General features: G+C 72.5%; 110 protein-coding genes (1 of these 110 only partly in view). 52 read left to right on the top strand and 58 right to left on the bottom strand.

The features are described 5' to 3' along the window. Positions 1 to 1,073: the 5' portion of a threonine--tRNA ligase gene (thrS, locus tag AB0J33_RS20950; RefSeq protein ID WP_363615678.1), read on the bottom strand. 937 nt of this gene lie to the left of the window's left edge; only the first 1,073 of its 2,010 coding nucleotides appear in the window; its start codon is at positions 1,071 to 1,073; the stop codon falls past the left edge of the window. A gap of 188 nt (positions 1,074 to 1,261) precedes the next feature. Here thrS and AB0J33_RS20945 point away from each other — a divergent pair, with 188 nt between their 5' ends. Then, the gene (locus AB0J33_RS20945) at positions 1,262 to 2,365 is read left to right on the top strand and encodes a DUF1775 domain-containing protein (protein ID WP_363615677.1); all 1,104 of its coding nucleotides are present in this window, start codon (positions 1,262 to 1,264) and stop codon (positions 2,363 to 2,365) included. Between the two features lie 282 nt (positions 2,366 to 2,647). Here AB0J33_RS20945 and AB0J33_RS20940 read toward each other — a convergent pair whose 3' ends face one another. Next, positions 2,648 to 3,571 (bottom strand): ADP-ribosylglycohydrolase family protein, encoded by a 924-nt coding sequence (locus tag AB0J33_RS20940; RefSeq protein WP_363615676.1) that lies wholly within the window; start codon positions 3,569 to 3,571, stop codon positions 2,648 to 2,650. A 73-nt stretch (positions 3,572 to 3,644) separates the two neighbouring features. On the opposite strand from AB0J33_RS20940, the gene AB0J33_RS20935 reads away from it, so the two are divergent. After that, entirely contained in the window at positions 3,645 to 4,334 is a 690-nt protein-coding gene (locus AB0J33_RS20935) for a response regulator transcription factor (RefSeq protein WP_030489108.1), read from the top strand. Positions 4,335 to 4,363: 29 nt separating this feature from the next. Next, entirely contained in the window at positions 4,364 to 5,767 is a 1,404-nt protein-coding gene (locus AB0J33_RS20930) for a HAMP domain-containing sensor histidine kinase (RefSeq protein WP_363615675.1), read from the top strand. A gap of 386 nt (positions 5,768 to 6,153) precedes the next feature. Here AB0J33_RS20930 and AB0J33_RS20925 read toward each other — a convergent pair whose 3' ends face one another. Next, a complete protein-coding gene (locus AB0J33_RS20925; protein WP_363615674.1) occupies positions 6,154 to 7,176 on the bottom strand; it encodes an adenosine deaminase in 1,023 nt (340 codons plus the stop codon). Further along, on the bottom strand, positions 7,173 to 7,967 hold the full coding sequence (locus AB0J33_RS20920; protein WP_363615673.1) for a trans-aconitate 2-methyltransferase: 795 nt from the start codon (positions 7,965 to 7,967) through the stop codon (positions 7,173 to 7,175). Before AB0J33_RS20920 ends, AB0J33_RS20925 begins: the two co-directional genes overlap by 4 nt. A gap of 85 nt (positions 7,968 to 8,052) precedes the next feature. Here AB0J33_RS20920 and AB0J33_RS20915 point away from each other — a divergent pair, with 85 nt between their 5' ends. Further along, positions 8,053 to 9,036 carry an aldo/keto reductase gene (locus AB0J33_RS20915; RefSeq protein WP_363615672.1) on the top strand — a complete coding sequence of 328 codons (984 nt, stop codon included), beginning with the start codon at positions 8,053 to 8,055 and terminating at the stop codon, positions 9,034 to 9,036. 88 nt (positions 9,037 to 9,124) lie between these two features. Beyond that, complete coding sequence (locus tag AB0J33_RS20910) at positions 9,125 to 9,316, top strand: hypothetical protein (protein ID WP_363615671.1); 192 nt, start codon at positions 9,125 to 9,127, stop codon at positions 9,314 to 9,316. A gap of 124 nt (positions 9,317 to 9,440) precedes the next feature. On the opposite strand, the gene AB0J33_RS20905 is transcribed toward AB0J33_RS20910, so the two are convergent. From AB0J33_RS20905 to AB0J33_RS20875, 7 genes are all read right to left on the bottom strand, one after another. Then, complete coding sequence (locus AB0J33_RS20905; RefSeq protein ID WP_030338233.1) at positions 9,441 to 9,644, bottom strand: cold-shock protein; 204 nt, start codon at positions 9,642 to 9,644, stop codon at positions 9,441 to 9,443. A 287-nt stretch (positions 9,645 to 9,931) separates the two neighbouring features. After that, complete coding sequence (locus AB0J33_RS20900) at positions 9,932 to 10,204, bottom strand: DUF4235 domain-containing protein (protein WP_363615670.1); 273 nt, start codon at positions 10,202 to 10,204, stop codon at positions 9,932 to 9,934. Beyond that, on the bottom strand, positions 10,201 to 10,575 hold the full coding sequence (locus tag AB0J33_RS20895) for a DUF3618 domain-containing protein (protein ID WP_363615669.1): 375 nt from the start codon (positions 10,573 to 10,575) through the stop codon (positions 10,201 to 10,203). Before AB0J33_RS20895 ends, AB0J33_RS20900 begins: the two co-directional genes overlap by 4 nt. Continuing rightward, positions 10,572 to 11,006 (bottom strand): phage holin family protein, encoded by a 435-nt coding sequence (locus tag AB0J33_RS20890; RefSeq protein ID WP_363615668.1) that lies wholly within the window; start codon positions 11,004 to 11,006, stop codon positions 10,572 to 10,574. Before AB0J33_RS20890 ends, AB0J33_RS20895 begins: the two co-directional genes overlap by 4 nt. A 471-nt stretch (positions 11,007 to 11,477) precedes the next feature. Continuing rightward, positions 11,478 to 12,665: a mechanosensitive ion channel domain-containing protein gene (locus tag AB0J33_RS20885; RefSeq protein WP_363615667.1), complete on the bottom strand. Its 1,188-nt coding sequence runs from the start codon at positions 12,663 to 12,665 to the stop codon at positions 11,478 to 11,480. An 83-nt stretch (positions 12,666 to 12,748) separates the two neighbouring features. Further along, positions 12,749 to 13,570: a DUF1206 domain-containing protein gene (locus AB0J33_RS20880; RefSeq protein ID WP_363615666.1), complete on the bottom strand. Its 822-nt coding sequence runs from the start codon at positions 13,568 to 13,570 to the stop codon at positions 12,749 to 12,751. A 59-nt stretch (positions 13,571 to 13,629) separates the two neighbouring features. After that, a complete protein-coding gene (locus AB0J33_RS20875; protein WP_363615665.1) occupies positions 13,630 to 13,995 on the bottom strand; it encodes a hypothetical protein in 366 nt (121 codons plus the stop codon). A gap of 95 nt (positions 13,996 to 14,090) precedes the next feature. Between AB0J33_RS20875 and AB0J33_RS20870 the strand changes: the two genes are divergently transcribed. Then, entirely contained in the window at positions 14,091 to 15,317 is a 1,227-nt protein-coding gene (locus AB0J33_RS20870; RefSeq protein WP_363615664.1) for a cysteine desulfurase-like protein, read from the top strand. Next, the gene (locus AB0J33_RS20865; RefSeq protein WP_363615663.1) at positions 15,314 to 15,601 is read left to right on the top strand and encodes a GNAT family N-acetyltransferase; all 288 of its coding nucleotides are present in this window, start codon (positions 15,314 to 15,316) and stop codon (positions 15,599 to 15,601) included. Before AB0J33_RS20870 ends, AB0J33_RS20865 begins: the two co-directional genes overlap by 4 nt. Positions 15,602 to 15,611: 10 nt before the next feature. Here the strand turns inward: AB0J33_RS20865 and AB0J33_RS20860 are convergent, their stop codons facing one another. Then, complete coding sequence (locus AB0J33_RS20860) at positions 15,612 to 17,102, bottom strand: glycoside hydrolase family 3 protein (protein WP_363615662.1); 1,491 nt, start codon at positions 17,100 to 17,102, stop codon at positions 15,612 to 15,614. Between the two features lie 217 nt (positions 17,103 to 17,319). On the opposite strand from AB0J33_RS20860, the gene AB0J33_RS20855 reads away from it, so the two are divergent. From AB0J33_RS20855 to AB0J33_RS20840, 4 genes are all read left to right on the top strand, one after another. Continuing rightward, entirely contained in the window at positions 17,320 to 17,445 is a 126-nt protein-coding gene (locus AB0J33_RS20855) for a hypothetical protein (RefSeq protein WP_256443624.1), read from the top strand. Between the two features lie 86 nt (positions 17,446 to 17,531). Beyond that, the gene (locus tag AB0J33_RS20850) at positions 17,532 to 18,482 is read left to right on the top strand and encodes a TIGR03557 family F420-dependent LLM class oxidoreductase (RefSeq protein WP_363615661.1); all 951 of its coding nucleotides are present in this window, start codon (positions 17,532 to 17,534) and stop codon (positions 18,480 to 18,482) included. 118 nt (positions 18,483 to 18,600) lie between these two features. Continuing rightward, complete coding sequence (locus tag AB0J33_RS20845) at positions 18,601 to 20,232, top strand: RecQ family ATP-dependent DNA helicase (RefSeq protein ID WP_363615660.1); 1,632 nt, start codon at positions 18,601 to 18,603, stop codon at positions 20,230 to 20,232. An 88-nt stretch (positions 20,233 to 20,320) separates the two neighbouring features. Beyond that, complete coding sequence (locus AB0J33_RS20840) at positions 20,321 to 20,824, top strand: hypothetical protein (protein WP_363615659.1); 504 nt, start codon at positions 20,321 to 20,323, stop codon at positions 20,822 to 20,824. Here AB0J33_RS20840 and AB0J33_RS20835 read toward each other — a convergent pair. Continuing rightward, the gene (locus AB0J33_RS20835) at positions 20,814 to 22,403 is read right to left on the bottom strand and encodes an MFS transporter (RefSeq protein WP_363615658.1); all 1,590 of its coding nucleotides are present in this window, start codon (positions 22,401 to 22,403) and stop codon (positions 20,814 to 20,816) included. The genes AB0J33_RS20840 and AB0J33_RS20835 overlap by 11 nt on opposite strands. An 83-nt stretch (positions 22,404 to 22,486) precedes the next feature. Between AB0J33_RS20835 and AB0J33_RS20830 the strand changes: the two genes are divergently transcribed. Both AB0J33_RS20830 and AB0J33_RS20825 read left to right on the top strand, forming a co-directional pair. Further along, entirely contained in the window at positions 22,487 to 23,248 is a 762-nt protein-coding gene (locus tag AB0J33_RS20830) for a TetR/AcrR family transcriptional regulator (protein WP_363615657.1), read from the top strand. Between the two features lie 9 nt (positions 23,249 to 23,257). Continuing rightward, positions 23,258 to 24,292, top strand: a complete 1,035-nt coding sequence (locus AB0J33_RS20825) for a helix-turn-helix domain-containing protein (RefSeq protein ID WP_363615656.1) — start codon at positions 23,258 to 23,260, stop codon at positions 24,290 to 24,292. 158 nt (positions 24,293 to 24,450) lie between these two features. Here the strand turns inward: AB0J33_RS20825 and AB0J33_RS20820 are convergent, their stop codons facing one another. From AB0J33_RS20820 to AB0J33_RS20785, 8 genes are read right to left on the bottom strand one after another with little or no spacing between them, the layout of a single operon-like run. Continuing rightward, positions 24,451 to 25,434, bottom strand: coding sequence for a DNA topoisomerase IB (locus tag AB0J33_RS20820; protein WP_363615655.1), 984 nt, complete (start codon positions 25,432 to 25,434; stop codon positions 24,451 to 24,453). Next, positions 25,418 to 26,371 (bottom strand): glycosyltransferase family 9 protein, encoded by a 954-nt coding sequence (locus AB0J33_RS20815; RefSeq protein WP_363615654.1) that lies wholly within the window; start codon positions 26,369 to 26,371, stop codon positions 25,418 to 25,420. The genes AB0J33_RS20820 and AB0J33_RS20815 overlap by 17 nt, the downstream gene beginning before the upstream one ends. Next, a complete protein-coding gene (locus AB0J33_RS20810; protein ID WP_363615653.1) occupies positions 26,368 to 27,069 on the bottom strand; it encodes an SDR family oxidoreductase in 702 nt (233 codons plus the stop codon). The genes AB0J33_RS20815 and AB0J33_RS20810 overlap by 4 nt, the downstream gene beginning before the upstream one ends. Further along, positions 27,066 to 28,511, bottom strand: coding sequence for a PfkB family carbohydrate kinase (locus AB0J33_RS20805; RefSeq protein WP_363615652.1), 1,446 nt, complete (start codon positions 28,509 to 28,511; stop codon positions 27,066 to 27,068). Before AB0J33_RS20805 ends, AB0J33_RS20810 begins: the two co-directional genes overlap by 4 nt. A gap of 16 nt (positions 28,512 to 28,527) precedes the next feature. Then, positions 28,528 to 29,220, bottom strand: coding sequence for an SIS domain-containing protein (locus AB0J33_RS20800; RefSeq protein WP_363615839.1), 693 nt, complete (start codon positions 29,218 to 29,220; stop codon positions 28,528 to 28,530). After that, positions 29,217 to 30,431, bottom strand: coding sequence for a glycosyltransferase (locus AB0J33_RS20795; protein WP_363615651.1), 1,215 nt, complete (start codon positions 30,429 to 30,431; stop codon positions 29,217 to 29,219). The genes AB0J33_RS20800 and AB0J33_RS20795 overlap by 4 nt, the downstream gene beginning before the upstream one ends. After that, complete coding sequence (locus AB0J33_RS20790; RefSeq protein WP_363615650.1) at positions 30,416 to 31,390, bottom strand: glycosyltransferase; 975 nt, start codon at positions 31,388 to 31,390, stop codon at positions 30,416 to 30,418. The genes AB0J33_RS20795 and AB0J33_RS20790 overlap by 16 nt, the downstream gene beginning before the upstream one ends. Then, positions 31,390 to 32,946 carry an HAD-IIIA family hydrolase gene (locus tag AB0J33_RS20785; RefSeq protein ID WP_363615838.1) on the bottom strand — a complete coding sequence of 519 codons (1,557 nt, stop codon included), beginning with the start codon at positions 32,944 to 32,946 and terminating at the stop codon, positions 31,390 to 31,392. Before AB0J33_RS20785 ends, AB0J33_RS20790 begins: the two co-directional genes overlap by 1 nt. Positions 32,947 to 33,229: 283 nt before the next feature. Here AB0J33_RS20785 and AB0J33_RS20780 point away from each other — a divergent pair, with 283 nt between their 5' ends. From AB0J33_RS20780 to AB0J33_RS20770, 3 genes are all read left to right on the top strand, one after another. After that, a complete protein-coding gene (locus AB0J33_RS20780) occupies positions 33,230 to 33,676 on the top strand; it encodes an SRPBCC family protein (RefSeq protein ID WP_363615649.1) in 447 nt (148 codons plus the stop codon). Further along, positions 33,673 to 34,674 carry an SDR family oxidoreductase gene (locus tag AB0J33_RS20775; RefSeq protein WP_363615648.1) on the top strand — a complete coding sequence of 334 codons (1,002 nt, stop codon included), beginning with the start codon at positions 33,673 to 33,675 and terminating at the stop codon, positions 34,672 to 34,674. Before AB0J33_RS20780 ends, AB0J33_RS20775 begins: the two co-directional genes overlap by 4 nt. A 150-nt stretch (positions 34,675 to 34,824) precedes the next feature. Next, positions 34,825 to 35,592 (top strand): polyprenol monophosphomannose synthase, encoded by a 768-nt coding sequence (locus tag AB0J33_RS20770; protein WP_363615647.1) that lies wholly within the window; start codon positions 34,825 to 34,827, stop codon positions 35,590 to 35,592. Positions 35,593 to 35,641: 49 nt separating this feature from the next. Here the strand turns inward: AB0J33_RS20770 and AB0J33_RS20765 are convergent, their stop codons facing one another. After that, a complete protein-coding gene (locus tag AB0J33_RS20765) occupies positions 35,642 to 37,249 on the bottom strand; it encodes an NAD(P)/FAD-dependent oxidoreductase (protein ID WP_363615646.1) in 1,608 nt (535 codons plus the stop codon). A gap of 72 nt (positions 37,250 to 37,321) precedes the next feature. Between AB0J33_RS20765 and AB0J33_RS20760 the strand changes: the two genes are divergently transcribed. After that, the gene (locus AB0J33_RS20760) at positions 37,322 to 38,755 is read left to right on the top strand and encodes an aldehyde dehydrogenase family protein (protein WP_363615645.1); all 1,434 of its coding nucleotides are present in this window, start codon (positions 37,322 to 37,324) and stop codon (positions 38,753 to 38,755) included. A 93-nt stretch (positions 38,756 to 38,848) separates the two neighbouring features. Here the strand turns inward: AB0J33_RS20760 and AB0J33_RS20755 are convergent, their stop codons facing one another. Next, a complete protein-coding gene (locus AB0J33_RS20755) occupies positions 38,849 to 39,250 on the bottom strand; it encodes a ChaB family protein (RefSeq protein ID WP_363615644.1) in 402 nt (133 codons plus the stop codon). A gap of 176 nt (positions 39,251 to 39,426) precedes the next feature. Here AB0J33_RS20755 and AB0J33_RS20750 point away from each other — a divergent pair, with 176 nt between their 5' ends. The 4 genes from AB0J33_RS20750 (at position 39,427) to AB0J33_RS20735 (ending at position 41,808) form a co-directional block, all read left to right on the top strand. Further along, entirely contained in the window at positions 39,427 to 40,413 is a 987-nt protein-coding gene (locus AB0J33_RS20750; protein ID WP_363615643.1) for a YihY/virulence factor BrkB family protein, read from the top strand. A gap of 100 nt (positions 40,414 to 40,513) precedes the next feature. Then, entirely contained in the window at positions 40,514 to 40,930 is a 417-nt protein-coding gene (locus AB0J33_RS20745) for a DUF2795 domain-containing protein (RefSeq protein ID WP_088947320.1), read from the top strand. A 52-nt stretch (positions 40,931 to 40,982) separates the two neighbouring features. Further along, positions 40,983 to 41,444, top strand: coding sequence for an SRPBCC family protein (locus AB0J33_RS20740; protein ID WP_196922177.1), 462 nt, complete (start codon positions 40,983 to 40,985; stop codon positions 41,442 to 41,444). 103 nt (positions 41,445 to 41,547) lie between these two features. Then, positions 41,548 to 41,808: a hypothetical protein gene (locus AB0J33_RS20735; protein WP_363615642.1), complete on the top strand. Its 261-nt coding sequence runs from the start codon at positions 41,548 to 41,550 to the stop codon at positions 41,806 to 41,808. On the opposite strand, the gene AB0J33_RS20730 is transcribed toward AB0J33_RS20735, so the two are convergent. Further along, positions 41,766 to 43,079, bottom strand: coding sequence for an MFS transporter (locus AB0J33_RS20730; RefSeq protein WP_363615641.1), 1,314 nt, complete (start codon positions 43,077 to 43,079; stop codon positions 41,766 to 41,768). The two genes, AB0J33_RS20735 and AB0J33_RS20730, sit on opposite strands and share 43 nt — an antisense overlap. A gap of 158 nt (positions 43,080 to 43,237) precedes the next feature. On the opposite strand from AB0J33_RS20730, the gene AB0J33_RS20725 reads away from it, so the two are divergent. Further along, the gene (locus AB0J33_RS20725) at positions 43,238 to 43,447 is read left to right on the top strand and encodes a hypothetical protein (RefSeq protein WP_030334989.1); all 210 of its coding nucleotides are present in this window, start codon (positions 43,238 to 43,240) and stop codon (positions 43,445 to 43,447) included. Here the strand turns inward: AB0J33_RS20725 and AB0J33_RS20720 are convergent. Continuing rightward, positions 43,444 to 43,893, bottom strand: coding sequence for a hypothetical protein (locus tag AB0J33_RS20720; protein ID WP_363615640.1), 450 nt, complete (start codon positions 43,891 to 43,893; stop codon positions 43,444 to 43,446). The genes AB0J33_RS20725 and AB0J33_RS20720 overlap by 4 nt on opposite strands. A 165-nt stretch (positions 43,894 to 44,058) precedes the next feature. Between AB0J33_RS20720 and AB0J33_RS20715 the strand changes: the two genes are divergently transcribed. Further along, positions 44,059 to 44,412 carry a DUF6401 family natural product biosynthesis protein gene (locus AB0J33_RS20715; RefSeq protein WP_363615639.1) on the top strand — a complete coding sequence of 118 codons (354 nt, stop codon included), beginning with the start codon at positions 44,059 to 44,061 and terminating at the stop codon, positions 44,410 to 44,412. 89 nt (positions 44,413 to 44,501) lie between these two features. Here the strand turns inward: AB0J33_RS20715 and AB0J33_RS20710 are convergent, their stop codons facing one another. Then, positions 44,502 to 45,311 (bottom strand): hypothetical protein, encoded by an 810-nt coding sequence (locus AB0J33_RS20710; protein WP_363615638.1) that lies wholly within the window; start codon positions 45,309 to 45,311, stop codon positions 44,502 to 44,504. Positions 45,312 to 45,509: 198 nt separating this feature from the next. Between AB0J33_RS20710 and AB0J33_RS20705 the strand changes: the two genes are divergently transcribed. The 3 genes from AB0J33_RS20705 to AB0J33_RS20695 all read left to right on the top strand — a co-directional run bounded on the left by AB0J33_RS20705 (position 45,510) and on the right by AB0J33_RS20695 (position 49,753). After that, positions 45,510 to 47,642, top strand: a complete 2,133-nt coding sequence (locus tag AB0J33_RS20705; protein WP_363615637.1) for a SpoIIE family protein phosphatase — start codon at positions 45,510 to 45,512, stop codon at positions 47,640 to 47,642. Positions 47,643 to 47,672: 30 nt separating this feature from the next. Beyond that, positions 47,673 to 48,350, top strand: coding sequence for an HAD family hydrolase (locus tag AB0J33_RS20700; protein ID WP_363615636.1), 678 nt, complete (start codon positions 47,673 to 47,675; stop codon positions 48,348 to 48,350). A gap of 107 nt (positions 48,351 to 48,457) precedes the next feature. Further along, entirely contained in the window at positions 48,458 to 49,753 is a 1,296-nt protein-coding gene (locus AB0J33_RS20695; protein WP_363615635.1) for a cation:proton antiporter, read from the top strand. A 57-nt stretch (positions 49,754 to 49,810) separates the two neighbouring features. On the opposite strand, the gene AB0J33_RS20690 is transcribed toward AB0J33_RS20695, so the two are convergent. Next, positions 49,811 to 50,749, bottom strand: a complete 939-nt coding sequence (locus tag AB0J33_RS20690) for an FAD-dependent oxidoreductase (RefSeq protein ID WP_363615837.1) — start codon at positions 50,747 to 50,749, stop codon at positions 49,811 to 49,813. A gap of 103 nt (positions 50,750 to 50,852) precedes the next feature. Here AB0J33_RS20690 and AB0J33_RS20685 point away from each other — a divergent pair, with 103 nt between their 5' ends. Then, a complete protein-coding gene (locus AB0J33_RS20685; RefSeq protein WP_091402204.1) occupies positions 50,853 to 51,071 on the top strand; it encodes a DUF3072 domain-containing protein in 219 nt (72 codons plus the stop codon). Between the two features lie 123 nt (positions 51,072 to 51,194). Here AB0J33_RS20685 and AB0J33_RS20680 read toward each other — a convergent pair whose 3' ends face one another. The 3 genes from AB0J33_RS20680 to AB0J33_RS20670 form a co-directional block, all read right to left on the bottom strand. After that, the gene (locus AB0J33_RS20680) at positions 51,195 to 51,695 is read right to left on the bottom strand and encodes a metallophosphoesterase (RefSeq protein WP_363615634.1); all 501 of its coding nucleotides are present in this window, start codon (positions 51,693 to 51,695) and stop codon (positions 51,195 to 51,197) included. Positions 51,696 to 51,810: 115 nt separating this feature from the next. Further along, positions 51,811 to 54,690, bottom strand: coding sequence for a ricin-type beta-trefoil lectin domain protein (locus AB0J33_RS20675; RefSeq protein ID WP_363615633.1), 2,880 nt, complete (start codon positions 54,688 to 54,690; stop codon positions 51,811 to 51,813). Between the two features lie 153 nt (positions 54,691 to 54,843). Continuing rightward, a complete protein-coding gene (locus tag AB0J33_RS20670) occupies positions 54,844 to 56,673 on the bottom strand; it encodes a glycoside hydrolase family 15 protein (RefSeq protein WP_363615632.1) in 1,830 nt (609 codons plus the stop codon). Between the two features lie 111 nt (positions 56,674 to 56,784). On the opposite strand from AB0J33_RS20670, the gene AB0J33_RS20665 reads away from it, so the two are divergent. After that, complete coding sequence (locus AB0J33_RS20665) at positions 56,785 to 57,390, top strand: general stress protein (RefSeq protein ID WP_363615631.1); 606 nt, start codon at positions 56,785 to 56,787, stop codon at positions 57,388 to 57,390. A 207-nt stretch (positions 57,391 to 57,597) separates the two neighbouring features. On the opposite strand, the gene AB0J33_RS20660 is transcribed toward AB0J33_RS20665, so the two are convergent. Further along, positions 57,598 to 58,185: a DUF1684 domain-containing protein gene (locus tag AB0J33_RS20660; protein WP_363615630.1), complete on the bottom strand. Its 588-nt coding sequence runs from the start codon at positions 58,183 to 58,185 to the stop codon at positions 57,598 to 57,600. Positions 58,186 to 58,218: 33 nt separating this feature from the next. Then, a complete protein-coding gene (locus AB0J33_RS20655) occupies positions 58,219 to 58,788 on the bottom strand; it encodes a WHG domain-containing protein (protein WP_363615629.1) in 570 nt (189 codons plus the stop codon). Between the two features lie 60 nt (positions 58,789 to 58,848). On the opposite strand from AB0J33_RS20655, the gene AB0J33_RS20650 reads away from it, so the two are divergent. Beyond that, positions 58,849 to 59,337, top strand: a complete 489-nt coding sequence (locus AB0J33_RS20650; RefSeq protein ID WP_363615628.1) for an FBP domain-containing protein — start codon at positions 58,849 to 58,851, stop codon at positions 59,335 to 59,337. Between the two features lie 55 nt (positions 59,338 to 59,392). Here AB0J33_RS20650 and AB0J33_RS20645 read toward each other — a convergent pair whose 3' ends face one another. Next, positions 59,393 to 59,926, bottom strand: a complete 534-nt coding sequence (locus AB0J33_RS20645; RefSeq protein WP_363615627.1) for a GNAT family protein — start codon at positions 59,924 to 59,926, stop codon at positions 59,393 to 59,395. A gap of 158 nt (positions 59,927 to 60,084) precedes the next feature. Here AB0J33_RS20645 and AB0J33_RS20640 point away from each other — a divergent pair, with 158 nt between their 5' ends. Continuing rightward, positions 60,085 to 60,567: a MarR family transcriptional regulator gene (locus tag AB0J33_RS20640; RefSeq protein WP_363615626.1), complete on the top strand. Its 483-nt coding sequence runs from the start codon at positions 60,085 to 60,087 to the stop codon at positions 60,565 to 60,567. A gap of 10 nt (positions 60,568 to 60,577) precedes the next feature. Beyond that, the gene (locus AB0J33_RS20635; RefSeq protein ID WP_363615625.1) at positions 60,578 to 61,564 is read left to right on the top strand and encodes a pirin family protein; all 987 of its coding nucleotides are present in this window, start codon (positions 60,578 to 60,580) and stop codon (positions 61,562 to 61,564) included. A 63-nt stretch (positions 61,565 to 61,627) separates the two neighbouring features. On the opposite strand, the gene AB0J33_RS20630 is transcribed toward AB0J33_RS20635, so the two are convergent. Beyond that, positions 61,628 to 61,756: a hypothetical protein gene (locus AB0J33_RS20630; RefSeq protein ID WP_363615624.1), complete on the bottom strand. Its 129-nt coding sequence runs from the start codon at positions 61,754 to 61,756 to the stop codon at positions 61,628 to 61,630. A gap of 134 nt (positions 61,757 to 61,890) precedes the next feature. Here AB0J33_RS20630 and AB0J33_RS20625 point away from each other — a divergent pair, with 134 nt between their 5' ends. Then, positions 61,891 to 63,480, top strand: a complete 1,590-nt coding sequence (locus AB0J33_RS20625; protein ID WP_363615623.1) for a phospholipase D-like domain-containing protein — start codon at positions 61,891 to 61,893, stop codon at positions 63,478 to 63,480. On the opposite strand, the gene AB0J33_RS20620 is transcribed toward AB0J33_RS20625, so the two are convergent. After that, positions 63,429 to 64,178 carry a hypothetical protein gene (locus AB0J33_RS20620; RefSeq protein ID WP_363615622.1) on the bottom strand — a complete coding sequence of 250 codons (750 nt, stop codon included), beginning with the start codon at positions 64,176 to 64,178 and terminating at the stop codon, positions 63,429 to 63,431. The two genes, AB0J33_RS20625 and AB0J33_RS20620, sit on opposite strands and share 52 nt — an antisense overlap. 377 nt (positions 64,179 to 64,555) lie before the next feature. Between AB0J33_RS20620 and AB0J33_RS20615 the strand changes: the two genes are divergently transcribed. Beyond that, entirely contained in the window at positions 64,556 to 65,380 is an 825-nt protein-coding gene (locus tag AB0J33_RS20615; RefSeq protein ID WP_363615621.1) for a SigB/SigF/SigG family RNA polymerase sigma factor, read from the top strand. A gap of 131 nt (positions 65,381 to 65,511) precedes the next feature. Here the strand turns inward: AB0J33_RS20615 and AB0J33_RS20610 are convergent, their stop codons facing one another. The 3 genes from AB0J33_RS20610 to AB0J33_RS20600 are packed head-to-tail and all read right to left on the bottom strand — an operon-like array spanning position 65,512 to position 68,283. Then, on the bottom strand, positions 65,512 to 66,102 hold the full coding sequence (locus AB0J33_RS20610; RefSeq protein WP_363615620.1) for a GNAT family N-acetyltransferase: 591 nt from the start codon (positions 66,100 to 66,102) through the stop codon (positions 65,512 to 65,514). Next, positions 66,099 to 67,610, bottom strand: a complete 1,512-nt coding sequence (locus AB0J33_RS20605; protein ID WP_363615619.1) for an APC family permease — start codon at positions 67,608 to 67,610, stop codon at positions 66,099 to 66,101. Before AB0J33_RS20605 ends, AB0J33_RS20610 begins: the two co-directional genes overlap by 4 nt. A gap of 46 nt (positions 67,611 to 67,656) precedes the next feature. Then, positions 67,657 to 68,283: a GPP34 family phosphoprotein gene (locus AB0J33_RS20600; RefSeq protein WP_363615618.1), complete on the bottom strand. Its 627-nt coding sequence runs from the start codon at positions 68,281 to 68,283 to the stop codon at positions 67,657 to 67,659. A gap of 183 nt (positions 68,284 to 68,466) precedes the next feature. Here AB0J33_RS20600 and AB0J33_RS20595 point away from each other — a divergent pair, with 183 nt between their 5' ends. The 3 genes from AB0J33_RS20595 to hrpB are packed head-to-tail and all read left to right on the top strand — an operon-like array spanning position 68,467 to position 72,102. Continuing rightward, positions 68,467 to 69,291 (top strand): helix-turn-helix transcriptional regulator, encoded by an 825-nt coding sequence (locus AB0J33_RS20595; protein ID WP_363615617.1) that lies wholly within the window; start codon positions 68,467 to 68,469, stop codon positions 69,289 to 69,291. A gap of 41 nt (positions 69,292 to 69,332) precedes the next feature. Further along, positions 69,333 to 69,533, top strand: coding sequence for a DUF397 domain-containing protein (locus tag AB0J33_RS20590; RefSeq protein WP_363615616.1), 201 nt, complete (start codon positions 69,333 to 69,335; stop codon positions 69,531 to 69,533). 28 nt (positions 69,534 to 69,561) lie between these two features. Further along, the gene (gene hrpB / locus AB0J33_RS20585) at positions 69,562 to 72,102 is read left to right on the top strand and encodes an ATP-dependent helicase HrpB (RefSeq protein WP_363615615.1); all 2,541 of its coding nucleotides are present in this window, start codon (positions 69,562 to 69,564) and stop codon (positions 72,100 to 72,102) included. 9 nt (positions 72,103 to 72,111) lie between these two features. On the opposite strand, the gene AB0J33_RS20580 is transcribed toward hrpB, so the two are convergent. Continuing rightward, entirely contained in the window at positions 72,112 to 72,837 is a 726-nt protein-coding gene (locus AB0J33_RS20580; RefSeq protein WP_363615614.1) for a protein phosphatase 2C domain-containing protein, read from the bottom strand. A 273-nt stretch (positions 72,838 to 73,110) separates the two neighbouring features. On the opposite strand from AB0J33_RS20580, the gene AB0J33_RS20575 reads away from it, so the two are divergent. Then, the gene (locus AB0J33_RS20575; protein ID WP_363615613.1) at positions 73,111 to 75,720 is read left to right on the top strand and encodes a glycoside hydrolase family 9 protein; all 2,610 of its coding nucleotides are present in this window, start codon (positions 73,111 to 73,113) and stop codon (positions 75,718 to 75,720) included. 66 nt (positions 75,721 to 75,786) lie between these two features. Here AB0J33_RS20575 and AB0J33_RS20570 read toward each other — a convergent pair whose 3' ends face one another. From AB0J33_RS20570 to AB0J33_RS20545, 6 genes are all read right to left on the bottom strand, one after another. Further along, complete coding sequence (locus tag AB0J33_RS20570) at positions 75,787 to 76,443, bottom strand: HAD family hydrolase (protein ID WP_363615612.1); 657 nt, start codon at positions 76,441 to 76,443, stop codon at positions 75,787 to 75,789. Between the two features lie 75 nt (positions 76,444 to 76,518). After that, a complete protein-coding gene (locus AB0J33_RS20565) occupies positions 76,519 to 76,776 on the bottom strand; it encodes a UBP-type zinc finger domain-containing protein (protein ID WP_363615611.1) in 258 nt (85 codons plus the stop codon). Beyond that, positions 76,773 to 78,344 carry a Na+/H+ antiporter gene (locus tag AB0J33_RS20560; RefSeq protein WP_363615610.1) on the bottom strand — a complete coding sequence of 524 codons (1,572 nt, stop codon included), beginning with the start codon at positions 78,342 to 78,344 and terminating at the stop codon, positions 76,773 to 76,775. The genes AB0J33_RS20565 and AB0J33_RS20560 overlap by 4 nt, the downstream gene beginning before the upstream one ends. Before the next feature lie 37 nt (positions 78,345 to 78,381). Beyond that, positions 78,382 to 79,347, bottom strand: coding sequence for a TIGR03885 family FMN-dependent LLM class oxidoreductase (locus AB0J33_RS20555; protein WP_363615609.1), 966 nt, complete (start codon positions 79,345 to 79,347; stop codon positions 78,382 to 78,384). A gap of 72 nt (positions 79,348 to 79,419) precedes the next feature. Further along, positions 79,420 to 80,835, bottom strand: coding sequence for an NADP-dependent succinic semialdehyde dehydrogenase (locus AB0J33_RS20550; RefSeq protein ID WP_363615608.1), 1,416 nt, complete (start codon positions 80,833 to 80,835; stop codon positions 79,420 to 79,422). A 12-nt stretch (positions 80,836 to 80,847) separates the two neighbouring features. Continuing rightward, the gene (locus tag AB0J33_RS20545; RefSeq protein WP_363615607.1) at positions 80,848 to 81,111 is read right to left on the bottom strand and encodes a DUF6343 family protein; all 264 of its coding nucleotides are present in this window, start codon (positions 81,109 to 81,111) and stop codon (positions 80,848 to 80,850) included. 122 nt (positions 81,112 to 81,233) lie between these two features. Between AB0J33_RS20545 and AB0J33_RS20540 the strand changes: the two genes are divergently transcribed. Both AB0J33_RS20540 and AB0J33_RS20535 read left to right on the top strand, forming a co-directional pair. Beyond that, entirely contained in the window at positions 81,234 to 81,827 is a 594-nt protein-coding gene (locus AB0J33_RS20540) for an antibiotic biosynthesis monooxygenase (protein ID WP_363615606.1), read from the top strand. A 120-nt stretch (positions 81,828 to 81,947) separates the two neighbouring features. Then, positions 81,948 to 82,799, top strand: coding sequence for a GDSL-type esterase/lipase family protein (locus AB0J33_RS20535; RefSeq protein WP_363615605.1), 852 nt, complete (start codon positions 81,948 to 81,950; stop codon positions 82,797 to 82,799). 18 nt (positions 82,800 to 82,817) lie between these two features. On the opposite strand, the gene AB0J33_RS20530 is transcribed toward AB0J33_RS20535, so the two are convergent. The 3 genes from AB0J33_RS20530 to AB0J33_RS20520 form a co-directional block, all read right to left on the bottom strand. Continuing rightward, positions 82,818 to 83,573 carry an EcsC family protein gene (locus AB0J33_RS20530; RefSeq protein ID WP_363615604.1) on the bottom strand — a complete coding sequence of 252 codons (756 nt, stop codon included), beginning with the start codon at positions 83,571 to 83,573 and terminating at the stop codon, positions 82,818 to 82,820. Between the two features lie 49 nt (positions 83,574 to 83,622). Then, positions 83,623 to 83,769 (bottom strand): hypothetical protein, encoded by a 147-nt coding sequence (locus AB0J33_RS20525; protein ID WP_165435705.1) that lies wholly within the window; start codon positions 83,767 to 83,769, stop codon positions 83,623 to 83,625. Positions 83,770 to 83,875: 106 nt separating this feature from the next. Then, complete coding sequence (locus AB0J33_RS20520; protein ID WP_363615603.1) at positions 83,876 to 84,724, bottom strand: peptidase M23; 849 nt, start codon at positions 84,722 to 84,724, stop codon at positions 83,876 to 83,878. Between the two features lie 420 nt (positions 84,725 to 85,144). On the opposite strand from AB0J33_RS20520, the gene AB0J33_RS20515 reads away from it, so the two are divergent. From AB0J33_RS20515 to AB0J33_RS20505, 3 genes are read left to right on the top strand one after another with little or no spacing between them, the layout of a single operon-like run. Beyond that, on the top strand, positions 85,145 to 86,065 hold the full coding sequence (locus AB0J33_RS20515; protein ID WP_363615602.1) for a PAC2 family protein: 921 nt from the start codon (positions 85,145 to 85,147) through the stop codon (positions 86,063 to 86,065). Between the two features lie 37 nt (positions 86,066 to 86,102). Beyond that, a complete protein-coding gene (locus AB0J33_RS20510) occupies positions 86,103 to 86,900 on the top strand; it encodes an exodeoxyribonuclease III (protein ID WP_363615601.1) in 798 nt (265 codons plus the stop codon). Positions 86,901 to 86,917: 17 nt separating this feature from the next. Further along, entirely contained in the window at positions 86,918 to 87,235 is a 318-nt protein-coding gene (locus AB0J33_RS20505) for an antibiotic biosynthesis monooxygenase (protein WP_363615600.1), read from the top strand. A 184-nt stretch (positions 87,236 to 87,419) separates the two neighbouring features. Here the strand turns inward: AB0J33_RS20505 and AB0J33_RS20500 are convergent, their stop codons facing one another. Together AB0J33_RS20500 and AB0J33_RS20495 are read right to left on the bottom strand one after the other, a co-directional pair. After that, the gene (locus AB0J33_RS20500; RefSeq protein WP_363615599.1) at positions 87,420 to 88,085 is read right to left on the bottom strand and encodes a class F sortase; all 666 of its coding nucleotides are present in this window, start codon (positions 88,083 to 88,085) and stop codon (positions 87,420 to 87,422) included. Positions 88,086 to 88,275: 190 nt separating this feature from the next. Beyond that, on the bottom strand, positions 88,276 to 88,869 hold the full coding sequence (locus AB0J33_RS20495; protein ID WP_363615836.1) for a hypothetical protein: 594 nt from the start codon (positions 88,867 to 88,869) through the stop codon (positions 88,276 to 88,278). 209 nt (positions 88,870 to 89,078) lie between these two features. Here AB0J33_RS20495 and trmB point away from each other — a divergent pair, with 209 nt between their 5' ends. Next, complete coding sequence (gene trmB / locus AB0J33_RS20490) at positions 89,079 to 89,708, top strand: tRNA (guanosine(46)-N7)-methyltransferase TrmB (RefSeq protein ID WP_363615835.1); 630 nt, start codon at positions 89,079 to 89,081, stop codon at positions 89,706 to 89,708. Positions 89,709 to 89,889: 181 nt separating this feature from the next. Then, positions 89,890 to 92,403 carry a DUF3516 domain-containing protein gene (locus tag AB0J33_RS20485; protein ID WP_363615598.1) on the top strand — a complete coding sequence of 838 codons (2,514 nt, stop codon included), beginning with the start codon at positions 89,890 to 89,892 and terminating at the stop codon, positions 92,401 to 92,403. On the opposite strand, the gene AB0J33_RS20480 is transcribed toward AB0J33_RS20485, so the two are convergent. Next, complete coding sequence (locus AB0J33_RS20480; RefSeq protein ID WP_363615597.1) at positions 92,381 to 93,511, bottom strand: acyltransferase; 1,131 nt, start codon at positions 93,509 to 93,511, stop codon at positions 92,381 to 92,383. The two genes, AB0J33_RS20485 and AB0J33_RS20480, sit on opposite strands and share 23 nt — an antisense overlap. 169 nt (positions 93,512 to 93,680) lie before the next feature. Here AB0J33_RS20480 and AB0J33_RS20475 point away from each other — a divergent pair, with 169 nt between their 5' ends. The 3 genes from AB0J33_RS20475 to AB0J33_RS20465 all read left to right on the top strand — a co-directional run bounded on the left by AB0J33_RS20475 (position 93,681) and on the right by AB0J33_RS20465 (position 95,481). After that, positions 93,681 to 94,325, top strand: coding sequence for a hypothetical protein (locus AB0J33_RS20475; protein WP_363615596.1), 645 nt, complete (start codon positions 93,681 to 93,683; stop codon positions 94,323 to 94,325). 464 nt (positions 94,326 to 94,789) lie between these two features. Continuing rightward, on the top strand, positions 94,790 to 94,966 hold the full coding sequence (locus tag AB0J33_RS20470) for a hypothetical protein (protein WP_363615595.1): 177 nt from the start codon (positions 94,790 to 94,792) through the stop codon (positions 94,964 to 94,966). 158 nt (positions 94,967 to 95,124) lie between these two features. Next, on the top strand, positions 95,125 to 95,481 hold the full coding sequence (locus AB0J33_RS20465; RefSeq protein ID WP_363615594.1) for a hypothetical protein: 357 nt from the start codon (positions 95,125 to 95,127) through the stop codon (positions 95,479 to 95,481). Between the two features lie 130 nt (positions 95,482 to 95,611). Here the strand turns inward: AB0J33_RS20465 and AB0J33_RS20460 are convergent, their stop codons facing one another. From AB0J33_RS20460 to AB0J33_RS20440, 5 genes are read right to left on the bottom strand one after another with little or no spacing between them, the layout of a single operon-like run. Further along, complete coding sequence (locus tag AB0J33_RS20460) at positions 95,612 to 96,559, bottom strand: iron-siderophore ABC transporter substrate-binding protein (protein WP_363615593.1); 948 nt, start codon at positions 96,557 to 96,559, stop codon at positions 95,612 to 95,614. Continuing rightward, on the bottom strand, positions 96,559 to 97,545 hold the full coding sequence (locus AB0J33_RS20455; RefSeq protein WP_363615592.1) for an ABC transporter ATP-binding protein: 987 nt from the start codon (positions 97,543 to 97,545) through the stop codon (positions 96,559 to 96,561). Before AB0J33_RS20455 ends, AB0J33_RS20460 begins: the two co-directional genes overlap by 1 nt. Before the next feature lie 19 nt (positions 97,546 to 97,564). Beyond that, the gene (locus AB0J33_RS20450; protein WP_363615591.1) at positions 97,565 to 98,602 is read right to left on the bottom strand and encodes an iron ABC transporter permease; all 1,038 of its coding nucleotides are present in this window, start codon (positions 98,600 to 98,602) and stop codon (positions 97,565 to 97,567) included. Continuing rightward, entirely contained in the window at positions 98,599 to 99,645 is a 1,047-nt protein-coding gene (locus AB0J33_RS20445) for an iron ABC transporter permease (RefSeq protein WP_363615590.1), read from the bottom strand. Before AB0J33_RS20445 ends, AB0J33_RS20450 begins: the two co-directional genes overlap by 4 nt. A gap of 60 nt (positions 99,646 to 99,705) precedes the next feature. After that, complete coding sequence (locus AB0J33_RS20440; protein ID WP_363615589.1) at positions 99,706 to 101,703, bottom strand: multicopper oxidase domain-containing protein; 1,998 nt, start codon at positions 101,701 to 101,703, stop codon at positions 99,706 to 99,708. 119 nt (positions 101,704 to 101,822) lie between these two features. Between AB0J33_RS20440 and AB0J33_RS20435 the strand changes: the two genes are divergently transcribed. Continuing rightward, complete coding sequence (locus AB0J33_RS20435; protein ID WP_363615588.1) at positions 101,823 to 102,182, top strand: YciI family protein; 360 nt, start codon at positions 101,823 to 101,825, stop codon at positions 102,180 to 102,182. Positions 102,183 to 102,193: 11 nt separating this feature from the next. Here AB0J33_RS20435 and AB0J33_RS20430 read toward each other — a convergent pair whose 3' ends face one another. Further along, a complete protein-coding gene (locus tag AB0J33_RS20430) occupies positions 102,194 to 102,583 on the bottom strand; it encodes a cytidine deaminase (protein WP_363615587.1) in 390 nt (129 codons plus the stop codon). A 147-nt stretch (positions 102,584 to 102,730) separates the two neighbouring features. Here AB0J33_RS20430 and hrpA point away from each other — a divergent pair, with 147 nt between their 5' ends. Then, positions 102,731 to 106,795, top strand: a complete 4,065-nt coding sequence (gene hrpA, locus AB0J33_RS20425) for an ATP-dependent RNA helicase HrpA (RefSeq protein ID WP_363615586.1) — start codon at positions 102,731 to 102,733, stop codon at positions 106,793 to 106,795. 51 nt (positions 106,796 to 106,846) lie between these two features. On the opposite strand, the gene AB0J33_RS20420 is transcribed toward hrpA, so the two are convergent. After that, the gene (locus AB0J33_RS20420; protein WP_363615585.1) at positions 106,847 to 107,779 is read right to left on the bottom strand and encodes a LysR family transcriptional regulator; all 933 of its coding nucleotides are present in this window, start codon (positions 107,777 to 107,779) and stop codon (positions 106,847 to 106,849) included. A 35-nt stretch (positions 107,780 to 107,814) separates the two neighbouring features. Between AB0J33_RS20420 and AB0J33_RS20415 the strand changes: the two genes are divergently transcribed. Genes AB0J33_RS20415 through AB0J33_RS20405 form a run of 3 tightly spaced genes read left to right on the top strand, consistent with a single transcriptional unit; the run spans position 107,815 to position 111,246 of the window. Further along, positions 107,815 to 108,546, top strand: a complete 732-nt coding sequence (locus tag AB0J33_RS20415; RefSeq protein WP_363615584.1) for a succinate dehydrogenase cytochrome b subunit — start codon at positions 107,815 to 107,817, stop codon at positions 108,544 to 108,546. A 1-nt stretch (position 108,547) separates the two neighbouring features. Then, positions 108,548 to 110,485 (top strand): fumarate reductase/succinate dehydrogenase flavoprotein subunit, encoded by a 1,938-nt coding sequence (locus AB0J33_RS20410; protein ID WP_363615583.1) that lies wholly within the window; start codon positions 108,548 to 108,550, stop codon positions 110,483 to 110,485. Beyond that, positions 110,482 to 111,246, top strand: coding sequence for a succinate dehydrogenase/fumarate reductase iron-sulfur subunit (locus tag AB0J33_RS20405; RefSeq protein ID WP_363615582.1), 765 nt, complete (start codon positions 110,482 to 110,484; stop codon positions 111,244 to 111,246). Before AB0J33_RS20410 ends, AB0J33_RS20405 begins: the two co-directional genes overlap by 4 nt. Positions 111,247 to 111,342: the final 96 nt, after the last annotated feature.

The following is a 111,342-nucleotide window of genomic DNA, read 5'->3' as shown; positions in this document are numbered from 1 at the left end:
ATCGGGCAGTTCATCGCCTTGAGGTAGTAGTCCGCGCCCTCCAGCTGCATGGGCGGGAACATGGTGTCCGCGTAGTACGGCAGGTGACCGGAGGTCTGGAACAGCTGCGCCTTGGAGATGTGCGGGGTGTTGACGAACTCGTACCCCGCCTGCTCGTGCCGCTGCCGCGAGTAGTTCTCCATCTCGCGGCGGATGATGCCGCCCTTGGGGTGGAAGACCGCGAGGCCGGAGCCGATCTCGTCGGGGAAGCTGAACAGGTCCAGGTCCGCGCCGAGCTTGCGGTGGTCGCGCCGGGCGGCCTCCTCCAACAGCTTCAGGTACGCCTTGAGCTCGTCACGGGTCGGCCACGCGGTGCCGTACACCCGCTGTAGTTGGGGGTTCTTCTCCGACCCCCGCCAGTATGCGGCGGCGGAGCGCATCAGCTTGAACGCGCCGATCAGTCGGGTGGTCGGCAGGTGCGGACCCCGGCACAGGTCCGACCAGCAGACCTTGTCCTCCTTGGCGTCGAGGTTGTCGTAGATGGTCAGCTCACCGCCGCCCACCTCCATCACCTCGTCGGTGTCCAGACCCTCGCCCTTGACCTCGATCAATTCCAGCTTGAACGGCTCGTCGGCCAGCTCGGAGCGCGCCTCGTCGAGGCTGCCGAAGCGGCGGCGACGGAACCGCTGCCCGGACTTGACGATCTCCTGCATGCGCTTCTCGAGCTTGCTGAGGTCATCGGGCTGGAACGGCTTGTCGACGTCGAAGTCGTAGTAGAAGCCGTTCTCGATGGGCGGGCCGATGCCCAGCTTGGCCTCGGGGAAGATGTCCTGCACGGCCTGGGCGAGGACGTGCGCGGTGGAGTGACGCAGCACGTTGAGCCCGTCGGGCGAGTCCAGGCTGACCGGCTCGACGACGGTCTCCTCGGCCGGCGACCAGTCCAGGTCGCGCAGCTGGCCCTGCGGGTCGCGGACCACGACGATCGCCTTGGGGCCGTTCGCGGGCAGTCCGGCCGCGGCCACCGCGTCGGCCGCCGTGGTCCCGGCGGCGACGACGACGGGGTCGGCCACGGCGGGGGTACGGGGTGCGGACACGGTGACTCCTCCAAGCGGTACGAAACGGTGCCGATCCTCGGCTCCTGCCGATGCTATCGGTCGCCCCGCCCCCGACCGGGAACGGCACCTTCGTTACCGCCGGCGTTGAACCTTTCGCGCCCGCCAGCCGAACTAGAAGGTGTGGCCGGAACCGGTGCCGGCCGCGTCGACACGGATGGGGGCACGAGATGGCGAGCACGGACGGCGGTGGCCGCCGGCGGCGGATCGGGGCGGCGACCGCGGTGACCGCCGCCGGGCTGCTGCTCTGGCCTGGCGCGGCGTACGCGGCGGACGTCACGACCACCCCGACCGAGGCGCGGCAGGGTGACGCCGTACGCCTGGAGTTCAGCGTCCCGGAGGAGCGGACCGGCACGAAGACCACGCGGATCGAGGTCCGGTTGCCGACCGACGCGCCGATCGCCGAGGTCTACCCGATGTCGGTGGACGGGTGGGCGCCCCGGATCAGCTCCCGCGACCTGGACAAGCCGGTGGCCGGTATCCACTCCTCCGGTGTGAGCACGGTGACGACCGCGGTGACCTGGGTCCGGGTCGGTGAGAGCGGCCCCGGTCCGGCCCGGTTGGCGCTGTCCATGGGGCCGATGCCCCAGGCGGAGCGGCTCACCTTCGAGGTCGTCCAGACGTACGCCGACGGCACGGTGATCAGGTGGGCGGACGCCACCGGCCCGCACCGGGCCCCGACGCTCACCTTGCTGCCGGCGGCCCCGGGCGCCGCCGGGCCGGCCACCCACGGCGGCGGCCACGGCGCACCGGCGGCCGGCGCACCGGCCGCTGGGGGCAACGGTGCCGACGGCGCCCCGGGCGGCGGTGTCGACGGCGACACGGGCGGCGGTGCGGGCGGCGCCGACGAGGAGTCCGGCAACGCGGACGGGATGCTGGCCGCCGGTCTGCTGGCCGGGCTGGGCGGCGGCGCGGCGATCGGCTGGCTTGTCAGCCGGTGGCGCCGACGCGACCCGGACGAGGCCACCGCACTCGCCAAGGTCACCGGCGACCCGGACGAGACCGCCACGTCGGAGACGCCGCAAGACGAGGCCGCCACCCTGGCCGAGATAACGGGCCGGGCGGACACGGCCGCGCAGCCCACCGCGACGGCCGGCCGGGCGAACGACGCCACGACGCTCGCCGAGACCACCGGCCACGCGGACAGGACCGCAGCGAGCGCCGACCGGACCTCGACCGACGCGCAGCCTGCCGACCCGCGCCCGGTAGACCCGCGGCAGGTAGACCCGCGCCCGGCGGACGCGACGCCCGCTGTTTCCGCGGCATCGCGGTGATCCACTCGGCTTTCCGGAAATCGCGGCATCAGAGCCGCGCGGACAGCCGGATTTGCCGGTGATCCACTCGGCTTTCCGGAAACCGCGGCAACCGAGCCGCGCGGACGCCCCGATTTGCAGGAAGCCGAGTTGATCGCTGCGCGGACGGCCAACTCCGACCGCGCGAGCACGGCAGACCGCGCGAGCCCGGCAGCCGGGACAGCCCAGGGCGGCCGCGCGAGCACAGCAGACCGCGCGGGCACGACAGCCGGGACAGCCCGGGTGGCCAGGTCCGTCTCGGCGTCAGGGGAGCCAGGTCGGTAGCGGCTCGCGGGCGGACAGCCAGGACTCGGGCACCCCGCCCGGGGTGCCGACGCCGGTGTACGCGGCCACCACCGCGCCCGCGATCGCGGCCGTGGTGTCCACGTCCCCACCGGCGCGCACGCACGTCCGGATCGCCGTCGGATAGTCGTCGAGATGGGTGGCGGCCACCCAGAGGGTGAACCCGACGGTGTCCTGGGCGGTCACTCGGGAACCGTTGCCGAGCGCCGCCACCACCCGGGGAAGCGGCCGGCCGAGCAGCCCGGCCGCCCGGTGTACGCCCCGATGCACCTCGGTGCCCGGGTCCAGCGCGGCGGCGATCCCGGCGAGCAGCCGTTCCGGTGCTGGCCGGTGCCCGTCGAGGCGGGCCCGGGCCGCCAGCGCGGCAGCGACCGCTACGGCGACGGCACCGGCGATTCCCTCCGGGTGCGCGTGCGTCACCTCGGCGGAGGCGCGGGCCTGCGCCGCGGCGCGCGCGGTCGAGTCGGCGAAGTACGCGCCCAGCGGACCGACCCGCATCGCCGCCCCGTTGCCGCAGGAGCCCTGCCCGTCGAAGGCGGAGGCGGCGGCAAGTGGCCACGGGGTGCCGGTGCGGATCAGCTCCAGGATCAGCATCGCGCCCGCGCCGTAGCCTCGGCGCGGAGCGCACCGCTCGGCGAAGGACAGCGCCAGCCGGTCCCGGTCGACGCCGCCGGAGTCGGCCAGTTGGGCGAGGACCGAGCAGGCCATCTCGGTGTCGTCGGTCCATTCCCAGGGTGCCGGTGGCAGCGCGCCGCCGGCGGCGAAGTCCTCGGCCGCCGGCCCCGGCAGGAAGAACTGCGCGCCGAGCGCGTCGCCGGTGGAGAGACCGGCGAGGCTGTCCCGGGCGAGCGCCAGGCGGGCATCGGCGAACAGGGTGAACGACATCGTCGTACCAGCTTGCCCGGTCGGCAGGCACGTCGCAACGCGATCAACTTGCCAGGCCAAGTACGGTCTTGTCGTGGCCTCCGTGCTCCTGGTCGAAGACGATCACGTCGTACGCGGCGCGATGCTGCGGTCCCTCACCGACCGGGGGCATGCCGTGCACGCCGTGGGTACGGCGTTGGACGCCCTGCGTCGGGTCGCCGCGGAGACACCCGACCTGGTGGTGCTGGACCTCGGCCTGCCCGATCTGGACGGCTCGGACGCGCTGCGGATGCTGCGCGGCATCACCGACGTTCCGATCATCATCGCCACCGCCCGGGACGACGAGCAGTCGGTGGTCAAGTTGCTGCGCGCCGGCGCCGACGACTACATGGTGAAGCCGTTCACCGGGGCGCACCTGGACGCGCGGATCACCACCGTGCTGCGCCGGGCCGGCCGGGCCAGTCGGACGGTGCAGCCCGCGGTGCACAGCGTCGGCGGGCTGCGGGTGGACGTGGGCGAGCGCAGCGCCCAGCTCGACGGGGAGCCGCTGGCGCTCACCCGCAAGGAATTCGACCTGTTGGCGTATCTCGCCGCACGACCTGGGCGGGTAGTGTCCCGCCGGGAACTCTTGGAGGAGGTATGGCGGCAGCCATCGGTCGGCGAGGATCAGACCATCGACGTTCACCTGTACTGGCTCCGCAGAAAGATGGGCGAGTCCGCAGCGAAGCCGCGCTACCTGCGCACCGTGCGGGGGGTCGGGTTCCGGCTGGTGGCACCGGACTGAGGACCGCGCTGGCCCTGCTCACGGCCGGTATGTGCAGTCTCGTCGCGCTCGCGTTCCTGATTCCCCTCGGGCTCAGCCTGCGCGAGCAGAGCCGGGACGAGGCGATCGCCGACGCGGCACGGCGCAGCGCGCTGGTGACCGGCGCGCTGGCGGTGAGCACCGACCCGGCGGTCGTCGAGCGCGCCGTGGTGGCCAGCGCGGAGGGCGCCCCCACCCGGCCGGTGGTGCACGGGTTGGGGCTGGACGAGTCCGCCGGTCGGGCCGGTGGCAGTGACCTGGAACGGGCCCGCGCCGACCGGCAGTCGGTGGTCGTCGACGTCGACGGGGGTGTGCTCCGGCTGGACCCGGTCGTCCTCGGTGACCGGACGGCCGTGGTCGAGGTGTTCCTGCCGGACTCGACGCTCGGCGAGGGCGCCGGTGGCACCTGGCTGCTGTTGCTCGCGGTCGGCGCGGCGATGACCGGCGCGGCGGTGCTGGTGGTCGACCGGGTCGCCGCCCGTGCGGTGGACTCGACCCGGGGTCTGGTCAAGGCCGCGCTCTCCATCGGGGACGGCGACCTGGGCGTACGCGTCGAGCCGACCGGTCCGCGTGAGCTGGCCGAGGCCGGGTACGCCTTCAACCGGATGGCGGACCGGCTGGACGCCGCCCGCACCGACGAGCGGGAGTTGGTGGCCGACCTGTCGCACCGTCTGCGTACCCCGTTGACGGTGCTGCGGTTGGACGCCGAGGCGTTGGAGTCCGACGACACCAGCGTGGGGTCGTTCAGCCCGGCCGAGCTGGACCGGCTGCGCGGCATTCGGCGGATCCGACAGGCGATCGTCACCCTGGAGGGTGAGATCGACGTGTTGATCAAGACCACCCGTAAGGCGGTGGCGCACGAGGCCGGGCCGGCGATGTGCGACGTCAGCGAGGTGGTCCGGGACCGGATGGTGTTCTGGGCGGCCCTCGCGGGCGACCAGAACCGGCCGCACCGGGTCAACGGCGCGCAGTTGCGCATTCCGGCGCCGGTGCCGCGCGCCGAGTTGGCCGCCGCGCTGGACGCGGTGATCGGCAACGTCTTCCGGTACACCCCGCAGGGCACCGCGTTCGAGGTGGCCGTGTCCCGGCGCGACGGCTATGTGGCGATCCGGATCGACGACGCCGGCCCCGGCATCGCCAACCCGGACCGGGCGCTGCGCCGGGGCGCCAGCGACCAGGGCTCGACCGGGCTCGGCCTGGACATCGCCAAGCGGGTGGCGTTGCAGGCCAACGGGTCGGTGAGCATCGACCGCGCCCGGCTGGGCGGGGCCAGCGTGGTGATGCTGCTCGCCGACCCGGAGGCGACGCCTCGGCAGGTAAGCCGCTTCGGCCTGGTGGGTCGGATGGCCCGCGATGCCCGGGACACGAAGTCCAGTGGACGTCGCTGGCCCCGCCAGCGCCCCACCGACGACTGACCGGGTCGACGCCGGGGCTGTGCGCCGGCGCAAGTCTTCCTTAGATCGCGGTTAACGACCGCGTCGGACCGGCCGTGAGCTGACAGGATCACAGCACGAACCCACCAGTTCCACCGGCCGAGCGCAGCACGCACCCACGGCCGGTGGAGCCGCGCGCGCGGCGGGAGTCTCAGGTCCCCCCACACCCACGCTCCCGCCGCGCGCCCTGCTCTCCCGACCCGACCCGCCCAGCCCAGGGCCCGGCCCGCGTAGCCACGCCCCGAGCGACCGGCCGGGCCGAACAGCCGCCCGGGGCGAACAGCTAGCCGGGCCGAACAGCCGCCCGGGGTGAACAGCTAGCCGGGCCGCGTAGCCGTCCGGGGCGCGCAGCTGAGCGGTCGGCAAGCTCAGCCGGCGGTGGCGAGGTAGGCGTCGATCTCGTCGCTGATCCGCTGCTTGCCGGCGGTGTCGAGGAAGGACGCGGTCACCGCGTTGCGGGCCAGCCCGGTCAGCCCCTCGGCGCCGACGCCGAGCAGGCGGGCCGCCACCGCGTACTCGTCGTTGAGAGTCGTGCCGAACATCGGCGGGTCGTCGGAGTTGATGGTGACCAGCAGGCCCGCCTCGACCAGCCGGGGCAGCGGGTGCTCGTCGAGGTTGGCCACCGCCCTGGTCCGGACGTTGGAGGTCGGGCAGACCTCCAACGCGATCTGCCGCTCGGCCAGGTACGCGAGCAACTGCGGGTCCTGCGCGGCGGAAATGCCGTGCCCGATCCGCTCGGCGCCCAGCTCGTGCAGCGCGTCCCAGACGGTCTGCGGGCCGGTGGTCTCCCCGGCGTGCGGCACCGAACGCAGCCCGGCGGCGCGGGCCTGGTCGAAGTAGGGCCGGAACTGCGGCCGGGGTACGCCGATCTCCGGGCCGCCGAGACCGAAACTGACCAGCCCGTCCGGGCGCTCGTCCAGCGCGATGCGCAGCGTCTCCTCGGCGGCCGGCAGACCGGCCTCGCCGGGGATGTCGAAGCACCAACGCAGCTCGATGCCGAAGTCGGCCAGGGCACGCTTACGGGCGTCCTCGATCGCCTCGCAGAACGCCGGGGCGGGGATGCCCCGACGCACGTGCGAGTACGGGGTGATGGTCAGCTCCGCGTACCGGACCTGTTGGCGGGCCAACTCCCGGGCCACCTCGTGGGTGAGGATCCAGACGTCCTCCGGGTCGCGGATGAGGTCCACGACGCTCAGGTAGACCTCGATGAAGTGCGCGAAGTCGCGGAACTCGAAGTAGCTGGCGAGCGCCTCGGGATCGGCCGGCACGGGGGTACGTCCCTCGTGGCGGGCGGCCAACTCGGCGACGATCCGGGGCGAGGCGGAGCCGACGTGGTGCACGTGCAGCTCCACCTTGGGCAGGCCGGCGATGAAGGTGGGCAGGTCGGTCACGGGTTCTCCTGAGCATGGTCACCGGTGCGGGCGACGACGAAGACACGGCGGAACGGGAAGTACACCTGACCCTGCCGCACCGGGTACGCCGCGGTGAGGCGTACCCCCAGCTCGGCCCGGAAGGCCGACCAGCCGGCGGCGTCCAGCGCGGCCCGGACCGGGCGCAACGCGGTGCCCTCCATCCAGGCCAGCACCGGGTGCTCGGCGGCGGGTCGAGCCGGCAGCAGGTGCACGTAGGTAGTCTCCCAGGCGTCCACCGCGCAGCCGGCGGCGGTCAGCAGCGCCGCGTAGTCGGCCGGGTCGTCGACCGGGTCCGCGCGCAGCAGCGGGGCGAGATCGGCCCGCCAGGTCGGCCGGTCGGCGACCTCCCGCAGGGCGCGGTGCGATCCGGCGGCGAAGTTGCCGGGGACCTGCATGGCGAGCCACGCCCCGGCGGGCAGCTCGACGGCCCAGCGGCGCAGCAACTCCTGGTGGCCGGGGACCCACTGCAGCGCCGCGTTGCTGACCACCACGTCCTCGTCGCCGGCCGGACGCCAGTCGCGCAGGTCGGCGACGGTGAAATCGACGGGTACGCCGAGGGTCTCGGCCCGGTCGATCATGTCGGGTGAGGAGTCGAGGCCGAGCACCCGGCTCGTCGGCCAGCGCTCGGCGAGGGTGGCGGTGAGCTGGCCGGGCCCGCAGCCGAGGTCGACCACCGTCCGGGGGCGCTCGGCCGGGATCCGGGCGACGAGGTCGTGAAACGGCCGGGATCGCTGGTCGCCGAATCGCAGGTAGGCCGTCGGATCCCACATGATCGCCTCCCAAACCGTACGTCCGTATTGTTTTACGGTACGGCTCGTCTGGCCGGGCGGCAACCCGATCACTAGGCTCGGGGGCATGGAACAGCGCAGCTTCAACCGGCTCGGCCGGACCGTTGGCGCGGTCGGTCTGGGCGCCTGGCAACTCGGTGCCGACTGGGGCACCGTCAGCGAGGACGACGCGATGGCGGTGCTCGCCGCCGCCGTGGACGCCGGGGTCACCTTCCTCGACACCGCCGACGTCTACGGCGACGGACGCAGCGAACAGCTGATCGGGCGCTTCCTGCGCACCCGACCCGACGCCGGGCTGACCGTCGCCACCAAGATGGGCCGCCGCGTCGAGCAGCGGCCGGAGGCGTACACCCTGGCCAACTTCCGGCAGTGGACCGACCGCTCCCGGGCCAACCTGGGCATGGACACCCTCGACCTGGTCCAGCTGCACTGCCCGCCCACCGAGGTCTTCTCCTCCGACGAGGTCTTCGACGGCCTGGACACCCTCGTCGCCGAGAAGGCCATCGCCGGCTACGGCGTCAGCGTCGAAACGTGCGACCAGGCCCTCACCGCGATCGCCCGGCCGGGCGTGGCGAGCGTGCAGATCATCCTCAACGCGGTCCGCCACAAGCCCCTGGAGCGGGTCCTGCCGGCCGCCGCGGCAGCCGGTGTGGGCATCATCGCCCGGGTGCCGCTGGCCAGCGGCCTGCTCTCCGGTCGCTACGACGAGCACACCGAGTTCCCCGCCGACGACCACCGCAACTACAACCGGCACGGAGCCGCGTTCGACGTCGGGGAGACGTTCTCCGGGGTCGACTTCGACCGGGGTCTGGCCGCCGTACGCCGGCTGGCCCCGCTCGTTGACGCGGACCGCACGATGGCGCAGTTCGCGCTGCGCTGGGTGCTCGACCAGGCGGGCGTCACCGTGGTCATCCCCGGCGCCCGCGACGCCGAGCAGGCCCGCCGCAACGCCGCCGCGGCGGACCTGTCCCCGCTGACCGACGAGCAGTTGGCAGCCGTACGCGCGACCTACGACGAGCTGATCCGCCCGCAGGTGCACGACCGGTGGTGACCCGCGCGCCCGGGGTGCTCGCGTCGGCCTGTCCGACCGGCGATGCTGGACGGCGGCGAGCCGCCCCGGGCGGCGGAGAGGGGACGCGATGAGGGGCTGGCTTCCGCTCACCCTCGGCCTGCTGGCCGTGGTGATCGGTGCGGTGTGGACGGTCCAGGGCCTCGGCTACGTCAGCGGCAGCGTGATGACCGACGAGAAGATCTGGGCGGTGCTCGGCCCGCTCGTGACGCTGGCCGGGCTCGTGGTGCTCTGGCTGGGCCTGCGCTCGCGCCGACGCTGAGCGCCCACTCCACTGGGGAGTTCTGCGTACGGGGAAAGCCCCGCATCCCGGCCGGGATGCGGGGCTTTCACAGCGACCCTCGGGCCGGATCGTCCCACTGACCGGCGGAGGCCGGTCGTCCTACTCAGATGGGACGGACCTGCTCGGCCTGCGGGCCCTTCTGACCCTGAGCAATCTCGAACTCCACCCGCTGGTTCTCCTCCAGCGAGCGGTAGCCGCTGGTCTGGATGGCCGAGAAGTGGACGAACACGTCAGCACCCCCACCATCGACGGTGATGAAGCCGAAGCCCTTGTCTGCGTTGAACCACTTCACGGTTCCCTGAGCCATGTGTATCTCCCTCTAAAAACTGGCGGCCGTGCACGCCGTCCGGCCGATTGGCCGTTTTTGAGCAGCGACGCCTGAGTCGGCCCCACGAAGGAGACTTCTCTCAACCCACGCCATCTCGCAACAGCGGGGACCAGCAAATCACGGACGCAAAAAGTCTGTCACGACCTCTCCGACGAATTTCTCCGACATGTGACCTGACGGATGCCTCAGGTGCGCTGGGCGGCGTCCGATGCCATGCGAAAGCCCCCTTCCCATCGATGCGGGAAGGGGGCTGAAGTCGCTGCTGGTCAGTCCGGCCAGCTGCCGGTCATCCGGCGGACGCCGACCGCGCCGCCCCGGTCCACGGCGGCCCGGACGACCGCGAAGATGGCGCCCTGCAACGCCGCGGCGGCCAGGATCTCGCCCCAGCCGCGATCCTCGTCGGTCGCGCTGGGCGCCTCGCCGTCGCCGGCGGTGACCTTCCAGACCTGCCGGAAGATCGCCCCGGCCACCGTGCCCGCGGCGATGCCCAACAGCACGCCGACCGGCCGGTACGCGACCCTGCCGATGCTCTTACTCACCTACGCCTCCCCCGCACGATCATCAGCACCACCACGGTGGCCACCGCACCGGCGGCGATGGCCGCCCACGGCACCGGGTTGCGTCGCACCATCTCGCCCTTGTCGTACGCCTGCGCGCGAACCAACTCGCCCTTCTCGTACGCCTGCGCCCGTGCCCTCCCGGCGCCACGCGCGGCCTGCCCGCGGACCCGGGCGACGGTCTGCGCCGCCTGCTCACGCATCCGCTCCTTGGCCTGCTCGGCGGACTCCTTGAGCCGCGCCTTGACGTCGGCCTTGGCGGCCAACGCCTCCATCGTCTCGCCCAACTCGACGCGGGTACGACGGATCTCCTCGCGGAGAGCCTCCGTGTCGCCGGTCCCGTTGCCGGTCATTGCCGCCCCCTGTCCTTCACCGCGGCGGTGACGGTGTCCATGTCTGCCCGCAGGCTGCGGACCGTGGCCGCCGGGACCGGCGGGACGGCCCGGCTGACCTGCTTCTTGCCCACCAGAGCGAGGACGCCGGCCACCAGGAAGCAGGCCACCGCCACGAGCAGCGCCGCGGCCCAGGCGGGCAACACAAGGTCGAGCAGCAGGATCGCCGTGGCGACCAGCGCGCCCAGGCCGAAGAACGCGAGCGCGCCGCCGCCGCCGAACAGGCCGATCCCGATGCCTGCGTGCTTGCCCTTCTGGGTCAACTCCGCTCGGGCCAGCGTCAGTTCGTCCCGCACGAGGCGGGAGATCTGCTCGGTGGCCCGCTGCACCAGCTCGGCGGTGGAGGGCTCGCTCCCGTTCTGGGATGTGCGGGCTTTCGCCACGTCAGCCATGCTGTCCTCCTTTCCTCATCACCGCGCTGTATGCCCGGAGTCGCCGCCCGTCAATCCTAAAGCGCGCCGAGCAGCTCACCGTCCCGGTTGTCCGGACGCCGCGCCGCCGATACGCGGCCAGCCGCCGCGATCACGCCAGAGACGTCCGGCAGCACATCCCCCACCCAAGCCCGACCAAACCTCCCACCCCGACCACCCTTTCCCGGTTCCGGTACGCCGGGCAATTTCGACGTGGTGATCATGGGGTTGCCGGGAACGAACCCGGCGAAGCTCCCCGTGAAACCCATGATCGTCAGGGACGAACGGCAAGATCGCGCTCAATCCTGGTTGTAGTGGCCTCGGCGGGAATGGAGGCCACTACAACCAGGAAATTGCGCGATCTTGGGCAGGCGGGGCGGGCGGGGTGGGCGGAGCGGGACAGGGCGGCGGGGCAGCGAGCGGGACGTGCGGGACAGGGTGGGCGGGGGCGGGTCAGGGGCGGGATTCTTCGGGGCCTACGAAGGCTTCGCTGCGGGCGTCGCCGTCGTCGCTGCCACCGAAGACCCGGGCGTCGTCGGGCGCCTCGGTCTCGGACAGGCGGCGGGCCGGGCGCCGCGGCTGCACCCACTGCCAGGACAGGTTGCTGTTGGCGTCACCCAGCTCGGTGCGCAGCCGGGGCATCGCGGTCGGGCGGTTGTCCCGGATCCAGGCGACCAGGTGCTCCCGGACGAGGCAGCGCAGGTCCCACAGACTGCCCGCGTCGGCGGCGCTGACCAGCGCGCGCAACCGCACCGTCCCGCCGGTGGCGTCGGTGACCTGGAGGACGCAGACCCGCCCGTCCCACAGCTCGGTGCCCTCGACCAGGCGCCGCAGCTCCTCGCGCATGGTCTGCACCGGCACCGCCCAGTCGACGTCGAACTCGGCGGTGCCGAGCACCGCCGCCTCGGTGCGGGTCCAGTTCTGGAACGGCTTGCTGGTGAAGTACGAGGTGGGCAGGATCAACCGGCGGTCGTCCCAGATCTGCACCACGACGTAGCTGAGGGTCAGCTCCTCGATCCGACCCCACTCCCCCTCGACGACGACCACGTCGTCGAGCCGGACGGCGTCGCTGAAGGCGAGTTGGAGGCCGGCGAAGACGTTGCCGAGCAGGCTCTGCGCGGCGAGCGCGGCCACCACACCGACGACACCGGCCGAGGTCAGCACACCGGCGCCGATGCCCCGCACGCTGGGGAACGTCATCAGCATCACGCCGACGGTCAGGATGACGATCACCGCGATGGTCAGTCGGCGCAGCATCACCACCTGGGTCCGTACCCGTCGGGCGTGCCGGTTGTCCGGTACGTCGACCCGGAACCGGGCCAGCGCGGTGTCCTCCACGACGACCAGCAGGCAGGCGACCAGCCAGGCGGTGGTGGCGATGACGCCGAGGATGAGCAGGTGCAGCAGCAGGCGCCGCCAGCTCTCGCCGACGGCGTACCCGGTGCTGAAGCGGACGGCGAACTGCACGGCCAGGACCGTCCCGGCGACCTGGAACGGGCGGTGCGCATGATCGGTCAACTCGGTCAACAGCAGCGACCGGCGGCCGAACCGCCGGGTCAGCCGGTGGATGGCCTCGACCAGGAACAGGGCGACTGCCGCCGCGATGAGCGCGGCGACGGCCGTTTCGAGATAGTTCTGCACGGCTTCGGTGCTCCCCTTCGACGAGGCGTCGGGCACTTCGGGCAAAAGCCCAAGAGTGCCCGACGACCCGGGAATCGACCAGTTCAGACCTTGCGGTACCGGGACTGGAGGAAGCAGTAGACGCCGAAGGCGGCGATGCCGAGGGCGACCAGGGTCAGCAGGAACATCCCGTACGACTGCTCACCCAGGGTGTGCAGCGCGGCGTCCAGACCACGGGCCTTCTCCGGGTCGTAGTTCACCGCCGCCACGATGACCAGCAGACCGGCGATGCCGTACGCGACGCCCTTGGCGATGTATCCGGCCATGCCCAGCCGGCGGGCGAGCTTGCGGGTCTTCGGGCTCATCTCGCCGGTCTTGAGGTGCTTCTCGAACTTCTTGCGGGCACCGTAGATCACCAGGCCGACGCCGATCGCGGCGACCACCAGCCCGGCCAGGCCGACCAGCCAGCGGCCGCCGCTGGAGGTCATCAGCTTGCCGGTCAACGCCTCCTGCTGGTCGGCGCTGTTCGACCCGGCGTCCTTGAAGACCTTGAACGCGGTCCAGGCGAAGTAGAGGTAGACGATGGTCCGGCCGGCCGAGGCGAGCCGCTCGGTGACCCGCTCCCTGCCGCGCTCGGCGCGGTGCCCGACCGCCGCCTCCAGCGCCTGCCAGATCGCCATCGCGAGCAGGCCGACCGCGACGGCGATGACCAGGAACTTGCCGAGGGGCTGTGCGGAGAGGGTACGCAGAGCGCCGGACTGGTCGCCGTCGTCGGACGACGTGCCGAACGCGATCTGCAACGCCAACCAGGCGAAGAGGAGGTGGACGACGCCGTAGCCGATGAAGCCGGCCCGGGCGAGAATTTCCAGCCACCGGCTGTCCGCCGTTCGGGAGGCGGTGGCTTCGGCGCTACGGGTGAGTGACATGGCGTCACAATCTCCGATTCGGAAGATTCCCAAACGTCGGCCACCGCCGCCCGCCCAGGTCAGCTGCCCGGGTTGCGGGACACCCGGATCTTGACCTGCTGGTCGGTCACGCTGTCCAGGGTGACCGCGAAGCCCCCGGCCTCGGTGGCCTGCTGGCCGGTGGTGAGGGTGAGCTGCTCCCCGGCGACCTCGACGGTCACCTGGTCACCCTCGGCGCCGACCAGTTTGGCCTCGACGCCGAGGATGGTGGCGCTGGCGTCGACACCCCGCTCGAAGGTGACCGTGCAGGCGTCCAGCCCGCAGTCGGTGGAGGCGCCCTGCGAGCTGCACCCGGCGAGTACGGCGAGGCCGAGCGCCAGGGCCGCGAAGAGGCCGGCGGCGCGGCGGACGGAGGGAATGGGCATGGTGGCGGGTCGGTTCGTCACCCCGCCAAGAGTACGAGACAGCCGCGAGGTCGGCGCTGAACCGTGATCACCCGGTGGGTGACCAGCGCGCGGGGGCACCGGCTAGGGTCCGGGACATGCCGTTCGACATCGCCCGCACCCGGGCCGCCTACCCCGCCCTGACCGAGGGCTTCGTCCACTTCGACGGGGCCGGAGGCACCCAGACCGCGGCGGGTGTGATCGACGCGGTCGCCGACGCCATGCGGGCGGCGGTCGGCAACCGCAGCGCCGCCTCCGTCCCTGGCCGCCGGTCGTTGGAGCTGGTGGCCGAGGCCCGCTCGGCGGTGGCCGACCTGCTCGGCGCCGACCCTGCCGGTGTGGTGCTCGGCCCGAGTGCCACCGCGCTGACGTACACCCTGGCCCGTACGCTCGGCGCGGCCTGGCGCCCGGGTGACGAGGTGGTGGTCTCCCGGCTCGACCACGACGCGAACGTGCGGCCGTGGGTGCAGGCAGCCGAGGCGGCCGGCGCGACGGTGCGGTGGGCCGAGGTCGACCGGCACACCGGTGAGCTGCCCGCGGCCCAGTACGCCGACCTGGTCGGTGAGCGGACCCGGCTGGTCGCGGTGACCGCCGGCAGCAACGCCATCGGCACCATGCCGGACGTGGCGGCGATCGCCAAGACCGCGCACGCGGTCGGGGCGGTGGTCTGCGTCGACGGGGTGCACTCGGTGCCGCACGGGCCGACCGACCTGACCTCGCTCGGGGCCGACGTGCTGGTCACCAGCGCGTACAAGTGGTCGGGGCCGCACCTGGCGGCGATGGTGGCCGACCCGGCCCGGTGGGCGGCGCTGCGTCCGACGAAGCTGGTGCCGTCCTCGGACGCGGTTCCGGAGCGGTTCGAGTACGGCACGCCGAGCTTCCCGCTGCTGGCCGGGGTGACCGCCGCCGTGGAGCACCTGGCGACGTTGGACCCGGACGCGGTCGGGGACCGGCGGGCGCGGCTGCGGGCCGGTCTGGCCGCCGCCCAGGCACACGAGGAGGCACTGCTGGACCGGCTGCTCGCCGGGTTGGCGCAGCGGCCGGGGATCACCGTCTACGGCTCACCGGCCCGGCGCTGCCCGACGGTCTCGTTCCGGGTCGCCGGGATGTCGCCGACGGCCACCCAGGACGCGTTGGGCGCGGCCGGCTTCTGCCTCTCCGTCGGCGACTACTACGCCTACGAGTACTTCCAGATGATGGGGCTGCGCGACAGCGGCGGCGCGGTGCGGGCCAGCATCTACCACTACAACACGGCCGACGAGGTGGACCGGTTGCTCGGCGAACTCGACGCGCTTGCCGAGACCGCGGGGACAATGGCCGGATGAGCACCCTGGTCGAGGACAACCCGGCGAAGCACCGCTTCGAGATCCTGGTCGACGACGCGCTTGCCGGTTTCACCGCGTACCTGCCGCGCGGGGAGGTTCTGGTCTTCACCCACACCGAGGTGGATCGGAGCTTCCAGGGCAAGGGGGTGGGCGGGGCGCTGATCCGGGGCACCCTGGACGAGATTCGGTCCCGTGGCACGAAGGTGGTGCCGCAGTGCCCCTTCATGGCCGCGTTCATCGACAAGCACCCCGAGTACGCCGACCTAATCGCCGACCTCACGTAGGGCGCGACTGTCAGCGGGTGCCGGTGAGCACCTCGGCGGCGGCCCGTCCGCTGGCCCGGGTGGCGCCGTGGGTGGCCAGGTGCACCGCCCCGGTGACCAGTTCGGGCACGCCCAGCTCGACCACCACCGCGTCCGGCCGGCTGGCCAACGCGCGGTGCACGGCGTCGCGCATCCACTCGTGCCGGTGCAGGTCCCGCACCACCAGGACCAGGGGACGGGTGCCCGCCCCGGTGCCGGGGTCGTCCGGCACGTCGGGTTCGGCGTAGCGGACGGTGCGGGTGCCGGGCAGCAGCTCGCCCAGTGGCCCGCCGATGCCCCACGGGGTCTCCGCGCCGATGGCGATGTTGCGCAGCGGCTCGAACTCGACGACGTGGGCCGCGCGGGTCAGTGGCAGCGTGACCGTCGAGCCCGGGGCGGCGGTGACCCGGACGGCCCGGCGGGCGGCGACCAGCCCCACGTCGGCGGCGGCGCGCGCGCCGGCCGAGCCGGCGGTGCGGGCGGCCACCGTCCAGGCGGCGAGTTGGCCGACGCGCTTGGCGGCCTCGGCGAGGCGTTCCTCGGGCAGTTCGCCGGAGACGACGGCGGCCACGATGGCGTCGCGCAGTTCGCGGGCGGCCTGCTCGTCGGCCCGTTCGCCACCGATGCAGATGGCGTCGGCCCCGGCGGCGAGGGCACGGACCGTCGCGCCGGCGAAGCCGTACCGGTCGGCGACCGCGCGCATCTCCACCGCGTCGGTCACCACCACGCCGGAGAAGCCCAGCTCGTCGCGGAGCAGCCCGCCCAGGATGCGCTGGCTCAGCGTCGCCGGCAGGTGTGGGTCGAGCGCCGGCACCAGCAGATGGCCGGTCATCACGGCCTGCACCCCGGCGGCCACGGCGGCCCGGAACGGGGACAGCTCGCAGGCGTCCAGTCGTTCCCGGTCGGCGGTGATCCGCGGCAGGTCGTGGTGTGAGTCGACGCGGGTGTCGCCGTGGCCGGGGAAGTGTTTGGCGCAGGCCGCGACGCCACCGGCCTGGAGCCCGCGGACCCAGGCGGCGGTGTGCCGCGCGACCAGCTCCGGGTCGGCGCCGAAGGAGCGGACGCCGATCACCGGGTTCGCCGGGTTCGAGTTGACGTCGGCGTCCGGGGCGTAGTTGAGGGTGACCCCCGCCGCGGCCAGCTCGGTGCCGAGGTCCCGGGCGACGGCCTCGGTCAGCTCCGGGTCGTCGATCGCGCCGAGGGCGAAGTTGCCGGGTCGGGAGCTGCCGTGCACCGACTCCAGCCGGGTGACGTCGCCGGCCTCCTCGTCGATCGCCACGATGACGTCCGGCCGTTCCGCGCGCAGCGTCGCGGTGAGCGCGGCCACCTGCTCGGTGTCGACGACGTTGCGGGCGAAGAGCACCACCGAGCCGAGACCCCCGCCGAGCCAGCGGCACACCCACGGCGGTGGGGTGGTGCCGACGAAGCCGGGTTGCAGGACGGCGGCGGCGAGGGCCGGGAGGTGCCCGGTGGTCGTGGTCACTCCGCCCCCTCGTGGTGATCGGTGTCGATCACCGGCGTCGGCGCGCCCCCGTCGACCCGCTGGTTGCGCTCGCTCATGCGGCCCCCGTACCCCATCTCTCGCGCGCCCTCGGCGCACCGCCACCGGCAGGCGGTCCTGCCATGGTCACACTGAGCGATTCAATAGTCAATAAACCTTACAGTTGCCGGGCGGCCCGTTCGCCGGGGAGAGTGCGGGGATGGATCCCGTCCCGCTGGCCGACGCGACGAGCCCGGCCGACATCCCCGGCGTACGCCTGCTCGGCCTGGTGGTCGGCGCCCTGCTGCTGCTCGCCGCGATCCGGGCGATGTTCGGTCGACGCTGATCCCGCAGGGGGCGAGAGTCGGTGTGACCGGGCGCCGCCGGGGTACGGCTGTCCCATCAGCAGTCCGCGTGCCGAAGGGGTAAGCCATGAAGATCGGATACTTTCTGTCCAGTGAGGAGTACACGCCCGCCGAGTTGCTGGAGCAGGCACGCGGCGCCGAACGGGCCGGGTTCGAGGCGCTGTGGATCTCCGACCACTACCATCCCTGGGTGGACGCACAGGGCCAGAGCCCGTTCGTCTGGTCGATGATCGGCGCGCTCAGCCAGGTCTGCTCGCTGCCGGTGACCACGGCGGTGACCTGCCCGACCGTGCGGATCCACCCGGCCGTGATCGCGCAGGCGGCGGCCACCAGCGCGGTGCTGCACGGTGGACGGTTCGTCCTCGGCGTCGGCACCGGCGAGGCGCTCAACGAGCACATCTTCGGTGACGCCTGGCCGCAGGCCGACGTCCGGCTGGAGATGCTGGAGGAGGCCGTCGCGGTGCTGCGGGCGCTGTGGAGCGGCGACTTCGTCAACCACCACGGCAAGCACTACACCGTGGAACACGCCCGGATCTACACGCTGCCCGACACTCCCCCGCCGATCTACGTCTCCGCCTTCGGGCCGAAGGCCATCGACCTGGCGGCCCGGATCGGCGACGGCTACGTGAGCACCATGCCCGACGGCGAGATGGTCCGGCGCTTCCGCGAGAGCGGCGGCGGCGACAAGCCGTGCCAGGCCGGCTTCAAGGCGGCGTACGCCGACAGCGAGGACGAGGGGATGCGTCTCGCGTACGAGCGCTGGCCCAACGCGGGGGTGCCGGGTGAGCTGTCCCAGGTGCTTCCCTCACCCCGACACTTCGAGCAGGCCGCCGAGTTGGTCAGGCCGGAGATGCTGAAGGAGGCGTTCGTCTGCGGCAACAGCGCCGACGCGCACCTGGAGATGATCGACAAGTACGCGAAGGCCGGCTTCGACGAGGTCTACGTGGCCAACACCGGCCCGCACCACCAGGGCCTGTTCGACCTCTACCAGCGCGAGGTGCTGCCCCGGCTGCGCTGAGCCGACGATCAGCGGGCCGGCGCTCGGCGGGCCGGCAGTCGGGGGCATGGACGGTGCCCCGCCCGTGATCGTCCGAACGCGTTTCGGCGGTCCTGGGCTCGGGTACCTCCGGCCCTCGATGAAACTGTCCACGCACTCGATGACGTTGCGCCGCGCGGCCCGCAGCCTTTTCGGCTGGAAGGCGCTGCGACCCAACCAACTGGCCGCCATGCGCGCGGTGATGAAGCGACGCGACGCCCTGGTGGTGTTGCCCACCGGCGCCGGCAAGTCGGCGATCTACCAGATCCCGGCCAGCCTGATCCCCGGCCCCACCGTGGTGATCTCCCCGCTGCTGGCGCTCCAGCAGGACCAGATCGCCTCCCTCAACGAGCGGCAACGCCCGGAGCTGCGGGCGGTGCGGATCAGCTCGAACGAGTCGCCCACCCAGCAGGCCGAGGCGATCACCGAGATCCGCGAGGGCCGGGCGGAGTTCCTCTTCATCACCCCGGAACAACTCAGCAACCCCGAACGGATGGCCGAGGTCGCCGCGCTGAAGCCGGCGCTGGTGGCGATCGACGAGGCGCACTGCATCTCGGCGTGGGGGCACGACTTCCGCCCCGACTACCTGGCGCTCGGGCACCTCATCGACGGCATCGGCCGACCGCCGGTGGTCGCGTTGACCGCCACCGCCTCCCCGCCGGTACGCGACGACATCATCGCCCGGCTGCGGCTGCGCGAGCCGGAGGTGGTGGTCTCCGGGCTGGACCGGCCGAACCTGTTCGTCGAGGTCGCGCACTGCCCCACCGAGGACTACCGGTGGCGGCGGCTGATCGCGCTGCTGCGCGACGACGAGCGGCCCGGGATCATCTACGTGCCGACCCGTCGCGCCGCCGAGGAGTTGGCCGCCCGGTTGACCGCCGCCGACTTCCCGGCGCAGTTCTACCACGGTGGGATGGCGGCCGGCGCGCGCGCCGAACTGCACGAGGCGTTCCTCGCCGATGAGGTCCCCATCATGGTGGCGACCTCGGCGTTCGGAATGGGCATCGACAAGCCGAACATCGCCTGGGTGGTGCACATGGCGCTGCCCGACTCGCCGGACAGCTACTTCCAGGAGATCGGCCGGGCCGGACGCGACGGGCAACCGGCCCGGGTGCTGCTGCTCTGGCAGGCCGAGGATGTGGGCCTGCAACGGTTCTTCAGCGGCGGCCTGCCCGACGTCGACGAGCTGCGCGACCTCGCCGCGCTGCTGCGCCGCAAGCCGGCCAGCAAGACCGAGCTGCGCGAGACCACCGGCCTCGGGCCGCGCAAGCTGGGCCAGTATCTCTCCCTGCTGGAACAGGTCGGGGCGGCCGAGCCGCGCGCCCGGCAACGCATCGGTGCTCCCCGCTACTCCCCCAACCCGACCGACGCCGCCGCCGCGGCGCTGGCCGAGGCGGAGCGCCAGCAGACCGTGACCCGGTCCCGCACCGACATGATGCGGGCCTTCGCCGAGACCCGGGCCTGCCGGGGGCAGACCCTGCTGGCCTACTTCGGCGAGCAGATGACGCAGGTCTGCGGCCACTGCGACAACTGCCACAACGGCACCAGCGTGGCCGACCAGGGCGCCGTCGGGCCGTTCCCGGTGCACAGCCAGGTGCGTCACCCGGAGTGGGGGCCCGGCCTGGTGCTCTCCTACGAGGAGGACAAGATGACGGTTCTCTTCGATGAGGTCGGGTACAAGACGTTGTCGGTGCGCGTGGTGTCCGAACAGGGCCTGCTGACCCTGGACTAGCCTGACCCGGGCACCGGTGTCGGGCCCGGTGGATCGACCAAGCAGAGCATCGATCGACCAAGCAGAGCAGCACGGAAGGGGCGTTGCCGTGATCGAGCAGCCGGCGTACACCGGGTTCGGTTTCTCCGACGGGGAGTGGGGGCTGCTGGTCGGCCTGCCGCAGTCGGTGCTGACCGCGGCGAGCGCCGCCGAGTCCGACGGCACCCGCCGGACCATGGCGGAGACCGCGGCCGGGCTGGAGACCATCGCCGCCGGGCGGGAGTCGGCCAGCCCGCTGGTGGCCGCCGTGGCCGGCGAGATCGTCACCCGGGTCGGTGACCCGGAGACCGGTGAGGAGCTGCCGGTCATCGCGCCCGCCGACCCGAAGGCGATGATCGACGACGTGCTGCTGCGGGCCGGCGAGGCCGCCGAGCTGCTGGCCGTCCGCGTCGACGAGGGTGAGGCCGGCGCGTACAAGCACTGGCTGGTGAAGATCGCCGAGCAGGTGGTGGGCGCCGCGTCCAGCGGTGGGTTGCTGGGCATCGGCGGCGAGTCGGTAAGCGACTCCGAGCGTCGTTTCCGAGACCGACTCGCGCACGTGCTCATCGACTGACCGACGACAACGAGGTGTCGACCGGACCGGTCGGCTCGGCGGCCAACGCCGCAGGGTCGGCCGGTCGGACGCCGCGCAGCGTGACCAGCGCGGTGACCGCGCCCAGCAGCATCGCCACCATGGCGGCGGTCGCGGCGAGGTGCAGCCCGTCGGTGAACGCGACCCGCGCGGCGTGCAGCACCGCGTCGGCCAGCTCCGCCGGCAGCCCCTGCGCCACCGCGAGCGCGCCGCCGAGGGTCTCCCGGGCCGCGGCACCGGCGTCGGCGGGCAGCCCCGCCGGCAGGCCGTCGACGATCTCACGGCGGTAGACCGCCGCACCCACGCTGCCGAGGATCGCCATTCCCAGCGCGCCGCCCAGCTCGCTGCTGGACTCGGTCAGCGCCGACGCGACACCGGCCTGCTCGGGCGGCGCCGCGCCGAGGACCAGCTCGGTGACGAGCGACATCACCATCACCAGACCACCCGCGTAGACACTGGCGCCGACGAGCAGCAGCCACAGCGGCGTCTCCGGCGTGACCCGGGTCAGCACCGCGAAACCCACCACGGCAATCCCGAACCCCGCAGCGATCAGGTACGCCCGCTCGACGCGCTGGGCGAGCGCGGCGGCGGCCGGCGCGATCCCGCCCACGGCGAGGGACGGCACGAGGCTCCACAGTGCCGCCCGCAGCGGGCTCAGGCCGAGCACCAGTTGGAGGTGCTGGGTGGTGAAGATGGCGAAGCCGACCAGGGCGAACATCGCCAGCAGGTTCACCGCCAGCGACCCGGCGAAGCCGCGACGTCGGAACAGGGCGAGGTCGACCATCGGGTACGCCCGGGTCCGCTGCCGGTGCAGGAACAGCGCGCCCACCAGCAGGCCGACGACGACGGCGAGCACTCGGACCGAGCTGAGGCCGTCGCGGGCCATCTCCTTGATGCCGTAGATCACCGGCAGCAGCGCGCCGAGGGACAGCGCGGCGCTGAGCAGGTCGAACCGCCCGGTCGCCGGGTTGCGGAACTCGGGCACCAGGATCGGGGCGAGCAGGAGCAGCATCAGCATCGCCGGAATGTTGATCAGGAAGATCGAGCCCCACCAGAAGTGCTCCAGCAGGACGCCGCTGAGCACCGGGCCGATCGCGATGCCTCCGGTGAGGGTGGCGGTCCAGATGCCGATCGCGGTGCCGCGTTGCTTGGCGTCGTGGAACATGTTGCGCACCAGGGCGAGCGTGGAGGGCATCAGGGTGGCACCGCCGACGCCGAGGACGGCACGGGCGGCGATCAGCGTCGCGGCGCTGTCGGCGTACGCGGCCAGCAACGACGCCGCCCCGAACGCGGCGGCGCCGATCAGCAGGAGCCGGCGTCGGCCGATCCGGTCGCCCAAGGCGCCCATGGTGATGAGCAGCCCGGCCAGCACGAAGCCGTAGATGTCGAAGATCCAGAGCTGCTGGGTGCCGGTGGGGCGCAACTCCTCGCTGATGAACGGGACGGCGAAGTAGAGCACCGACACGTCCATCGAGACCAGGAGCAGCGGCAGCATCAGCACCGCGAACCCGATCCACTCCCGCCGGCCCGCCCGCGGCGCCGGTGTGGTGGTGATCGTCATGATCAGCGTTCCCTTCTGCGTATGTCGTACGCTGTTATGCGTAGACCATACGCAGAACTAGGATGGCGGGGCAAGGAGGAAATGTGGCGGCGAAGACAGACGACAGCGGGCCGGTGCTCCCGCCGGCCATCGAGAGCGCGTGGGGGCTCCGGGAACGACCACCCAAGGGCCCCCGGCCCGGAATGAGCGTGCCCGCCATCGTGGACGCCGCCGTCCGGGTGGCCGACGCCGACGGCCTGGCCGCCGTGTCGATGAGCCGGGTGGCCAAGGAGCTGGGCGCCGCCACCATGGCCCTCTACCGGTACGTCGGCTCCAAGGACGAGCTGCTGATGCTCATGGTGGACACCGGGTACGGCCCATCCCCCGGCCCACCCAACCCGCAGGACGACTGGCGTGCCGGCCTCACCCGGTGGGCCTGGGCCGAGCACGACGTGCTGCGGCAACGGTCCTGGCTGCTGCACGTCCCGATCAGCGGCCCACCGATCACCCCGCAACAGCTCGGCTGGATGGAGGACGGGCTGCGCTGCCTCGACGGCACCACCCTCGGCGAGGCCGAGAAGATGTCGGTGCTGTTGCTGATCACCGGGTACGTCCGCAACGAGGCCACCCTCACGTCGCAGGTCGCCGAGGGCAGCCGGGCGTCCGGCGCCGAGCCCGGCGAGGTGATGTCGGCGTACGGCCAGACGGTGGCCCGGCTCATCGACCCGGTCCGCTTCCCCGCGCTGCACCGGGTGCTCACCGCCGGCGTGCTCAACCAGGACGACGACCCCGACGACGAGTTCGTCTTCGGCCTCGACCGGATCCTCGACGGCGTCGAGGCGCTCATCCGGCGCCGGGCGGGTTGAGGGCGCCGGATGCTGCCGAGAGACACCGTCGACACCACCGTTCTGCCGCCGGGCGAGCGGTTCGGAATGTGGCTGGACCTGGTCGCGCGCACCTCGGCGCCACTGCGCATCCGCTCCGCGCACACCGACGACTTCGCCGCCCGCGCCGACTTCATCGCGCTCGGCCCGATCCAGTTGGTGGAATACCGCTACCCGTCACTCGACGCCACCCGGACCCGGAAACTGGTTCGCCAGTCCGACCCGGAGCTGTACGTGCTCGCGCTCACCACCGGCGGCATCGGCACGTCCAGCCAGGACGGTCGGCACAGCGAGATCCTGGCCGGCGAGTTCACCTTCTACGACGCGTCCCGGCCGCACGACGTGTGCCACCACGCCACCGAGCCGGAACGGGAGGACGCCACCTCGATCATCACTCTGATCCCGCACGCCGCCCTCCCACTGCCACCGCAGCGGATGGCCGCGCTCTACGGCGGCCGGATGTCCGGCAGCGAGGGGATCGGGGCGCTGCTGGCGCAGTTCCTGCTCCAGGTGACCGCGCACCCCGAGCAGTACCACGCCGCCGACGCCAGCCGGCTCGGCGCGGTGGGGCTCGACCTGGCCACCACCATGCTCGGCCGGCACCTGGTCGCCGAGGACGCGGTGCCCACCGAGGTCCGCCGCCGGGCCCTGCTCACCCAGGTGCAGGCGTACGTCCACCGGCATCTCGGCGACGCGACCCTCGACCCGCAGGCCGTCGCCGACGCCCACCACATCTCGGTGCGGTCCCTGCACCGGTTGTTCGAGGGCGAGGACGCCACGGTGGCGTCCTACATCCGGAACCTGCGGCTGGCCCGGTGCCGGCGTGACCTGACCGACCCGGCGCTGCGCAACCAGCCCGTGCAGGCCGTCGCGGCCCGCTGGGGTTTCACCGACAAGGCCCATTTCAGCCGGGCGTTCCGGGCGGCGTACGGCACGAGCCCGCAGGAACACCGCGACAGCGCCTCGCATTCGGCGCGGATCGTCAACCGCCGGGCGTCCACGGTCAACTCACCCACGGCAGACTGACACCAGCGCGGCCGACCTCGACCGGTGGGCCGCCAACGGGGGCCGTGGCGCGGCGCCCGCCGCGAGCGCGCGGCGGGCGGCCCGCCCGGTGGCACCCGGGTCGCGCCCGAGGCTCCGGCCCCGTCGCGTTTTCCCCCCAGAATCGTCGGCGGGGCCGGTCAGGCCGTTTCCAGCAGCTCCAGGACGACCCGTTCGGCCTCCTCGCGGGGCGCCTGCGGATCCACCGACGCCACCACCCCGTCGTGGTAGAGGTCGACCACCCGGGGGTCCACGTAGGACGCGCGAGCCACCGTCGGGGTGTTGCCCAGCAGGTCGGCCACCTCCCGCATGACCGCGACGACCGCCTTGCGCCGGGCGGTCACCGAGCGGGCCGGGCCGGCGGTGGCCAGCTCGGTGGCCGCGAGCACGGTGGCGTGCCAGGTGCGGAAGTCCTTGGCCGTCATCTCTCCACCGCTGGCGTCACGCAGGTAGCCGTTGACCTCGTCGCTGCGCACGTCGCGCCACTCCCGGCCGTCCCAGTAGCCGAACAGCCGGTCCGCTCGTCGCCGACGCCGGCGCAGATCGACCAACACCTGGCACAGCTCCGGGTCCTCGATCCGGCGTACCTGCTCGATGCCGCCCTTGGCCGGAAACACGAAGACCACGCAACCACCCCGGGACCGGGCGTGCTCCGGGCGCAGGGTGGAGACCCCGTACGTCGGGTCGTCGCCGGAGGCGTACTGGTCGCTGCCGACCCGGAACATGCCCATGTCCAACAGCCGGGCCACGGTGGCCAGCACCCGGTCCCGGCCCAACCCCCGGCCGTCCAGGTCCCGACCCACCCGCTCGCGCAGCGCCGGCAGCCGCCGGGCCACCTCCAGCATGTGGTCGAACTTCGCCTCGTCCTGCTTCTCCCGCCACCGCGGGTGGTAGACGTACTGCTTGCGCCCGGCCGCGTCGATCCCGATCGCCTGGATGTGCCCGTTCGGATGCGGCGCGATCCAGACGTCCTGCCAGGCCGGGGGAATGACCAACTCCCGGAGCCGGGCCAGGATCTCCGGATCCCGCACCGGAGCGCCGGACGGGTCGACGAAGAGCCAGCCCCGTCCGCGCCGACGCCGTCCGTACCCCGGTCGACCCGGGTCGCTACGCCGCAACCGCACCGGAGACCCGCACCACCCTTTCCACCTCGGCCACGGCGGCCAGCACCTCGTCGAGGGGCAGCGCCGCCATCGTCGGGTGGCTTCCTACCCCGTCCCACCCGGGCCAATCCGACTCGCCGGCCCAGAGCACCCGGTGCCGTGGCCGGTCCGTCGGCGGCCCCCAGAGCGCCGGGGGCACCGGTCCGAAGAGGACCACCGACGCGGTGCCGAACCCGGTGGCCAGATGGGCGACCCCGGTGTCCCCGCTGACCACCAGCCGGGCGTTGGCCACCAGCGCGGCGAGCGCGCCGAGATCGGTCCGGCCGGCCAGCACGGCGTCCGACGGCAGGCCCGCCGCGTCGGCCACCCGGGTCGCCAACGCCCGTTCGTCGGCCGAGCCGGTGAGCAGCACCCGGTGCCCCAGGTCGGTCAGCGCCCGGGCCAGCGCGGCGAACCGGTCGGCGGGCCACCGCTTGGCCGGGATCTTGCTGCCCGGGTGCAGCAGGGTGACGCCGCGGGGCAGCCCGGCCGCCTCCGGCCGGCGCAGGCCGAGGTCGGCGCGGTCGGCCGGAATGTCGTACCAGGACAGCAGCCGGCACCACCGGTCCACCTCGTGCTCGTCGGTGGCCCATGGCGGGCCGTCGGCGTGGCCGGCGTCGGCGTTGGCGAAGGCGAGCAGCCGACCCGGCCGGGTGGCCGCGAGCAGTCGGTGCGACTGCGGGCCGCGCCCGTGCAGGTTCACCGCGACCCGGGGAGCCGACGCGACCGGAACGGGTCGGCCCAGCCCGGCGGTGTCCACCAGCCGGTCGACACCGCCGACCAGCTCGACGAGCGGGGCCAGCCAGGCGGGGGCGGCGAGCACCAGCTCCCGCGAGGGGTACCCGGCCCGCAGCGCCCGCAGCGCGGGCACCGCGGTGACCAGATCGCCGACGCCGAGGGCGCGCAGCACGAGGATCACGGGTACGAGGTCTCCTGCTCGGCGCAGACCACTATCTCGCGCACCGCGCACCCGGGCGGCTGGTTCAGCGCGAACATGATCGCGGCGGCGGTGTCGGCGGGCTCGTTGAGGATCGCGTCCGGCCCCGGCTTGTACTGCGGGTCGCGTTCGTCGAAGAACGCGGTGCGCATCCCGCCCGGAATGAGCAGGGTGACGCCGACCTGACCGGCCAGCTCGGCGGCGAGGGCTCGGGTGAACCCCACCACCCCGAACTTCGCCGCGCAGTACGCGGTCGCGTCGCTGACCGCCTTGACGCCCAGGGTGGAGGCGACCGTGACGATGCGGCCCCGAGAGGTCAGCAGGAACGGCAGCGCGGCCCGGATCACCGCGGCGGTGGCCAGCAGGTCGACGGCGACGATCCGGTCCCAGGTCTCCCCCGGCAGGTCGGCGAGTCGGCCCGGCACGTCCGTGCCGGCGGCGGTGACCACCGCGTCCAGGCCACCGGCCTGCTCGGCGAGGTGCTGGGTGGCCACCTCGGCGGCCCGCGTGTCGGCCAGGTCGCACTCGGTCCAGGACACCCCGTCGACCGGCGGCTGCCGGTCCAGCACGAGCGGTCGGCCACCGGAGGCGCTCACCGCGGCGACCACCGCCGCACCGAGCCCGCTGGCGCCGCCGGTGACCAGCACGGTGGGCCCGGCGTCGGGCCGCGTGGCGGTCATCGGGTCCGCTCCGCGAGCGTCCGGACGATCATGTCGGTGGTGGAACGACCGTCCAGGTACGGCACCACCACGGTGTTCCCGCCCCACCGGCGCAGGACCTCCGCCTCCGGCAGGCCGGCGGTCCCGTCCCCACCGCCGGTGGCGTAGTCGCCGCCCTTGACCCAGACGTCGGGGCGGACCCAGGACAGGGCCGCCTCCGGGGTCGGCTCGTCGAAGATGAGAACCGCGTCGACGCAGCTCAGGGCGGCCAGCAGCCGGCCGCGGTCCCCCTCGGACTGCACCGGCCGATCCGGCCCCTTCAACCCCGCCACGCTGGCGTCGGAATTCAGGCAGACGATCAGGCAGTCGCCGAGCTGCCGGGCTGCCTCCAGGGTGGCCACGTGCCCGGCGTGCAGCAGGTCGAAGCACCCACCGGTCGCCACCACCGTGCCACCCGCGGCCCGTACCTCGCCGAGGAGCGTGGCGACAGCGGCGACGCCCACCCGGTCAGCCGGAACACCGCCCCGGGTACGCGACCCGGGTGTGCCACCCGCCCGCACCCTGGGCCTCGACGCGGGCAGGGCCGCCGCGACTCCCCCACCCGCCACGTACGCGGACGCCTCGGCGACCGCCGCCTGCACCGCCTCGGAGACCAGCGCGCCCTGGGCCAGCGCGAGGCTGGCGGCGGCCGCGAACCGGTCGCCCGCCCCGCAGGTGTCCCCCTCGGCGCTGCCCGGCGTCGGCACCACCAGCGGCGTCGACCCGGCGTGACAGAGCAACGCGCCGTCACCGCCGAGCGTGACCGCGACCGCACCCGCCCGCCAGCGCCGCCGAAGCCCCTGCGCGCCCCGCGACGCGGTGGCCAGTCGGGAGGCGCCGGGCAGCGCGGGGACCAACTCGCGCACCTCCGACTCGTTCGGGGTGGCCAGGTGTACACCGGGCACCGCCGCCGGGCCGCGCGGATGCGGGTCCCACACCACCGGCGCGCGGGTGGCGGCCAACGCGTCGCGCAGCGCGGGCTGCCGGGCCACTCCCCGGCCGTAGTCGCTGACCAGCACCGCCGACGCCGCGCCGATCACCCGGAGCACCTCGTCGGAGGGCTGACCCGGCTCCCCGGACGTCCCGCCGCGATCGTGGCGCAGCAACACCCGTCCCCGGGCCCGCAGTCGGATCTTCTCCGGCGTCGCGCCGTTGAGGGCCAGCGGGTACACCCGCACCCCGGCGGCGGCGAGCAGGGCGCTCAGCCGGGCCCCGCCGGCGTCGTCGGCGAGCGCGGTCACCAGCACCACCTCGGCGCCCTGCGCGGCGGCGAACACCGCCGCCAGACCGGCGCCACCGGGTCGGTCGGTGGCCGCGGTCTCGTCGAGCACCGGCACCGGGGAATCCGGGCAGAGCCGGTTCACCACACCTTCCACGTCCCGGTCGAGCAGGGTGTCCCCGAGCACCACCACAGGTCCCCTCACCCTTGCCTCCTCATCCTCACGCGTCGACCTGTTGTCCGGTCCCGCCGTCGAGCACCACCTCGACCCCGGTGCGCACCGGCGCCGGCTCCCCGGGCGCGGGGTGCACGACCGCCGGTCCGGCGACCGCGGCCAGCGCGGCGGGCAACTCCTGTTCGAGGTACTCGCAGAGCAGATGGCTGGTCACGAGATGCAGCTCCTGGACGACCTGGGTGTCTCCGGACGCGACGGCCAGCACGTCGTCGCAGGCGTCGGCGAGCGGATTGGGGGCGGCCCCGGTGAGCGCCCAGGTGCGCACCCCGACGTCGCGGGCGGCCTGCGCGGCGGAGAGCAGGTTGGCGCTGGTTCCGCTGGTGCTGAGCAGCAGCAGGACGTCGCCGGGGCGACCGTGGGCGCGCACCTGGCGGGCGTAGACGTCGGCGTAGCCGTAGTCGTTGGCGATGGCGGTGAGGGCGCTCGTCTCGGCGTGCAACGCGATCGCGGACAACGGCCGGCGGTCGTCGTGGAGCTTGCCCACCAACTCGGCGGTGAGGTGCTGGGCCTCGGCGGCGCTGCCACCGTTGCCGGCGACCAGCAGGCGGCCCCCGGCGGCCAGCCGGTGCGCCAGGTCCGCGCCCCAACGCGCCAGCTGCCGCTCACACCGCCGGTACGGCACCAGCGCCTCGGCGAGGTTCGTCAGGTGGGTGTCGAGCAGGCTGCCCGCCGGCATCAGGCCACCACCCGGGTCGGCCGGCGCACGGCGGCCACCTCGCTGTAGACCTCGACCAGCCGCTCGGCGGTGGCCGCCCACGAGTACCGGGCCCGGGCCCGCTCACGGGCCGCCGCCGCGTACGCGAAGCGCCTGATCCGGTCGTCGAGCAGCCCCTGGATCGCGGTGGCCAGCGCCTGCGGGTCCCGGGCCGGCACGAGGTCACCGGTCGTCCCGTCGAGCACGGTGTCCCGGATGCCGCCCACGGCCGTGCCGACGACCGGCACCCCACAGGCCATCGCCTCCAGCGGGGTCAACCCGAACGGCTCGTACCAGGGTGCGGCGACCAGCAGGTCCGCCGAGCGGTACCAGCGGCCCATCTCCTCCCGGGGCACCGCCCCGACCAGGTGCACCCGGTCGGCGACCCCGCACGACTCGGCGAGCGCCCGCAACCGCCGCGCGTACGGGTCGGTCTCCAACAGCCCCTCGGGCGGGCCGCCGACGACCAGGCACTCGGCGTCCGGGACCAACGCCATCGCCCGGATCACGGTCTGGAAGCCCTTGCGCTCGACCAGCCGACCGACGGTGAGGATCCGGGCGAGTCCCGGTTCCCGGTCGGCGGCCGGCCCGAGCGGGGCGAAGGTGGCGAGGTTGACCCCGGAGGGCACCACGGTCATCCGGGATCGGGGCACACCCATCCGGACCAGCTCGCCCACCTCGTCGCGGCACTGCGCGACGATCCGGTCCACGGAGCGGCCCAACTCCCGCTCGTAGGAGACCCGTCGAGCCGGGCTGGTGTCCTGCACACCCTGGTAACGGCGCTTCACCGTGCCCAGCGCGTGGTACGTCTGCACCACCGGCACCCCGGTCTGCCGGCCCGCGGTCAGCCCGGCCAGGCCGCTCATCCAGAAGTGCGCGTGGATCACCTCGGGCACCCAGTCGCCCCGCCAGCGTTCGATCAGCCAGCGGCTGAACTCCCGCATGTGCGGCAGCAGTGCGTCCTTCGCCACCGGCTCGGCCGGACCGGCCGGCACGTGCACCACGTCGTACCCGTCCGGGCTGCGGACGGTCACCGGCAGGTCGGGCGCGTCGCGTCGGGTGTAGACCCGCACCTCGTGCCCGGCGGCGGCGAGCGCGGCGGACAGCTCCGCGACGTGCGTGTTCTGGCCGCCGGCGTCCTCCCCTCCGAGGACGGCGAGCGGGCTGGCGTGCTCCGAGATCATCGCGATCCGCATACTTCCTCCTCCAGCAGCCGGTCCCAGTCAGCGAGGAAACGGTCGAGGCCGTACCTGTCGCGCGCGGCGGTTCGCGCCGCCGCGCCGGCCCGACGCGCGGTGGCCGGTTCGGCGATGAACCGGCGGGCGGCGTCGAGCAGGGTGTCGGTCCGGGTGGCGAGGGCGCCCGCCTCCGCGGGCACCGCCATCACCGCCTCGGTGGTGGCGAGCGCGACGACCGGCATGCCGATCGCCATCGCCTCGATGAGGCTGAGCCCGAGGGAGGTCCACCGGCACAGATGCAGGTAGGCCCGTCGCCGGGCCAGCTCGGCGTGCATCCGGTCCTGGGGCACGTCGTCGTGGCTGATGAGCCGCTCGGCGGGCAGACCCAGATGCTCGGCCAGGCCGGCGACGCCCATGCCGAACACGTCCAGCGGAGCGATCTCGGCGAACCGGGGCAGCAGGTCGGTGCCGGTGACCCGACCTCGCCGTACCGGCTCGTTGATCACTACGGCGAGTCGGTCCAGCTCCCCGGTGTAGGACGCGGAGGGGGCGACGATGCCGTGGTCGACCACCGTGGTGCGGGTGGTGCCGGTGTCCCAGAAGATCTGGTTGAACCCGGTGACGTGGGCGATGAGCAGGTCGTCGCGGTCGGCCATCGGGTGCCTGGTGTTGGGCACGTCGCCCTTGGGGGTGTTGTGCTCGACGTAGATCGCCGGCAAGTCACGGCCGGGGCGTCGGCGAAGCCACGCCTCGGCCCGGTCGATCTCCTCGGGGCGTTGCAGGATGACCAGGTCGACGTCGGTGCCCGGCAGGTCCTCCGGGCTGACCTCGACCGCGCTGTCCGGCCACGGGTAGGTGCGGGCCCGGCCGAGGCCGTACGCGCCACGGTCCGGTGTGGTGGGAATCAGGTAACGGTGGCTGCCGTGCACGAACGACGTGGTCCAGGAGCCGTGCACGTGCCAGAGCAGGATGTTCATCAGCCGCCACCACCGACGGCGAGCGTCCGCAGCGCGTCGACCACCTCGTCCGGGTCGATGCCACTGAGACAGGGGTGCCCGGGGACCGGGCAGCTGGCCGCCCGGGTGTCCCGGCAGGGCGCGGCGGCGTCGCCGAGCCGGACGGTGGGCACCCGGTAGGGCCCCCACTGGCCGAACGGCACGGTCGGCGCGAAGAGACTCACCACCGGCACACCGGCCGCGGCGGCCAGGTGCGCCGGCCCGGTGTTGCCGACCACGACCGCGCTCGCGTCCGCGACGATCGCCGCAAGCCCGGCCAGGTCGGTCCGGCCACCCAGGTCGGTGCCGCCGGCCGCCGCGACCCGGGCGGTGACCGCGCGCTCCTCCGGGCCACCGGTGACGAGCACCCGGTGGCCGGCGTCGGTCAACGCCCCGACGATCCGGGTCGCCACCTCCGGCGGGCACGCCCGGCTCGACGCGTCCGACCCGGGGTGCAGCACCACGTACCCCCGGTCGCCGAGGTCGGCCGAGCGCGGCGGCAACGCGTCCGGGCGCAGCCGGAGCACCGGTTCGTCGCCGTCGGGAAGCCGGTGACCGGCGGCGGCGGCGAGGGAGAGGGCGCGCTCGGGTTCGGGTACGCCGATCGGCACCCGGTGCCGGATGTCCAGCAACGAGCCCGGATAGTCGTCGCTGATCGCCGCGATCCGGTCGATCCCCGCCATCCGCAACAGCAGCGCCAGCGGCAGGGCGGACTGGTGGAACGAGGTGAACACCACCGCCTGCTCCGCGCCGACCGCCCCGAGGCGCGCGGTCAGGCTCCGCATGGCCTCCGGGTCGACCGGCCCGGGTGCGGGGTCGATCCACGGCAGCGGATGCTCGATGATCTCGTCGACGCCGGGCAGCAGGTCGGCGGCGGCCCGCCCACGCGGCCCGCACAACAGCACCACCCGCTGCGCTCCGGCCGCGACGGCGCGGATCGCCGGTCCGGTGACCAGCACGTCCCCCGCCGAATCCGACCGGACCACGAGTGCCGTCCGTACCGGCCCGGTGGGCGGGGCCGAGGGTTGCACGGCCTGTTGGCGGCGCAGGATCTCCCGCACCGCCGCCGGCAGGTCGGTGGCCACCCACCCGGCGGCGGCGATCTCCTCCGGCCGGGTCACCGGGGTGGGCACCAGCACACCCGCGGCGCCGGCGGCCAACGCGGCGGCGACGTCCCGGCCGATGTCGCCCACCATGACGCACCGGGACGCGGTGGTACCCAGCTCGCGGGCCGCGGCGTGCACCAGACCGGGTGCCGGTTTGCGGCAGTCACACCCGTCGGCGTCGTCGTGCGGGCAGATCAACCAGGCGTCGAAGCGGCCCAGCAACTCTTCGACGCGGGCGTGCACCGCCCGCATCTGCTCCCCGGTGAAGTAACCCCGGGCCAGGCCCGACTGGTTCGTGACGACCGCCAGCCGCAACCCGGCCGCGCGTAGACGGTCCAGCGCGGCCCGCGCGCCCGGCACCGGCCGCACCTTCTCCGGATCACCGTTGTACGGGACGTCCTCGATCAGGGTGCCGTCACGGTCCAGCAGCACCGCGTCGTACAGGACGGGTCTGCGACTGCCGGCGGCGGTGCGACGAGGCCCGGCGGAACCGGCGCGGTCAGCAGCGGCGTACACCCCGGCTGACCTGCGCTGATACGGATCCTCCTGGTCCTGTCGCACAGCCGGCGGGTTCCCGGCGCCCCGAGGAGTAAACGTCGTCGTCGAGGCGGTGGGCCAGCGCCGCCGACGCCCCCAGGGTGCGCCTTACCCGCCGGGCCGGAGAAGCTAACCCGCCAACCGTTAGCCCCTGCCGTGCTGCGGGTATGGAAGCCCAGTGGCGATTGTGGAGAAAGTGATCGACGCTCCCCCGCAGCAGGTGTTCGACGTGCTCGCCGACGGGTGGACGTACAGCGACTGGGTGGTGGGCACGGCACACGTGCGTGACGTGGACGACGCCTGGCCGCGGGTCGGCAGCCAGCTGCACCATCGCGCCGGGCCGTGGCCGCTCTCCCTGCAGGACGCCTCGACGGTGCTGGTCTGCGAACCGCCGCACCGGCTCGTGCTGAAGGCCGGGCTCTGGCCGGCGGGCGAGGCGATCGTGGCCTTCACTCTCCAACCGGTCGGCGAGGGCGCGACCCGGGTACGCATCGGGGAGGACTTCGCCGCAGGGCCGCTGCGGTGGGTCCGCAACAAGATCAATGATCTGGTGCTGCACCTGCGGAACCGGGAGACGTTGGAACGGCTCTCCGACATCGCCACCCGGCAGAAGGGTGCGCCATGACCCAGACCGTGGTGGTGACGGGCGCGAGCGCCGGCGTCGGTCGGGCCGTCGCCCACGCGTACGCGGCGCGCGGCGTCCGGCTGGCGCTGCTGGCCCGGGGTGACGCGGGGCTGGCCGCCGCCGAGCGCGAGTGTCGGCAGCGCGGTGCGACCGAGGTGCGCGGGTACCGGGTCGACGTGGCCGACGCGGGCGCGGTGCAGCAGGCCGCCGACGACGTGGTGCACCGCTGGGGCGGCATCGACGTGTGGATCAACAACGCGATGGTGTCGGTGTTCGCGCCGGCCTGGGAGGTCCCGGCGCGTGAGTTCCGCCGGGTCACCGAGGTCACCTACCTGGGCACGGTGCACGGCACCCTCGCCGCCCTGCGCCACATGCGGGCGCACGGGCGGGGCGCGATCGTGCAGGTGGGCTCGGCGTTGGCCTACCGGGGGATCCCCCTGCAGTCGGCGTACTGCGCGAGCAAGCACGCCGTCCAGGGGTTCAACGACTCCCTGCGCGCCGAACTGCTGCACGACTGCCCGGGGGTGAAGCTGTCCATGGTGCAGCTGCCCGCGGTCAACACGCCGCAGTTCTCCTGGGTCCGCACCCGGCTACCCCGGCATCCGCAGCCGGTACCGCCGATCTTCACGCCGGAGTTGGCCGCCCGGGCCATCGTCTGGGCCGCCGATCGCGGCACCCGGGAACTGAACGTGGGTGGCCCGACCTGGCAGGCCCGATTGGCCGACATCCTGTTCCCCGGTCTGCTCGACCGGAAGCTGGCCCGCGACGGGTACGACAGTCAGCAGACCGGCGAGGAGATCGACCCGGCGGCCTGGCGGGACAACCTGGACCACCCCGGCGATGAGGAGACCGACCGGGGCACGGCGGGCGTCTTCCGCGACCAGGCCCGTGATCGTTCGACGGCGCTCTGGGTCGGCACGCACAAGCCGGCGCTGTCCGGTGTCGCTCTCGCCGTCGGCGCACTGGCCCTCAGCGCGCTCGCTCGGCGCCGACGCTGACCCGCACAAACCCCGTGACCAGGACTTCGACGCCCGCGATCGGCGGGCGACGGCGGTGCGCGACACCCGGGAGGGGTGCCTCTTTCCAACCTAATGCGGCAACTGGATACCCTTTCCATGACCCTTGTCCGCAAACCGAGGATGTCCGACATGATCAAGCCGGTGCAGTTGCCGTCGCCGTGGCGGGACGCACGCCTGACCGTCGTCGTGCCCACTTACAACGAGGCGGGCAACCTCCCGGCGTTGGTCGAGCGGCTGCTCGCGCTGCCGCTGCCGGGGCTGCGCATCCTCGTGGCCGACGACAACTCCCCCGACGGCACCGGTGAGGTGGCCGACAAACTGGCCATCGAACACCCCGACCGGATCGAGGTCGTGCACCGCGCCGGCAAGGAGGGCCTCGGCCGGGCGTACGTGGACGGGATGAGCCGGGCGATCGAGGGCGGCGCCGAGTACGTGGCGCAGATGGACGCCGATCTCTCGCACCCACCGGAGGCGCTGCCCGGGATGCTCGGCGCGCTGCTCTCCACCCAGGCCAGCGTGGTCATCGGCTCCCGGTACGTGCCCGGCGGCGAGCTGGACGAGAACTGGCCGCTGTACCGCCGGGCGCTCAGCGGCTGGGCCAACCTCTACGTGCACACGCTGCTGCGGGTCCGGATCCGGGACCTCACCGCCGGCTTCAAGATCTGGCGGGCCGACGCGCTGCGCGACATCAACCTGGAGCGGGTGCAGTCCAACGGCTACAGCTTCCAGGTGGAGATGCACTACCTCGCCACCAAGCTGGGGCACACCATCCTGGAGGTGCCGATCCGTTTCGAGGAGCGCCGCGACGGCGTCTCCAAGATGACCACCGCGACGAAGGTGGAGAGCGCCCTCATGCCGTTCCGCCTGCGCAGCAAACACCGCAACATCACCCGCTGACCCCCACCCCACCCCACCCCACCCGACGGGGTGGGGGCGGGTGTTGGTGTTAGGCGGGGTAGATGTACTTGTGGGCTGTGGTGACGGTTGCGGCGTAGGCGCGGCCGGTGAGGGCACGGTCGCGAGCAAGCGCCGCGCGGGCCGCGTTCGCGCCGGGCGCGCCGTGCACACCGCCGCCGGGATGCGCCGACGCGCTGGCCAGGAAGAGCCGGTCCACCGGGGTGTCCGCCCGGCCCAGGCCGGGAATCGGGCGCAGGAACAGCTGCTGGTACGCGGCGGCGGTCCCGCCGCCGAGCGCGCCGCCGACCAGGCTCGGGTTGCCCTTCTCCAGGTCGGCCGGACCGGCCACGTGTCGGCCCACGATCAGTTGCCGGAAACCCGGGGCCGCCGCCTCCAGCACGTCCTCCATCCGCTGTACGTGCCCGGCGACCTCCTCGGCCCGCCAATTCCGCCGGAATGGCAGATGGGTGTACGACCAGAGCGATTCGGTGCCCGGCGGGGAGTGGCTGGGGTCGGCCACCGACATCTGCCCGACCAGCAGGAACGGGTCGCGGGGCAGCTCGCCACGGGCCAGCTCGCCGGCGTAGTGAGTGAGCCCGTTGAGGTCCGCGCCGAGGTGCACGGTGCCGGCGCCGGCCAGCTGCCGGTTCGTCCAGGGCACCGGCGCGGAGAGCGCCCAGTCCACCTTCAGCGTGGAGCCGTCCCAGCGGAAGTGCGCCAGGTCCTCCACCAGCCGGGACGGCAACGCCGCCGCGCCGACCAGGTCGAGGTAGAGCGCCGGCGCCGGCACGTCGGCGAGCACGGCCCGCCGGGCCCGCCACGGCGTGCCGCCCTGCGTCCGAACCCCCATCGCCCGGCCCCGGGCGGTGAGCACCCGGTCGACGTGGGCGCCGTAGAGGATCTTCCCGCCGCGCCCCTGTAGCCGATTGACCAGGGCGTTGGTGATCTGTTGCGCCCCGCCGTCGGGCACCGGCCAGCCGACCTGCTGGCCGAGCATGGCCAGCAACCAGCCGTACACACCGGAGCCGGCCTCCTCCGGGGACAGGTCGGTGTGCAGGGCGCAGCCGGCCAACAGCGCCGGCCCACCCGGGCCGTCGAAGAGTTCGTCGCCGAGTTTGCGGACCGGCACGACGAGCCGCCGGGCCAGTCGCAGCGCACCGGCGACACGCAGTCGACGCAGCAGACCCAGCCCGCCGCGGACCGGCGGGAACGGTGCGGTGATCGTCTCCAGCATCGGCTCGGCCACGTCGAGCCAGTCGGCGTACGCGTTGAGCCAACGCTTGCCGTCGCCCGGGGCGAACTGTTCCAGCGACGCGGCGGTGACGTCCGGGTCCCGGTTGATCACCGCGGCGCGACCGTCCGGCAGCAGGTGCGCCAGCACGTCGGGTGCGTGCCGCCAGGACAACCCGTGCCGACCCAGGTCGAGGCCGCGCAGCACCGGTGAGGCGTACCCGAGGGGGTAGAACGAGCTGTAGAGGTCGCTCAGGTAGCCGGGTGCGGTGACCTCGGCGGAGCGGACCGCCCCGCCGGGCACCGCGGTCGCCTCCAGCACCACCACGTCCCAGCCGGCGTCCGCCAGCAGGTTTGCCGCCACCAGACCGTTGTGCCCGGCCCCGATGACGACGGCGTCCGCGGTCTGCGCGGCGGTGGTTGTCATCGGATCCGCCTACCCGGCGCGCAACCGGGCGAAACGCGTTTGCCTCGCCGAGGCCGGGGCATCCAGCGCCGCATGTACACGGTTGCGCAGCTGGTGGGCGGGGTGTGGGGTGCGGGCGGCGACGGCGGGGAGCTGGTCGTGCGTGATCCGGCGGACGACACGCCGGTGAGCACGGTGCCGGTGGCCACGGCCGACGAGGTGGGCAAGGCGACCCAGGCGGCACGCAACGTCGCAGCCCAGTGGGCGGCGACCGCGCCGGCGGAACGGGCGGCGGCGCTGCACCGGGCCGCGGACGCGGTGGCGGCGGTCGCCGAGGAGGTGGCGGCGGCGGTCACCGCGGAGATGGGCAAGCCATTGGCGGACGCCCGTGGTGGCGTCGAGGCGGGGATCGGCACGCTGCGACAGTATGCCGAGCTGGCCCCCCTGCGGGGCGGGCGCACGCTGAACGGCGACACCGACGCGCTGGACTTCCTGACCCCGCAGCCGCGCGGGGTGGTGGCGGCGATCACCCCCTGGAACGACCCGGTGGCGGTGTCCTGCGGTCTGCTCGGCGCGGCCCTGGTGACCGGCAACGTGGTGCTCTACAAGCCGAGTGAACGGACACCGGCGACGGGCTGGCTGCTGGCCCGAGCGCTGGATCAGGCGCTGCCGGCCGGTGTGTTGTCGCTGCTCACCGGCGGCCCGGAGGTGGGCGCGGCGCTGGCGGCGCAGGAGGTCGACGTGGTGGCCCACGTCGGCTCCACCGCGACCGGCCGGGCGATCGCCGCCGCGGCGGCCCGCACCGGCGCGAAGGTGCTCCTGGAGAACGGGGGCAGTGACCCGCTGATCGTGGACGCGGGCGTCGACCCGGAGTGGGCGGCGGAGCAGGCCGCCCTCGGCGCGTTCGCCAACGCCGGGCAGATCTGCGTGGCGGTGGAGCGGCTCTACGTGCACCGGGAGGTGGCCGACGACTTCGTGGCCGCGCTGGTACGACGCGCCGAGGCGCTGCGGGCCGGGCCGGGCCGGGACCCGGGCACCGAGTTGGGCCCGCTGGTCGACCGGCGGCACCGGGAGCACGTCCACGGGCAGGTCGCCGCCGCGGTGGCGGACGGCGCACGGGTGCGGACCGGCGGCGAGGTGCCGGACGGGCCGGGAGCGTTCTATCCGGCCACCGTCGTCACGGACTGCCGACACGACATGCCGCTGGTCCGGGAGGAGACGTTCGGGCCGGTCGCCCCGGTGGTGGTGGTCGACTCGTTCGACGAGGCGCTGCGCTGCGCCGCGGATTCCCCGTACGGGCTGGCCGCCACGGTGTTGACCCGGTCGATGAGTCACGCGCAGCGGGCCTGGCGGGAACTGCCGGTGGGCACCGTCAAGGTCAACGCGGTGTTCGGGGGCGCGCCGGGGGGCGCCGCGCATCCGCGCGGGGCCAGCGGCCAGGGCTTCGGGTACGGCCCGGAGTTGCTCGACGAGTTCACCGCCACGAAGGCGGTGCACATCGAGGCGCCGGGCGGCGGGCACTGGTGAACGGGATGCGCACTGACGGACGAACAGCACGGGCGGACGCAGGGGTGGCGCGCCCGCCCGTACCGCGTCGGTGGTGCCGCGGCGCGGTGGCCGTCAGTCGCCGCGGGCCTTGCGGGTGGCGCGGTCGTTGGCCTTCTCGATGGCCGTGACCAACTCGGGCTTGGTCATGCCGGACCGGCCGGGTACGTCGAGTTTGCGGGCCACCGACATCAGGTGGTCCTTGGTGGCGTTGGCGTCCACACCACTTGCGGTGGGGGCGCGCCGTTCCGGCCCGCCACCGGCGGCCTGCTGGTCGCTGGGGCCCTTGCGGCCCTTCGGCTCCCAGTGGTCGCCCACCTTCTCGAACTGGTGCTTCACGGCGGCGAAGGCGGTGCGGTGCGACCGCTCCCCCTCGCCGTAGGTCTCGACCGCCGAGTCGTGCGTCTTCTCCCAGGTGCGCTGCGCCTTCTCCGGGGAGCGTCGCAGCGTGCTGGGCAGGTCCTCGCGCCCGGGCATCTCGTCCTCCTCCGTGTCGACAGGGTCCTGGTGACCGTTCCCCGATGACGCGGCGGCAAACCCTAGCGGCACCGGGGGGACGCTGGGCGGGTTTGTCGATTTCGCGATCCGGGTACCGGCGGGCCAGGCCAGACCGGACGACCGGTCATCCGGCGGCCGGGGCGCAGGGAGCGGGCATGACGACCACGGACCCCGGTACGACGCTCGACGACACGACGGGCAACCGGGTGCCCCGTCGGGTGCGGCAGCTGAGCTGGCGGACCTGGCGGGGGGTGCTGGTCCGCAGCGTGCGGAACTTCGTCTCCGACAACTGCTCCGACTGGGCCGCCGCGTTGACCTACTACGGCGTCCTCGCGCTGTTTCCGTCCGCCATCGTGGTGGTGGCGCTGGTCGGCCTGGTCTCCAGCGGCGAGCGGACCGTCGACACCGTGGTCGACCTGGCCAACCAGGTGGGCGCCGGGTCGGTGCTGACCGACGACAAGGACGGCGTGGTCGGGGTGATCCGGTCCGTGGTGCTCGACCAGAGCAACCCCGAGCTGCTGCTGAGTTTCGGTCTGCTCGGCGCGCTGTGGTCCGCGTCGGGCTTCATCGGCGCGTTCACCCGGGCCTCGAACGCCGTCTACGGGGTGACCGAGGGCCGCCCGGTGTGGAAGCTTCGGCCGCTGCAGATCGGCTTGGCGGCGATCACGCTGGTGCTGCTCGCGGTGGTCGCCCTCGGCCTGATCGTCAGTGGGCCGGTCACCGACGCGGTCGGCGACCTGATCCACGCCGGTGGCCTGGCCCGGACGACGTGGAGCGTGGCGAAGTGGCCGGTCCTCGCCATGATCATGATGGTGCTGCTGTCCCTGCTGTTCTGGATCGCCCCGAACGTCCGTCAGCCCCGGTTCCGCTGGCTCACCCCGGGCGGCGCGGTGGCCCTGGTCTCCTGGGCGGTGGCCTCCTTCGGGTTCGGCCTCTACGTGGCCAACTTCGGCTCGTACGACACCACCTACGGCAGCCTGGGTGCGGCCATCGCATTCCTGGTCTGGCTCTACCTGTCCAACTCGGCGCTGATGCTGGGCGTGCAGATCAACGCCGAGGTGCAGCGTGGGCGGCAGTTGCAGGCCGGTGACCCGGCCCCGGGGGACCCGGTGCTGCCGCCGCGCAAACCGGCGCAGGACTGAGCCCCGTTGCGGGTCGGATGTCCGGTCCGCGGCCGGGCCGAGGGCCGGTTCGTGACCCGGTGCCGGTTTATCGGGCGGGGTGCCGGGTAGCGCAGAAGGCATGGAGCGTGGCAACAGCAAGCACGGACCGAGGATCGACGAGCAGATGAGCCAGGAGGTCAGCGGCCTCGTACAGGGGCCGGGGACCGGTGGCTCTCGCGTCGACGAGTCGCGGGTGCCGGAACCGGCTGGCGAGGACCAGCCGGAGACGACCACCGCCCCGGCCGGTGACCTGCGCACCGGCACCCCGCAGGGCATGAGCTCCACGGACGTCGAGCAGCGCAGCCGGCTGGGCCGGTTCATCTCGATGAGCGCGCTGCCGGGCGACCGCTTGGTGCTCATCGCCAGCGCGCGGGAGAACGAGGCGCCGGACGACATCGTGGCGGCGCTGGAGCGGCTGCCCGAGGGCACCGTCTACCAGACGGTTTCCGAGGTCTGGGCCGCGCTGGGCAACAAGAACGAGACAACTCGCTGGTGAGCGGGATCGCCCCCGATCCGACCGACCGCCAGCGGCAGAAGGAGGTTCCCTGATGAGTGGCGTTACCGAACACGTGGACGTTTCCGTGCCCGTACGCACCGCGTACGACCAGTGGACGCAGTTCGAGGAGTTCCCCCAGTTCATGGAGGGCGTGCAGGAGGTCCGGCAGCTCTCCGACACGATGACCCACTGGACGGTGGACATCGCCGGCGTGAAGCGCGAGTTCGACGCCGAGATCACCGAGCAGCTGCCCGACGAGCGGGTCGCCTGGCGCTCGACCGGCGGCACGCAGCAGGCCGGCGTGGTGACCTTCCACCGCCTTGACCAGGACAAGACCCGGGTCACCCTGCAACTCGAGTTCGAGCCGCACGGTGTGGTCGAGCAGGCCGGCGACAAGCTCGGCATCGTCGACCGCCGGGCCAAGGGCGACCTGGAGCGGTTCAAGACCTACATCGAGCGGCGTGGTCAGGAGACCGGCGCCTGGCGCGGGCAGGTGGACCGCCCGCAGCCGTGACCTGAGCAGTGACCTGGGATGGCCGCCGGTATACCGGCGGCCATCGCCGTGTCCGAGCCTGGCCGCCCGTTTGCGATCATCGTGCCCGGGTACGGCTGTTGGTATGACCGACGACAACATCAGGGTGTGGCGGGACGAGGAACGGCTTCCGTTGGAGGAGTTGGAGCGCGCCGTGTCGGGTTCCAGCCTCGACGGGCAGGCCGACGACGTGACGGGCAACGACGCCGGTGAGGAGGCCACGTTCGGGCACGGGCCGGCGGCGTCGGATCGCGAGGGGCAGGCCCGGGGCAACAGCCGGGAGGCCACCGACCCGCAACGCGCCTACCGCCCGTCCACCACTGGACGGACCGGGCCGGACGTCTGACCCTCGTTCCCGGGCTGGACGGGTACCGCCGGCACGGGCGGCCCGGCGGCGGGTCGGCGTGCGCCCCACTCGTAGAGCGCGATCAGCGCCAGCGCGAGCACCACCAGGGCCGATCCCAACACCTGCACCGACGTGTTGGCGATCAGCACGCCGAGCCCGGCCGGAACGAGCGCGGCGCCGACGCCGGACGCGCCGATCTGTAGTCCGATGGCCCGGTCCGCGTGCGCCAGGCCGACCCGGTCGGCGGTGGTGAGGGTGAGCAGGGGAAACACCGGCGCGGCGGCGAAACCGACCACGACCAGACCGAGCACCGCCAGCGCGGCCGGCCCGGGAACGGCGATCAGCGCCGCGCCCAGCGCCATACCGGCCAGGCTGGCGCGCAGCACCAGGCCGGCCCCCAACCGCTCGGCCACCACACCCTGCACGATCCGACCGACGAAGAGGCTGCCCCAGTACGCGGAGACGCAGCCGCCGGCAGCCGCCGCGCTCAGCCCGCGCCCCTCGGTCAGCAGGAGGAACGCCCAGAGACCGGCGGACACCTCGATGGCCACGTAGAGCGCGAAGGCGAGCGTCCCCGACCAGACCGCCGGCAGCCGCAGCGTCTCCCGGACCGGAACCCGGACCGCCGTCGACGAGGCGGGCGCGGTCCCGGCGGGTTCCGTTGCGGCGGCGGCGCCGAGCGGGGCGTCGGCCGGGACGCCGCGTTGCCAGGCCCGCACGGTGAGTGCGAACGCGGTGGCGAGGACGAGCTGGGCGGCGGCCACGATGCCGTAACCCCAGCGCCAGGCCAGCCCGGCGCTGAGCACGCCGGTCATGATCAGCGGGCCGATCGCCACGCCCAGGCCGAAGAAGGCGTGCAGCCAGTTCATGTGGCGCGGCCCGAACGCCCCGGCGGCGTACGCGTTGAGCCCGGAGTCCACCGCGCCCGACCCGAGCCCGACCAGCAGCGCACAACCCACCAGCACGGCGAACATGGGGCTCACCGCGTAGCCGGTCAGCGCCAGGCTGGCCAGCAGGGTGCTCCCGGCGAGCAGGGCGCCCACGCCGACCCGGGCCAGCGTGAACCCGGCCAGCACGCTGGAGGTGAGATAGCCGACGGTGCCGGCGGTGAGCACCCACCCGACCGCCTCGGTCGGTACGCCGAGGTCGGCCCGGATCGAGGGCCAGCCCACGCCGAGCAGGCTGTCGGGCAGACCGAGGCTGACGAACGCGAGGTAGGCCAGCAGGAGCAGTGAGGCGCGGGGGCGGGGGCGCGGGGGCAGGGTGGACACGAGACACCATCCTGCCGCAGGCGCACCCTAGCGCGGCCGGCGCCCGATTACCCGGTACGCAAAGAAGTCGTGTCCGTACGGTCGAGAAAACGGACAGCTCATCCAGAATCGGCCGATCGGAGGACGGCAAAGCGCCTCGTTCGCGTAAGAATTTCGGGATGCATCAAGGCTCCGGAATCCTCTCGACGCGTCAGCGCCGGCTCGCCTGGCTCGGTTTCCTGCTCGCCGCGCTCCAGGCACCCGTGTCCGCCTGGCTCGTCACCGACGAGTCGTGGCTGTTCAGCCTCTGTGTCGCGCTCATGGTGGCCACCGTGATCATCGCCGACGACGCGGCACGGCGACGCCCCGCCGACGCGACAAGCGACTAGCCACCACTGCCCGGCCGGGCCTCGTGGCCCGGCCGCCCACGGCTGCGGCGGCGTTCCTTCATCTCCGCCTCGTAGAGGTGGCGCCGCCCGCCCACCAGCTCGTCGCGGGCCTGCTGGTCCAGCTCCCGGAACAGCGCGTGGTAGCCCTCGTCGAAGTCCTCGACGATCTGGAACGTCCACCGTCCGGCGATGACGTTGCGGCCCAGCAACTCCGTGTCGATCCGGTCGGCGAGCCGCTGATGCCCGGCGGCGCGGAACTGTTCCACCGCGTCGTCGAGCATCAGGTCGGCGTGCCCGATCAACTGGTGCACCGAGTACAGGTGCCCCCGGGCCCGCTCCACGCACTCCAACGCCTCGCTGAGCTTGCCGAGCGCGGCGACCGTCGCGTCGCTGACCCCGTCCGGCCGCCGGTGCCGTTCGTCCGGTCCGTCCGCCTGCTGTCCCATCCGTGCCTCCGTGCCGTGTGCCGCCATCCGCGGGTGGTCGTTCTTCTGCTGCCCCGTCTGTGCCGGATCAACCCCCGCGGCCGGCGACGGTCGGCTCAGTGGCGCGGCCGACTCCGCCAAGCGGCCGAGGTCGCACCGGTCACCGGTCGGTTAGCCTCGGTCACCATGCGTGTGCCGTTCAACCGGGTCGCCTCCCGTACCGCCGTCGACTCGGCGCGGTCCACCCTCGCCGCCCTCACCGTCTCCGTGGGCACCGTCGGACTCACCGCCGCCGCCGCGCGACCAGGGCTGCTGGCCCTCGTCGACCAGCACGCGGCGGGCGTACGGGACAGCCTCGACGGGGACCGCCAGCCGTTGACCGCCGCGGCGCTCGCCGGCTACGCCGAGGGGGTCCGCGCCGCCGCTTCGGAGCACGGGTGGGTGCCGCCGGCCGAGCCGGTGGACTGGAGCCAGCCGGATTGGCTGCTCACCCGGCTGCTCGCGGTGTGCGCGCTGGCCCGCTCGCTCGACCGGGGCTGAGACCCGCGCGACGGGACCTGGACGCGCGGGGAGGGCGCCCCGCCGTGGTACCGCGGAACACCCTCCCCACGCTGTGCCGTTACGTCCCGCTACGAGCGGTACTGCTGGGCTTCGTCCACCCGGGGCATGGCCTGGGTGCGGTCACCCCCACGGTCGGCCATCTGCCGCTCCACGTCGCTGCGCCCGGCCGACGTGGCCTGACGCTGCTGCTGCACCGCCCGGGCCTCCTCCGCCGCCCGACGCAGCCAGCCGTCCCAGCGGTTCTGCATCGGTTTCACCAGACCACCGCCGACACCGACGATCAGGATGCCGGCCACCGTGGCAAGCACCGCGATCAGCACCGGGGTGGTCACCGTGGTGGCGATGCCCACCTGGTTCAGCGCGGCGATCACACCGAGGGCGATGATGAAGATCGCCGTCAGGTCGGCCAGAACCTTGCCGTACGACAGCCCTCCCAGCGCCCCGGTCACCAGATCACGGGCCGCGTTGGCGATCGCGGACGCGATCACCACGATGACGATCGCGATGAACGCGCGCGGCAGCCAGGAAACCACGCCGCGGATCAGGTCACTGATCGCGTTGGGCCCCCAGACGCCGAAGGCGAACTGCAGCGTGAACAGCAGTACGGCGTAGTACGCCAGTCTGGCCAGAATGTCACTGGCGTCGTACTTCGTTCTCTCCAGGGCCCGTTTGATGCCACCGCGTTCGACCGCCTCGTCGAAGCGCACCCGTTCCAGCACCGTATCCACGATCTTGAGGACGGCTCGGGCGATGAGCCAGCCGACCACGAGGATGACGATGAAGGCCACTGCCTTCGGGATGAAGAGCAGCACCGACCTCCAGGTGTCGGCGATGGCATCGCCGATGTCGGCCTGCCGGACCGCGAGGGTTTTCAGCATGATGTCCCTCCTGTCGCATGGACTGCGCCGGGCGCATACCCGGCAACCGCTCCGGCAGTCCGCGCAGCGCGTGGCGTTTTTTGCGACAGACCTCCGGGCAGGGACCCTGAACTGCCCGAACGGCCAACCCGGCGGACGCGGCGACGGCCCGCCGCAGTGATCGGATGCCTTTCGCGGCCGGCGGACTAGGCTGCGGACATGCCAGGAACGGTCGGGCGAGTCCCCACGCCAGCAACTCCGGGCCCGGGCGCACCCACCGGGTCCGGCGCGGTCACCGGCGTGCTCGCCCACGACTGGGCCCACACCCCGCTGGGCCCACCCGCCGAGTGGGACGTGGCGGTCCGGGCCGCGGTCGAGTTGATCCTCGCCTCGCCGATGCCGATGGCCCTCGCGTACGGCGACGATCTCGTTCTGCTCTACAACGCCGCCTACGCCGGGTTGCTGGGCAGCAAACACCCGGACGCGCTCGGCCGCCCGGCCGCCGAGGTGTTCGCGGAGATCTGGGCGCTGCCCGGTGTCGGCGAGGTGATCGAACGCAGTTACCGGCAGGGCGTGCCGTTCCTGGAGAAGGAGTCCACGCTGCCGCTGGTCCGTGGGCACTCCCCGACGGTGGAGCAGGCGGTCTTCACCCGGGGGCACTCGCCGGTGCGCGACAGCGCCGGGCAGATCGTCGGTGTGTTGACGGTCGCGGCCGAGACCACCCACGTCACCGAGCAGTTGCAGAGTCTCAGCGAGGTCGCCGCGGCGCTCGCCGGCACTCTCACCCTCGACGACGTGGCCCGGGTCGCGTTGCGGTACGCGATCACCACGTTCGACCCCGACCAGGCGTCGTTCGCCGTCGACGAGGGCGGCGGCGGCTGGCGCATGGTGCGCCGGGTCCGTGGCGAGCTGCTGGACGAGGCCGACGAGCGGCTTCCCCCGCTCTGGCGCCGCGCGGTGGCGGACTGGTCGGCACCCGTGGTGCAGGCGGCACGCTCGGGCGGCCCGTCGTTCACCCGCGACGGGCAGCCACTGCGGGACACCGCCGTGGACCGCCACGACCAGAAGATCCGCGCGATGGCGGCCCTGCCCCTGGGCACTTCGGTGGTTCGCGGCGGGTTGGCGGTCGGCTACCAGGTCCCGCACACCTGGTCGCCCGCCGAGCGGGCGCTGCTGGCCGCCTCGGCCGAGCTGATCGGCCAGGCGGCGGAGCGTGCCCGCCGGTTCGAGACCCAGCACGGCACGGCCCAACTGTTGCAACGCAGCATGCTGCCGGAGCACCTGCCGGATCTGCCCCGGTTGCGGATCGCGGCTCGCTACGACCCGGGGGTGGACGGCAACGCGGCCGGCGGCGACTTCTACGACGCGTTTTCGCTGCCCAACGGCTCGCTCGGCGTGGTTCTGGGCGACGTCGCCGGGCACGACGTGCAGGCCGCCGCGCGGATGGGCCAGGTCCGGGCCGCGCTGCGCGCCCTGGCCCTGGCCGACCCGGCGCCCGACGCGGTCCTGGCCGGCCTGGACCGGCTGGTGACCAGCCTCGGCGCGGAGGCCGGCACCCACGAGTTGTTCGTCACCGTGGCGTTCGGGGTGATCGACGCGGAACGGCGGGAGTTGACCCTGGCCAGCGCCGGTCACCCGGCGCCGCTGATCCGCCGCGGCGATCCGGAGGGACGGTCGCACGCCGAGTACGTCGACGTGCCCGCCGGCCCCCCGCTGGGGCTGGGCGGTCGGCCGGGCACCACGACCGTCGCGTTCCGTCCGGGTGACACCCTGCTGTTGTTCAGCGACGGGGTGGTGGAGCGTCGCCGGCAGAGCCTGAGCGCTGGGCTGGCCACCCTCGGCGAGGCCGTCGCAAAGGCCGGCAGCGGCGACCCCCGCGCGCTCTGCGCGGTGGCCACGGCGGCGGTGCCGGGCGGCACGGAGGACGACGTGGCCGTGCTGGCGGTGGAGCACGCGCTCAAGGAGAGTCGGTCGGCGAGCATGGAGGTGCCCGCGGAGCCGACCGCGCCCAGCCGGGTCCGGCACTGGATGACCGGTCAGCTCACCGAGTGGCAGGTGCCCGAGTCGGTGATCGGAGCGGCGGTGCTCTGCACCAGCGAGCTGACCACCAACGCGTTGCTGCACGCCGGCACCGCCGCGCGGGTGGAGATCGACCTCAGCCCCGAACGGCTGCTGGTCTCGGTCGCCGACTCCGGCACCCGGGGCACCGTGACCCGGGCCCGTACCGACACGTTGAGCAGTCGTGGCCGCGGCCTCGGCCTGATCGAAGAGCTCAGCGACGCCTGGGGCACCGACCCGTCGGTGCGCGGTTCCACGGTCTGGTTCGAAATCCTCACGCCGCCGCGCTCGTGAGACCACTCCGGAGGGGGTAGGAGGACGCCCATGCGTACCGACAGTCCCAGCGGAGTTCTCTTCGACGTCGACGGCACCCTGGTCGACACCACCTACCTCCACACGGTGAGCTGGTGGGAGGCGTTGCGGCAGACCGATCAGCCGGTGCCGATGGCGACGGTGCACCGCTCGATCGGGATGGGGTCGGACAAGCTCCTGGACCACCTGCTCGGCCCGGAGCGGGACCGCGACGCCGACGCCAGGCTGCGCGACGCGCACGACACCCTGTACGCCGAGTACTGGGAACGGCTCACGCCGCTGCCCCGGGCGGCCGACCTGCTGCGGGCCTGCGCCGAGCGGGGGTTACGGGTGGTGCTCGCCACCTCCGCCGCGGAACCCGAGGTGGGGGCGCTGCGCCGGGCGTTGGCCGCCGACGACGTGATCGACACGATCACCTCCTCGGCGGATGCCCAGCAGAGCAAACCGGCACCGGACATCCTGGTCGCCGCGCTGGAGCAGTCCGGGTTGGCCGCCGAGCGGGTGGTCTTCGTCGGCGACTCGGTGTGGGACGTGGTCGCGGCCGGCGCGCTGCACATCCCGTGCGTGGGGCTGACCTGCGGCGGCACCAGCCGCGGCGAGCTCGCCGGCGCGGGTGCCGTGGCGGTCTACGACGACCCGGCGGCACTGTTGAACGAGTTGGGCGATTCGCCGCTCACCCGGCCCCGGTGAGTCTCACCCCGGTCCGCCTGCGGTCACGCGCATAGCCGGAGCCCTTGCGGGGCAAGGTCTGTCACCACCTGCCCCGCGCCGCGCGGGTGCGGCTGAAGGGTGGTGCCGTGGAGCCGGTAGATGTGGCGTTCGCGCTGGTGGGACTGGGCGCACTGCTCGCGGGCATCCTGCCCCGGGTGCTGGAGCGGCGACCGCTGTCCATGCCGATCGCCTTCCTCGCCCTCGGCATGCTGGTGTTCCTGCTGCCGGTCGGGCTGCCGTCACCGGATCCGCTGGCCCATCCGGAGCTGACCACCCACCTCACCGAGATCGGCGTGATCGTCGCGCTGATGGGGGCCGGGCTGAAGATCGACCGAGCGTTGAGCTGGCGACGGTGGTCGTCCACCTGGCGGCTGCTGGCGATCGCGATGCCCCTGTGCATCGCGGCGGTGGCCCTGTTCGGCTGGTGGTGGGCGGGGCTGGTGCCGGCCGCCGCGCTGTTGTTGGGCGCCGCGCTGGCCCCCACCGATCCGGTCCTCGCCGCCGACGTGCAGGTCGGCGAGCCGACCGACGTGGAGGATTCCGAGGACGAGGTCCGCTTCGCGTTGACCTCCGAGGCCGGTCTCAACGACGGGCTGGCGTTCCCGTTCGTCTACGCCGCGATCGCCATCGCCTCGACCAGCCTCGCCCCGGGGGACTGGATGGCCGAGTGGTTCACCGTGGACGTGCTCTGGAAGGTCGGCGCCGGCGTGGGGGGTGGCCTGCTCATCGGTTGGCTGCTCGGCAAGCTGTTCTTCCGCGCCCCCAGCAAGCTCCGCCTGGCCCGGCACGCCGAGGGTTTCCTGGCGCTGGCCGCGACCTTCCTGGCGTACGGGCTGGTGGAGGTGGCCGGCGGGTACGGCTTCCTGGCGGTGTTCGTGGCCGCCCGGGCCATCCGGGCCGCCGAGCGGACCCACGAGTTCCACTCGGTGCTGCACGACTTCGCCGAGCAGGTCGAACGGCTGCTCACCCTGGTGTTGTTGCTGCTGCTCGGCGGCGCGATCGTGGGTGGCCTGCTGGGTCCGCTGACCTGGTCGGCGGCCGCCGTCGGGCTGGCGCTGGTGTTCCTGGTGCGACCGCTGACCGGGTGGTTGTCGTTGCGCGGCGCCCCGGGTCGCCCGGCCGAGCACTGGGTCATCTCGTTGTTCGGCATTCGCGGCGTCGGCTCGTTCTACTACCTCGCGTACGCCACCACCAAAGCGGACTTCCCGCAGGCCGAGCTGCTCTGGGCGACCGTCGGACTGGTGGTGCTCGTCTCCGTCGTGGTGCACGGCATCACGGCGACCCCGGTCATGCAGCTGCTGGACCGGGAGGGTGAGCGAACCTCCGACCCGGCCGAACGGGACGCCGACGAGGCCCGGCCGGTCGGGGCCGGGCACGCCTAGTGCGGCTCAGGCCAGCGGGCACGCCCGAACACTCGGCTCAGGCCAGCCGGGCGCGGCTCAGGCCAGCCGGGCGGCCAGCGCGCGGCCCAGGTCCCGGCCGGAGAGCCAGGCGGTCTGCACCCGGGGCTTGCCGAACGCGTCGCCGGCCAGGCCGATCCCGTGGTTGTCGAGGTGGTGGGTGGGGCCGGCGACCTCGCCGGTGGGCTTCGCGTACGTCCACCGGTGCACGTGCACGTCGGCGGCCTTCTCGGGCAGCCCGAGCAGGTCCCGGACGGCCTGCTCGATGGCCGGGCCGGCCCCGGTCGGTTGGGCCAGGTGCCCGGCCGCGAACTCCGGCACGGTGTGCGCGACCAGCACCGGCGCGCCGTCACCACGGCGGTCGCCGTCGTCGCAGACGAGGTTGAGGACGGGGTGCTCGTTGACGAACGCGCCCCGGAAGTCGGGCCAGCGCCGGGTCGGGAACCGCAGCACCGCGGCCAGCGACGGGGACCAGCGCTGCGCCTGCACCACCAGGGTGGCGTCGGTCAGCGCCGGGTCGAGCAGCAGGGCGGCCTGCGGGCCGGGCATGGCCAGCGCGACCGCCGCGCACGGCGCCCCATCCACCACCGGGCCGGGCTCCACGGTGAGCACCAGCCGGTCGACGGTCACCGGCACCGCGCCGGCCAGGTTCTCGACAAGCGAGCGCAGGCCACGAGGGGCGGCGAAGCGCATCGGCCCGGGTACGTGCCGGCGTCCGTCCCGGTCGTACGCCTGGAAGGTGTCGGTCCACTCGCGGACCAACCCGGCGGCGCGCCACCGCTCGACCTGCGCGGCGAAGTCCGGGTCGGTGGCGGTGAAGTAGGCGGCGCCGATGTCGGCGGGTCGACCCTGGAAGCGTTTGCTGGCCATCCGGCCACCGCAGACGTGCCCCCGCTCCCGGACCTGCACCGGCACCCCGGCCCGGGTCAGCTCGACCGCGCAGGCCACCCCGGCGATGCCCGCCCCGACCACCACCACACCCGACCGGTCCACCGTCATCCGGTGATCGTAGGCGGCTCTCGGCGGGCATGAAGTACCAATGATCGGGGTACTGGCACACCTGTTCGAAGAAAGGGTGATGATGATGACGGACCGCCGTACCGAGCAGGCCGACCAGAATGCCGCGATCAAGGACCCGGACGAGTGGGTCACCGGCGACGAACCGCCGACCGCCGCTCAGGAGTCCTACCTGAGCACGCTGGCCCGGGAAGCCCATGCCGACCTCCCGGACGACCTGACCAAGGCCGAGGCGTCCAAGCGGATCGACGAACTCCAGGCCGAAACGGGCCGGGGCCAGTAACCCATTCCTGGTCGAGGCCCTATGGTCGACTCCGCTTCCCGGAGAACGGGGTGTCCGCCGGACTTGGACACCGCGATATCACGGAAGCGGAGTTGATCACTCCCGGGCAACCCTGGCCGAGGGTCAGGGGCGGGGCAGGCGGTGCAGCCGCACCTCGGTCAGGTGGCCGGCGCGGATCTCGGCGGTCTGGTAGGTGGCGTGCGGTTGGGAACGACGGTCGGTGGGTGAGCCGGGGTTGAGCAGGCGCAGCCCACCTGCCGCTTCGGTGTCCCAGGGGATGTGCGAGTGGCCGAAGACCAGCAAATCGACATCGGGAAAGCGGGCCGCGCACCGCTTCTCACGGCCGGTCCGTGGCCCGGTCTCGTGCACCACCGCGACCCGCAGGCCGTCGAGCTCGACCCGGGCCACCTCCGGCAGCCGGGCGCGCAGCGCCGGGCCGTCGTTGTTGCCGTACACCCCGATCAGTCGGCGTGACCGGGCGGTCATGGCGTCGAGCAGCGCCTCGTCCACCCAGTCGCCGGCGTGCACCACCACGTCGGCCTCCTCGATCGCCGCCCAGAGGGGCCCGGGCAGGTCCCGGGCCCGCTTCGGTAGGTGGGTGTCCGCCGTGAGCACCAGCCGCATCCCGGCATTGTCCCCCGAGTCCCGGCCGTCCACCGGGGGACGTGGGTGGACGGCCGGGCTCGCCTCCGCCGCGCCCGGGGCGTCACCGACACCCCGGGTACGGGTCAGTGGCCCGTCACGGGAGCGTCCAGCGTTGCGCCCCGGTGCCGTTGCAGGTCCAGATGCGCAGTTGCCGGCCGTCGGTGAGATCCGAGTTGGGGATGTCCAGGCAGCGCCCGGACTGGGGGTTGCGCAGGCTGCCGTCCGGCTGGGCGGCCCACTGCTGGGCCCCGCTGCCGTTGCAGTCGTAGAGCTGCACGAGCGTGCCGTCGGTGGTGCCGCTCGCCTGCACGTCCAGGCACTTGTTGAGCCCACGCACCGTGCCGTCGCCCGGGAGGGTCCAGCGCTGCGCGGCGGTGCCGTTGCAGGTCCAGGTCTGCACCCTGGTGCCGTTCGCGGTCTGGCTGGAGGCGATGTCCGCGCACTTGCCGAGGGCCTTGATCTCGCCGGTGCGCGCCCCTCCGGTGCCGACCCCGGGGCCGGTGAAGGTGTAGCTGTCGACGTCCAGCAACGCGCCGCTGCCGCCGGTCATCACCAGGTACAGGTCGTGGGTGCCGTCGTCCGGCCTGGTCACCGTGGCGCTCAGCTCGGTGTAGTTGTCCCAGCCGCCGGTGTTGGGCACCGCGATCCGGGCGACCTCGGTGCCGGTCGGTGAGTCGTACCGGAAGGAGAGGGTGCCGCCGGGGCCGCCGGAGGAGACGCGGGCCCGGACGCCGGTGATGCCCTTGAGGCTCACCGCGTGGTGTCGGACGCTCTCACCGTTCTGGATGTCACCGAGCCGCTTGCCACCCTCGGCCGCCGCCTGGTCGATCACCTTGGGTCCGTTGAGCTGGACGAAGTGCTCGGCCTGCCACTGTTTCGGGTAGAGGCTGATGTCCTGCTGGCCGGTGAGCGCGGCCGAGCCGGTCGCGCCGCGATCGGTGTAGCTGCCCCGGAGGACGAAGAACAGCACCGAGTCGGGGCCGGCGTGCACCGGGCCGGTGTTGAAGGTCGCCCCGCAGCCGGTCCCCTCCCCCTCCTCGTGGGCGTGCTCCTGATGGCCGAGCGCGGCCCGGACGACCACCGCGGAGCAGGCCGGTGTGCCGTCCTGCGGGTCGCTGGCGGTGGCGCTCACCGTCAGGTCCTGCCCCCAGTCGAAGAGCCCGCCGGCGGGTAGGCCGTTCAGTGTGACCGTCGGCCGGTTGTTGCCGACGACCACCGGCACCAGCGTGGTCGCGCTGCGACCGGTGCCGTCGTTGACGGTGAGCCGGGCGTTGAAGCTGCCGTTGGCGGAGTACGTGAACGAGGGGTTGGCGGCGGTCGAGTCGGTGCTGCCGTTGTTGGTGAAGTCCCAGGCGTAGGTCAGCGGGTCACCGTCCGGATCGGCGCTGCCGGCGCTGGAGAAGCTCACGGCCAGCGGGGCCAGCCCGTTGTCCCGGTTGACGGTGGCCTTCGCCACCGGTGACCGGCCGCCCTGCACGTAGTTGATTTTGTAGAGGCCGGCGTCGACCGCGCCGGAGAAGTAGCCGCTGCCGTATTCCAGCAGGTAGAGCGAACCGTCCGGGCCGAACTGCCAGTCGATCGGGTGGACGAGCTTCATGCCGGCGAGCACCGGCTCGATCACCGTCGGCGCGCCGGTGGACGGGTTGCCGTTGTCGAACTGGACCTCCTTGATCCAGTTGCGGCAGTACTCGGAGATCAGCCACTTGTTGTCGTAGTAGGCCGGCCACTTCACGTCCGAGGCGAGGTTCGGGTCGTAGTGGTAGACCTCGACGTGGTTGGGCGACCCACACCCACCCGGGTTGTCCAGCGCCGGCCAGTCCTCACTGCCGCCGTGCTGCTCCCAGACCAGCGCCGGTTTCGTCGGCGGGAGCTGCTGCACACCGGTGTTGCGCGGTGAGTTGTTGACCGGCCCGGTCGAGCCGCCGCACGGGAACCAGCCGCGGGGCATGGCGGTGGCGAAGTCCCAGTCGTTGTAGGCGACGTTGGGGCCACCGCAGTACGGCCATCCGTAGTTGCCGGGCCCGTTGGCCCGGTTGAACTCGTCGTACGCCGCCGGGCCGCGGTTGGCGAGGTCGGCGCCGGCGTCCGGACCGACCTCGCCCCAGTAGAGCGTGTTGTTCGCCTTGCGGTCCACCCAGATCCGGTACGGGTTGCGCACACCCATCACGTAGATCTCCGGGCGGGTCCGCGCGGTGCCGGCGGCGAAGAGGTTGCCGGAGGGGACGGTGTAGCTGCCGTCGTTCTCCGGATGGATCCGGTTGATCTTGCCGCGCAGGTCGTTGGTGTTGCCGGAGGTGCGTTGGGCGTCGTACTGCGGGTTGCGGCTGGTCCGCTCGTCGATCGGCGCCATCCCGGCGGAGTCGCCGCCGGAGTTGGTGTTGTCGCCGACGGCGAAGTACAGGTTGCCGGCGGTGTCCCAGCTCATCGAGCCGGCCGAGTGGCAGCAGAGATCGCGTTCGGTGGGCCACTCGATGAGCATGTCCTCGCTGGCCGGGTCGAGCAGCAGGGTGGACGGGTTGAAGGTGAACCGGCTGATCCGGTTGACCAGGGGGGTGACCTTCGGCGAGTAGAAGAGGTAGACCCACCGGTTGGTCGCGAAGCTCGGGTGCAGGGTGATGCCGATCAGGCCGTCCTCGAAGCGGGCGTCCAGTGCCAGGGTCAGCGCCACGGTGGTCGAACTGGTCGCCGGGTTGTAGAGGCGGACCTGACCACCGGCGCTGCTGGTGCCCCGGTTGATGTAGAAGACCTTGCCGTCGGGGGCGACGGCCAGTTCGATCGGCTCACCCATGGCGAGACCGCCGTCGAGGGCGATCTTCTCGAAGCCGGTGGTGGCGGGCGGTGCCAGCGCCGCGGCGGCCCGGGCCGGGGACGCGGCGGCCGGACGGTCGCTGGCCTGCGGGACGAGGCAGAGCGCGACGAGGACGGTGAGCAGGGTGGCGGCGCCGACGAGACGTCGGCGCGGAGTGCGGGACACGAGACCTCCAGCTGTCCGGGGGATCTCGGTGCCGCTCCCGCCGACTGGAGGAGCACCGCAGGGTGCCCCGGACATTAACGCCTTTCACTGGGAAGCGATAGAACTTCACTCCAACAGATAGAAAGTTGTCACGATATCCAGGAAAGTCCGGGCTTAGGAACGCGCCGGCGAGAAGTACGCCGGGGGCATCCCGCAGTGCCGCAGCGTCGGGTCCCGCTCGACGTCGGTCAGCACACCGGCGGCGTTGATCAGGCCGATGTGCGAGAACGCCTGCGGGAAGTTGCCCAGCTGCTCCCCGGTCAGCGGGTCGATCTGCTCGGCGAACAGGCCGAGGTCGTTGACCCGCTGCGCCAACCCACGGAACAGCTCGTGCGCCCGGTCCCGCTCACCGGCCAGCGCCAGGCAGCACACCAGCCAGAACGAGCAGATGAGAAATCCCGCCGGGTCGCCGTCCCAGCGCCGCAGCAGGCCGTCGTGGGAGAGCCGCCGTTCCACCGCCCGGATCGTGGAGAGCATCCGCGGGTCGTCGGCGCGCAGGAAGCCGACCAGCGGCATCACCAACACCGACGAGTCCAGGTCATCGGACTCGAAACTCCCGGTGAACGACTGGAGCCGCGTGCTCCAGCCCCGCTCCAACACCTGCGCGCGCACCGAGTCGCGGGCAGCCGTCCAGCGGGCCACGTCCTGCGGCCCGCCGAGCAGGTCACCGAAGCGCACCGCCCGATCCAGCGCCACCCAGCACTGCACCTTCGAGGACACGTGGTGGTGCTGGATGCCGCGCTCCTCCCACATGCCCGCGTCGGGGAGCGCCCAGTCACGCGCGGCCTGGTCGGCGAGCAACCGCAGGACGTGGTGCACCTCGGGGTCCAGCGGCTCCAGCTTGTCGCGCATCAGCCAGGCGGCGTCCAACGCCTCGCCGAAGATGTCGGTCTGCCGCTGCTGCCAGGCGTCGTTGCCGATCACCACGGGCGGGCTGTCGCGGTACCCGCCGAGCTGGTCCAGGCGGTGCTCGGTGAGGTCCCGCTCCCCCAGCACCCCGTACATGATGGGCACCGGTCGGTCGTCGATACGGCCCATCGCCCGACCCAGCCACTCGAACTGCCGTTGCACCTCGTCCAGGCACGCCGTCCGCCACAGCGCGCGCAGGGTCAGGCTGAAGTCGCGCACCCAGACGTAGCGGTAGTCGTAGTTGCGGTCGCCGCCGAGCTTCTCCGGCAGTGAGGTGGTCACCGAGGCCACCACGGCGCCGCTGGGCCGGTACGTCATGCCCTGCACCACCAATCGGCTGCGCCGCACCTGCTCGGCGTAGAGCCCGTCGTAGGCGTGCTCCGCCGACCAGGAGCGCCAACCGGCAGCGGTGTCGGCGATGGTCTGGTCGGCGTCCGGCACCTCGGGCAGTGGCGCGTCGTAGGTCGGGGCGTACCCGAGGGTGAAGGTGTGTTTCGTGCCGGCGCGGACGGTGAAGGTCCCGACCGCCTCGCCGTCGCCGGCGGTCAACCGCACGCTGCCGCGCAGGGTGAGTCGGGCGGCCCCGGCGATGGCCTCCAGCATGTCCTCGCGCTCGATCAGGTAGGCGATGGTGCGGCCGTACTCGAAGCGCGGCCGGTAGTGCAGCCGCATCGGCACCGCGCCGGACAGCCCCTCCACCGACCGGACCAGCACCTGCGGCGAGTGCAGGCCGATGTCGTGACCGCGGGAGCCGGGCTCGAAGGCGAGCGCGTCGGTCAGCGCGACCTCTCCCTGCGGGGTGTGGAAGACCGTCCGCAGCACCAGGGTCTCGTCGAGGTAGTCGCGTTCGACGCGGTAGTCGCCCTCCGGCCGGATCGACCAGTGCCCGGCCTCCTCGTCGAGCAGCCGCCCGAACACCGACGGGGCGTCGAACCGGCCCGGGCACCACCAGTTCACCGAACCCGTGCCGTCCACCAGCGCCGCGCTGCGGCCGTCGGCGAGGAAGCCGTAGTCGCTGATCTGTCCGCTCTCCACCCGACTGGCTACCCGGGCAGTGCGGGCCCATTCCCCTGCTGCCCGACGGCGGTTCCCGCGTTACCGGTCGCCCTGGACGGGAACCCGGGCAGCTGACGAGGGAGGATGCTCATGACGTCAGCTTCGGGGCCGACCGCCGCCTGGCGGTCCGGCACACAGGGTGGCGACCTGCTTCCCACCGGGCCGGCCGGCCGCCTGTCGACGCCGGCCGGTGACGGCCACGGGCCGGAGGCCGGTGCGCCGACCGTGACGATCGGCTCGTACCCGGACTATCCGGCCGCGCAGCGGGTCGTCGACTATCTGGCCGACAACCGCTTTCCGGTGGAGCACAGCGCCATCGTCGGCACCAACCTCACCCTGGTGGAGACGGTGCTCGGGCGGATGACCACCGGTCGAGCCGGCCTGCTCGGCGCCGGCACCGGAGCCTGGTTCGGGCTCTTCATCGGCCTGCTGTTCGGCATCTTCACCGTCGGGAACTGGCTGGCGGTGATCCTGGTCGGCCTGGTCATCGGTGCGATCTGGGGTGCCGTGTTCGGCGCGGTCGCCCACGCCATGACCGGTGGGCAGCGCGACTTCACCTCGGCCAGCTCGCTGCGCGCGGGCCAGTACGCGGTGATCGTCGACGCGCAGCTCGCCGACCAGGCGCGGCAGCTGCTCGCCCGGATGCAGATGCCCAGCTCGGCACGAACGCCCGCTGAGGGGACGAACACCCGCTGAGCGACGATCGACCGGCCGTCCCGGCACCAGGCCGGGGCGGCCGTTTGGTCGTTCAGTCGGGCTGGGCCTCGAACAGTTCGCCGTACCGCGTCTCCCCACGCACCGGGTCCACCGCGAACGTGACGTGCCCGACCGGCGCCCGCCCGCGTTTTATGGCCGCAGAAATCGCAAGATCGCGGAAGGTGGCGCGACGGGGCCGGTCACCGTTCAGTCGTGGTACGCCATCTCGCCGGCCCGCAGCGGCACGTCGACCCGGTTCTCCGGTGGCGCCAGCGGGCAGGCCCAGCGGTCGTCGTAGGCGCAGCTCGGGTTGTAGAGGTAGTTGGCGTCCAGCCGGACCCGGTCGCCGGGCAGCAGCTCGACGCCCCGGCCGAAGGTGCCCTTCACCGTGTCGGTGAGGTAGCGACCTCCCCCGTAGCTCTCCTGTCCGCAGGTGCCGTCGCGCAGCGGAACGAACAGCCCGCCCCCGTACGCCTCGATCCACCACAGGGTCAGCGGACCCCACGGCGTCTCGGCCACCGCGACCCGCCGGTACGCGACCACCCCGTCCGGGCCACCGGTGTCGATGCGCAGCTCGCCGCTGGCCGGGCGCAGGGGTGCCTCGACCACGGCCTCGGGATTGGCCGGGAAGTAGCGCACCGCGGTGAAGCCGGCCCGGTCCGCCGGTGGGATCGGGCTCTGCGGGTGGGTGGCGAAGAGTTCGTCGCGGCCGGCGCGGAAACCGGCCAGGTCGACGTCGGACAGGTACAGCCGGGCGATCCGCTCCCGCCAGTCGGCCAACTCGAGATCATCCACGCCACCGAGCCTATGTCGTGGCGCTGCGGCACCTCAGCGCGACGGCCAGGTGGTGAGGACGGCGTCGAGGGCGTCCAGGGTGCGTGCCCACGAGTCGTCCGTGGCACGTGGGGTGTGCCGGAAGCCGCCGGTCCGCTCCAGGCTCACGAAGCCGTGGAACGTGCTGTGCATCATCCGCACCGCGTCGGTCTGGTCGGGCTCGGTGAGCCGGTAGCCGCGCAGGATCGCCCGGGTCATCTCGGCGTGCCGGACGCCCGCGCTCGCGGCGGCGGTTTCCGGGTCGAGGTCGATCTGCATGGCGGCGTAGCGGCCCGGATGCTCTCGGGCGTAGTCGCGGTACGCGTTGGCGAACGCCACCAGCGCGTCCTTGCCAGCCCGGCCGGCGAGCGCGGCGGCGACCCGGTCGGCCAGCTCCGCCAGGGCCAGCAGGGCGATCCTGACCCGCAGTTCGTGCGCGTTCTTGAGGTGGAAGTACAGGCTCGCGTCCTTCACCCCGAACTGGCGGGCGAGCGCGGCGACGGTGACGTTGTCCACCCCCACCTCGTCGGCCAGCTCGGCCGCGGCCAGCGTCAGGCGCTCGACGGTCACCCCGGCACGTGCCATGCAGCACACTCCAAAACTAGCGGTAATAAACGCTTGCCTAGGAGAGCTAGGCTACAACCTATGTTGGTCCTGACCGAATCCGTCATCCGCGCGTCCTTCGTCAACTGCAGCCGGGGTGAGGCGAAGCGGCTGGCCGTACCGAACGATCTTGAAATGCGTCCCTGGGACGACCTCGACTTCCTCGGTTGGCGGGATCCCTCCGCGCCGCAGCGGGCCTACCTGGTCGCCGAGACCGACGGGAAGCTGGCCGGGGTGGTGCTGCGGGCCGCGACGCACCAGACGGGGCGCGTGCGGCACAGCATGTGCTCGTTCTGCCTGACCACGCACCTCGGCGGAGGCGTCTCGTTGATGACCGCCCCCAAGGCCGGTCCGAGCGGGCGGCAGGGCGACTCCGTGGGCACGTATCTGTGCTCCGACCTGGCCTGCTCGCTGTATCTGCGGGGCAAGAAGCACGCCGGACCCCCCGCGCCCGAGCCTCTGCCCCTGCCGGAGAGGATCGAGCGCGTCCGGACGGCCCTCGCGACGTTCCTCCGCAAGGTCACCGAGTGACGGTTCGGGGCGACCCGCGCGGCTCGGGCCGTATTCGGACGCCGGGCCGCCCCGCCTAGCGGTCGGTGGCCAGGCGGGCGTGCAGGTGCTCGTCGTAGCGGCGGCCGTCGCCGTACCGGTACGACTCGCGCAGGGTTCCCTCGGCCCGGTAGCCGGCCCGTCCGGCGACTCGGCAGGACGCCGGATTGGCCACCGCGTGACACAACTCGACCCGGTGCAGCCCGAGATCCGCGAACGCCCATTCGGTGAGCCGGACGACGGCGCGTACCGCCACCTGCCGGCCCCGCGCGGCGGGCACCGTCCAGTAGCCGATGGACGCGTCGCCGTCGTGGATGCGGTGCAGCGAGACCGAGCCGAGCAGACTGCCGCCGGCCGCCGCGGTCACCGCCATCGAGGCATGGTCACCGGTGGACCAGTCGGCCCGGCGGCGAACCCAGAGCAGCGCGACCTCGTCGTCGATCGGGCCGTCGCCCTGCGGGTTCCACTGAGCGATCGCCGGGTCGCGCAGGGCGTCGCGCACCGCCGGGGCGTCCTCGTCGCGCCAGGGGCGCAGCAACAGGTCGGCGGCGGCGAGTTCCACGTGTTCCACGAGGCCGGAGTCTGGCACAACGCGCGGCCCCGCCGCCGCCGGATTGGCGCAGAGCTTCTTCAAAACTGCACGATCCGACCCCACCGGCACCGAACAAGTGAGCCAGGCAACGCTCAACGGTGTTAGTTAAATTTTGAAATAGTGCTATCGTCGTGGGCATGACCGAGAGCCTGGACAGCATCCGAGAGGCCGCCTGGCGCGCCTACATCGAGGCCAGCCAGCGTCTCTACACCCGACTGGAAGAGGACCTGCGGGCCGACAGCGAGCTCAGCTTCGCCGACTACCACGTGCTGGTCCTGCTCTCCGAGGCGCCGGGGCAGCGGCTGCGGATGGGCGAGCTGGCCAGCCGATTGATCTTCTCGCCCAGCCGCCTCACCTACCAGGTCTCCTCCATGCAGCGTCGCGGCCTGGTCAGCAAGGAGCCCTGCCCGGACGACCGGCGCGGCAGCGAGGCGGTGCTCACCGCCGCCGGGCTGCTGGCCCTGCGCGAAGCCGCACCGCACCACCTGGCGTCGGTGCGCACCCACCTGATGGACGACCTCGACGACGCCGAGGTCGCCTGCCTCACCCGGATCTTCGATCGGCTCGGCGAGCGCCTGCGCGCCTCGCGGGTCAGCTCGACCACCCCCGCCATCCGTTAGGAGCCTTTCGATGCCCGCGATCACCGTCGACAACGTTCTCGTCCTACCCCGCCTGCCCCGACTCGACGAGACCACCGCGTTCCGCCCGGTCCGCAAGGTGACCACCGCGCCCAGCGGCTTCGAGGGTGAGGGCTTCCCGGTCCGCCGCGCCTTCGCCGGGGTGTCGACCACCGACCTGGACCCGTTCATCCACCTCGACCAGATGGGTGAGGTCGACTACGCCCCGGGCGAGCCCAAGGGCACCCCGTGGCACCCGCACCGCGGCTTCGAGACCGTCACCTACATCATCGACGGTGTCTTCGACCACCAGGACTCCCACGGCGGTGGCGGCACCATCACCGACGGCGACACGCAGTGGATGACGGCGGGCAGCGGCCTGCTGCACATCGAGGCGCCGCCGGAGCACCTGGTGGTGAGCGGCGGGCTCTTCCACGGCACCCAACTCTGGGTCAACCTGCCCCGCTCGGCCAAGATGAACCCGCCGCGCTACCAGGACATCCGTGGTCGGGAGTCGGCGCTGCTCACCACGCCCGACGGCGGTGCGCTGATCCGGGTCATCGCCGGCGAGGTCGCCGGCCACCGCGGCCCGGGTTCGACCTTCACCCCGATCACCATCACGCACGTCACCGTGCAACCGGGCGCGCGGGTGGACCTGCCCTGGCGGCCCGACTTCAACGCCCTGGTGTACGTGCTGGGCGGTCGCGGCACGGTCGGCGCCGACCGGCGGCCGGTGCGTACCGGCCAGCTCGCGGTGCACGGCCCGGGTGACGCGCTGCGGTTCAGCGCCGACACCACGCAGGACAGCAACACCCCGGCGCTGGACCTCTACATCATGGGTGGTGAGCCGATCCGGGAGCCGGTGGCACAATACGGCCCGTTCGTGATGAACACCCGGGACGAGCTGCTTCAGGCGTTCGAGGACTTCCAGGCCGGCCGCCTCGGCGTGATCCCCACCGAGCGACTCCCGCACACCGGCGGCCAGGGCCCCCGGCCCTGACCACGGTCGACCGCTGAGATCGGCGCCGGCGCCTCCGGTTCACCCCCGGGGCGCCGGCGCGCCTCAGGAGACCGCGAAGATCCCGGCGACTCCCAGGATCACCATCACCAACACCGCTACCAGCGCACCCCGTTCGCTCTCCACCGCCGGCTCGCGGTCCTCGGTCACGGGATTCGTCGTGTTGCGGGGCATGCTGTGGCCTCCTCGGCTGTTGTCGCGTCGCTTGCGCTGGCGTTGGCCAGGTCACCTGTCGGTCGGCCTGGCGTGCGGACCCGGGTCGGGGGTCCTACCGTGAGGACGTTGCCGACCTCCAGGGGGGCTGGACGGTGCCGTTGCAGGACTGGTTTCTCACCGCGGAGGAACGCGCCAACCCGGTCTCTGGGTTACCCGTGTGGACCACGGGAAACCTCGCTGAGCCGTTGATTCACGGTGCCGCCTACTTCGACCGGCTGGTCGACGAGGTCGAGGCGCTGGGCCCCGGCGACCATTTGTTCTTCACCGACTGGCGGGGCGACCCGGACCAGCGGCTACGCCCGGACGGCCCGACCGTGGCACAACTCTTCGCCCAGGCCGCCCAGCGCGGTGTGGTGGTCAAGGGGTTGATCTGGCGATCGCACCTCGACGTCCTCGCGTACAGCGAGGCCGAGAATCGCGACCTCAGCGAGACGATCTCGGCCGCCGGCGGGGAGGTGCTGCTGGACCAGCGGGTCCGGCGCGGCGGCTCGCACCACCAGAAGCTTGTGGTGCTGCGGCACGTGGGCGCGCCGGAGCGGGATGTCGCCTTCGCCGGCGGGATCGACCTGTGCCACAGCCGCCGGGACGACGCCGCGCACCGCGGCGACCCGCAGCCGGTGCAGATGTCTCCCCGATACGGACCCAACCCGCCCTGGCACGACGTGCAGCTCGCGGTGCGCGGCCCGGTGGTCGGCGCGTTGGACACCCTGTTCCGGGAACGCTGGACCGACCCGATGCCGCTGGACTCGGAGAATCCGATGGCCTACCTGCGGGATCGGCTGCGCGACTCGGACCTGCGCCCCGACCCGCTGCCCGAGCAACCGGCGGATCCGCCACCCTGCGGTCCGCACCAGATCCAGGTGCTGCGCACCTACCCGGCCGTCCGTCCCCGCTACGCGTTCGCACCGGACGGGGAACGCACCGTGGCCCGGGGCTACACCAAGGCGGTACGCCGCGCCCGCCGTCTCATCTACCTGGAGGACCAGTACCTCTGGTCGGCCGAGGTCGCGGATCTGTTCGCGCACGCGCTGCGGGACAACCCGGATCTGCACCTGATCGCGGTCGTCCCCCGCTATCCGGACGTGGACGGCAAGCTGGCGTTGCCGCCGAACATGGTCGGGCGCGAGCAGGCGCTGTCGCTGTGCGAACGGGCCGCACCGGACCGGGTGCACGTGTTCGACCTGGAGAACCATGCCGGCGGCCCGGTCTACGTGCACGCGAAGGTGTGCGTGGTGGACGACGTCTGGGCCAGCGTGGGCAGCGACAACTTCAACCGCCGGTCCTGGACGCACGACAGCGAGCTGTCCTGCGCGGTGCTCGACGACACCCGCGACCAGCGGGAGCCCACCGACCCCGCTGGCCGGGGCGACGGCGCGCGGACGTTCGCCCGGGACCTGCGACTGCGGCTCTGGCGCGAGCACCTGGACCGCGACCCGGACGGCGCTGACGACACCGACCTGCTGGATCCGGCGGACGCCGTCGCGGCGGTCACCGCCGCCGCCGACGCGCTACAGCGGTGGTACGACGACGGCCAGGTGGGCGAGCGGCCGCCCGGTCGGCTGCGCCCGCACCGCCCGGAGCGGCTGCCGTGGTACACCCGCGCCTGGGCGCTGCCGGTGTACCGACTGGTCTACGACCCGGACGGCAGGCCGCTGCGGGCCAGACTGGCCGGCACCTGGTGAACCGGTCGGGCCGGTTCCGGCGCGGCGACCGCGTGCACGCTCAACCCACCGGGGTAGGCGAACGAGGAGCGCGGCGAGTAGTAGCCGAAGCCGATGGTCAGCGGGTTCGCCGGGCGCAGCGCGTACATCGGATGGCCGGGCTTGAGGAACTCCACCGACTCGATCTCGAACGGGGCGACCGGCTCGGCGACGAACGGGTAGGCCGAGCTGAGGAGTTGGCCGTCGCGCCGGGTGAAGTAGCGGTGGTGCCCGCTGCTGATCACGTGCCCGGTCTCCCCCACCCGACACCGTGCCCGGATCAACGGCGTGCCGTCGATCTCGGTCTCGGAGAGCAGGTCCTCGCCGTCCACCTCGATCCGGGTGCGCCCGGCGAGCACCGGGGCGCCGCGGGCGGCGGCGTACTCACGAACGCGCCGGCTGGATGCCACGTAGTGGGTCCACCAGCCGCCCGGGTTGAGGCCGCCGGGCGCGTCGACGCTCAGTAGCGAGACGCCGAGGTAGGTCAGCGAGTACGCGCCGAAGCCGGATGTCTGCGTCTCGTCGTCGACGATGTACTGGTTGAGGAAGACCTGCCGGTCGGGGCGGGGGCTGAGCCCCGGCGGGACCAGCGCGGCGACCGCCTCGGGATCCGCCGGCAGCCAGCTGAAGTAGAGGGTGCGACTGTTCACGACGAGCTGGGGAGCGGCTGGATCGAGCACGGTGCCTCCGAACCGGGTGTGTACACGCGACGCTACGGCCGGTCCCGCCAGCGGGACAACGACGGATAGTCGACACTCCTGCCGACATGTCGGATTTCATGTTGACCAGTCGACGGGGCGCGGGGACCGACCGGTCGAACCGGTAGGACGAGCGGGCAGCGGCTCATGGCCGGAAAGCGGGGTAAGGATCCTCACAGCCATCCCAACCTGCGCACCCTTTGCCCCGTTTTGTTGTCAAACACGCCTTAAGTACATCAGCCTTTCGGCTAGATTTCGGGGAGACGATCAGGTTAAGGTGACTCCCGAACGGCCCACTGAAAGCTAAACCAAAGCGTCACGTCTTTTTGTCCGCGGACGAGGTGCAGGGAGGACCACCCATGACCGCGCCAACGATCACCGAGCAGCCGAGCGCCGCCGTCAAGGCCACCACCAAGCTCGACCCGCGCGCTCTCACCGACAGCGCCGCCGACCTGCTCAACGCGATGGCCGCGCTGCCCACCAACCACCCGTCGCGCGCCGCGCTGCGGGACCGGGCGATCGAGGCCTGGCTGCCGCTGGCCAACCACCTGGCCCACCGCTACAGCGGGCGCGGCGAGCCGAACGACGACCTGGCGCAGACCGCCGCGATCGGCCTGATCAAGGCCATCGACAAGTTCGACCCCTCGCGCGGCGTGGACTTCGCCGGGTACGCGATCCCCACCATCATCGGCGAGCTCAAGCGGCACTTCCGGGACCGCACCTGGGACATCCGGGTTCCCCGCCGCCTCCAGGAGCTGCGGCTGGCCATCTCCGACGCCAACAGCTCCCTGCTACAGACCCTCGGCCGCTCGCCGACGGTCGCCGACATCGCCGCGCACCTCAAGCTCACCGAGGAAGAGGTGCTGGAGGGTCTGGAAGGCGCCCGCGCGTACAACGCCGTGTCGCTGTCCACCCCGACCGGCGACGGCGAGCGCGCCACCGAGCTGGGCGACATGCTCGGCGGCGAGGACAACGAGTTCGAGCTGGCCGAGCTGCGGGTCGCCCTCGGCCCGGCGCTGGCCACCCTCGACGAGCGCGAGCAGAAGATCCTCACGCTGCGCTTCTACGGCAACCTGACCCAGTCGCAGATCGCCGACCAGATCGGCGTCTCGCAGATGCACGTCTCGCGGCTGCTGACCCGCGCGCTGACCAAGCTGCGCGGACAGCTCGACGGCACGTACTGAGCGGACAGCTCGACGGCACGTACCGAGTAGTGACGCACGAGAGGGCCGGGTCGATGGACCCGGCCCTCTCGCACGCCCGCACTGTCACGCCCGCGTGACAGTGCGGGCACTCTGCGTACGTGTCGGGTCCGTCAGTGCACGACGGGCTCCCGCCACATCGGCCAGAACGGCGTGCCGTCGGGCACCCGGAACGGCTCGCCGGCCAGGTAGCCGTGCCTCGCGTACAGGTCCCGGCTGCGCGGACTGCTCGCCTCCAGGTACGCCGGCATCGCGTTGGCGTCCAACCAGGCGTGGTGGTGCCGCATCAGCGCGCTGCCCAGCCCCTGACCCTGCCGATCCGGCCGGGTCGCCAGGAACGCGAGGTGGTGGTGATCCGGATGCGGGTGGTTCGCCGCGAACAGCTCGTCGAGGTGCTGGAACCGGTCGGTCCACTCGCCGCAGGCGGCGGCCAGGCGGCCGTCGTAGTCCGCGGGCGGCGGCGCCGGCTCGCCGACCGACGGGAACCAGACGGCGACCGAGGCCCGGTCCGCGGTGGCGTGCACCACGCCGTGCCGCATCGCGTGCTCGACCAGGATCTCGAAGTTCCCGGCCAGCACGGCCTCCCGCTTGCTCGGGTCGGGCACCAGCCAGTACGTCACCCGCAGGGCGGTGAACGCCTCGGCGATCCGAGCCGCCACGAGCGAGGTCTCGTCCGGCCCGAGGCGCTCGACGACCACGCTCATCGGGTCGCGTCCACGGTGGCCTGCGCCTGCGGCTTGACGGCAGCGGCGGCGCTCGCCGCGCCCAGACCGATCCGGGCGTACGTGTCCGGGCGGTTGCTGCGTAGCAGCAGGGCCCAGCCGATGCCCAGCACCGCAGCCACCGGGTACGCGACGGGCAGCGCCCAGCGCAGGGTGCTGTCCGGCGCGACGCCGAGCAGGTTGGCGAAGTTCGAGACCGCGAACCAGATGATCACGAAGAGCGCGATGGTGGCCAGGCCGGGTGCGATGGCCCGCCGCCAGAGATTCTCGCCGCCGGCCGAACGGGCGAAGTAGGCGATCACCGCGACCGAGGTGGTGGCGATCAACAGCAGCACGCCGAATCCGCCGGTGGTGCCGATCCAGAAGAACAGTTGGACCACCGGGTCCCAGCCGTTGACCGCGTACAGCAGGATGACCAGCAGACCGAGGACGCTCTGCGCCGCCGAGGCGGCCCGCGGCGCCCCACTGCGGGCCGAGGTCTGGCCGAACACCGCGGGCAGCACCCGTTCCCGACCGAGCGCGAACGTGTAGCGGGCCGTGGTGTTGTGGAACGAGATCATCGCGGCGAGCACGGAGGTCAGGAAGAGCGCCTGCCCGATGGTGACCGCGGTGTCGCCGAGCTGCGCGGCGGCCAGGTTGAAGATCAGCGCGACGCTCTGCTCGCCGGCCGCGGCGACGATCTGGTCGGGCCCCACGGCGACCGTCATGGTCCAGGACGACAACGCGTACAGCCCGGCGATGATCGCCACCGAGAGGTAGGTCGCGAGCGGCACCGTCCGCTTCGGATCCTTGCTCTCCTCGCTGAAGACCACCGCGGACTCGAAGCCGACGAAGCCGAGGATGGCCAGCACCAGCACCGCGCCGACGCCCGGCACGAAGAGGTTGTCCGGCGAGAACGCGGCGAAGCTGACCTGACCGTCGGCCGGGTTGCCGATCTGTCCCAGGTCGAAGACGACGATCACCACGATCTCGGCGACCAGCAGCGCGGCCAGGACCATGCCGTTGAGGTCGACCCGGAGCAGGCCGAGCAGGCCGACCAACGCCCACGCCACCAGCGCCACGACGGCCCAGTGCGGGTGCCCGCCGAAGATCCGGTCGAGCACCGGTTCGGCCGCGACACCGATGGTGCCGTACAACCCGACCTGGAGCGCGTTGTACGCGAGCAGCGCGACCCAGGCGGCCCCCACGCCGGCCGGTCGGCCGAGGCCCCGCGAGATGTAGGCGTAGAAGGCGCCGGCATTCTCCACCCGACGCGACATCGCCACGTAACCCACCGAGAACAGGGCGAGCACCGCGGCGATCAGCAGGAAGGCCAACGGGATGCCGGTCACCCCGATGACGCCGTAGCCGGTGGTGACGACGCCGGCCACCACGGTCAGCGGCGCGGCGGCGGAGAGGACGAAGAAGATCACCGACGGGACGCCGAGGCGGCCTCGGGCCAGGGCTTCGGAGACGTTGCTGGGTCGGTCGACTGTCGATGTCGGGGGCATACGACTACTCCGATTGTCGAGGGGAGGGTTGGGGGTTACCGGGGGATCAGGGGATGCCGCGCAGAACGGCGGCACCGACGGCGGCCTCGGTGTGCCCGACGAGTTCCTTGAGCGGCGCCGGCAGCGCGGGGATGAGCACGTTGAGCCGGTGGTGCGCACGGGGGCCGGCACTCCACAGCACCTCGCGGGTCAGCCCGGCGGCTACGACCAGGCCGAGTAGCAGGGCGTCCGGCACGCCTGGCGGGTCCGGCCGGTCCAGCAGGGCCCGCAACCGGGTGGCCGGCCAGGCCACCGCGTTGAGGTCGATCGGCAGGTAGCTGACCGTGGTGCGCAGCAACCGGCGAGTCTCCTGGCGGCGCAGCACGCCGGCACGCGCCAGCCGCTCCCCCACCGAGGTCGTCGCGCTCTGCGCCAGGAAGCTGAGCCAGGTACGCAACTCCTGGTGTTGGGATTCCCCGACCAGCTGGTCCAGCACGGTGTGCGCCAGCGCGTCCGCCGGCGGGCGACGGTCGATGACGACGACCCGCCCGGCCATGACCGTGATGTGTCCATAAAGGATCAGTTCGCCGAGCAGCCCACCGGCGAGCCCGAGGCCGGTCGCCGACGGGTGCAGTTTGGCCTTGCCACGACTGTCGTTGTGCGCGATCAGGAAGAACTCGTCGGCGATGAGCAACGGTCCTCCCGCACAGGTGTGTCCACAGTGATCGCGACCGGGAAAGGATGCACCGAGAGCTACTGCAACGCAACTCCCAGATTTGAAAGTTGCACTCCGTGCAGGCGCGACCTGCGGATCTTGTCGTGGCAGACTCGGACGGTGACCGCCACCCCCGCCATCCGACCCGCCGCCAGCCCGACCGTGCGCCGACGACGCATCGCGCGGGAACTCCGCCAACTCCGGGAACGCGCGGGCATGACCCTCGATGTGGCCGCCCGCCAGCTGGACATGTCGAAGAGCAACCTGTCCCGGATCGAGACCGCGCAGATCGGCATCAAACCGCGCGACGTCCGGGCCGCGCTCGCGCTCTACGAGGTGACCGGTTCGGATGCCGAGGCGCTGATCGAGATCGCTCGGGGGGCCCAGCAGCGCGGCTGGTGGCAGAACTACAGCGACGTCCTCCCCGAGTGGTTCGAGTTCTACGTCGGGCTGGAGGCCGAGGCGGCGGCGCTGCGCACGTACGAGGCCGAGTCGGTGCCGGGGCTGTTGCAGACCGAGGCGTACGCCCGGGAGATCTACCGGCGCACCGCCGGTGAGGAGGGCCTGGAACGCAAGATCGCCGCCCGGCTGCACCGACAGGAGGTGCTACGCCGCGAGGACCCGGTCAACCTATCGGTTGTCGTCAATGAGGCGGTGCTCCTGCGCCCGGTCGGCGGTGCCGCGGTGATGGCCGAACAACTGGTCCACATGAGCCGAATCGCGCAGCTACCCAACGTGACAATTCAGGTACTTCCCTTCAGCGCCGGCGGGCATCCCGCGATGAGCACCCCGTACGTGATCCTCAACTTCGCCGATGCCGCCGACGCGTCCGTGGTTTACCTGGATAACCTCACGATGGGCCTGGCTCTGGAGGATGTCGATCAAGTGCTCGGGTATAGCCTTCTACACGAGGAGCTGTGCCGGATGGCGCTCGATCCGACGGCGTCGTTGACCCGTCTTGAGCATGCTTCTCGTAACTTTGCGTGACCGCGTCTGCGGCACGCCGACGCAGACGAGAGGTACCGCGGATGACGGCGTACGACCTGACCGGGGCGGACTGGCGCACCAGCACGCGCAGCAGCGGCAATGGCAACTGCGTGGAGGTCGCGACAGTCGACGGTCAGGTCGCCGTCCGGGACAGCAAGGACCGCTCCGGCCCGGTGCTCGCCTTCGGCGCGACCGCCTGGCACGCCTTCGTGAGCGGTGTCGGCGAGGTCCGTCGCCGCTGAGCCGCCGGCGCCGGTGCGAGACTGGGCCGTGCTCTCCGACGTAACCCTCGACCTGCCGGTTCGACCGGTGCTGCCGGCGCTGGTCGCGGCACTCGACGCGGCCGGCGCCGGTGTGCTGGTGGCCCCGCCGGGCACCGGTAAGACCACCCTCGCGCCGCTGGCCGTGGCCGACCGGGTGACCGGTCGGGTGGTGATCGCCCAACCCCGCCGGGTGGCGGCTCGTGCCGCGGCCCGGCGAATGGCCGAGCTGCTCGGCGAGCGGGTCGGTGAGCGGGTCGGCTACGCGGTGCGCGGCGAACGCCGGGTCGGCCCGGCCACCCGGATCGAGGTGGTCACCACCGGTCTGCTGGTCCGGCGGCTGCACCACGACCCGGAGCTGCCCGGTACGGATGCCGTGCTGCTCGACGAGTGCCACGAACGTCAACTCGACGCCGATCTCGCGTTGGCCTTCAGCGTGGAGGCGCGGGCCGCCCTCCGGCCGGACCTGTGGTTGCTCGCGATGTCGGCGACCCCGGACACCGACCGGTTCGCCGCGCTGCTGGGCGGGCCCACCCCGGCTCCGGTGGTACGGGCCGAGTCGGCGCTGCACCCGGTGCAGCGGATCTGGGCGCCCCCGGCACGCCCGATCGCCCCGCCGGGGGCCGGGCCGGTGGACCGGGCCCTGCTCGACCACGTGGCCGCCACCATCCGGCGGGCGCTGCGCGAGCAGGACGGTGACGTGCTCGTCTTCCTGCCCGGGGCCGGCGAGATCGCGGCGGTCACCGGACGGCTGAGCGACCTGCGCGACGCGGTCGCCCTGCTGCCGCTGCACGGCCGGCAACGCGGCACCGAGCAGGACGCCGCGCTGCGTCGCGCCGACCGACGACGGGTCGTCCTGTCCACCGCGCTGGCCGAGACCAGCCTGACCGTCCCGGGCGTGCGGGTCGTGGTGGACGCCGGGCTGTCCCGGGTGCCCCGGATCGACCTGGCTCGTGGGCTGGGCGCGCTGGTCACCGTGCCGGTCTCCCGCGCCGCCGCCACGCAGCGCGCCGGTCGGGCCGGCCGGGAGGCCCCCGGGTACGTCTACCGCTGCTGGTCCGCGGCGACCCACGAGCGGCTACCCGCCCGCGCCGAGCCGGAGGTCGCCACCGCCGACCTGACCGGTTTCGCGCTGGAGTTGGCCGCCTGGGGCCGGCCGGACGGTGTCGGGCTCGCGCTGCCCGACGCGCCGCCGGCCGCCGCGATGACCGTGGCCCGGGACACCCTGACCACCCTGGGCGCGGTCGACGGCGACGGTCGGATCACCGCGCGGGGTCGGGCGATCGCCGCCGCCGGCGCGCACCCACGGCTGGCGCGGGCGCTGCTCGACGGCGCGGGCCGGGTCGGCGCCGATCGGGCGGCCGAGGTGGTCGCCCTGCTCGCCGAGGAGAGCGCGGCCGGCCCGGGCGACGATCTGGTCGCCGGTTGGCGTCGGCTGCGCACCGGCGTGGACGCGGCTGCCACCGCCCGCTGGCGCACCGAGGTACGCCGGCTGCGCGCCGCGCTGCCGGCCGGCGCCGCGACGACGGGCCGGGCCGACCCGACCGACCGCACCGGCTCGGGTGGGTTGAGCGACGATCTCGCCGCCGGGCTGCTCGTCGGTCTGGCGTACCCGGAACGGTTGGCCCGGGTGCGGCGGTCGGGCGGGACGACGTACCTGATGACCGGCGGGACCGCCGCGGAGCTGGCGGCCGGCTCGGGGCTGGCCGGGTCCGACTGGCTGGCGGTGGCCGTCGCGGACCGCACCCCCGGCGCGCCGTCAGCCCGGATCCGCCGGGGCTGTCCCGTGGACGAGACGACGGCCCGGGAGGCGGCCGGTCCGTTGCTGCGCACGGACCGCGAGGTCGGCTGGTCCGACGGGGACGTGGTGGCCCGGGAGGTGACCCGGCTGGGCGCGATCGAGCTGGTCCAGCGGAGGCTGGACCGGCCGGACCGGGCGCAGGTGGCCGCCGCGTTGCTGACCGGCCTGCGCCAGGTTGGGCTGGGGCTGCTGCCCTGGACGCCGGCCGCGCGGGCGCTGCGCGAGCGGCTCGCGTTCCTCCGGCACCAGCTGGGCGATCCGTGGCCGGAGGTCGACGACGAATCGTTGCTCGACGCGGCGCCGACCTGGCTGGGCCCGGAGCTGGCCGCCGCGCGGCGTCGGGCCGACCTGGCCCGGGTCGACGTGCCGTCGGCGCTGCGGCGGCTGCTGCCCTGGGCGCAGGCCGCACGCCTCGACGAACTGGCCCCGGAACGGGTCGAGGTGCCGAGTGGGTCCCGGATCCGGCTGGACTACGCCGACCCGGCCGCGCCGGTGCTCGCCGTGAAGCTCCAGGAGACGTTCGGCTGGGCGGCGGCCCCCCGCATCGCCGGCGCTCGGGTGCCGGTGCTGCTGCACCTGCTCTCCCCCGCCGGCCGGCCGGTGGCGGTCACCGCCGACCTGGCGTCGTTCTGGCGTACCGGCTACCCGCAGGTCCGCTCCGAGCTGCGCGGGCGCTACCCGCGGCACCCGTGGCCGGAGGATCCGGCCACGGCGACGCCCACCCGGCACGCCACGCCCCGTCGGCGCTGAACGCCGGGCTCACTCCTCGACGACGTCGGCCACCACGACGGTGACGTTGTCCGGCGCACCGGCGCGCAGCGCCAGATCGATCAGCTTGCCGGCGCAGGCGCCCCGGTCCGGGTAGCCGCCGAGCACCTCGATGAGGGTGTCCGGCCGGACGACGTTGGAGAGCCCGTCGCTGCACAGCAGCCACCGGTCGCCGGCTCGGGGCACCATCGTCGCGTACGACGGGGAGACCTCGTCGCCCTGCAACGCCTGGGTGACCACGGCTCGGCGCGGGTGGCTGCTGGCCTGGTCCGCGGTGATCACGCCCTGCTCCACCAACATCTGGACGAACGTGTCGTCCCGGGTGACCTGCTTGAGCACGCCCTCACGGAACAGGTACGCCCGGGAGTCGCCGACGTGCGCGAGGGCCAGGCAGCTGCCGGTACGGGCGAAGAGCAGGGCGGTCAGCGTGGTGCCCATGCCCTGCCGCTCGGGATCCTCGGCGACCGCCTGCCGGATCCGGGAGGTGGCCAGCGCGATGCCACCCTCGAGCGCGGCCACCAGGGCGTCCTCGGGAGTCTCCACGTCCAGCGGGGCGAACGCGTCGATGGTGAGGGCGCTGGCCAGGTCGCCGGCGGCCATCCCGCCCATGCCGTCGGCGACAGCGACGAGCCAGGTGCCGGCGTGCAGGGCGTCCTGGTTTCCGCTGCGGATCAGCCCACGGTCGCTCGTTCCCACGGAACGCAGCTTCAGGGTCATGGGAGGCAGCCTGCCAGGCGAAGGGCGCAGTTGTCTCTAGGAGATCAGGACGACGGCGCGTGGCGCGGCCAATCTCACGTTCGCGTGGCGGCCCGTCGGGGCGCGTCCGCCGGGCTGACCGTCCTCGTCGGATGCGAGAACCCATCCAACCAGATCAATTGACATGGGCTGCCGGCGCTGGAAACATCGAGCCGATAACTGGGAGCGCTCCCAGGTTTCGTGTCACCACTGTGTCACCACCACGTCCCACTTCCCGTCCCGGAAGGACTCCCCGTGACGCCATCCCGACGCCGCCTCCTGTTGGCTGCGGCGACCACTCTGGCCCTCACCGGCGCGGGCGCCGGCGCGGCCCACGCCGACCCACCGCCGGACGCCCCCGAGCAGATCGACAACGGCGACTTCAGCGCCGGGGTGAGCCCCTGGTTCTCCTTCGGCACCGGCGCGCTGGCGGTCACCGACGGCCGGCTCTGCACCACCGTCGCGGGCGGCTTGGCCAACCCGTGGGACGCCGGTATCGGCCAGGACGGCGTGCCGCTGATCGCCGGCGCCGAATACACCCTCGGCTTCGCCGTCTCCGCCACGCCCGGCGCCGCGATCAAGGCCGTGCTGCAACTCGGCAGCGCGCCGTACACCACGTACGCGGCCGTCGACGCGACCGCGACCGGCACCGCCCAGCGGGTCGAGCAGACCTTCACCGTTCCGGAGAACAACCCCAACGCCCAGCTGATCTTCCAGGTCGGCGGCGCCGCCCAGACGCAGACCATCTGCCTGGACGACGTCTCGCTGCGCGGCGGCGAGCCACCCGAGCCGTACGAGCCGGACACCGGGCCGAGGGTGCGCGTCAACCAGGTCGGCTACCTGCCTGGTGGCCCGAAGAACGCCACGGTCGTCACCGAGGCCACCACGGCACTGCCCTGGCAGCTGCGCAGCGCGGCCGGTGCCGTCGTGGCCAGTGGCACCACCACCGCCCGCGGTGTCGACGCCGCCTCCGGGCAAAACGTGCAGACGGTCGACTTCTCCAGCTACCGCACCCCCGGCAGCGGGCTGACGCTCACCGTGGACGGCGAGACCAGCCACCCGTTCGACATCTCCGGCACCCTCTACAACCAGCTGCGCTCCGACTCGTTGCAGTTCTTCTACGCCCAGCGCAGCGGCATCGCGATCGACGGCGACCTGATCGGCGACGAGTACGCCCGGCCCGCCGGCCACCTCGGCGTCGCACCCAACAAGGGCGACACCAGCGTGCCCTGCCAGCCGGGTGTCTGCGACTACTCGCTCGACGTGCGCGGCGGCTGGTACGACGCCGGCGACCACGGCAAGTACGTGGTCAACGGCGGCATCGCCACCTACCAACTGCTGAACACCTTCGAGCGGACGAAGACCGCGGCCACCGCGGCCGGCGGCGCCGGGCTCGCCGACAGCACCCTGCGGGTGCCCGAGCGCGGCAACGCCGTGCCGGACATCCTCGACGAGGCCCGCTGGGAGCTGGAGTTCCTGCTGCGCATGCAGGTCCCGGCCGGCAAGCCGCTCGCCGGCATGGTCCACCACAAGATCCACGATCAGAACTGGACCGGGCTGCCGCTCGCCCCGCAGGACGACCCGCAGCCGCGCGAGCTGCACCCGCCGTCGACCGCCGCCACCCTCAACATGGCCGCCACCGCGGCCCAGTGCGCCCGGCTGTTCGCCCCCTACGACGCGGCGTTCGCGGCCCGCTGCGGCACCGCCGCGAAGACCGCCTACGCCGCGGCCAAGGCCCACCCGGCGGTGTACGCCAGCCCGAGCGACGGCACCGGCGGCGGCGCGTACGACGACAGCAACGTCACCGACGAGTTCTACTGGGCGGCGGCCGAGCTGTACCTGACCACCGGCGCGCAGAACTACCTGACCGACCTGACCGCCTCGCCGCACCACACCGGCGACGTGTTCGAACCGCGCGGCTTCGGCTGGCAGAGCACCGCCGCGCTCGGTCGCCTCGACCTGGCCACCGTGCCGAACGGGCTGCCCGCCGCCGACCTGGCCCGGGTCCGCGCCTCGGTCACCACCGCCGCCGACGCGTACCTCGCCGAGCTGCGCCGCCAGGCGTACGGGCTGCCGATGCCCGGTGACGCCAACAGCTACTTCTGGGGCGGCAACAGCAACGTCATCAACAACGCCGTGGTGCTGGCCACCGCGTTCGACCTGACCCGCAACCCCGCATACCGCGACGGCGCCGTGCAGGCCATGGACTACATCCTCGGTCGCAACGCCCTGAACATCTCCTACGTCACCGGGTGGGGCGAGCACGCGGCACAGAACCAGCACAGCCGGATCTTCGGCCACCAACTCGACCCGAACCTGCCCCGACCGCCCGCCGGCTCCCTCGCCGGTGGTCCGAACGCGGCCCTCCAGGACCCGTTCGTGGCGCAACTGCTGGCCGGCTGCGAGCCGATGTTCTGCTACGTCGACGACATCAACTCGTACTCGACCAACGAGGTGGCGATCAACTGGAACTCGGCGCTGGCCTGGATCTCCTCGTTCCTGGCCGACCAGGGCGACGCCGGCGCGGTGCCCGCCAGCACCTGCTCGGTGGCCTACACCAACTACGGCGCCTGGCAGGGCGGCACCGGGTTCACCGGGCAGCTGACCATCCGCAACACCGGGGCCACGGCCGTCAACGGCTGGAGCGTGCGGTTCGCGTTCACCGGCGACCAGCGGGTACGCGAGGCGTGGCTGGCCAAGGTCACCCAGTCCGGCGCGACGGTGACCGCGCGCAACGAGTCGCACAACGCCAAGATCGTGCCCGGCGGCACGGTGACGTTCGGCTTCAACGCGACCACGGCCGGCGGCGCCAACCCCAACCCCGGTCTGGTCACGGTCAACGGAGCGCCCTGCTCGCTGACCTGACCCCGATCCTGGTGGCCACCCGGGGAGGGGCGGCCACCAGGACGGCACGAGCACGCGGCCGGCGGGTCAACCGCCGGCCGCGTTGTGCTTGGCCACCAGGCCGGGCAGCTCGTCCAGCGAGTCGATCCGGAACAGGCACCGCTCCGCCACGGCCGGGACGTCGAGGATGTGCCCCCACGGAGAGCGCCGGATCAGACATGCCTTCATTCCGGCCGCCAGGGCCGGGCGGGCGTCGTTGTCGGGTCGGTCGCCGACGTACAGGATCGACGACGCGGCACCACCGCCTTCGCGGACGACCCGCTCGAAGAAGGCCGGTGCCGGCTTCGCCACGCCCCAGCCGTGCGAGGTGCCGATCACGTCCACGGAGAGGTCGAGCGCGCGCAGGGTCGCCTCGGCGTGGGCCGGCTGGTTGCCCGCGAGGCCCACCACCAGACCCTGATCCCGCAGCGCGGTCAGGCAACCTCGCGCGTCCGGATAGAGGTCCGCCGCGCCGAACGACTCCGGTTGGCCGGCGGCGGCGCGGCGCTCCAACTCGACGTCGAGGTCGAAGTCGGGACGGAATGCCCGGAACGTCTCCTGATAGTCCAGACCCCGGGCGATCACCGCGCCGAAGACCGCCGAGAAGGTGTGCCGGGGAACACCGAGCCAGTCGGCCCAGGCGGCGAACTCGTGGGACTCGTCGAGAATCGTCCCGCCCACATCGAAGAAGACCGCGGTGATCATGTCCGTCTCCCCGTGACCGTCCCCGTCCCCCGTCGCGGTCGCGTGGTCGCTACCGCGCTGCCACCGGGCCAGCGATCAGCCGATCTCCTCGTCGACGTAGCACCAGCGCCATTCCTCGCCCGGCTGCGCCGAGCGGATCACCGGGTGGCCGGTGGAGGCGAAGTGCTTGCTCGCGTGCTGGTTCGGCGACGAGTCACAGCAGCCGACCTGCCCGCAGCTCAGGCAGGTGCGCAGGTGCACCCAGTAGGTGTCGCCGATGGCCACGCAGTCCGCGCACTCGTCGGGGGTGCGCGGCTCGGCGGCGCCGGCCTCGGTCAGATGCTGACAGCTCACTTCTCAACCTCTCGCAGCAACGACTCTTCCAGGTCCAGGTCACGATAGGCCCGCACCAGAACCTCCTCGGGGATCCGACCGGAGTCCCGGGCAACCCGGAACACCTCCCGCTCCGCGTCGATCATCTCCTGTCGCAGCCGACCGTACGCCTGCGACGGGGTCTCCCGCTCGTCGCCACCGAGTCGTTCCCACGCCATGTTGGTGCGGTCCTCCACCGCCCGGCGCAGCCGGTCCACCACCGCATCCGGGGCGCTGTCGGCCAACTCGTCGAGTCGGTCCTGGGCGGCCTTGCTGGCCTGCTGCTGCACCCCGGCCGCGGAGAGCGCGTCCTGCACCGCGTCGTCCTGCGGCAGCCGCAACCGCCTGGCGACCAGCGGCAGGGTGGCACCCTGGCCGACCAGAGTGAAAACGATCACGGCGAAGGCAAGCCAGATGAACAGCGCCCTGGGGTACGGCTCGTCGCCGGCCAGGGTCAGTGGCAGGGCCAGCGCGGCGGCCAGGGTCACCACGCCGCGCATGCCGGCCCAGCCGATGATGATCGGGAACTTCGGTGACGGCCGGGCGTCGCGGCGGCGGACCCGGGGGACCAACCGCGCCAGGTAGGTGGCCGGGAAGAGCCAGACGAACCGGGTCAGGAAGACGGTGGCGAGCACCGCGAAGGTGATCAGGATGAGCGAGCCGATCGGCTCGTCGAGATCGCGTAGCACCTCGCGCAGTTGGAGCCCGACCAGCAGGAAGACCAGACCCTCCAGCAGGAAACGGACCAGCCGCCAGAACGCGCCGACCTGCAACCGGGACGCCGCCGACAGCAGCTGCGGCAGCTTGTGCCCGAGCACCAGACCGGTGACGACCACCGCGACCACACCGGAGGCGTGCAGGTGCTCGGCGGTGAAGACCACCGCGAACGGGATGATCAACGACAGTGCGTTGTCCAGCAGCGGGTCGCTGATCCGCCGGTGCAGGAAGCCGAACACCAGCGCCCCGAGCGCCCCGATCAGGATGCCGCCGCCGGTGGCCCGCAACACCTCGACGGCCACCTCGCCCGTGCCGACTGCCGAGCCGATGGTGGCCAACGTCGCGACCCGCAGCAGCACCAGCGCGGTCGCGTCGTTGACCAGGCTCTCGCCCTCCAGGATGGTGACGACCCGGCGGGGCAGCCCGACCCGGCGGGCAACGGCCGTGGCGGCCACGGCATCCGGCGGGGCGACCACCGCCCCGAGGGCCAGGCAGATCGCGAACGGCAACTGCGGCAGCAGCAGGTGCAGCACCAACCCGACCAGGAACGCGGTGAACAGCACCAGGCCCACCGCGAGCAGCAGGATCGGCCGGATGTTGTTCTTGAACGCCGGCACCGAGGTCTCCAGCGCGGCCACGTAGAGCAGCGGCGGCAGGATGCCGACCAGCACCAACTCCGGGTCGAGTTCCACCTGCGGGAAGCCCGGCACGAACGAGAGCGTCAGACCGAACACGACCAGCACGATCGGCGCGAGCAGACCGAGCCGGCGGGCCAACGCGGCGCCCAGGGTGGCGATCGCCAGGAAGACGACGACCGGAAACAGGCTTTCCATGGGGTACGAGCCTAGGGGTACGCCGATCCGCCCTCGATCAGCCGCCCGGTCGCAGCTTCGGCAGCACCTCCGCGCCGAACGCGTCGAGGAAACCGTGCTGCTCCTGCCCGACGTGGTGCAGGGCGATCTGGTCGAAGCCCAGCGCCACGTACTCCTCCAGCCAGCCGACGTGTCGACCCAGGTCGGACGACACGTTCACCACCTCGGCGACCCGCTGCGCCGGCACGTCGGCGGAGACCGCGTCGAAATGCTCGACCGTCTCCAGGTCCCAGCAGACCGGTGGGGCGAAGACGTTGCTGCGCCACTGGTCGTACGCGAGCGCCTCGGCCTGGGCCTGCTCCGGCGCCCAGGAGACGTGCACCTGCAGGTGCAGCGGGCCGCGCCCGCCGGCGTCGCGGTACGCGTCGATCATCTCGCGCAGGTGTGCCGTCGGGGCGTTCACGGTGATCAGCCCGTCCGCCCACTCGGCGCACCAACGGGCGGTGGCCACGCTGACGGCGGCGCCGACCAGCGCGGGCGGCTGCTCGGGGCGGGTCCACAGCCGGGCGCGATCGACCCGGACCAGGCCGTCGCGGCTGACCTCCTCGCCGGCCAGCAGCGCCCGGATCACGTCCACGCACTCGCGCAGCCGGGCGGCGCGCACGTCCTTGCGGGGCCACGGGTCGCCGGTGATGTGCTCGTTGCTGGCCTCGCCGGTGCCCAGCGCCGCCCAGAACCGGCCCGGGTACATCGCGCCGAGGGTGCCGATCGCCTGCGCGATGATCGCCGGGTGGTAGCGCTGGCCGGGCGCGTTGACCACGCCGAACGGCAGGCCGGTGGCCTGCAACGCCGAGCCGAGCCAGGACCAGGCGAAGCCGGACTCGCCCTGCCGGGCGCTCCACGGGGAGAAGTGGTCGGAGCACATGGCGGCGTCGAAGCCGACCCGCTCGGCGTGCATCACCGCCTCCAGGAGGGCGCGCGGACCGATCTGCTCATGCGAGGCGTGGAACCCGAACGACGTCATGGGCGCACTTCCTACCCACGACGACGCCGACTGAAGCGTGCCGCCGCTGAGTGGCCGACCAGCCGACGAGGTCTACTCGGCGTGCGCGCCCGCTCCGGCCGAGGCGGCGCCCTCGCCCACCCAGACCGTCTTGGTGTTGCAGAACTCCCGCATGCCCAGCGCGGACAACTCCCGCCCGTACCCGGAGTTCTTCACGCCCCCGAACGGCAACTCGGGGTAGGACGTGGTCATCCCGTTGACGAAGACGTTGCCCGCGTCCAGGTCGGTGGCGAAGCGCTCCTGCTCGGCCGGGTCCCGGGTCCAGGCGTTCGAGCCGAGCCCGAAGCTGGTGCCGTTAGCGACCTCGATGGCCTCCTCGTACGACGACACCCGGAACAGGCCGGCCACCGGCCCGAAGACCTCCTCGGACCACATCCGCATCTGCGGGGTGAGGTCGGTGACCACGGTCGGCGGGTAGTACCAGCCGTCGCCGGTCGGTGGCTCGCCGCCGCAGAGCACGGTCGCGCCGTTGTCCACCGCGTCGCGGACCTGGGCGTGCACCTCGTCGCGGCCACGCTCACTGGCCAACGGCCCGACGTCGGTGTTCGGGTCCATCGGGTCGCCGACCCGGAGGGCGGCCATGTTCGCGGCGAATTTCTCGGCGAACGCGTCGTACACGTCGGTGTGCACGATGAACCGCTTCGCGGCGATGCAGGACTGACCGTTGTTCTGGCAGCGCGCGGTGGTGGCCACCTCGGCGGCCCGGTCCACGTCGGCCGAGGGCATCACCACGAAGGGGTCGCTGCCGCCGAGTTCGAGGACGGTCTTCTTGAGTTCCCGACCGGCGATCTGGGCGATGGACCGACCGGCGGGCTCGCTGCCGGTGAGCGTGGCGGCGCGCACCCGGGGGTCGTTGAGGATCCGGTCCACGGCGTCCGAGTCGACCAGCACGGTGGTGAAGGCCCCCTCGGGGAAGCCGGCCCGCCGGAACAGGTCCTCCAGCAGCAGCGCGGTCTGCGGCACGTTCGAGGCGTGCTTGAGCAGGCCGGTGTTGCCGGCCATCAACGCCGGGGCGGCGAAACGCATCACCTGCCAGAGCGGGAAGTTCCACGGCATCACCGCGAGCACGACGCCGATCGGCTGGTAGCGGATGAACGCCCGGGTCGCCTGCACGGCGTCGGCGTCGGCCGGCTCGTCGGCGAGGAACCCGGGTGCCTTGTCGGCGTAGAAGCGGGCGGCCGTGGCGCACTTGGTCACCTCGGCCTGCGCCGCGACGTACGTCTTGCCCATCTCCGTGGTCATGATCCGGGCGATCTCGTCGCGCTCGGCGTCCAGCAGGTCGGCCGCGGCGTTCATCCACCCGGCGCGCTGCTCGACGGTCGTCCTGCGCAGTTGGTGGAAAGCGAGGTCGGTGCGCTCGATGGCACCGTCGAGCTGCTCGGTGGACATCGCCTCATAGGTCTTGAGCACCTGTCCGGTGGCGGGGTTGGTGGTGGCGATGTGGGGCATCTCGTCCTCCTGTCACTCGAACAACGAGTGTCGTACGCCCGGCTCCTCGCGGCGGCGAGCGGCGCGGCGGCGTTGGATCACGACCAGGTCGACCACGGCTACCACCGCGAGAACGGCGCAGACCACGCCGAGCCAGGCGATGCCGGCCCAGAACGCCAGCACCGCGAAGATCACCATGATCACCAGCCCGAAACTGGCGAGGGTGAGCCGGAGGTTCAGCGCGCTGTTCGCGTGGCCGACCGTGCCACGGGCACGCCGGGGCTGCGATCTCGTCATACCCCCCGACCTACCCCCGATCGGCCGCGTTAACCGGCGTCGTGCGCCCTCACCCCCGGCGCGTCGGTGTGCTCCGGCACATCCGTTCGCGCCAGGGACCTCGCCGACCGCAGGATGGGCGCATGTCAATGACCCTCGCCGTGCCGGTGACCGTCTCCATCGCCCGCCGCGTCGACCCCGGCCGGGCCAGCGAGATGGTGGCCTGGATGCGGGCCGGCACCGCGCTGGCCGAGGCGTTTCCCGGGTTCCTCGGCGCCGGTTGGGTGCAGAGCGGCCCCGGGTCGCCGGAGTGGCACATGCTCTACCGCTTCGCCGACGCCGAGACGCTGCGCCGGTGGGAGGAGTCGCCCCAGCGGCACTGGTGGCTCAGCTCGGCGCAGGGCATCGTCGAGCACACCCGGGTCGAGCGGCGTACCGGAATCGAGGGCTGGTTCGACGCGCCGCTGGAGCACTCGGTGGACCCGGCGGAGCCGGTCGGGCCCGCGTCGCCGCCCCGGTGGAAGCAGGCGGTGACGATCTGGCTGGCGTTCTTCCCGTTGAGCCTGACCGCCACGCTGCTGACCAGCCACTTCCTCGACGCGGTGCCGCTGGCGGCCCGGGTACTGCTGATGACGCTCTGCCTGACCCCGCTGATGACCTATCTGGTGCTGCCCCGGATCACCCGGGCGTTGCACTGGTGGCTGCACGGCCAGCCGGCGCCCTGGCGGGGCTTATAACACTCCGAGGTTGCCGGCGTCGGCAATCTGCCGCATAGCCGACAGCAACTTCGCGACGAGCCGCGCCCTGCGCATAGAGTTACCGCGCTGTCGCTCTGTGCTGCGGGAACGGGAGACGTCATGCCTCGACGCTGGGTCGCCGCCCTGGCCTGTCTCGCGGCGCTGGTCGCGCTGGCCTGTGAGGGCGGCAACTCGGCGACACCCCGCCCCACCACGAGCGCCCCGCCATCGAGCGGGCCCGGCGGCATCGCCGCCCTCGGCGACTCGATAAGCACCGGCTTCGCCTCCTGCCTGGTGCTCACCTCCTGCGAACGCAACTCCTGGTCGACCGGGGACGGGCTGCGGGTGCAGAGTCACTACCGGCGGCTGCTCGACCAGAATTCGGCAATCCGCGACCGGAGGTACAACCACGCCCGTCCCGGCGCCCGCGCGGACGCCCTCGAGGGTCAGGCCCAGGCGGCGGTACGCGACCGCGCCGACTACGTCACCGTGCTGATCGGCGCCAACGACGTCTGCCGGGGCGGGGTGGACGCGATGACGCCGGTGGGGCAGTTCCGGGCCGACGTCGACCGGGGGCTGCGGGTCCTGCGGACCGGCCGGCCGAAGGCCCGGGTGTTGGTGGTCAGCATCCCCGACCTGTACCGGCTCTGGGAGGTCGGACACGACGACGCCCGAGCGACCCGGGCGTGGCGGCGGGGCATCTGCCCCGCCCTGCTGGCCGAGGCCACCTCGACCGCGCCCGCCGACCGGGCGCGCCGGGCCGCCGTCCGGGACCGGATCGACGCGTACAACGCCGAACTGAAGGCGGCCTGCCGGGCGTACGGGTCACGCTGCCGGCACGACGGCGGCGCGTTGCACAAGGTCCGGTTCACCCTGGACCTGCTCAACCCGCTGGACTGGTTCCACCCCAACGCCACCGGCCAGGGGCGCATCGCCGAGGTGACCTGGCGCTCCGCCGGCCTGGCCGGCTGACCACCGGAAGACGGGTCGTCAGGGCTGGCGCGGCTCCGGGACGGTGTTGCCGCGGGAACGGTAGAGGGCCCGGGAGCGCTGGGCGAGGTCCTTTGTGGCCGACGAGTTGGCCCAGGTGCCGAGGACGATGGCGGCGCCGGGGACGATCTTGGCAACCATCCGCTTCGCGGCGCGGACGCCGGCCATCTGGGCCAGCCGGACGCCAAGTTGCAGCATGACCCGACCGAGCGGACGCTGGCCACCCAGGCCGAAGAGCGCGTCGGCGCGTTCCCGGCCGGCGGCCACGCCGAGCGCCAGCCGGGCGCTCTCGGCGACCTTGTGCACCCGCTGGAGCACCAGCAGGTCGGTGGCCCGATCGTGGTGCAGGGGGTCGACGTCGTACGCGGCGGCGATGTGCAGCACCATCCGCGCCTGCGTCCAGGCCAGCACCCCCACGTCGATCACCGCGCCGGGCAGCCCGGCAGCGCCGGAGACCGCGCCGGAGAGTCGGGCCAGGTTGACGAACTTACGGGCCGCCTGGTCGGCCAGCACATCGGCGGACACCCCGGGGTGTTCGGCCCGAGCCCGGCTGGCCCACTGCACGGCTTCCGGCCCGAGGCGGCGCACCGCCTCCAGGGCAAGGTGCTCCGGCGCGTACTGCGGATCGTCACGCATCCGGTCCCAGAGTCGGGCCGGCGGACCCTCGGGGGCGTCCACCGGCCCGGCCGGCAGGTCGGCGGACGGTTGAGGCGTGGAGGCGGCGGGCTGGCCGCCGGTGGGCGGGGTGTCGGTCACCAGGTCTCCCCAGGGGTGGAAACGGTGGACAGGGCGGCCGATGAAGCGATCAGCGGCGGCGGTTGGACAGCCGGGCCGCCAACCCCTTCAGCTTCTGCTGGTTGGCCGGCTTGGCCATCTCTCGACGACCCCGCTCGACCAGCTGCTGCCCCTTCGGCGATCTCAAAAACGTGGTGATCCGCTGCATCAGTGACATGGCGTCCTCCTGTCGATGATCCCTTAGTCATGTGTACCCCGAACCCGCAACACATGTACCCGGGATGCGACAGCCTCAACCCTGACCGTCCATAGTGGGCGGTAGGTTACCGCCCCGCCGGCACGATGGCGTCGACGACCCGGGTGGCTCGCCACTCGTGCTGCTGGTAGTGCTCGGGATACGCGGAGACCTGCACCGCCTGGGCGGCGTCGGTGAGCCGCATCCGCTCCCAGCCGGGCACCTGCTCCAGCGCGGTGAGGAACTGCCGGGTGGCGAACTCGGGGTCCATCAACCGCCCCACCGGGCCCCAGCCGCTGCTGGAACGCTGCTGGAACAACCCGACCGAGTCATGATCCCAACCGACGCCCTGGTGCGGATAGTCCTGCGACTCCGGCAGCACACCGCTGGCCACGTTGTAGAGGTTGCTCTCCTGCATCGCGGTGGCCACCGCGATCACCAGACCCCGGCGCGGCACGCCCATGTCGCGGCCGGTGCGGACGATCGCCTCGGCGTTCTCCATCTGGTCGTCGTCCAGCCCGGCCACCGGGGCCGGATCGGTCGGACGGGCCGGGGCGACCTTGCGAGCCGGCGCGGTGGTGTCCGGGTCGGCGGTGGTCGGGGCAGCGGCGGGGGTGCTCGGGGCGGCCGTGCGGTCGAGGGCACGGGAGGCGCCCTGCTGCTCGGCGCGCTGCGCCAGGTCGGAGCTGGAGAGCGCTCCGCCCCGGGTCGCCGCGTCGGCGTTCTCGTTCTGCGCCTGGGCGACGGCGGCCAGACCGAGGCAGCACACCACACCGGTGGCCAGCGCCACCTGCGCCCGGCGTCGACCGGTCAGGTCCCGGGCGTACGCCCGGAGCCGACTCGCGGCGGTTGTCCGTTCGGTTGAGGTGCCATCCCCCGTATCGGCAGTGGGGCCGCTCGGGGCGTACGGGTCGTCGAGGGTGCCGTCGTCACGCATCAACCGAGGCTAGGCAGGTGAAAACCCCGATCACGCACAGTGATCACGTGGCCCTCGCCACAGATCCGGGCCCGCCCGGTGGACAACCGTGGCCGGTCGACCCGCCCGGGGAACGCACCTCGCGTACCGGATGAAGCCGGCGCCGCACGCGGACCGGGACGGTCGGCGACAGGGCCGGACATCCGACCGGCGAGCCTGACATGATCGACAAACTCGGCCTTTGGGCCGAACCGCCCATCGGCCGATCGGCCAAGGGGGCAGCCCTGGTGGCGTAAACAGATGATTAGTCCGGTCATGCCCAGCACCCGGCCAACGGATCGCCCGGCGCAGGAATGCACCAGGATGGCGGGTACGTTGCCCGAACGGGTGCCCTCCGTCGCGACGGCACCCCGCAGGCACATTTCAGGGAGGTCCGCACCGGTGCTCGACCCACACGAGCTCTACCAGCTCACCGACGATCTGCCCGACCTCGGGCAGCCGGTCCTGATCCAGGCCCTCACCGGGTTCGTGGACGCCGGAAACGCCAGCCGGCTGGCGCGTGAGCAGCTGCTCACCTCGTTGGAAGGCCGGCCGATCGCCACCTTCGACGTCGACCAGCTCTTCGACTACCGATCGCGACGACCGGTGATGACCTTCGTCGAGGACCACTGGGAGAGCGTCGACTCCCCCAAGCTGGAGCTGCACCTGCTGCACGACGACGACGAGACCCCCTTCCTGCTGCTCACCGGCCCCGAGCCGGACCTGCAGTGGGAGCGTTTCGTGGCAGCCGTCGCCGGGCTCGCCGCCCGGCTGGACGTCCGGCTCACCGTCGGGCTCAACTCGATCCCGATGGCCGTCCCGCACACCAGGCCGACCGGGGTGACCGCGCACGCCACCCGCCCCGAGCTGATCGGCGGCTACGAGCCCTGGCTGCAACGCGTCCAGGTGCCCGGCAGCGTCGGCCACCTGCTGGAGTTCCGCCTCGGCGAGCAGGGCCGCGACGCGCTGGGCTTCGCCGCCCACGTGCCGCACTACGTGGCGCAGACCGAATACCCGGCCGCCGCCGAGGTGCTGCTCACCTCGGTGTCGCGCAGCACCGGGCTGCTGTTGCCCGGCGACGGGCTGCGCTCGGCCGCCGAGGTGGTTCGGGTGGAGATCGACCGGCAGGTCGCGCAGACCGAGGACGCCGCAGCCCTGGTCCAGGCCCTGGAGGAGCAGTACGACGCGTTCGCCCGAGGCCGGGGCGAGAAGAGCCTGCTCGCCCCGGACGCCGGTCCGCTGCCCACCGCCGACGAACTCGGCGCGGAACTGGAAAGGTTCCTGGCCGAACAGACCCGTCCCGGCGACACCCCGGGCAGCTGACCCGGCGTCGCGGCGGCGGATACGGCAGGCTGGGGGCATGCGCCTGGCAACCTGGAACGTCAACTCGGTGAAGTCCCGGCTACCCCGGCTGCTGCAGTGGCTGGCCGACACCGAGCCGGACGTCGTCTGTTTGCAGGAGACCAAGTGCCCGGACGGCGCCTTCCCGGCGACCGAGGTGGGCGAGTTGGGCTACACCGTGGCCAGCCACAGCGACGGCCGGTGGAACGGGGTGGCCATCCTCTCCCGCGTCGGGCTGGACGACGTCCGGGTCGGGTTCGCCGACGAGCCCGGCTTTCCCGATCCGGAGGCCCGGGCCATCTCCGCCACCTGCGACGGGGTGCGGGTCTGGTCGGTGTACGTGCCCAACGGCCGGACACCCGACGACCCGCACTACGCGTACAAGCTGGCCTGGTTCGCGGCGCTGCGCGACGCGCTGAAGGCCGAGCTGGTCGGCGGGTTGCCGCTGGCGGTCTGCGGCGACTTCAACGTCGCCCCGACCGACGCCGACGTCTGGGACCCGGCGGTCTTCACCCACTCCACGCACGTCACCCCGGCCGAGCGGGCGGCCCTCGCGGCGCTGCGCGACCTGGGCCTCAGCGACGTGGTGCCCACCCCGATGAAGGGCCCGCACCCGTTCACCTACTGGGACTACCGGGCCGGCATGTTCCACCAGAACAAGGGCATGAGAATCGACCTGGTGTACGCGTCCGCGCCGTTCGCCCGGGCGGTCCGCGCCGCGTACGTGGACCGCGAGGCCCGCAAGGGCAAGGGCCCCTCCGACCACGCCCCGATCGTGGTCGACGCGGATCTGGTCCCGTCGGTCGAGGCGTTCTGAGTGGCTAGGGTGGGCAGATGGCAGTCGTGAAGATCAACGCAATCGAGGTCCCGCCGGGCGGCGGCGCGGAGCTGGAGAAGCGGTTCGCCGCGCGGGCCGGCGCGGTGCAGGGCTCCCCCGGCTTCCTCGGCTTCGAACTGCTCCGCCCGGTGGCCGGCGAGACCCGCTACTTCGTCTACACCAGGTGGGAGAGCGAGGAGGCGTACCAGGCATGGGCTGCCGGCCCCGCACGCGCCGCCCACGCCAGCGCCCCCGGCGAGAAGCCGCGTCCCCCGGTCTCCACCGGTGCGAGCCTCCTGGAGTTCGAGGTGGCGCTGCACGTCTCCGAGCGCTGACCAGCGCAACTCTGTCGCCTTGGAGATCGGCTCATCGCCGTGATCGTGCTCGATCCTGGATGTAGTCCCCTCCCCGCGGCGCGAGACCACTACATCCTGGTTCGAGCACGATCTTGACCAGGCCCGACGGGGCGGGGCGCCCTACGACAACCCGCTCGACCTGCCGACGGCGAGTCGTACCGGATCAGGGCTTGCGGGAGGACTGGAGGGTGGCGAAGGCGATCACGTTGTCGGCGTAGCCGGTGCGACCGCCGATGAACTGCCCGCCGCAGGTGATCAGGCGCAGCCCGGGTGGCCCGTCGTGGCCGTAGATGCGCTCGGCGGGCAGCTGGTCCTTCGGGAAGTGCTCCACGGTGTCGACCTTGAAGATCACCGTCGACCGGTCCGCCCGGGCCACCTCGATGAGGTCCCCCGGCTTCAACCTGCCCAGGTCGTAGAAGACCGACGGGCCGCTCTTGGTGTCCACGTGTCCGACGATCACCGCCGGACCGGGTTCGCCGGGCGTGGGACCACGGTCGTACCAACCGGTCTCGTTGTGCTTCTCCAACGGCGGTACCGCGATCGAGCCGTCCCGTGCCTGCCCGACCGGGGCCACCGGCGCGGCCACCTTGATCGCCGGCACCGAGAGGCGCACCGGACGACCGGCGGACAACCCGACCGACTCGCTGTGCGCCGGCCGGTCACCACCGGTCGGGGCCAGGTCGAACGGGCCCACCGAACGGCCCAGCCCCGCCCCGGTGGCGAAGACCCCGGCCAGCACCAGCACCACGGCCAACGGCACCGACCAGGGGCTACGGCCGGAGGGACGACTACGCCGAGGGGCGACCGCGGTCGGCGGACGCGCGGCCACCGAGGGGCGGTCGGGATCCGGCGGGAGCTGCCGGTCCGGCGGGCGCTGCGGATCCGACGGACGGTCCGAGCCCCGCCACCCGTCGTCCACCGGCGGTCGCCCGTCATCGGGCGGCGAAGCCGGACGACCGGCGAAGGGCTGGCGCGCACCGGCCGGCGGCGGCGTGGGACGGAAGATCTCCAAGGCGGCCTCAGCGACGCGCGGTGGCTCGGGGGCGGCGCAGCGCCATCACGGCGACGACGAGACCGGTGATGGTGAGCGCCGCGCCGCCGGGCAGCAGCAGCCTGCCGGTCATTCCGCCGCTGGTCCCACCGAAGCCGGTTGCCGGACCGCGACTGGGCTGGTTGGGGATCTTCTTGACCACCTGAAGCATGGTCGAGGCGCTCGCACCGTCACGGCACTCCAGCTTGACCCGGTAGTTGCCGGGGCGGGTCCGCTCACGCACCATCGGCGCGGCGGTGAGCACGCCACGCTGCGGCTGCACGCCGACCGCCCCGAAGGCGTCGGAGACGACCGTGGCGCCCACCGAGTTGTCGCCGCAACCAGCCCGGATGCCGACCAGGTAGCCGGGCTGCACGGTGCTGGGGCTCACCTCGACGAAGATGTCCACCGACGGCGCCGGTTGGGGCGCGCCACCGGGCGGCCCTTCGGGCTGCGGCGCGGGCGCGGCACGAACGGCGACGCCACGCTCGGGCCCGGCGAGGGCGGGCCCGGCGGCCAGCAGGGGGCCGACGAGGACGGTCAGCACGGCCAGGGTCACGGCGCCTCGGGTCACTGTCACGATGCCCCCTCTCGAACGCCGTGCGGCCGGACCGGACAGCTGCGCACCCGACCTGCCGTACCAGTTGGATCCTCTCATTTCCGGTCGCACATCACATCCGATTCGCCGGCGGCGTCGCGTACGCTCGGGTCGCTGTGACCACCACCGACCATGACCCCGCCGTCCCGCCCGTGAGCCGGACGATCCGCACCTTCCACCCCCGCCGGGGTCGGATGAGCGACCGGCAGACCGACGCGCTGGGCCGGCTCTGGCCCGCGTACGGCGTGGATGTGCCGGACGGGCCGGTCGTGCCCGTCGACCTGGCCGACCTGTTCGGCCGCCGGGCGCCGGTGGTGCTGGAGATCGGCTCGGGCATGGGCGACAGCACCGCCACGATGGCCGCCGCCGACCCGGATCGAGATTATCTGGCGGTCGAGGTGCACACGCCGGGAATCGCCAACCTGCTCGACCTGGTGGACCGGGGTGGCCTGCGCAACGTGCGGGTGGCGCAGGGGGACGCGTTGTCGCTGGTCAACGGCTTGCCCGAGGGCTCACTGGATGCCGTGCACGTCTTCTTCCCGGACCCGTGGCCGAAGTCCCGCCACCACAAGCGACGGATCATCCAGCCGACGCACGTGGCGTTGCTGCGGTCCCGGCTGCGGCCCGGCGGCGTGCTGCACTGCGCGACCGACTGGGCCGAGTACGCCGAGGCGATGCGGGAGACCCTGGAGGCGGACCCGGAGTTGGTGGACGCGTACGGCGGCTTCGCGCCGCGTCCGGCGCACCGGCCGGTGACGAAGTTCGAGCGGCGGGCGATCACGGCCGGTCGGCCGGTCGCCGACCTGTTGTACCGCCGCCGGTGACCGGGTCGTACCGCCGCCGGTGACCGGGTCGTACCGCCGCCGGTGACCGAGTTCTACCGCCGCCGGTGACCGGCGAAACGCCCGAACCGGAACGTCGCGGGGCGTTCGGGACGCCCGAGCGGGGGCCCGGCCAAGGCCGGGTTGGCGTAGCGGGGCATGATCCAGGCACCATGGACGGGATATGACGCTCACCGCCGCGCTGCCGACAAGCGCCGACCCCGACACCCTCTTCGACGCGTTCGCCAGCTGGGCGAAGGAGCGCGGCCTCGACCTCTATCCCCATCAGGAAGAGGCGGTCATCGAGATCGTCTCCGGCGCCAACCTGATCATGAACACGCCGACCGGCTCGGGTAAGAGCCTGGTCGCGATCGCCGCGCACTTCGCGGCCCTCGCCGACAGCCGGACGACCTTCTACACCGCGCCGATCAAGGCCCTGGTGTCGGAGAAGTTCTTCGCGCTCTGCGAGGTCTTCGGCGCCGAGAACGTCGGCATGCTCACCGGCGACGCCAGCGTCAACGCCGACGCCCCGATCATCTGCTGCACTGCGGAGATCCTCGCCAACCTGGCGCTGCGCGAGGGCGAGCGGGCCGACGTCGGCCAGGTGATCATGGACGAGTTCCACTTCTACGCCGAGCCCGACCGGGGCTGGGCGTGGCAGGTGCCGATCATCGAGCTGCCGCAGGCCCAGTTCATCCTGATGTCCGCCACCCTGGGGGACACCACCCGCTTCGTCGACGACCTGACCCGACGCACCGGGCGGCCGACCGCCGTCGTGCGCTCGGCGGAACGGCCGGTCCCGCTCATCTTCTCGTACGCGATGACGCCGCTGCACGAGACACTCGAGGAGCTACTCGAGACCAAGCAGGCCCCGGTGTACGTGGTGCACTTCACCCAGGCCGCCGCACTGGAACGCGCCCAGGCGTTGACCAGCGTCAACGTCTGCACCCGCGCCGAAAAGGACATGATCGCCGAGGCGATCGGTGGTTTCCGGTTCACCGCCGGCTTCGGCAAGACCCTCTCCCGGCTGGTCCGGCACGGCATCGGCGTACACCACGCCGGCATGCTGCCCAAGTACCGCCGCCTGGTGGAGACGCTCGCCCAGGCCGGCCTGCTCAAGGTCATCTGCGGCACCGACACCCTCGGCGTCGGCATCAACGTGCCTATCCGCACCGTGCTGTTCACCGGCCTGTCCAAGTACGACGGGGTCCGGACCCGGCTGCTGAAGAACCGGGAGTTCCACCAGATCGCCGGGCGGGCCGGGCGGGCCGGCTACGACACCATCGGCCGGGTCGTGGTGCAGGCTCCCGAGCACGTCATCGACAACGAGAAGGCGCTCGCCAAGGCCGGCGACGACCCGAAGAAGCGGCGCAAGGTGGTCCGCAAGAAGCCGCCGGAGGGCTCGATCGGCTGGGGCCAGCCCACCTTCGACCGGCTGGTCGACGCCGAGCCGGAGCCGCTGACCTCCAGCTTCCAGGTCAGCCACTCGATGCTGCTCAACGTCATCGGCCGGCCCGGGGACGCGTTCACCGCGATGCGGCACCTGCTCACCGACAACCACGAGGAGCCGGCCGCCCAGCGCCGACACATCCGCCGGGCGATCGCCATCTACCGGGCGCTGCGCGCCGGTGGGGTCGTCGAGGAACTGCCCGAGCCGGACGAGACCGGCCGGCGGATCCGGCTCACCGTCGACCTCCAACTCGACTTCGCCCTCAACCAGCCGCTGTCCCCCCTCGCGCTGGCCACCATCGAGCTGCTCGACGCCGAGTCCCCGTCGTACGCCCTCGACGTGTTGAGCGTGATCGAGTCGATCCTCGACGACCCCCGGCAGATCCTCTCCGCGCAGCAGTTCAAGGCGCGCGGCGAGGCGGTCGCCGCGATGAAGGCCGAGGGCATCGAGTACGAGGCGCGCCTCGAACTGCTCGACGAGGTGACCTACCCGAAGCCCCTGGCCGAGCTGCTGGAGGCCGCGTACGAGATGTACCGGCAGGGGCATCCGTGGGTCGCCGACCACCAGCTCTCCCCCAAGGCCGTCGTCCGCGACATGTACGAGCGGGCGATGACCTTCACCGAGTACGTGCAGTTCTACGGGCTGACCCGCTCGGAGGGGCTGGTCCTGCGCTATCTCGCCGACGCGTACAAGACGCTGCGGCAGACCGTGCCCGAGGACGCCAAGACCGAGGAGCTGATCGACCTCATCGAGTGGTTGGGCGAGCTGGTCCGCCAGGTCGACTCCAGCCTCATCGACGAGTGGGAGCGGCTGCGCAACCCGTCCGACGTGGCCGAGGTGGCCCAGGCGCACGCCGCCCTGACGGATCGACCACCGGCGGTGACCCGCAACGCGCGGGCGTTCCGGGTGCTGGTGCGCAACGCGTTGTTCCGCCGCGTCGAGTTGGCCGCGCTGCGCCGCTGGGATCTGCTCGCCGAGTTGGACGCCGAGGACGGCTGGGACTACGACGCCTGGGCCGACGCCCTGGGGCCGTACTTCGAGGCGTACGACTCGATCGGGGTCGGGCCGGACGCCCGCGGGCCGGCGCTGCTCATGATCGAGCAGGGCCGGGAGCGGTGGACCGTACGGCAGATCTTCGACGACCCGGACGGTGACCATGACTGGGGCATCAGCGCCGAGGTCGACCTGGCGGCCTCGGACGAGGTCGGCGCCGCGGTCGTGCGGATCACCGACGTCGGCCAGCTCTGACCTGTCTGCCGGCGCGGTGCCGCCCGACAGCGACCGGCCGTGGACCGAACAGTGTCGGAGCACGCCGGGCGGCGACGTCCTCGATCCAGCCGAACAGCAGCACCGCCCCGGCGGCCAGTAGGCACACCCCGATCAGCCGCAGCCCGATCGAGGCGACCGAGTTGTACGGCAGCACCGGCGCGAGCAGCAGGAACATCCCGAGGCTGGCCGGGATGTGCCACAGGTAGATGGTGACCGCCCGGGCGTTAACCACCCGGAGCGTGCCGCTCAGTGGCACCCGGCCGACGAGTCGGGGCTGGATTCTGAGCAGTACGGCGACGAAGGCCATCGACCACAGCGTGGTGCCGCCCGCGATGTGGTTGAGGTCGGCGGCCCGGCCGGTCACCATGGCGACCGCCACCCACGTGCCGCCCGTGGCGGCGAGAGCGGCGACGAGGCAGCCGTACCACCGCCACGGGACGCGGTGCAGCAGACGATCGTGGTGGGCGAAGCCCATCAACCAGCAGGACAGGTAGGCGGCGACGAAGTAGCCGGCGTGCACTCCGGCGAGGTGCATCCCGATGGGCAGCGCGGTGGCGGCACCGATGCTGGGCCACGGCCACCGGCGGAAGAGCCACAGCAGGGGTGGTGAGAGCAGCACCAGCCACAGGTAGGTGACGATGTACCACAGCCCGATGTGGAACGCCCACGCCCAGGACGGTCCGCCCACCGGGGGCACCCGCAGCGGCAGGACCCACCAGAGCAGTTCGGCCCAACCGGCCGGTAGTGGTCGCCACCCGACCGACAGCACCGCCAGTGCGATCGCGCCGAACGCCCAGAACGGCAGCAGCAGGCGGCGCAGCCGCCGCAGCACGGCCGGCGGGCCGTGCCGGTCCAGTGACGCCGCCATCAGCGAACCGGCGATGCCGAACATCACCCCCATCGCCGGCACCAGCAGGCTCAGCCAGATCCATCCGGTGACGTGGTAGAGCACGACCCGCACCAGCGCGATCGTCCGCAGCAGGTCCAGGTAGCGGTCCCGGCCCACCACGGAGTCGGCGGGCCGGATGATCCGTGCCGCCGCATCTCGCCCGGCATCGGGCGCCCTGGGGGCCCAGGTAATGGCCACAAAGCACAATAACGCCACATTCCGGCAATAAACCCATACTCCGGTACATGGGTCCCGGCAAAAACACCGCACTCCTGGGTGCCCCCAGACCCCCACTTTCGGTGGGCAATGTCAGACCCGTCGATTAGAATGTATGTACTAATCAAGATCCTGACCTGGGAGGACGCCCGTGACCGCGCCCGCCTCCACGCCCCTCACCCCCTACGCCACACTGCTCGGTTTCACCCGCTACGTCGACCGCACCGGCCCCACCAAGGCGACCTTCGTGGGCGGCCTGCGCAAGCAACGCGCAAGCCGATCCGGCTTCAACCCGCACGGCCAGTTCGTCAAGGCGCTCAAGGCCGACATCGCCTTCCACACCGGCGGCACGCACCTGGCCGGGGTGGTCGACGTGGTCAAGCCGCGATGGCGCCCGCTCTACCAGGCGCTCGTTCCCGGCGCCACGACCTGGCTGCACTCCCTCGGCGAGCCGGCCGGCGTCGACCTCGCCCAGACCCGCGACGCCCTGGCCATGCTGGGCGACCTGCCCGTCAAGATCAACCCCCACTTCGGGGTACGCCACGCCGACGGCCGCGCCGAAGCGGTCCGCCTGCACTTCGACGAGGCGCCACCGAGCGAGGAGTCCGTGCTCGCCACGCTGCACCTGATGGCCCGACACATGGACGCGGTGCTGCCGCACGCCGAGCCGGTCCTGGTCGACGTCCGACGCGGCCAGGCCCACCGCATGCCCACCGACGCCAAGCCCGACCAGATCGAACGCTGGCTCTCCGGCGAAGCCGCCGCCTTCCGCGCCATCTGGTCCACCGCCGCCTAACCCCGACCCACCCCACACCCCACCCACCCCACCCACCCCACCCACATCCCACCTAGCCAGCCCCCACCACCCCCGACCCCACCGCCCTTACCCCGCACTCTGTCCGCCCAAGATCCGCGCAACTTCAGGGATGCTGCTGTCTCACGTCGCTGGGAAGCAGCAACAACAGCGAAGTTGCGCGGATCTTGGCGTGCTAGCCCTGACCGGGGTTATCCACAGGGGCTGCAGGCGAATAGGCGCGCCGGTCAAGGTGTCTCATGCCTGTTTCCCCGCGACGGCCGGCGAGACTGCAGGGACGCGTGTTTCGCGGCTCCCACGTCATCGCTCAAGGCCTGCTCACCCGCACGGAGCTACGCAGCGCTGCCTGGCGACCCTTGTTCCGGGACGTCTACGCGGATGCCCAACTGGCGGTCACCCATCGCACTCGATGCTCCGCCGCAGCGCGATGGGTGTTGCCCCCCGGGGTGGTGATCGCTGGTCGCAGCGCAGCGGCGCTCTACGGCGCGGCTTCGGTCGCCAACAACGAGCCCATCGACGTACTGGTGCCCAGCGGCCAGCGGTTCGGGCCGGTGTCGGGACTCGTTGTGCACGCCGGGGAGGTCGCCGCGAACGACATCGCGGTACGTCAGGCATTCCGCTGACCACGCCACCACGTACGTGCTGGGATTTAGCTCAATGGCTGTCGACGGAGGACGCCGTCGCCATTGTGGATCGCCTCGCTGGCCACCGACTGATGGCTATCCCTGAGCTACGTGCAGACGCCCTGGCTCGGGTCGGTAACCGGGGCTGGAAACGAATGATGCGGGTAGCCGAACTGGCCGATGCAGGCGCGGAATCGGCCCCGGAGTCGCGGCTGCGGGTGCGGATCGTGCTCGCCGGGGTGGCACCGCCCGTGACCCAGTTCGTCGTCGAACGCGACGGGAGATTCGTGGCTCGCCTCGATCTTGCGTGGCCACACCTCAGGGTCGCCGTCGAGTACGACGGGCTGTGGCACGACGATCCCGAGCAGTTCCACCGAGACCGACGCCGCCTCAACCGCCTGCTCGGCGCGGACTGGATCGTCCTGCACGTCACCGCGAAGCGGTTCCGCGAGGACTTCGACGGCTTCCTCACCGAGCTCCGTGGAGCCCTCGCCTCCCGCGCCCACTCCCACTGATCCAAACCCATCCGAGATGCCCCAAGATCCGCACAACTTCAGGGATTTTGCTGCCTCACCAGCTAGAAAGGCAGCAGTTTCACCGAACTTGCGCGGATCTTGGTACGGGGCGCGGACGCGGGTGGGCAGGTTAGGCGGCGGGGAGGTACTTGGTCAGGTCATCGAGGATCTTGTTGGCGGCGCCGACGCCGATGCCGGTCATCCAGACCTCGTCGGAGACCGGGTACGCCTTGCCGGCCTTGACGGCGCCGAGGTTCTTCCAGAGGGTCCCGCCGGCGACCTTGGTCTGCTCGGCGGCGGCCTTGTCGCCGTACGCGGTCACGAAAATGACGTCACCGTCGACCTCGTTGATCCGCTCGGGGCTGACGAGGTCGAAGCGCTTGTCCTCCTTGTTGGCGAGCAGCTGCCGCTCGGGGCGGCCCAGCCCGGTGTCGCCGATGACGATGCCGGAGAACGAGTCCGGGCCGTACACCCGGATGTTGCCGGGCAGGAACCGCACGATCGAGACCTTGCGCGCGGCGGCGTCGCCGAGCGTCGCGCCGAAGTCCTTGGCCCGCTTCTCGTACGTGGCGAGCAGATCCTTGGCCTGCTGCTCGCGGCCGAGCGCCTTGCCGTCGAGGAGGAAGTTGTCCTTCCAGGTGATGCCCACCTTGTCGGTGAAGACGGTCGGCGCGATGGCGGCCAGTTCGTCGTAGAACTTCTCCTGGCGGAATTTGCTGCCCAGGATGAGGTCCGGCTTCAGCGCGTTGATCGCCTCCAGGTCGGGTTCGGCGAGCACCCCGACCTCCTTGATGCCGGCGAGCTTGTCCGCGCCGAAGTACGTCGGCCAGCTCTTCGCCTCGCCCGCGGTGGCGGCGCCGACGGGCGTGATGCCCAGCGAGAGAGCCGTGTCGATCTTGTCGGTGTCGAGCACGACGACGCGCTTGGGCTCGGCCGGGACCTTGGTGGTGCCCATGGCGTGGGTGATCTCCCGGGTCTCCCCGGTGGTGGAGCCGGCGACCGGGTCGCTCTCACCGCAGGCGGTGAGTCCGACGCCGAGGGCGGCGGCCGCGGCGAGAGCTGCGACGAGACGACGCATCAGAGTCCTTTCGAGGGGTGCGAGCCGGCGAGCGGGTTGGCCGCCTCACCGGTGGCGGGTCGGGCGTCCGGTACGGACGCCGTCGACGAGTTGGGAGCCTCCGCGTCGCCAGACGCGGGAGCCGGAGCCGGAGCGGCAGCGGCAGCGGCAGCGGCAGCGGCAGCGGCAGCCGGAGCGGGAGCGGCAGCGGCAGCCGGAGTCGGAGCGTTGCCGCCGGTGTAGGCGGGCACCACCAGCGGCGCGCCGGTCACCGGACAGGGCACGACCACGCAGGCCAACCCGAAGACGTCGCGGACCAGGTCGGCGGTGAGGATCTCCCGGGGCGGTCCGGCGGCGACCACGGCCCCGCCGCGCATCGCGACCAGGTGGTCGGCGTAGCGGGCGGCCTGGTTCAGGTCGTGCAGCACGGCGACCACGGTCCGGCCCCGCTCCGAACGCAGCCGGTGCAGGAGATCCAGCACCTCCACCTGGTGGGCCAGGTCGAGGAAGGTGGTCGGCTCGTCCAGCAGCAGGGCGTCGGTGTCCTGGGCGAGGGTCATGGCGATCCACACCCGCTGCCGCTGGCCACCGGAGAGGCTGTCCACCGGCCGGTCGGCCAGGTCAGCGACGTCGGCGAGGGCCATCGCCTGGTCCACCGCCGCGCCGTCCTCCGCCGACCACTGCCGCCACCACCGCTGGTAGGGCTGCCGGCCGCGCCCGACCAGGTCCGCCACCGTGACGCCCTCAGGCACCAGCGGGCTCTGCGGCAGGACGCCGAGGCGGCGGGCGACCTCCCGGGTCGGCAGGTCGCGGATGGCGGTGCCGTCCAGCAGCACCGTGCCTCGGCGGGGGGTGAGCAACCGGGCCATCGTGCGCAGCAGGGTGGACTTGCCGCACGCGTTGGGTCCGACGATCACGGTGAACGCGTCGGTGGGTAGATCCAGGTCGAGGCCGTCGAGCACGGTCCGCTCGTCGTAGCCGGCGACCAGGTCGCGGGTGGAGAGCATCACACGACTCCTTGAGGCGTCACGACGACCGCCGCCGGCCGCGCAGCAGCAGGAAGATCAGGTACGGGCCGCCGATCGCGGCGGTCAGCACCCCGGCGGGTAGTTGGGTGGGCGCGAACAGCCGCCGACCGGCCAGGTCGGCCAGCACCAACAGGAGGGCGCCGAGCAGCGCCGCGCAGACCAGCGGTGGACGTTCGGCGCGGACCAGTCGACGGGCCACCTGCGGGGCGACCAGCGCCACGAAGTCGACGGCGCCGACCTGGGCGGTGACCATCGCGGCAACGAGTACGCCGGTGCCGGCGAGGCCGATCCGGCGGGCCACCGGGCGCAGGCCGACGCCCCGGGCGGTGTCGTCGTCCAGGGCGGTGCTGTTCAACGCCCAGCCGGCCCAGGCCAACACCGGCAGCAGCACCAGCAGCGTGCCGGCGATCCAGGCGGCTTCGGTCCAGCCCTTGCCGGCCAGGGTGCCGATCAGCCAGATCTGCGCGCGCAGCCCGTCGATCGGGTCGGCGCTGAGCATGACCACCTCGGTGAGGGCCCGGAAGCCGAACGCGACAGCCACCCCGGCGAGCACGAACCGCTGCGCGGCCAGCCCGTGCCGGGCGCCGAGGGCGAACAGCAGCACCGCCGCGAGCAACCCGCCGACCAGCGCGGTGGGCGCCACCAGCACCGCGGCCATTCCGCTGGTCAGGGCCACCGTCGCGGCGAGGCCGGCGCCCTGGGTGATGCCGATCACGTCCGGGCTCGCGAGCGGGTTGCGGGCCACGCTCTGGATCAGCGTGCCGGCCACGCCGAAGGCGGCGCCGGCCACGGCCGCCAGCACGACCCGGGGCAACCGAAGATCAAAAACCACGAGGTCGTACGGGGTGCCGGCGCCGGAGAGGGCACGCAACACGTCGGCCGGGGCGACGTAGGGGGTGCCCAGCGAGAGGCTGAGCACGACGGCCAGCAGGAGCAGCACGGTCAGCACGGCGGCCACCAGCACCGCGCGGCGGCGGATCAGCAGGCTGACCGGGCCGACCCGCAACAGCGACCGGTCGGGCAGGGTGGTGGTCACGCGGTCACCACCCGGGCGCGGCGGACCAGCACGGCCAGCAGTGGCGCGCCGATCAGCGCGGTAATGATCCCGGCCGGTATCTCACCGGGTGGGGCGACGAGCCGACCGATGATGTCGGCGGCGAGCAGCAGCGCCGGGCCGAGCAGGGCGGAGACGGCGAGGGTCCAGCGGTGGTCCGCGCCGACCAGGGCGCGCGCCAGGTGCGGTACGGCCAGCCCGACGAACGCGACCGGTCCGGCGGCGGCCACCGCGGCACCGGTCAGCAGCACGGCGGCGAGGCCGCCGCCGAGCCGGACCAGGCCGATCCGGTGGCCGAGGCCCCGGGCCACGTCGTCGCCGAGGGCCAGCGCGTCCAGGCCGCGGGCCACCAGGGCGGCCAGCACCAACCCGGCGAGGACGAAGGGCAGCACCTGCGCGGTGACCGGCAGGTCGCGGCCGGCCAGCCCGCCGACAACCCAGAAGCGGTACTCCTCGAAGGTGCGGGCGTCGATGCTGAGCAGCGCGTACACCCCGGAGGCCAGGCTGGCGTCGAGCGCCGCGCCGACCAGCGCGAGGGTGACCGGGTTGGCGCCCTCGCGGGCCCGGGTGGCGATGGCGAAGACCAGCAGCCCGGCGATCAGGGCCCCGGCGATGCCGAACCAGACGTACCCGGCGAGCGTGCCGACGCCGAAGACGGAGATCGCGAGCACCACCCCGAACGACGCGCCCGCGCTGATGCCGAGGATGCGGGGCTCGGCGAGGGGGTTGCGGGTGAGGGCCTGGAACAGCACCCCCGCCACGGCGAGCGCGAGCCCGACCGCGAGGCCGAGTGCGGTCCGCGGCATCCGCAGCTCACGGACGATGGTGCTGGCGTCGCCGCCGTCGGGGGCGACGAGCGCGTGCCAGACCTGGTCGAGGCCGAGCTGCCGGCTGCCGAGCGCGAGGCTGGCCAGCACGGTGAGCAGCAGCACCAGCGCGGCTCCGACGGTGACGGCCACCCGGCGGCCGGTACGGGTGCCGGACCGGTTGCGGGCCGGGGTCGGCCGGGTGGCGAGGGTGGTCACGAGTCTCCTGCACGTTCACGCTTAGGTTCGCCTAACCTTAGCCGAGCTGCGGAAAGGGGCCTAACCGGCGTCCGTCGATGCCGTCGGGGGTGCCGCGGGTCCGCCGCCGTCCCCGGACGCCGCCGGCCTGCCGCCGTCCCCGGCCGCCGCGCCGCCACGCGGCAGTACGTTCAGCGGTCGCATCATCTCGTTGTCCTCGTGCTCCAGCAGGTGGCAGTGCCAGGCGAACCGGCCCGGCAGGTCGAAGCGCGCCTTGATCCGGGTGACCTCCCACGGGTACGCGAGCACCGTGTCCATCCATCCCCGCTCCCCCGGGTCCGGCTGCGTTCTGCCCGAGTGCCCCCGGCCGAGCAGTTCGAACTGGGCCTGGTGCAGGTGGACGGGGTGCACGTGGCGGGTGAAGTTGCGCAGCTCCCACACCTCGGTATCGCCGAGGGTGGGCTGCTCGGTCACCGGGTCGCTCCAGCGCAACGGCAGCCCGCGACCACGCTCGTCGAGCAGGCCGAGCAGCATGACCATCGACCCGCCGGAGCTCCGCTCGTTGAGCGACAGCCGGCGTACCCGCTGGGCCGCGCCGAGCCGAGGGTGTGACGGCAGCCGCAACTGCTCCGGCGGGACGCTCGGATCCGCGCCGGCCGCGTCGGTGACCACGAACCGCAGCACCTGCCCGGTGGTCCGCGGGTTGGCCGGCGGGAAGTCCACGCCGGGCCGGCCGCCGCCGAACATCCCGTCCGGCCCCTCGTTGACGAGGTACAGCTCGGTGCCGGCCGGAAGGTCGGTGAAGTCGATGATCGCGTCGACCCGCTGGGCGGGGCCGAGCGTCACACGTTCGTGCGGCACCGGCTCCGGTAGGAAGCCGCTGTCACTGCCGATCTGCCAGATCGGCAGCACCGGTCGGGCCGGGCGGGCGGTGGCGTTCGCGGCCACGCTGAGCATGAGGAAGCGGCTGTTGCAGCCGTTGAGCAGCCGGAACCGGTAGCGCCGGGGCCGCACCGTCAGCGAGGGCCAGGTGCGCCCGTTGACCACGATGGTGGAGCCGGAGAACCCGGACACCGCCACCGGCGGGCCGTCGCCCTGTGCCGAGCGCGCGTCGCCGCCGGTGGAGTACCGCTCCGGGTAGCGGAGGTCGCCGTCGGCGGTGAAGCTGCGATCCTGGATCAGCAGTGGAATGTCACGGTATGCGGCGTTCGGCGGATCATCCCGGTCCGGCGCGGGACCGGGCAGCGCTTCGTCCGACAACTCGTCCCCACCGCCGATCAGGTAGAACCCGGCGGGCCCGGCGTAGACGTTCTCCCGGGTGAGCCCGAGCGCGTGGTCGTGGTACCAGAGGGTGCAGGGCCGCTGGTCGTTGGCGTACTCGAAGGTGGCCGAGCCCGGCGCCCAGCGCAGGCCGGACCGCTCGGCGAACCGGGACCGGAACTCGTGGTACGCGCTGCCGGACACGGCGAAGTCGGGCGGCAGGTCGCGGGCCACCGGCAGGTACCACGCCTCGGAGTGTCCGTCGCTCTCCTGCGTGCTGTGCCCGCCGTGCAGGTGCACCACCTGGGGCACCGGCCCGCGATACCCCTGCGGGCTGCCGTCCCACTGCCCATGACGGTCCCGGTTCTCGATGCCACCGGCCGGGTTGGCCCAGTGCAACGTGGGGTCCACCGGCAGCAGGTGCGGCAGGTAGTCGCCCCGGTCGTCGACGAGCTGGTTGACCCAGGTCACCCGGACCGGTCGGCCCACCCGGGCCATGATGGTGGGCGCCGGGTAGCCGAAGCTGCCGGGGTGGGCGGTGGAGCCGTAACCCCACACGGTGGTGCGGGGCCACGACGGCGGCAGGATCTGCTGGCGGAACTGTCGCACCGCGATGACGTACTCGTCCCGGTCCGGCCCGGTGGCCACCGCCGGCATGGCCGGGGGGATCCGCAGCGACGTGACGTACTTCGGGATGTCACCGGCGTTCAGCGGCGCCGCCGCGGCGAGCGCCCGGCCCGATGCCGCCCAGCCCGCCGGGATCAGCACCGCGGCGCCGCCGCTGGCGCCGACGGCGAGCAACCGTCGTCTGGTGACCATGCCGTACCTCCCAATTCGCACCGAACCTCGATACGAGAATGAGATTCGCGGACGATGACAGGGCGGACAGATAGCAGATGACACCCATAAGAGGAAGATTCGCACCATAGGGTGTGAGCATGCGATTCGACCAGCACACGGTCGTCCTCCTGGCGCGACCGTCGGATCCGCCGGAGCTGCCGTTGGAGGCGATCGACCGGTTGCGGGACGCGCACCTGGCCCACCAGGCGGGCCTGGTGGAGCAGGGTCTGGTGCTCGCGGCCGGGCCGTTCCTGCACCCCGACGACGAGCGGTTGCGGGGCTTCGTGGTGGTCTCCATCGCCCCGGACGAGGCACGCGCCCTCTTCGCCAACGACCCGGCCGTACGTGCCGGCTGTCTGGTCGCGCGGGTGACGTCGTGGCTGCTTCCGGAGGGCAACCTGCGGTTCGAGAGCGTGCCGGTGCCCCAGTCGATGCTGGAGGCGGCCTCCGGGGACTGACCCCGGCCCGGTCAGCCGACCGAACCGCTCCCGGCCGTGGGCAACTCCCCGAGCGGGACCACCCGCGGGTCGTCCAGCGGGCCGACGATCACCCGCAACGCCGGGAAGTAGTCCCGCAGCACCTGCCGGCACCGGTCACACGGCGCGACGACCTCACGGCCCCGGTCGGCCACCGTGACGATCGTCTCCAGCGCGGTGACGCCCTGGGTCGCCGCCGTCGCGATCACCACCAGCTCCGCGCAGGCCCCCGCGGTGCCGTGCTCGACGTTCACGCCCGAGAAGACCCGCCCGTCGGCGGTCCGGGCCGCCGACGCGACCGTGTGGTGCTGGCTGCGGCACCGCAGCTTGGCGACCGCCGTGGCGGCCTGCACCAACGCGCGGTCGGTGTCGCGCATCTCCATCCCGGCTCCCCAGCGCTCGACGTCGGCCGCCACTCTAGGTGCCGGGTGGCCGGCGAGGGACCGGAGGTCCCCGGTGACCGGCGAAGAGCCGGCTGGGCGGTAACCCAGGGGCGCTAAGCCGCCGGGCTGCCTATCCTTGGGCACGACATGCAGAATCCAACCGCCTCCGTCGCGACCGACCCGGTTCGCGAGCTGCACCGCCGCCTCACCCCACTGATGTTCCGTGACCAGCGCCGGCTCCAGCGGCGGCTGGACGGTGCCCGCAAGCTGCGCGACCCGCAGCGCCGGGAGGCGGCGCTGACCGAGATCACCGCCGACCTGGTTCGGGCCGAGCAGCGGCTCGCCGCCCGCCAGGCGGCGGTGCCCGTGATCACGTACCCGGCGGGGTTGCCGGTCAGTGAGCGCAAGGACGACATCGCCGCCGCCATCCGCGATCACCAGGTGGTGATCGTGGCGGGCGAGACCGGCTCCGGCAAGACCACCCAGATCCCCAAGATCTGTCTGGAGTTGGGGCGCGGGGTGCACGGCCTGATCGGGCACACCCAGCCCCGGCGGTTGGCCGCCCGGACGGTGGCCGACCGGATCGCCGACGAGCTGGGCACCGAGTTGGGCGACGTGGTCGGCTACAAGGTGCGCTTCACCGACCAGGTCAGCGAGCGCAGCCTGGTGAAGCTGATGACCGACGGCATCCTGCTGGCCGAGTTGCAGACCGACCGGATGCTGCGCCAGTACGACACGCTGATCATCGACGAGGCGCACGAGCGCAGCCTGAACATCGACTTCATCCTCGGGTACCTGCGGGAGCTGCTGCCCCGACGACCCGACCTCAAGGTGATCATCACCTCGGCGACCATCGAGACGGACCGGTTCGCCCGACACTTCGCCGGGCCGCCGGCCGCCGACGAGCCCGACGGCGTGCCCGCGCCGGTGGTCGAGGTGTCGGGGCGCACCTACCCGGTGGAGGTGCGCTACCGGCCCCTCGTCGAGTTGGCCGAGGGCGAGGAGGACGGCGACGCGGACGAGGAGAACGTCCGCGACCAGATCCAGGCGATCGGTGACGCCGTCGAGGAGTTGGCCGCCGAGGGCCCGGGCGACATCCTGGTGTTCCTCAGCGGCGAGCGGGAGATCCGGGACACCGCCGACGCGCTGGGCAAGCTGGTGCAGTCCAAGCGCTCCCTGCTCGGCACCGAGATCCTGCCCCTGTACGCGCGGCTCTCCACCGCCGAGCAGCACCGGGTCTTCGCCGCGCACTCCTCGCGCCGGGTGGTGCTCGCCACCAACGTCGCGGAGACCTCGCTGACCGTGCCCGGGATCAAGTACGTGGTGGACCCGGGCACCGCCCGCATCTCCCGCTACTCCAGCCGGCTCAAGGTGCAGCGGCTGCCGATCGAGCCGATCTCCCAGGCGTCGGCCAACCAGCGCAAGGGCCGCTGCGGGCGTACCTCCGACGGCATCTGCATCCGCCTCTACGACGAGCAGGACTTCCTGTCCCGCCCCGAGTTCACCGACCCGGAGATCCTGCGGACCAACCTGGCGTCGGTCATCCTCCAGATGACGGCGATCGGGCTCGGCGACCTCGCCGCGTTCCCGTTCATCGACCCACCGGACAAGCGCAACATCACCGACGGCGTCAACCTGCTGCACGAGCTGGGCGCGTTGGACCCGACCGAGGCCGACCCGGCGAAGCGACTCACCGCGCTGGGCCGGCGGCTGGCCCAACTGCCGGTCGACCCGCGGCTGGCCCGGATGGTGGTCGAGGGCGAACGCAACGGCTGCGCCACCGAGGTGTTGGTGATCGCCGCCGCGCTGTCCATCCAGGACCCGCGCGAGCGGCCGGCGGAGAAGCAGGCCCAGGCGGACCAGGCGCACGCCCGGTTCACCGACAAGGAGTCGGACTTCGTCGCCTTCCTCAACCTGTGGCGCTACCTGCGCGAGCAGCAACGGGAGCTGTCCTCCAGCGCGTTCCGCCGGATGTGCAAGGCGGAGTACCTGAACTACCTGCGGGTACGCGAGTGGCAGGACATCGTCGGTCAGCTGCGGCAGGTACTGCGTACTCCGCAGGAGGGTGACCGGCGGGGTGGGCGGCCGGCGCGCGACACAGCGGACGACGCGGACGCCGGCCGGGGTCGCCGGGGCGGCGCGGACCTGCCGGAGGAGATCGACACCCCGAAGGTGCACCAGTCGCTGCTGCCCGGCCTGCTGTCCCACATCGGCCTCAAGGACGCCCAGAAACACGAGTACCTGGGGGCGCGGGGCGCGAAGTTCGGGATCTTCCCCGGGTCGGCGTTGTTCAAGAAGCCGCCGCGCTGGGTGATGGCCGCCGAGTTGGTGGAGACCTCCCGGCTGTGGGGGCGGATCGCCGGCCGGGTCGAACCGGAGTGGGTCGAGCCGCTGGCGCAGCACCTGGTCAAGCGCAGCTACAGCGAACCGCACTGGGAGAAGAAGCAGGCCGCGGTGATGGCCTACGAGAAGGTCACCCTGTACGGCGTCCCGCTGGTCAGCTCCCGCAAGGTCAACTTCGGGCGGATCGACCCGACGCTGAGCCGGGAGCTGTTCATCCGGCACGCCCTCGTCGAGGGCGACTGGCAGACCCACCACCAGTTCTGGGCGGACAACAAGCGGCTGCTCGCCGAGATCGAGGAGCTGGAGAGCCGGGCCCGACGCCGGGACATCCTGGTGGACGACGAGACCATCTTCGGCTTCTACGACCAGCGGATCCCCGCCGACGTCTCGTCCGGCCGGCACTTCGACAGCTGGTGGAAGAAGACCCGCCGCGAGCAGCCCGACCTGCTCACCTTCACCCGCGACCTGCTGGTCAACGACGGCCGACCGGGGGTGGACGAGGACGACTACCCGGACGAGTGGCAGGCGGACGGGGTGAGCCTCCCGCTGACCTACCGGTTCGAGCCGGGCACGCCGGACGACGGCGTCACGGTGGACATCCCGTTGCCGCTGCTCAACCAGGTGCCGGCGGAGAGCTTCGACTGGCAGGTGCCGGGGCTGCGCGAGGAGACGGTGATCGCGCTGATCCGCTCGCTGCCGAAGGCGATCCGGCGCAACTTCGTTCCGGTGCCGGACTACGCCCGCGCCGCCCTGGCGGCGATCACCCCCGGCGAGGAGTCGCTGCTGGACGCGCTCACCCGGCAGCTGCGCCGGATGACCGGGGTGACCGTGCCCCGTGACGCCTGGGAGCCGGGCAAGCTGCCGGCGCACCTGCGGGTGACCTTCCGGGTGCTCGGCGACGACGAGAAGCCGGTCGCCGAGGGCAAGGACCTGCCGGCCCTGCAACGCCAACTGCGTCAGGAGGTACGCCAGGTGGTGGCGGCCGCCGCGCCGGAGGTGGCCCGTACCGGGCTGCGCGAGTGGAGCATCGGCACGCTGCCCCGGACCATCGAGCAGGTCCGCGCCGGCTACGCGGTGACCGCGTACCCGGCGCTGGTCGACGAGGGCGCCACGGTCGGGGTCAAGGTGTTCGACTCCCCCGCCGAGGCGGAGGCGGCGCACTGGGCCGGCACGCGCCGGCTGCTGCGGCTCACCGTGCCGTCCCCGGCGCGGTTCCTTCAGGGCAGACTGAGCAACGAGGCGAAGCTGGCGCTGAGCCGCAACCCGCACGGCGGCGTCCAGGAGCTGATCGAGGACGCGGCGGGCGCCGCCATCGACCGGCTGATCGGTGCGGCGGGCGGTCCGGCGTGGGACGCCGACGGTTTCGCGGCCCTGCGCGAGAAGGTCCGCGCCGACCTGGTCGACACCGTCGTCGAGGTGATGGACCGGGTCCGCCGGGTCCTCGCCGCCGCGTACGCCGTGGAGCAGCGGCTCGGCGCGACCCGCAACCTCGCCGTGGTGGCGGCGCTCGCCGACATCCGCGGCCAGCTCGCCGGGTTGGTGCACGCCGGTTTCATCACCGAGACCGGGTACGCGCGCCTGCCCGACCTGCTGCGCTATCTCACCGCCATCGAGCGCCGACTGGACCGGCTGGGCGGCAACCCGCAGCGCGACCGTCAGCAGCAGGACCGGATCGCGGTGGTGCAGAAGGAGTACAACGACCTGCTCGCCGCGCTGCCGCCGGCCCGCCGGCAGGAGACGGCCGTCCGGCAGATCCGCTGGATGATCGAGGAGCTGCGGGTGAACGTGTTCGCCCAGGCGCTGGGCACCCCGTACCCCGTCTCGGAGCAACGGATCTACCGCGCGATGGACGACGCCGAGGGCCGCTGAGCCGGCGGGCGGGCCGCTGCCGGGCTCCGCACGGCGGCGGCCCCGGGCGGGTCAGGTCAGCGGCTCGACGCCGGGGGGCAGTTCGCCGAGGTTGATCGCCGACTGGATGTAGTCGAGCAGGATGCGCCGAAGCTCCCGGCCCGCGTGGGTGGGTACGACGTCGCGCCTGCGGGCCACCGCGATGGTCCGTCGCACCCCGGGCGGGGCGAGCGGGGTGATCCGTACGCCCGGACGGCGGGCCAGCACGATGCCCGGCACGAGCGCGATGCCGAGGCCCGCCTCGACGAAGCTGAGCACCGCGTCCATCTCGCCGCCGTCCACCGCGAAGGTCGGCTCGAAGCCCGCCTCCCGACACGCCTGGATGGTGGCGTCACGCAGGTCGTAGCCCTCCCGGAACATCACCATCGGCTGGTCCCGCAGGTCGGTGATGCGCAACTCCCCGGTCGTCGACGCGGTCGTCACCTCGCCCACCGAGGCCACCACCAGGCTCTCCCGCAGGATCGGATCGACGCGCAGCCCCGGGTCGGCCCCCTGCGCCGGCATGATGATGAGGGCCAGGTCGAGGTCGCCACGGAGCAGGTCGCGTACCAGGTCCTGGGAGCCGCCCTCCTCGACGCGCAGGTCGACGGTGGGGTGCGCGTCGCGGAAGCGGCGCAGCACCGGCGGGGCGAGCGAGGTGGCCAGACTCGGGGTGGCCCCGAGCCGGACCCGGCCCCGGCGCAACCCGACCAACTCCTGGACCTCCCGGGTGGCGGTCTCCACGTCGGCGAGGATCCGGGTGGCCAGCGGCAGTAGCACCTCGCCGGCCGCGGTGAGGGCGATGTTGCCTCTTACCCGCTCGAACAGCGGTGCTCCGAGGTCGGCCTCCAGAGCGTGAATTTGCTTACTGAGAGAAGGCTGAGTGATGCCCACGATGTCGGCGGCTTGGGTGAAATGTCGTACTTCGGCCACCGCGACGAAGTACCGGAGCTGATGGAGCTGCATTTAAATAGCTTACGGCTATCAACACTGCGAGTTTGATGCATTGGACGACTGATCGAAGTGCTCCTAGCGTCGGTCTCGTGGTAATCACGAAAACTCGGTCGCCCATCCGCTCGAACGTCGGCCTCAAGGCCGTCATGGCGGTGACGGGCATCCTGCTGGCGCTGTTCCTGATCGCCCACATGCTCGGGAACCTGAAGGTGTTCACGGGGGAGACCTCGTTCGACCACTACGCGCACTGGTTGCGCGACATCGGCAAGCCACTGCTGCCCGGCGTCTGGTTCCTGTGGATCCTGCGCACCGTGCTGGTGGTGGCGGTCGTCGCCCACATCGTGGCCGCCACCGTGCTGGCCCGCCGGGCCCGCGCCGCCCGCCCGGTCAAGTACGCCCACCGCAAGAAGATCAACGGCAGCTACGCGGCCCGCACGATGCGCTGGGGTGGCGTGATCATCCTGCTCTTCGTGATCTACCACCTGCTGGACCTGACCACCGGGACGCTGAACCCGGTCGGCAACGAGAGCAAGCCGTACGGCAACGTCGTCGCCGACTTCGCGCCGGAACGCTGGTACGTCACGCTCTTCTACACGCTCGCCATCCTCGCGGTGGGCTTCCACCTACGCCACGGCGCGTTCAGCGCGTTCCGCAGCCTCGGCCAGCAGACGCCGCGCGGCGAACGCAGGGCGCGTACCGCCGCTCTGGTCTTCGCCGTCCTGCTCTGCGCCGGGTACCTGGTGGTCCCGTTCGCCGTACTCACCGGATTGGTGTCCTGACATGGAACTCTTCACCGAGGGCGACCCGATCGCCGACACCAAGGCTCCCGCCGGCCCGGTCGACAAGCGTTGGGAGACCCGGCGCTTCGAGGCCAAGCTGGTCAACCCCGCCAACCGCCGCAAGATGACGGTGATCGTGGTCGGCACCGGCCTGGCCGGCGGCTCGGCCGCGGCGACCCTGGCCGAGCAGGGCTACCACGTCAAGTCGTACTGCTACCAGGACAGCCCGCGCCGGGCGCACTCCATCGCGGCACAGGGCGGCATCAACGCGGCGAAGAACTACCGCAACGACGGCGACTCCGTGCACCGGCTGTTCTACGACACCGTCAAGGGCGGCGACTTCCGCTCCCGGGAGTCGAACGTGCACCGGCTCGCCGAGGTCTCGGTCAACATCATCGACCAGTGCGTCGCCCAGGGGGTGCCGTTCGCCCGCGAGTACGGCGGCCTGCTCGACACCCGCTCCTTCGGTGGCGCCCAGGTGCAGCGCACCTTCTACGCCCGGGGCCAGACGGGCCAGCAACTGCTGCTCGGCGCGTACCAGGCCCTGGAGCGGCAGATCGGCCTGGGCAACGTGGAGATGAACGCCCGGCACGAGATGCTGGAGCTGGTCCTCGTGGACGGCAAGGCCCGGGGCATCGTCGTCCGGGACCTGGTCACCGGCGAGATCAGCACCGAAATGGCCGACGCCGTGGTCCTCGCCTCCGGCGGCTACGGCAACGTCTTCTACCTCTCCACCAACGCCAAGGGCTGCAACGTCACCGCCACCTGGCGCGCGCACCGCAAGGGCGCGTACTTCGCCAACCCCTGCTACACGCAGATCCACCCGACCTGCATCCCGGTCTCCGGCGACCACCAGTCGAAGCTGACCCTGATGAGCGAGTCGCTGCGCAACGACGGCCGGGTTTGGGTGCCGAAGACCAAGGGTGACGACCGCAGCCCGAAGGACATCCCGGAGGACGAGCGGGACTACTACCTGGAGCGGATCTACCCCTCCTTCGGCAACCTGGTCCCCCGCGACATCGCCTCCCGCGCCGCGAAGAACGTGTGCGACGAGGGTCGGGGCGTCGGGCCGACCAAGCTCGGGGTCTACCTCGACTTCGCCGACGCGATCGGCCGGCTGGGCCGCAAGGCCATCGAGGGCAAGTACGGCAACCTCTTCGAGATGTACGAGCGGATCACCGGCGAGGACCCGTACGAGGTGCCGATGCGCATCTACCCCGCCGTGCACTACACGATGGGCGGCCTCTGGGTCGACTACGACCTCCAGTCGAACATCCCCGGCCTGTTCGTGATCGGCGAGGCGAACTTCTCCGACCACGGCGCGAACCGGCTCGGCGCCTCGGCGCTGATGCAGGGCCTCGCCGACGGGTACTTCGTGCTGCCCACCACCATCGCCAACTACCTGGCCTCCGGCGGGTTGGAAAAGGTCGACGCCAGCCACCCGGCGGCGGTCGAGGCCCGCACCGACGTCGAGGACCGCGTGCGGCGGCTGCTCGCGGTCAACGGCGACCGGACGGTGGACTCGTTCCACCGGGAGCTGGGCCAGATCATGTGGGAACACTGCGGCATGGAGCGCAGCGAGGCCGGGCTGCGCAAGGCGATCGGCGAGATCCGCGCCCTGCGCGAGCAGTTCTGGCAGCGGGTCAAGGTGTCCGGCACCGGCGAGGAACTCAACCAGTCCCTGGAGAAGGCCGGCCGGGTGGCCGACTTCTTCGAACTGGCCGAGCTGATGTGCATCGACGCCCTGCACCGCGAGGAGTCCTGCGGCGGCCACTTCCGGGCCGAGCACCAGACCCCCGACGGTGAGGCGCAGCGCGACGACGACCGGTTCGCGTACGTGGCGGCCTGGGAGTTCACCGCCGACGGCGAGCCCTCGGTGCTGCACAAGGAAGACCTCAAGTTCGAATACGTCCACCCCACGCAGCGGAGCTACAAGTGAACCTGACCCTGCGCATCTGGCGCCAGAAGGGCCCTGAGGACAAGGGTCGGATGGTGACCTACCCGGTCGACGACGTGTCCCCGGACATGTCGTTCCTGGAGATGCTCGACGTACTCAACGAGCGGCTGATCCTCGCCGGCGAGGACCCGGTGGCGTTCGACCACGACTGCCGCGAGGGCATCTGCGGCATGTGCGGCCTGATGATCAACGGCGACGCGCACGGGCCGCAGCGCGGCACCACCGCGTGCCAGTTGCACATGCGGCAGTTCAAGGACGGCGAGACGATCGACATCGAGCCGTGGCGGGCCAGCGCCTTCCCGGTCGTGAAGGACCTGGTCGTCAACCGCGGCGCCTTCGACAAGATCATCGCGGCTGGCGGGTACGTCACCGCGCCGACCGGCAGCGCACCCGAGGCCCACTCCACCCCGGTGGCCAAGGCCAACGCCGACGCCGCCTTCGAGTCCGCGGCCTGTATCGGCTGCGGTGCCTGCGTGGCGGCCTGCCCGAACGGCTCCGGCATGCTCTTCACCGCCGCCAAGCTCACCCAGCTGTCACTCCTGCCGCAGGGGCAGCCCGAGCGCTACACCCGGGTGATCGGCATGGTCGACGCGCACGACGAGGCCGGCTTCGGCGGCTGCACCAACGCCGGCGAATGCACCCCGGCCTGCCCGAAGGGCATCCCGCTGAACACCATCGGCCGCCTCAACCGCGACTACCTCGCGGCCACCACGAAGGGCGCCAACAACACCCCCGGTTCCTGAGGGACACTCGACTGTTGGTGCGGGCGTGGGACGTGGTGAACGGATGCTACGACGGACGTCGACCGTCGGCGATCGTCGCCCTGTCGGACAGCGCAT

Origin of the sequence: Micromonospora sp. NPDC049645 (assembly GCF_040675155.1) — a bacterium.
In the GTDB taxonomy this organism is placed as follows: domain Bacteria; phylum Actinomycetota; class Actinomycetes; order Mycobacteriales; family Micromonosporaceae; genus Micromonospora.
This window is presented reverse-complemented; position numbering and strand designations above follow the sequence as displayed.

What these genes read in the sequence shown, in the direction of transcription:
- AB0J33_RS20945 (WP_363615677.1), top strand. Translation starts at nt 1,262, where the DNA reads ATGGCGAGCACGGACGGCGGTGGCCGCCGGCGGCGGATCGGGGCGGCG.
- AB0J33_RS20940 (WP_363615676.1), bottom strand. Translation starts at nt 3,571, where the DNA reads ATGTCGTTCACCCTGTTCGCCGATGCCCGCCTGGCGCTCGCCCGGGAC.
- AB0J33_RS20930 (WP_363615675.1), top strand. Translation starts at nt 4,364, where the DNA reads ATGTGCAGTCTCGTCGCGCTCGCGTTCCTGATTCCCCTCGGGCTCAGC.
- AB0J33_RS20920 (WP_363615673.1), bottom strand. Translation starts at nt 7,967, where the DNA reads ATGTGGGATCCGACGGCCTACCTGCGATTCGGCGACCAGCGATCCCGG.
- AB0J33_RS20915 (WP_363615672.1), top strand. Translation starts at nt 8,053, where the DNA reads ATGGAACAGCGCAGCTTCAACCGGCTCGGCCGGACCGTTGGCGCGGTC.
- AB0J33_RS20910 (WP_363615671.1), top strand. Translation starts at nt 9,125, where the DNA reads ATGAGGGGCTGGCTTCCGCTCACCCTCGGCCTGCTGGCCGTGGTGATC.
- AB0J33_RS20905 (WP_030338233.1), bottom strand. Translation starts at nt 9,644, where the DNA reads ATGGCTCAGGGAACCGTGAAGTGGTTCAACGCAGACAAGGGCTTCGGC.
- AB0J33_RS20895 (WP_363615669.1), bottom strand. Translation starts at nt 10,575, where the DNA reads ATGACCGGCAACGGGACCGGCGACACGGAGGCTCTCCGCGAGGAGATC.
- AB0J33_RS20890 (WP_363615668.1), bottom strand. Translation starts at nt 11,006, where the DNA reads ATGGCTGACGTGGCGAAAGCCCGCACATCCCAGAACGGGAGCGAGCCC.
- AB0J33_RS20880 (WP_363615666.1), bottom strand. Translation starts at nt 13,570, where the DNA reads ATGTCACTCACCCGTAGCGCCGAAGCCACCGCCTCCCGAACGGCGGAC.
- AB0J33_RS20870 (WP_363615664.1), top strand. Translation starts at nt 14,091, where the DNA reads ATGCCGTTCGACATCGCCCGCACCCGGGCCGCCTACCCCGCCCTGACC.
- AB0J33_RS20865 (WP_363615663.1), top strand. Translation starts at nt 15,314, where the DNA reads ATGAGCACCCTGGTCGAGGACAACCCGGCGAAGCACCGCTTCGAGATC.
- AB0J33_RS20855 (WP_256443624.1), top strand. Translation starts at nt 17,320, where the DNA reads ATGGATCCCGTCCCGCTGGCCGACGCGACGAGCCCGGCCGACATCCCC.
- AB0J33_RS20850 (WP_363615661.1), top strand. Translation starts at nt 17,532, where the DNA reads ATGAAGATCGGATACTTTCTGTCCAGTGAGGAGTACACGCCCGCCGAG.
- AB0J33_RS20845 (WP_363615660.1), top strand. Translation starts at nt 18,601, where the DNA reads ATGAAACTGTCCACGCACTCGATGACGTTGCGCCGCGCGGCCCGCAGC.
- AB0J33_RS20835 (WP_363615658.1), bottom strand. Translation starts at nt 22,403, where the DNA reads ATGACGATCACCACCACACCGGCGCCGCGGGCGGGCCGGCGGGAGTGG.
- AB0J33_RS20825 (WP_363615656.1), top strand. Translation starts at nt 23,258, where the DNA reads ATGCTGCCGAGAGACACCGTCGACACCACCGTTCTGCCGCCGGGCGAG.
- AB0J33_RS20810 (WP_363615653.1), bottom strand. Translation starts at nt 27,069, where the DNA reads ATGACCGCCACGCGGCCCGACGCCGGGCCCACCGTGCTGGTCACCGGC.
- AB0J33_RS20795 (WP_363615651.1), bottom strand. Translation starts at nt 30,431, where the DNA reads ATGCGGATCGCGATGATCTCGGAGCACGCCAGCCCGCTCGCCGTCCTC.
- AB0J33_RS20790 (WP_363615650.1), bottom strand. Translation starts at nt 31,390, where the DNA reads ATGAACATCCTGCTCTGGCACGTGCACGGCTCCTGGACCACGTCGTTC.
- AB0J33_RS20775 (WP_363615648.1), top strand. Translation starts at nt 33,673, where the DNA reads ATGACCCAGACCGTGGTGGTGACGGGCGCGAGCGCCGGCGTCGGTCGG.
- AB0J33_RS20770 (WP_363615647.1), top strand. Translation starts at nt 34,825, where the DNA reads ATGATCAAGCCGGTGCAGTTGCCGTCGCCGTGGCGGGACGCACGCCTG.
- AB0J33_RS20765 (WP_363615646.1), bottom strand. Translation starts at nt 37,249, where the DNA reads ATGACAACCACCGCCGCGCAGACCGCGGACGCCGTCGTCATCGGGGCC.
- AB0J33_RS20760 (WP_363615645.1), top strand. Translation starts at nt 37,322, where the DNA reads ATGTACACGGTTGCGCAGCTGGTGGGCGGGGTGTGGGGTGCGGGCGGC.
- AB0J33_RS20755 (WP_363615644.1), bottom strand. Translation starts at nt 39,250, where the DNA reads ATGCCCGGGCGCGAGGACCTGCCCAGCACGCTGCGACGCTCCCCGGAG.
- AB0J33_RS20750 (WP_363615643.1), top strand. Translation starts at nt 39,427, where the DNA reads ATGACGACCACGGACCCCGGTACGACGCTCGACGACACGACGGGCAAC.
- AB0J33_RS20745 (WP_088947320.1), top strand. Translation starts at nt 40,514, where the DNA reads ATGGAGCGTGGCAACAGCAAGCACGGACCGAGGATCGACGAGCAGATG.
- AB0J33_RS20740 (WP_196922177.1), top strand. Translation starts at nt 40,983, where the DNA reads ATGAGTGGCGTTACCGAACACGTGGACGTTTCCGTGCCCGTACGCACC.
- AB0J33_RS20735 (WP_363615642.1), top strand. Translation starts at nt 41,548, where the DNA reads ATGACCGACGACAACATCAGGGTGTGGCGGGACGAGGAACGGCTTCCG.
- AB0J33_RS20725 (WP_030334989.1), top strand. Translation starts at nt 43,238, where the DNA reads ATGCATCAAGGCTCCGGAATCCTCTCGACGCGTCAGCGCCGGCTCGCC.
- AB0J33_RS20720 (WP_363615640.1), bottom strand. Translation starts at nt 43,893, where the DNA reads ATGGGACAGCAGGCGGACGGACCGGACGAACGGCACCGGCGGCCGGAC.
- AB0J33_RS20715 (WP_363615639.1), top strand. Translation starts at nt 44,059, where the DNA reads ATGCGTGTGCCGTTCAACCGGGTCGCCTCCCGTACCGCCGTCGACTCG.
- AB0J33_RS20710 (WP_363615638.1), bottom strand. Translation starts at nt 45,311, where the DNA reads ATGCTGAAAACCCTCGCGGTCCGGCAGGCCGACATCGGCGATGCCATC.
- AB0J33_RS20705 (WP_363615637.1), top strand. Translation starts at nt 45,510, where the DNA reads ATGCCAGGAACGGTCGGGCGAGTCCCCACGCCAGCAACTCCGGGCCCG.
- AB0J33_RS20700 (WP_363615636.1), top strand. Translation starts at nt 47,673, where the DNA reads ATGCGTACCGACAGTCCCAGCGGAGTTCTCTTCGACGTCGACGGCACC.
- AB0J33_RS20685 (WP_091402204.1), top strand. Translation starts at nt 50,853, where the DNA reads ATGATGACGGACCGCCGTACCGAGCAGGCCGACCAGAATGCCGCGATC.
- AB0J33_RS20680 (WP_363615634.1), bottom strand. Translation starts at nt 51,695, where the DNA reads ATGCGGCTGGTGCTCACGGCGGACACCCACCTACCGAAGCGGGCCCGG.
- AB0J33_RS20665 (WP_363615631.1), top strand. Translation starts at nt 56,785, where the DNA reads ATGACGTCAGCTTCGGGGCCGACCGCCGCCTGGCGGTCCGGCACACAG.
- AB0J33_RS20655 (WP_363615629.1), bottom strand. Translation starts at nt 58,788, where the DNA reads ATGGCACGTGCCGGGGTGACCGTCGAGCGCCTGACGCTGGCCGCGGCC.
- AB0J33_RS20650 (WP_363615628.1), top strand. Translation starts at nt 58,849, where the DNA reads ATGTTGGTCCTGACCGAATCCGTCATCCGCGCGTCCTTCGTCAACTGC.
- AB0J33_RS20640 (WP_363615626.1), top strand. Translation starts at nt 60,085, where the DNA reads ATGACCGAGAGCCTGGACAGCATCCGAGAGGCCGCCTGGCGCGCCTAC.
- AB0J33_RS20635 (WP_363615625.1), top strand. Translation starts at nt 60,578, where the DNA reads ATGCCCGCGATCACCGTCGACAACGTTCTCGTCCTACCCCGCCTGCCC.
- AB0J33_RS20630 (WP_363615624.1), bottom strand. Translation starts at nt 61,756, where the DNA reads ATGCCCCGCAACACGACGAATCCCGTGACCGAGGACCGCGAGCCGGCG.
- AB0J33_RS20615 (WP_363615621.1), top strand. Translation starts at nt 64,556, where the DNA reads ATGACCGCGCCAACGATCACCGAGCAGCCGAGCGCCGCCGTCAAGGCC.
- AB0J33_RS20610 (WP_363615620.1), bottom strand. Translation starts at nt 66,102, where the DNA reads ATGAGCGTGGTCGTCGAGCGCCTCGGGCCGGACGAGACCTCGCTCGTG.
- AB0J33_RS20605 (WP_363615619.1), bottom strand. Translation starts at nt 67,610, where the DNA reads ATGCCCCCGACATCGACAGTCGACCGACCCAGCAACGTCTCCGAAGCC.
- AB0J33_RS20590 (WP_363615616.1), top strand. Translation starts at nt 69,333, where the DNA reads ATGACGGCGTACGACCTGACCGGGGCGGACTGGCGCACCAGCACGCGC.
- AB0J33_RS20580 (WP_363615614.1), bottom strand. Translation starts at nt 72,837, where the DNA reads ATGACCCTGAAGCTGCGTTCCGTGGGAACGAGCGACCGTGGGCTGATC.
- AB0J33_RS20570 (WP_363615612.1), bottom strand. Translation starts at nt 76,443, where the DNA reads ATGATCACCGCGGTCTTCTTCGATGTGGGCGGGACGATTCTCGACGAG.
- AB0J33_RS20560 (WP_363615610.1), bottom strand. Translation starts at nt 78,344, where the DNA reads ATGGAAAGCCTGTTTCCGGTCGTCGTCTTCCTGGCGATCGCCACCCTG.
- AB0J33_RS20555 (WP_363615609.1), bottom strand. Translation starts at nt 79,347, where the DNA reads ATGACGTCGTTCGGGTTCCACGCCTCGCATGAGCAGATCGGTCCGCGC.
- AB0J33_RS20550 (WP_363615608.1), bottom strand. Translation starts at nt 80,835, where the DNA reads ATGCCCCACATCGCCACCACCAACCCCGCCACCGGACAGGTGCTCAAG.
- AB0J33_RS20545 (WP_363615607.1), bottom strand. Translation starts at nt 81,111, where the DNA reads ATGACGAGATCGCAGCCCCGGCGTGCCCGTGGCACGGTCGGCCACGCG.
- AB0J33_RS20540 (WP_363615606.1), top strand. Translation starts at nt 81,234, where the DNA reads ATGTCAATGACCCTCGCCGTGCCGGTGACCGTCTCCATCGCCCGCCGC.
- AB0J33_RS20535 (WP_363615605.1), top strand. Translation starts at nt 81,948, where the DNA reads ATGCCTCGACGCTGGGTCGCCGCCCTGGCCTGTCTCGCGGCGCTGGTC.
- AB0J33_RS20525 (WP_165435705.1), bottom strand. Translation starts at nt 83,769, where the DNA reads ATGTCACTGATGCAGCGGATCACCACGTTTTTGAGATCGCCGAAGGGG.
- AB0J33_RS20520 (WP_363615603.1), bottom strand. Translation starts at nt 84,724, where the DNA reads ATGCGTGACGACGGCACCCTCGACGACCCGTACGCCCCGAGCGGCCCC.
- AB0J33_RS20510 (WP_363615601.1), top strand. Translation starts at nt 86,103, where the DNA reads ATGCGCCTGGCAACCTGGAACGTCAACTCGGTGAAGTCCCGGCTACCC.
- AB0J33_RS20505 (WP_363615600.1), top strand. Translation starts at nt 86,918, where the DNA reads ATGGCAGTCGTGAAGATCAACGCAATCGAGGTCCCGCCGGGCGGCGGC.
- trmB (WP_363615835.1), top strand. Translation starts at nt 89,079, where the DNA reads ATGAGCGACCGGCAGACCGACGCGCTGGGCCGGCTCTGGCCCGCGTAC.
- AB0J33_RS20485 (WP_363615598.1), top strand. Translation starts at nt 89,890, where the DNA reads ATGACGCTCACCGCCGCGCTGCCGACAAGCGCCGACCCCGACACCCTC.
- AB0J33_RS20465 (WP_363615594.1), top strand. Translation starts at nt 95,125, where the DNA reads ATGCGGGTAGCCGAACTGGCCGATGCAGGCGCGGAATCGGCCCCGGAG.
- AB0J33_RS20460 (WP_363615593.1), bottom strand. Translation starts at nt 96,559, where the DNA reads ATGCGTCGTCTCGTCGCAGCTCTCGCCGCGGCCGCCGCCCTCGGCGTC.
- AB0J33_RS20455 (WP_363615592.1), bottom strand. Translation starts at nt 97,545, where the DNA reads ATGCTCTCCACCCGCGACCTGGTCGCCGGCTACGACGAGCGGACCGTG.
- AB0J33_RS20440 (WP_363615589.1), bottom strand. Translation starts at nt 101,703, where the DNA reads ATGGTCACCAGACGACGGTTGCTCGCCGTCGGCGCCAGCGGCGGCGCC.
- AB0J33_RS20435 (WP_363615588.1), top strand. Translation starts at nt 101,823, where the DNA reads ATGCGATTCGACCAGCACACGGTCGTCCTCCTGGCGCGACCGTCGGAT.
- AB0J33_RS20430 (WP_363615587.1), bottom strand. Translation starts at nt 102,583, where the DNA reads ATGGAGATGCGCGACACCGACCGCGCGTTGGTGCAGGCCGCCACGGCG.
- hrpA (WP_363615586.1), top strand. Translation starts at nt 102,731, where the DNA reads ATGCAGAATCCAACCGCCTCCGTCGCGACCGACCCGGTTCGCGAGCTG.
- AB0J33_RS20420 (WP_363615585.1), bottom strand. Translation starts at nt 107,779, where the DNA reads ATGCAGCTCCATCAGCTCCGGTACTTCGTCGCGGTGGCCGAAGTACGA.
- AB0J33_RS20415 (WP_363615584.1), top strand. Translation starts at nt 107,815, where the DNA reads ATGCATTGGACGACTGATCGAAGTGCTCCTAGCGTCGGTCTCGTGGTA.
- AB0J33_RS20410 (WP_363615583.1), top strand. Translation starts at nt 108,548, where the DNA reads ATGGAACTCTTCACCGAGGGCGACCCGATCGCCGACACCAAGGCTCCC.